Consider the following 109,812-nt stretch of genomic DNA (forward strand, 5'->3'; position numbering starts at 1 on the left):
GGCCATGCGCCTCGGCCAGGGCCTGGACCTGCGGGCGGGCCTCGAGGTCGAGGACGCGGCCTGGCGCTCGGTGGCCTTCTCGGGCGACCGGGCGGAGGGCGTGGCGGCGTTCAACGAGAAGCGGAAGCCGAACTGGCCGGGGGAGTAGCGGGCGGGGCCGCGCACGGCGGCCGGTGAGCGCGGCGGCGGGACGGCCGCCGCGCCGAGGCCGGCGCGCGCTTCGCCCGCGCACGCTTCGACTTCGTATCCATCTCGTCCCGAAATCGTCCTAATTTTCACCATATGTAACTTTCCGTGACGTCTCGGAGGGGAAAACAGATCATTCCTCCCTAAGCTGGAGGAATGGGTGAGGACGTGCGGTTGCGGGCCGTGGTGGCGCTGGCTCAGGCGATGGCGGCGGCGCACACCCCGCGCGAGTTCTGGCGGGCCGCGGCGCTGGGCGCCGGTGAGGCGCTCGGCGGCAGCTTCGCCGCGCTCTCGGTCTGGGAGCGGGACCACGGGCGGCTGAAGGTCCTGGTGAATGCCGGGGAGCGGGCCGTGGGCGAGGAGGAGTTCCCGGACTCGGAGACGTATCCCGTGCACGAGTTCCCGGAGATCACGGAGTTCCTGCACGAGCAGTGGGCGGGCGGCGGGGAGCCCGACGCCTGGGTGGAGACCGCCGACGACCGGGTGCCCACCGGCCGGGTCGCCGGGCTGCGGCGGCGCGGGCGCGGCTGCTGCGTCGTCGCGCCGATCGTGCTGCACGGGCGGGCCTGGGGCGAGCTGTACGTGGCGCGCCGGGCCGGGGAGGTGCGCTTCGACCGGGACGACGCGGACTTCGCCACGGTGCTGGCCGCGGTGGTCGCGGCGGGGATCGCGCAGGCGGAGCGGCTGGAGGAGGTCCGGAAGCTGGCCTTCACGGACCCGCTGACGGGGCTCGCCAACCGGCGGGCGGTGGACACCCGCCTCGACGAGGCGATCGAGCGCTATCGGACCGACGGCTCGGTGGTGAGCCTCGTGGTCTGCGACCTCAATGGTCTGAAACGAGTCAACGACACGCACGGCCACGCGGTCGGCGACCGCCTGCTGGAACGATTCGGCTCCGTACTGTCACGGTGCGGGGCGCGGCTGTCGGGGGCGCTCGCCGCGCGTCTGGGCGGCGACGAGTTCTGTCTGGTCTCGGTCGGGCCCACCGCCGACGAGGTCGTGGGCGTCGCCGAGGAGCTGTGCGTGCGCGCCGCCGAGCTGGAGCTGGGCGAGGGCGTCGCCTGCGGGGTCGCGTCGACCGGCGACCCGATCGGCCCGCTGAAGTCGGCCCGCCGGCTCTTCCGCCTCGCCGACGCGGCGCAGTACCAGGCGAAGGCCGCCCGCTCGGTGAAGCCCGTGGTGGCGGGCCGGGACGGCACCGTCATCCGCCTCGCGGACGCGCCTCCCGGGGCGCGCGACCGCCGCCGCTTCAGGGACGCGCCGCCGGTGTAGGCGCGGCCGCTCGCGGCGGGCGGCGGGGCGGGTCACGGTCAGGCCGCCGGGTGGGTCGGGGCGGCGGCGATGTCGCGGACCGCGGCGGCGACGGCGCGGAAGTCCTTGCGCAGGATCTTCGAGTGGTTGCTGGGCACCTTGGCGCTGACCCGGATGTTCGGCTTCCGTGCGACGACGGGGTCGAGGTTGGCGCGGATCTGCTCCATGAGCTTCGCCTCGCCGCCGAGGTTGCCGCCGGTGGCGAGCACGTACCGGACGGGCACGGTCAGCGCGTCGAAGACCGGGTCGAGGCGGGCGGGTGCGCAGAGTTCGTTGGCCTCGATGTTGATCTCGGCGTGCTGGGCGGCGCTCATGCGGGCGGCCATGCCCAGGCGGCGGGCGACGGGGAAGAGCGGGCCGAGGCGGCGGAAGAGGGTGCGGATCTGCTCGCGGTGGGCGTCGTTCAGCCACTCGTGCGGCAGGGCGCCGTCGACGGCCACGGCCGCGTGGACGCGGTCGGGGTTCCTGGCGGCCCAGTTGAGGGCGATGAGGGAGCCGTACGACCAGCCGACGAGGATCGGGCGCTCGACGCCCCGGGCGGTGAGGACGGCGTCGAGGTCGCGGAGGGTGGCCTCGAAGGAGTAGTCGCCGGCCTGCCCGGACCTGCCGCGGGCCCGCTCGTCGAAGGTGATGTGCCGGTAGCCGTCGCCGAGTTCGGCGATGACGCGGCGCCAGTGCTTCTGGTCGGCGTAGCAGCCGTTGAGGTAGACGACGGGGCGGCCGGCGCCGCCGGTGTCGGTGACGGCGAGGGTGGTGTCCTCGATCGGTACGAGACCGGTCCAGGGAGAGGCGGTGGTGGTGGCGGTGGTGGTGCTGGTCATGGTGGGTGTTCCTTCGGGGTGTTCGGCTGAGTGTCGGGTGCGGGGCTGGAGGGGGCCGGTCAGATGCTGCGGGCGGTGATGTCGCCGTAGGCGGTGGTCGCCTGGACGTTCAGCTGGGCGGCGGAACCCGTGGCGTTCCGCAGGGAGTTGTGGACCCGGCCGTAGCGGGTCCCGGCGTCCAGGGAGGCGGAGACGCCGTGGGCGGCGCCGATCGCGATCTCCCCGGCCTCGGTGCGCAGTTCGACGGTGCCGCGCACGGCCTCGGCGACGGTGATGTCGCCCTTCTGGGTGGTGATCTCGGCGGAGCCGTCCAGGCGGCCGACGAAGACGTCGCCGGCCTGCAGGGCGAGGCGGGCGCCCGCGGTCCCGTCCAGGGTGACCTTGCCCTCCGCGGCCTCGAAGGAGACGTCGCCCAGTCGCCCGACGCCCCGGAGTTCGGCGCTCGCCGCCGTCGCCCGGAGGCGGGAGCCGGCCGGCAGCTGGACGGTCACCTCGACGGCACCGGAGCTGCCGAGGACCCGGTGCGGCGCGGGCGCGGCCTCGATCCGGAGGACCCCGTCGCCGTACGCGACCGTGATCCGCTCGGCCGCCTTCACGTCCCGGCCGTTGGAGGCCTGGGCGGGCAGGACCTCGACGGTGGTGTCGGTCCGGTCGGCGGCGATGACGCGGACGCGGCCGGCGGGGATGTCGAGGACGGCGGTGATGGGGGAGGTGGTGGCGAACTTCTGCATCGTGGGCTCCTGCGTTCGTTTCGTTCGTCTGTGTTTCTGACGATGGAAAAGCTACGTTGCGTTCTCGGATCTGGCAACGCATTCGTTGCGCGGAATCTGTATTTACGCAGCTCAGAGCCAAAGAATCGTTGCAACGGGAATGGCTTCAATGCAACGCCATCCAGGCAAGCGTTGCAATGAATGAGTCGTGAAGGCTACGCGGCGGCGCCGTCTCGCCGATAAACCTCTGCGTGACGCAGGTGATGGGGTTAGTGTCTGTGCATCGCAAAGATTGCGTCACGCAGTGAATGGAGAAACCGATGCACCCCGCCACCCCCCTGACCGTCGCCGTCACCGGTGCCACCGGCGCCCAGGGCGGCGCCACCGCCCGCGCCCTGCTCGCCGCCGGCCACCACGTCCGCGCCCTCACCCGTGACCCCGCCTCGCCCGCCGCCGGGGCCCTGCGCGCCCTGGGCGCCGAGCTCCGCCGTGCCGACTTCGACGCCCGCGACTCGCTCGACGCCGCGCTCGCCGGGGCGGACGCGCTCTTCGCCGTCACCACCCCGTTCGGCACCGACACCGCGACCGAGATGCGCCAGGGCGAGGCGCTCGTCGACGCCGCCGCGAGCGCCGGGGTCGGCCACCTGGTCCTGACCTCCGCCGCCCACGCCGACCGCGGCACCGGCGTCCCGCACTACGACAGCAAGCACGTGATCGAGCGGTATGTGCAGGCCTCCGGCGTCCCCTGGACGGTGATCGCACCGGCCGCCTTCATGGACAACTACACGGGCGGCTGGACCCTGGAGGGCCTGCGCGACGACACCTTCGGCTGGCCCATGCCGTCCGGGCTGCCGCTCACCCTCATCCCCGCCGCCGACATCGGGGCCTTCGCCGCGCTGGTCATCCAGCGCCGCGAGGAGTTCCTCGGCCGCCGCGTGGACATCGCCTCCGACGTGCTCACCCCCGCCGAGATCGCCCGCGCCCTCGCTGCCGCCACCGGCCGTCCGATCACCCACCACGAGGTGCCGCTCGACGTGGTGCGCGGCCACTCCACCGACCTGGCCGCGATGTTCGCGTACTTCACCGCCCACGGCCTCGCCGTCGACGTCGCCGCCCTGCGCCGCACCTACCCGGAGGTCGGCTGGCACACGTTCGCGGACTGGGCCGCCGCCCAGGACTGGACCGCCCTGCTGGCCGAAGGGGTCCGCGCGTGAAGCCGACGACCTCCGTGAAGCCCATCGGCTCCTGGCTGAACCGCACGGACCGCGCCCTCACCCGTGCCATGGACGAGCTGCTCGCCGCGTCCGGGCTCACCCGCCTCGCCTGGCAGGTCCTCAACGTCGTCAGGGACGCGCCCGGTGCCGACGGTGCCACGGACGCCGACGTCCTGACCCTCCTCGCCGCCAACGCCGACGCCCCCACGCTGACCGCCGCCGTCGAGACCGTCGTCGCCGACGGCTGGGCGGCCCGCCCGGCCCCCGCCCGGCTCGCCCTCACGGCCGACGGACGGTTCCGCCTCGACGCGGCGGCGGAACGCGTCGCCGCCTTCCGGACCCGCGCGGCGAGCGGCATCTCCCCGGAGGAGTACCGCACCGCCGTCGGCGTCCTGGAGCGCATGACCCGCAACCTGGAGGGCGCGCCCGCCGCCGGCCGGGGCCGGGGGTGACGCCCCGCCCCCTACGCGGACGAACGGGCGCCGTCCGCCCGGCAGCTCCAGCACAAGGTCTCGTCCCCGACGGGCCGGAAGAGCGTCGCCTGCACGTGGTCGCCCTCGCACTCCCGCGTCCCGGCCAGCCGGGACGGCACCGGCGCCCTGGCCTCCGGTACGGGCGGTACGTCGCGCAGCAGGTAGCGGACGAGGCCGCCGGGCCGCTGCACCGGGGTTCCGGCGGCGGGCAGGCCGCGCAGGATGTGCTCGTGGACGGTGGCGGACGTGTGCCCCGCGGCCAGCCAGGCCGCGGCGAGCCGGGCCAACTCCTCCCGCATGCCGGGCGGGACGTGCCGCAGGGCGGGGGAGAGCAGCGGCAGGACGCCGACGAGGGCGCGGGCCTCCTCCGGTACGTCCGGGCCAGGAGCCCCCGGCGCGGGAGTGAGGGCGGGAGCGGGAGCGGGCGTGGGCCTCGGCGGAAGGTCGGAGGTGTTCTCCCCGTGGTCTTTTCCTGGATGACCGTCGGCGGGCCGGGTGGTCGGAGCACCGACCGCCGGAATCCGGGGACTCGGCGCGACCTGCGCGGAAGCCGGTGATCTCCCCAGCAGCTTGGCGGCCTGGGCCTCGCTCAACGGCACGTTGGAGACGAGCTGTTGCGTCAGCCACCGCCCGCCGGGCCCCTGCACCCGCCGCTCGTGGATGAACCCCTCCGCCTTCAGCTGCCGCTTCGCCCGGGTGAACGCGCATGCCCCGATCCGGGCGCGCTCGGCGCTCCGCGACAACGACTCACGCGCACCCTCGGGGAGCGAGAGCTGCCAGGTCAGGAGCCGTACGGCGTCGGAACTGAGCCGCGGATGGCGGATGAGCTCGTGCGAGAACTGGGTGAAGCCGCGAGAGGGCGCGATAAAGTTTCGGTACATCACGGTGGAGGCCAATCCACTAGTGGTGAGGCCCTCGCAGATGGTTGGCGCCATCGCGAGGGCCGATTTGCGTGAACCGTACCGCACGGAGAGTGGCGGTACGGACGCATCGAGTGAATATGCCACTTGCGGGTGAAGGTGACGTGCAGGCATCAACTACCTGCCGTGTCCGCCCCGTTGACCCGCCTCACGTCAGGGGTTCGGTTGCCCGGTCCAGCCAGGCGACCCGCGAGGTCGGCCGCACGGTCAGGCCGAACCGCTCGAATCCGGGCCGCCCTTGTCCCACCCACCAGTCGTACGCGGCCTCCGTCTCGTCCCACAGTCGACGGGGCCCGGACTGCACCACCTCGAACTCCGTGGCACCCGGCTCGTGGTCGGTCGATGCCCACGAGGTGCCGTCGGTGCCGTACGTCCACAGCGTGTACGCGCCGTCGTCGTACCGCTCGACGGTCCAGAACGCCCCCGGCACGCGCAGCCCGATCACGAACTGTTCCAGCCACCCGCCGACCTCGGCGGGCGAGAGCGCCGTCACGCTCCTGACGCCGCCCGCCGGCCACTCCTCGCCCTTGAGGTACGTGTCGTGGTCGGGGAGGTCCGGGCGTTGCTGACGGAGCCGCATGAAGGCGCTGGAGCGGGTGAAGTGTCCATGGGCGGCGCCGTCTTCGCCGACGGTGAGCCGCGCGATGGCCTCGCCGCCGTACTCCGTTCCCCAGGGGGCGACGATCAGTCCGCCGGGAGCCGTCTGTTCGATCCACGCGGGCGGGATCTCCCCGACGGAGCAGGTGGCGATGACCCGGTCGTAGGGCGCCCGGACCCCGTACCCCTGTCGTCCGTCCCCGACGATCACGGTGGGCGAGAGCCCGGCCGTTCTCAGGCGCTGGGCCGCCCCTTCGGACACCTCCGGATCGAACTCGACCGAGACCACGGCGTCCGACCCGAGCCGGTGGGAGAGCAGCCCCGCGTTCCAGCCCGTACCGGTGCCGATCTCCAGGACCTGGTGCCCGTCCTCGACGCCGAGGTCGTCGAGCATCGCGAACACCATGCTCGGCTGCGAGCTGGAACTCGACGGGCGGGTGCCGACGGCGTCCCCGGCGTGCCGGCCGTCGTCCCACTGGGTGGTGAGGGGGATGTCGGAGTACACCGCCGCGAGCCAGCCGTGCGGATCGACGGCCCGGTCCACGAGCGGGTTCTGCCGGGTGCCGTCCGCGATGCCCGGCCAGATGCGGTCGGGTACGAACAGGTCCCGGGGGACCGCCCTGAACGCGGGCAGCCAGTCGGGTCGCAACGCGCCCGAGGCGAGGAGTACGGAGGCGAGCCCCGAGGGGCCCGCCTCCTCCGTGCGCGCGCTCACTTCTTCGCGGGGCCGGAGCCGTCGGACGAGTTGCCGCCACTCGTCTCGGAGCCCCCGCCCCCGTGACCGCGTCCGCCGCTGCTGTCGTCCTGCTGGCTGCCGCCCTGACCGCTGCCGGTGCCGCCGTCGTGCTTACCCATGTCACTCCTTGAGTTGGTCGGTGTCGCTATGCCGTTCGGAGCCAGAGCGCCGCGCAGAGCGCGCCCACGGCCACCGCGGTCAGGAAGAGGGCGGCGCGGGCGATGTGCTGATGACCCGTACGGCTCCGCGCGGGATCAGGCTCTGGCGTTCCTCGGGGCTGGCCGTCCAGCACTGGTCCATCGCCACCTCCCACAGGTATCCGCTGGGCCGTACCAGGGTCAGCAGGTTGCCGTGCACGTCCCGCACCTGGCCGGTGAGGGCCCGCTGCGCGTCGGTCACGACGTCGCCGACGCGGTACCTCATGGGGGCGGGGGGTGCGTTGGTGTTCGTACGCATGGAGGGCTCACTTTCTGATGGATCTCCTCCGGGACGCCTCCACGATGGCGCGGACGCTCCTACGCTCACCAGTGGTTGAGTTCCCGAAGCGCAGGTGAGGAACGAGGCATATGCCAGGAGCGAAGGATCTGGATCCCGGGGACAGCATCGAGCAGTACCTCGGAAACCTGGTCCGCGAGGCGCGCTTAGCACTCGGGCGGGAGTGGACGCAGGCGTACGTGGCGACCAAGGCGTTCAGCAGTGGGACCAGGATTTCCGAGATCGAGCGCGGTGAGGATCCGCCGGACCGTGACCTGGCGAGGAAGCTGGAGATCGTCCTGCGTCTTCCGCCCGGTTCCCTCGTGAACCTCGTGAAGATCCTCACCGAGCAGAACGTGCGCGACTACGCGAAGACGTACATGCGACGGCAGCTCGAAGCCACCGCCATTCATGAATTCTCGATCGTGGTGCCGGGCCTGTTGCAGACGGCCGGATATGCGCGCGCGGCGATGGAGGCGGGTCTCGCGGGCGATTCGGCCCAGATCGGCGACTATGTGCGAAGGCGATTGGAGCGTCAGACGGTACTCGAACGACCCGAAGCGCCCTGGATGATGATCGTGCTCGACGAAGCCTGTCTGCGCCGTGACATGGGCGGCGCGCAGGTGATGAAGGAGCAGATCGAGCACCTGATCACGATGTCCGAACGCCCCCATGTGAACATCCAGGTGCTTCCCATTTCGGGAACACCTGTTGCTGGTTCCGTTGCGCTCCTTACGCTTCCCAAGGGTGAGCGAGGGGCGTACACAGAGGGATTCAGTACGGGTAACTACTCCGAGGATCCAGTCGAGGTGATGAGGTTTCAGCGTGTCTATGATCTGTTGCAACAGGGTGCGTTGGGCGTCCGGGCGTCCCTGGAACTGATGCGTGCTATCGCGAAGGAACACGATGACTGAGGCCTCCCCGAACTGGCACAAGAGCACCTACAGCGGCAACGACAACGACGCCTGCGTCGAGGTCGCCGACAACGCTCCCCGCGTCGTCCGCGTCCGGGACACCAAGGACCTCGCCACCGGCGAGCTCACGGCCGCGCCGGCCGCCTGGGCCGCGTTCGTCGCGTACGCGCGGACGCGCGCGGTCTGACCCTCCCCGCACGGCTTACGCAACGAATGGTTGCGCGACAGTGGTGTGCCGCATAAGCTGATGTGCAACCGATGGTTGCACTGAGGTCAGGGGTACCCCATGGAATACGGAAGCATCGAGCGCGAGCTCCGCATCGACGCCGCCCCCGAGGTGGTCTACGAGGTGATCAGCACCCCGGAGCACCTGCGTGAGTGGTGGCCCGACGAGGCCGAGCTGGAGCCGGTCGTCGGTGGTACCGGCACGATCACCTTCGGCGGGCACGGGACCGTGCCGCTCACCGTCCTGGAGGCCGATCCGCCGCGCCGGTTCGTGTTCCGGTGGGCGTACGAGGGGGAGGCGGCCACCGAGACGAACTCGTTCCTGGTGACCTTCGACCTCGTTCCGGCCGGGGACGGCACGCTGCTGCGCTTCAAGGAGACCGGGTTCCGCGAGCGCGGCTGGGAGGCCGCCGTACTGGAGGAGGCGTACACCGACCACGTCCGCGGCTGGGACCACTTCCTCCCGCGCCTCGTCTCGTACGCGGCCAAGGCGGTCGTACGGCCATGAGCACCGTCATCGACGACGACCTCTGGTCAGCGATCGGCGATCCGACCCGGCGGCGGATAGTCGACCTGCTCCTCGACGAAGGGGGCGGCACGTCGACCACGCTCAGCGAGCGGCTGCCCGTCACCCGGCAGGCCGTCGCCAAGCACCTCGGCGTGCTGGACCGCGTCGGCCTGGTGCACGGCACGCCGTCGGGGCGTGAGCGCCGCTACGAGGTGGACGAGGCCCAGCTCGCCCGCGCGGTCGCCCAGTTGTCGGCGGTCGGCGAGACCTGGGACGCCCGCCTGCGGCGGATCAAGCGGATCGCCGAGCGGATCCAGGAGCAACGAAGGGATGAGCAGCCATGACGACATCGACATCGACATCGACATCGACACCGGCATCGGCATCGGCTTCGGCGTCGGGCGGCGGCGCGCCCACCGCGCGCGGGTACTCGACGGCGTACACCGTCCCGCAGTCGCCCGAAGAGGTCTTCGCCGCCGTCACGGACGTCCGTACCTGGTGGACGGGCGTGATCGAGGGGCGCGCCGACGGGCCGGGCGCCGAGTTCACCTACCGGCACCCGCCCGAGCACTACAGCGTCCAGCGGGTCGTCGCGTACGAGCCGGGGCGCCGGGTGGTCTGGCGGGTCACCGACAGTGAGCTGTCCTTCGTCTCGGAGCCGGGCGAGTGGACCGGCAGCGAGATCGTCTTCGACATCACGCCCGTGGCCGACGGCACCGAGCTGCGGTTCACCCATGTCGGACTGGTGCCGGACGTCGAGTGCTTCGGTGCCTGCTCCACGGCCTGGACGCACTTCGTCGACGGCAGCCTGCGCAGCCTGATCACCACGGGGAAGGCCCTGCCCGAACCGTGGTGACCGGCGCTCGCGGCCGGGCGGCGCCACCGCCCGGCCGCGGGCCTCGCACCGCGCCCCCGGGCGGCCGGGGGTCTCGGGCGGCAGACTGGAGAGGCCCGGCCGGCCGGCGGCGGTGATCGCCGGAACGGTAAGGGTCCGTCCCGGACCGGGACGGTGACGGATTCCCCTAGTGACAGGTCGCTCTTCAATCCGTAGGGTGCTGAATATGGATATGCAGACTGTCGTCCTTGGGACGTCCGGCACCACCCCGCAGGACGTCATCGACGTCGCCCGCCACGGCGCGCGCGTCGAGCTGTCATCCGAGGCCGTCCAGGCGCTCGCCGCCGCGCGGGCCACCGTGGACGCGCTCGCCGCGAAGCCGGAGCCGGTCTACGGCGTCTCCACCGGGTTCGGCGCCCTCGCCACCCGGCACATCGGGCACGAGCTGCGGGCCCAGCTGCAGCGCAACATCGTGCGCTCGCACGCCGCCGGCATGGGGCCGCGGGTCGAGCGCGAGGTCGTGCGCGCGCTGATGTTCCTGCGGCTCAAGACCGTCGCCTCCGGCCACACCGGCGTCCGTCCCGAGGTCGCGCAGACCATGGCCGACGTGCTCAACGCGGGGATCACCCCCGTCGTGCACGAGTACGGCTCCCTCGGCTGTTCCGGCGACCTCGCGCCGCTCTCGCACTGCGCCCTGGCCCTCATGGGCGAGGGTGACGCCGAGGGCCCCGACGGCGTGGTCAAGCCCGCGGGCGAGCTGCTCGCCGCCGCCGGCATCGCGCCCGTCGAGCTCAAGGAGAAGGAGGGCCTCGCCCTCCTCAACGGCACCGACGGCATGCTCGGCATGCTGATCATGGCCCTCGCCGACCTCGACACCCTCTACAAGTCGGCCGACATCACCGCCGCCCTCTCCCTGGAGGCCCTCCTCGGCACCGAGAAGGTGCTGGAGCCCGAGCTGCACGCCATCCGCCCGCACCCGGGCCAGGCCGCCTCCGCCGCCAACATGCTCGCCGTGCTCAAGGGCTCCGAGCTCACCGGCCACTTCCAGAGCGGCGAGGCCCCCCGGGTCCAGGACGCCTACTCGGTGCGCTGCGCCCCGCAGGTCGCCGGCGCCGGCCGCGACACCATGGCGCACGCCCGCCTCGTCGCCGAGCGCGAGCTGGCCGCCGCCGTCGACAACCCGGTGGTCCTGGGCAACGGCGAGGTCCGCTCCAACGGCAACTTCCACGGCGCCCCCGTCGCGTACGTCCTCGACTTCCTCGCGATCGCCGCCGCGGACCTCGGATCCATCGCCGAGCGCCGCACCGACCGGCTCCTCGACAAGAACCGCTCGCACGGCCTGCCGGCCTTCCTCGCCGACGACGCCGGCGTCGACTCCGGCCTGATGATCGCCCAGTACACGCAGGCCGCCCTGGTCAGCGAGATGAAGCGGCTCGCCGTCCCGGCCTCCGCCGACTCCATCCCCTCCTCGGCGATGCAGGAGGACCACGTCTCCATGGGCTGGTCCGCGGCCCGCAAGCTGCGCACCGCGATCGGCAACCTCAACCGGATCATCGCCGTCGAGATGTACGCCGCCACCCGCGGCATCGAGCTCCGCCACGGCCTGACCCCGGCCCCCGCCTCCGTCGCCGCCATCGAGGCGCTGCGCGCCGCCGGTGTCGCCGGTCCCGGCCCGGACCGCTTCCTCGCGCCCGACCTGGCCGCCGCCGACGCCTTCGTGCGGGACGGCGCCCTCGTCGCCGCCGTCGAGCCCGTCACCGGCCCGCTCCAGTAGGCAGTAGGCAGCAGGCAGTAAGCGGAAGGGCCGCCCCGGTTTCCCGGGGGCGGCCCTTCCGTGCGTACGAGCGCCGTCAGGAGGCCCGGCCGCCCCGGCGCATCGCCAAGGTCACGAAGCCCGCCCCGACGCCCAGGAAGGCCGTCCCACCCAGGAGGTACGGCGTGGTGTCGAAGCTGCCGGTCTCCGCGAGTCTCGGGTCCTCGTCCCCGTCGGAGCCGCCTGAGATGTCGGAGACGGAGGAGCGCGCGAGGCTCCCCGGAAGCTGCTCGTCCGTGGCGTTCGCCGACGGGACGAACCACAGGGCGCAGAGGAGTGTCCCCGCGGCGGTGGCGGTGAGCAGCGGGCGTCGGGCGACGGACACGGTGTGGTGATCCCCCTTGCGGAAACCGCGAATTGGCAGGTGAGGAGATGCTAATGAACACACCGGGTCGCGCGAAAGCCGAGGCCTCCCGGCGCTCTACGCTCCGGCCATGAGCACTTCCGAGACATCACGCTATGTACGGCTTCGGGTCGACCTGGTCCTGGAGATCGACGCACCCGACGCGCTCGCCGAGGCCGCCGTCGGCCGGATCGACGGCGACGAGTTCATGCCGGAGGAGGAGCGGGCGCACGCCCGGGCCGCCGTCGCGGACGACAGCGCCGAGGCCCTCGCCTACCTCGTCGAGCCCTTCGACCTGGTCGGCACCGTCCCCGGTGTCGAGATGGTGCAGGCCTCCTGGAGCAGCGAGGAGATCGCATACGACCCCGATGCCATGGAGTGGGACCTCGACGACGAAGATGGGGGGCCGGAGGACGCCGAAGGCGCCGACGAGCACGCCGACGCGGACGACCGCGGCTGACCCCGCGCACCCCTGCTCCACAGGGCCTCGGGGCGGCAGCGTCCCGGGGCCCTGTGCCGTGAGCGGCACGGGCACGGGAACCGGACGCTCCGCCGGCGCGTGTCGAACAGAGGCGGGCAGTGGCGTTCCCCACAAATCCCCCGGTTGTGGAACCGGAGGAGCCCGCAGGGGTGTTTCAGTAGGAAGTCAGGGTAATCGGCGACGATGGAGAAGCGTGTGATGACGGACGGCAAGCGTCGTAAGAGCCTGGCGGCCGCGGCCGCGGTGCTCGGCGGCGTGCTGGTGCTCACGGCGTGCAACGACGGTGACAAGGGCGGCAGCGCCGCCGACGCCTCACAGAACGCGCAGGCCCAGGTCGACGAGGCAGCCGCGCAGAAGACCTCCAAGGCGCAGATCACCATCTCGCCGAAGAACGGTGCCCAGAACGCGTCGATCAACAACGACGCCAAGGTCACCGTCGCCGAGGGCAAGCTGACCGACGTCACCATGACGTCCGCCGAGGGTGCCAAGGTCGACGGCCAGATATCCGCCGACGGCCTCAGCTGGAAGCCGACCGGGCCGCTCAAGCGCGCCACCGTCTACAAGATCGCGGCGACCGCCCAGGACACCGCGGGTCTCGAGGCGCACGAGAACTCCTCGTTCACCACGGTCTCGCAGGCCAACAGCTTCATAGGCAACTTCACGCCGGAGGACGGCTCCGTCGTCGGCGTCGGCATGCCGGTCTCGATCAACTTCAACAAGGCGATCACCGACAAGAAGGCCGTCCAGGGCGGCATCAGCGTCTCCTCCAGCACCGGCCAGGAGGTCGTCGGCCACTGGTTCAACTCGCAGCGGCTCGACTTCCGCCCCGAGAAGTACTGGACCGAGAACTCCACCGTCACGCTGAAGCTGAACCTCGACGGCGTCGAGGGCGCGAACGGCGTCTTCGGCGTCCAGCAGAAGACGGTCACGTTCAAGATCGGGCGCAACCAGGTCTCCACGGTCGACGTGGCCGCCAAGACGATGACCGTCAAGCAGGACGGCCAGACGATCAAGACGATCCCGATCTCCGCCGGCTCCCCGGAGAACACCACCTACAACGGTGAGATGGTGATCTCCGAGAAGTTCAAGGAGACCCGGATGAACGGCGCCACCGTCGGCTTCACCGACTCCGACGGCAAGGGCGAGTACGACATCAAGGACGTGCCGCACGCCATGCGCCTGTCCACGTCGGGCACCTTCATCCACGGCAACTACTGGGGCTCCCGCTCCATCTTCGGCTCCGTGAACACCAGCCACGGCTGCGTGGGCCTCGCCGACGTCAAGGGCGCCGGCGACCCCAACCAGCAGGCCGCCTGGTTCTACGACAAGTCGATCGTCGGCGACGTCGTCATCGTCAAGAACTCCAGGGACAAGACGATCGCTCCCGACAACGGCCTCAACGGCTGGAACATGAGCTGGTCGGCGTGGAAGGCCGGCTCCGCCGTCTGACCCGCACGCGTACCAAGCGAGCGACGCGGCCCCCTCGAATCCGAGGGGGCCGCGTCGTCATGCGGGGCCGCGCGTCACGCGGGCCGCGCCGTTCACTTCCGTGCGTCGGCCCGCTCGTCCACGCCCCACTGCGCCAGCAGCCGCAGCGCGTCCGCCGACGGCGTCCCCGGCTCCGCGTGGTACGTCACGAGCATCAGGTCCGGGTCGTCGCCCGAGACCTTCAACGACTCGTACGACAGGGTCATCTCGCCCACCAGCGGATGCCGCACCCGCTTCGTCCCGTGCCCCTTGTCGGTCACCGTGTGCGCCGCCCACAGCGACCGGAACTCCTCGCTCCTGACCGACAGTTCGCCGACCAGCGCCAGCAGCTCCTGGTCGTCCGGGTGCAGCCCCGCGTACAGCCGGAGCACGCTCACCACCTCGACGGCCTTGCACTCCCAGTCGACGTACAGATCGCGCGCGTTCGGGTCGAGGAAGACCAGCCGGGCCATGTTCCGCTCGCGCGGCTCCCAGGCGGCGAAGTCGCCCATCAGGGCCCGCGCCATCCGGTTCCAGGCCAGGATGTCGCCCCGCCGCCCCAGCACGAAGGCCGGGACGCCGTCCATCGAGTCGAGCAGCTGCGTGAGGCCCGGACGCACCTTCTGCGGGCGTGCGGCGGCCGCCTTCTGCCGCTTCTTCACCGTCGGCTTCGCCAGATGCGTCAGATGGGCCCGCTCGGTGTCGCTGAGCCGCAGGGCCCGCGCGATCGAGTCGAGCACCTCCATCGACACGTTGCGGCCGTTGCCCTGCTCAAGACGGGTGTAGTACGCCACCGACACCCCGGCCAGCTGCGCCAGCTCCTCGCGCCGCAGCCCCGGCACCCGCCGGTGCCGCCCGAACTCGGGCAGTCCCACGTCCTGCGGCTTCAGCCGGGCCCGGCGGGAGCGGAGGAATTCGCTGAGTTCGGAACTGAGGTCCATACGTCCCCAGTATTCCCGCTCGGGCCCGCGGAAGCGCCGGTGTGCCTGACCCTGCCAGTGGTAGGCACGCGGGACGTAGGCAGAACAGTGGTCTGGGTGCCCTCGCCGGACTCCGGCAGGCTTGCCGCATGACCACGAACGTTTCCGCTTACGCAGCGCCCGCCGCCCACGCCCCGCTGGAGCGCACCACCGTGCCGCGCCGGGCCGTCGGCGAGCACGACGTCCTCATCGAGATCAAGTACGCCGGCATCTGCCACTCCGACATCCACCAGGCCCGCAACGGCTGGGGCGAGGGCATCTTCCCCATGGTGCCGGGCCACGAGATCGCCGGAATCGTCACCGAGGTCGGCCCCGGCGTCACCCGGCACCGGGTCGGCGACCGCGTCGGCGTGGGCTGCTTCGTCGACTCCTGCCGCACCTGCGAGTACTGCGAGCGCGGCCTGGAGCAGTACTGCGTGACCGGCGGCACCGGGACGTACAACGCCCTCGACAAGGATGGTGAGCCCACCTACGGCGGCTACTCCAGCCACATCGTCGTCGACGAGAACTACACCCTGCGCATCCCCGAGGGCATCGCCCTCGACGTCGCCGCCCCGCTGCTGTGCGCCGGCATCACCCTCTACTCGCCGCTCGCCCACTGGCAGGCCGGCCCCGGCAAGAAGGTCGCCATCGTCGGCCTCGGCGGCCTCGGCCACATGGGCGTCAAGATCGCCCACGCGCTCGGCGCCGAGGTGACGGTGCTCAGCCAGTCCCTGAAGAAGCAGGAGGACGGGCGGAAGCTGGGCGCCGACCACTTCTACGCCACCAGCGACCCGGAGACCTTCACGAAGCTGGCCGGCACCTTCGACCTGGTGATCTCCACGGTCTCCGCGCCGCTGGACTTCGACGCCTACCTGCGCCTGGTCAAGACCGACGGCGCGCTGGTCAACGTCGGCGCCCCCGAGGAGCCGGTCAAGGTCGGCCTGTTCTCCCTCATCGGCGGCCGCAAGACGCTCGCCGGCTCGATGATCGGCGGCATCGCCGAGACCCAGGAGATGCTCGACTTCTGCGCCGCGCACGGCCTGGGCTCGGAGATCGAGGTGATAGCCGCCGAGCAGATCAACGAGGCGTACGAGCGGGTCATCGCCTCCGACGTGCGCTACCGCTTCGTGATCGACGCGTCGACGATCTGACCTCCGCCCCACCGGGCCGCCGGGGCATGACGTCCGGGGTAATCGACCCCGGACGGCCTGCCCCGGCACGCTGTCCCCATGACCGCATACGCCATCGGAAACCTGCACCCGAAGCCCCTCCTCGACGAGGAGGTCCTCGCCTACATGGAGCGCATCCAGGGCACCCTGGACCCCTTCGGCGGGCGCTTCCTCGTCCACGGCCGCCCCGAGCGCGAGGTCCGCGAGGGCACGTGGCCCGGCGCCCTCGTGATCATCGGCTTCCCGACGTACGAGGACGCCCGCGGCTGGTACGACTCCGCGGCCTACCAGGCCCTGATCCCGCTGCGCGCCCGGCACATGGACGGGGACGTGCTGCTGGTCGACGGCGTGCCCGAGGGGTACGCGGCGGCCGGCACGGCGGCGCTGCTGCGGGCGTCCGCCGACCGGCCCTGAGCCGGTCAGCCCCTGGCGCCCCGCCGGACGCGCTTCGCGCGCTCGCTGAGCGCCCAGGCGTCCGCGACCGGCCCCAGGTGCCCCAGCTTGTCGGGGTTGCTCACCGAGTTGATCGACTGGATCCGTCCGTCGAGCACGTCGAGCGTCCAGGTGTTGAGGACCCTGCCCTCCCCGTCCCGGAAGACGGCGCCCGGCAGACCGTTCACCTCGTGCGGCTCCAGCGTCACGCCGACCCCCGTCAGCATCGGGAGGTACGCGCCGAGCAGGCGGGACACGTGGTCCGCCCCGACGACGGTCCTGGCCAGCTGCGGGGTCTTGCCGCCGCCGTCGCCGACCAGCTGCACGTCGGCGGAGAGCAGCTCCCGCAGCCCGTCGACCTCGCCCTCGCGGACCGCCTCGATGAACCGCGCGGCCAGCTCCTCCCGTTCCCGCCGGTCCGCCTCGAACCGGGGCCGCCCGGCGTCCATGTGGCGTCGGGCCCGCACCGCGAGCTGGCGGCACGCCGCCTCCGAACGCCCCACCGCCGAGGCGACGTCGGGGAAGCCGAACGCGAACACCTCGCGCAGCACGAACACGGCCCGCTCCAGCGGGCTGAGCCGCTCCAGGAGCAGCAGCGCCGCCATCGACACCGAGTCGGCCAGCTCGGCCGAGCGCTCGGGGTCCTCGTACGGATCGGAGAGCAGCGGCTCGGGCAGCCACGCCCCGACGTACTCCTCCCGCCGCACCCGCGCCGAGCGCAGCACGTCGATGGAGATCCGGGTGACGGTGGCCGACAGAAAGGCCTTGGTGGAGACGGGCACGGTCGACGAGCCCTCGAAGCGCAGCCAGCTGTCCTGCACCGCGTCCTCGGCCTCCCCGACACTGCCGAGGATCCGGTACGCGATGGAGAACAGCAGCGGCCGCAGCTCCTCGAACTCCTCGATCCGGCTCATGCGCGTCTCCTTCTCGTCTCCCGGGGCGTCCGCCCCACCCTCTGGGACGAGACGGCCGGCCGGAGTGTGACACGGCGGCAACCGGCGGGGCCGAAGACTGCCTGCCTCCGGCATGGAAGCGATCCGTGCCCGGGCCTACGGTCGGCGCCGACGAGGGGGAGGTGCCGCGATGACGGGGACCGGCGGGGGCGGCGGGTTGTACGCGCTGATGACAGGGGTCTGGATGACGGCCTACGGCGTGGTGGTCGCCACGGACTTCCGGGGCGCGGCACAGCGCATGGACGAGATGTCGGCGCGATCGGGGGGCGTGCGCTTCACCCGGCTCCTGGCAGGGGTGTTCGCGCTGGTGGGCCCGGTGGTCCTGACCCTGGGGGTGTCCCGGACGGTGCGGGGGGACGCGCTCACCGGTTCACCTCGGCTGCCCCTGCCGTTCCTGGCGGTCCTGCTCGCCGTCGGGGCCCTGATCACGTGGACCCATTGGCGGCCGGGCGGCCTGCTGCGTCGTGAGTGGTCCGCCGGCGGCCGGGGCCGGCGGGTCGCCGCCGTGGTGTCGACGTGCGGTGTCCTCGGCTTCGTCGCCGGTCTCGGCCTCGGGCTCCAGCTCCTCTGGGTGGCGAGCTGGTCGATCGCCGCCGGCGCGGGCCTGCTCCTGCTGGTCGCAGGCCGCGCCGGACAGCGGAGCGCCTAGGGCGTGTCCGCCCTGGGGCGGGGCCTACTCCGCGGCCGCCACCCCGATCGGGCAGGAGACGCCCGTGCCGCCGATCCCGCAGTAGCCGGCCGGGTTCTTGTCCAGGTACTGCTGGTGGTAGCCCTCGGCCGGGTAGAACGGGCGGCCCTCGGCCGGGAGGAGCTCCGTGGTGATCGTGTCGTAGCCGGAGCCGGTCAGGACCTTCTGGTAGGCCTGGCGCGAGGCCTCGGCCGTCGCGGCCTGCTCGGCGGAGTGGGTGTAGACGGCCGAGCGGTACTGGGTGCCGACGTCGTTGCCCTGGCGGAAGCCCTGGGTCGGGTTGTGCGACTCCCAGAACAGCTTCAGCAGCTGCTCGTACGTGACCTTCGCCGGGTCGAAGACCACCCGGACGACCTCGGTGTGGCCGGTGAGGCCCGAGCAGACCTCCTCGTACACCGGGTTCGGCGTCGGACCGCCCTGGTAGCCGACGAGGGTCGTGTACACGCCCTCGGTCTGCCAGAACTTGCGCTCGGCTCCCCAGAAGCAGCCCAGGCCGAAGTCCGCGACCTCCAGGCCCTCCGGGTAGGGGCCGAGGAGCGGGGTGCCGAGGACGGTGTGGCGCTCCGGGACCGCGAACTCGGGCTCCGGGCGGCCGCGCAGGGCCTGGTCGGCGGTGGGGAGGACGGGGGTGCGGGACAGGAACATGCGGCATCTCTCCTCGACGGGGGCTCTGGACACAACGCCGGGGGCCTCCGGCGGATTCCCGCCGGAGGCCCCGGAAGCGTGTGGTGCGGTGTCCTGCCCCTAGTGCGCCAGCGTCGCCGGGCTGCCGCCGTTCGACTCGTAGCCGGCCACCGCCAGGTTCCGGTACACCGTGTACTCCAGCGCCGGGTCCGTGCTCAGCGTCCACGGCAGCGCGCCCACGTAGCCGTCCACGCGCACCAGCAGGCGCATCGCCTCCTCCCAGCGCTCCGCGCGGACCAGGAAGTGCACGAGCAGATGGCGTACGTGCGCCAGCATCGGGTCGTCGGCGCGGGCCGAGTGCACCGCGTACAGGGCGCCCTCCATCGCCTTCGACACCACCGCCGTGCGGTAGTAGTCCTGCACGATCACGAGGTCCGGCTGGTGCTCGAAGACGGCGAACAGCGGCAGCGCGGCCAGCAGTGAGCCGTGCGGGGCGCGGGCCGCGGCCGTGGTCGCGAAGTGGTCCGCCTCCTGGCGCGAGCCGTGCCACTTCTCGCACCAGTAGTGCAGCGCCGCCAGATGCGCCCCCATGTGCTGCGGCGCCCGGTCGATGACCTTCGCCCACACCTGGTCGAACTGCTCGTGGGTGTCGCCGAGACCCCGCGCGACGGCCAGCTCCGAGATGTACGGCACGGGGTCGCCCGGCGCCAGCAGCGCCGCCTGGCCGCACGCGGCGCGCGCCTCCTCCAGGATGATCCGGAAGTCGTCGGTGCCGGCCGCCGAGGAGCGCCACGCCTGCTGCACCAGGAACTCCGCGTACACCTGCGCGCAGCCGGGGTCCTTGGGCGACTCGGCCCGCCAGGACCGCAGCCACGCCCCGCCGACGCCGGGCCGCTCGGCCAGTTCCAGGGAGGCGGCGCCCGCGAAGGCCTGGACCCGCTGCCAGCGCGTCTCGCCCTCCTTCGCCGTGCCCTTCAGGAGCTGCGAGGCGGCCCGCCAGTCCTGCGTCGCCTGCACGACGTCGAGCACGTCGAGGAGGTCGCGGTCGGCCCCGGGCAGCCGTACGTCCTGCTGTTCCTGCCGGAGGAAGCCGTACGCCTCCGGGTCCGCCGCGTCGGGGGCGCCGGGCGCCACCTGCCGGATGCCGCCGCCGCGCCGGCGCAGCACGTAGGGGCCCAGGACTCCGAAGAGCAGCCCGAGCGCGATCAGGAACCACAGAATCTCCATGTGTCCATTGTCCAGGACACCCGGTGAGACATACGGCGGCGGCGGGAGCTCCTCGGCACTACGCTCCTGACCATGAGCGACCAGCACTCCCACCAGAGCTTCGAGACCCGCGCCATCCACGCGGGCAACACCGCCGACCCGCTGACCGGCGCGGTCGTCCCGCCCATCTACCAGGTGTCCACCTACAAGCAGGACGGTGTGGGCGGGCTTCGCGGCGGCTACGAGTACAGCCGCAGCGCCAACCCGACCCGTACCGCCCTGGAGGAGAACCTGGCGGCGCTGGAGGGCGGCCGACGCGGCCTCGCCTTCGCCTCCGGGCTCGCCGCCGAGGACTGCCTGCTGCGCACCCTCCTCGTCCCGGGCGACCACGTGGTCATCCCCAACGACGCGTACGGCGGCACCTTCCGCCTCTTCGCGAAGGTCGTCCAGCGCTGGGGCGTGGACTTCTCCGTCGCGAACACGTCCGACGTCGAGTCGGTGCGCGCCGCGATCAACGAGCGTACGAAGCTGATCTGGGTCGAGACCCCCTCGAACCCGCTGCTCGGCATCACCGACATCGAGGCCGTCGCGGGCGTCGCCCGCCAGGCCGGCGTGAAGCTGGTCGTCGACAACACCTTCGCCTCGCCCTACCTCCAGCAGCCGCTGGCGCTCGGCGCGGACGTCGTCGTGCACTCCCTCACCAAGTACATGGGCGGCCACTCCGACGTCGTCGGCGGCGCCCTGGTGACGGCCGACGCCGAGCTCGGCGAGGAACTGGCCTACCACCAGAACGCGATGGGCGCGGTGGCCGGCCCGTTCGACTCGTGGATCGTGCTGCGCGGCATCAAGACGCTCGCCGTCCGGATGGACCGGCACAGCGAGAACGCCGCCAAGGTCGTCGAGATGCTGACCCAGCACCCGAAGGTCACCCAGGTCCTCTACCCGGGTCTGCCGGAGCACCCGGGCCACGAGATCGCGGCGAAGCAGATGCGTTCCTTCGGCGGCATGATCTCGTTCCGCGTCGAGGGCGGCGAGGAGGCGGCGGTCGAGGTCTGCAACCGCGCCAAGCTGTTCACCCTGGGCGAGTCCCTCGGCGGCGTCGAGTCGCTGATCGAGCACCCGGGCCGGATGACCCACGCCAGCGTCGCGGGCTCGGCCCTGGAGGTCCCGGCGGACCTGATCCGCCTGTCCGTCGGCATCGAGAACGTCGACGACCTGCTGGCCGACCTGCGCGAGGCGCTGGGCTAGTCGCGGACGTCACGGACGTCACGGACATCGCGTACGTCGGTACGTCGGTGCGCCGGTACGTCGCTTCCGTGGGTACGGGAGCGGGGCCGGGTTCCCTCACGGGGCCCGGCCCTTCCGCGTCCGGGCCCGCCCGCCGTCACCAGCCTTCGAGCGGTGGGGTCGTCCCGGCCGGCGGGACCTCCCAGGGGCGGACCATCGAGGCCCAGACGACGAAGGCGCAGACGGCCAGGCCGAGCAGCGTCCACCAGAGCCGCCGCATCGCCCGGGCCCGGTGCAGCAGCCGCACGCCGCGGGCCGTGGCCCGGGCGGCGAGGTCGCCCGGCACGTGCGGGCGCGTGGTCTCCAGCAGCCGGCGGACCTCGTCCTCCTTGTGCTCGTGCCGGCTCACGAGGCGGCCCGCAGCGCCGACACGGAGCGGGCGCAGACGGCCCGCACCCGCTCCTCGGGCAGGCCGAGCAGGGCCGCGGTCTGCTCCTCGGCCACTCCCTCGTACAGCCTGAGCACGACGATCAGGCGTTCCTGCGGGGTGAGCGCGGAGAGGACCCCGCCCAGGCCGCGGTGGTGCCGCCAGGCGGTGCGGGCGAAGCGGGTGGCGAGATCGGCGCGGGTGACGTCGTACGGGTCCTCGCCGCGCAGCCGGTCCCACTGGGCGTAGGTGTGGGCGAGGGCGGCCGTCAGCAGGGCCTGGGCGCGCGGGTTGCGGTGCGCGGGTTCGGTGGTGAGCAGGGTCGCGGTGTGCAGCAGCCGGCCCGCCGCCCCGGCGACGAACGCGTGGAACTCCCGGGTGCGGTAGGCGTTTTCGCCGCTGTGGCCGTTCTGGCCGGTTCTCCGCTCACGCACCTCCTCATATGAGTGCAGTGCGCGCCCGGGGTCAAGACTCCGGCGCGGACTCCGCCGGGCCGGCGGCCTCCTGGACGACCGGCAGGCCCGACTGGCGTGCCGAGAGAGCCGAGTTGAAGCGGGTCAGCAGGGTGCAGAAGGAATCCCGCTCGTCGGGCGTCCAGCCGTCGGTGACCTCGGCCATCAGCTGTCGGCGGGAGAGCCGGACCTCCTCCAGGCGGGCCTGCCCGCGCGGGGAGAGCTGGAGCACGACGGCGCGCCCGTCCTCGGGGTGGGAGGTGCGCTTGACCAGGCCGGTGTCGACGAGCGGGGCGACCTGGCGGGTGACCGTGGAGGAGTCGATGCCCATGCCGGCGGCGAGCGCCTTGACGCCCATGGGTCCCTCCTGGTCGAGCCGGTTGAGCAGCAGGTACGCGGCGCGGTCCATGGAGTTGCGGAGCTGCCCGGTACCGCCGAGCCGGGTCTGTTCGGCCCGCCGCGCGAAGACGGCCACCTGGTGCTGGAGGGCGTCGAGGAGACCGGGGTCAAGCTCAGTCGTCATGTCCTGAGATGTGGGCATGGCTGTGGGGGCTCTCTCGTGCGGTGGTCGGTTGGTGGGGGACAGAGTACGCGGACCTGCCGGGGTCCGTACCGGCGCTGCGCGATCCGGATGCGAACGGGCTCCCGGCCGGGCGGGACACGGGTTCTCCGGGCGGCCACGGACCGGCTGAACTGCGAGACTTGGTGTCATGACCTTCCGTACGCCAGACCCCTTTCAACGGCTGATCCTCGACGACGTGCGCGGCGCGCAGAAGATGCTCGCCGGGGTGGCCCGGATGACCGCTCTGGAGGGCAGCCGGCACCTGTCCGCGCTGGTCGGGGCGCCGGTGCACCTGAAGTGCGAGAACCTCCAGCGGACCGGCTCGTTCAAGCTGCGCGGCGCGTACGTGCGGATCGCGGGACTGCGGCCGGAGCAGCGGGCGGCGGGGGTGGTGGCCGCCTCGGCGGGCAACCACGCGCAGGGCGTGGCGCTGGCCTCCTCGCTGCTCGGGGTGCACGCCACGGTCTTCATGCCGGTCGGTGCCCCGCTGCCGAAGGTGGCGGCGACCCGCGAGTACGGGGCGGACGTGCGGCTGCACGGGCACCTCGTGGACGAGACGCTGGCGGCGGCCGAGGAGTACGCGCGGGAGACCGGCGCGGTCTTCATCCACCCCTTCGACCACGTCGACGTCATCGCCGGTCAGGGCACGGTCGGCCTGGAGATCCTGGAGCAGTGCCCCGAGGTCCGGACGATCCTGGTGGGCGTCGGGGGTGGCGGCCTGGTGGCCGGGATCGCCCTCGCGGTGAAGTCGCTGCGGCCCGACGTGCGGGTGATCGGCGTGCAGGCGGAGGGGGCGGCGGCCTATCCGCCCTCGCTGGCCGCGGGGCATCCGGTGGCGGTCGAGTCGCCGGTGACGATAGCGGACGGGATCCGGGTGGGGCGCCCCGGCGACGTGCCGTTCGAGATCGTCAAGGAGTACGTGGACGAGGTCCGCACCGTCTCGGAGGACGAGCTCGCCTCGGCGCTGCTGCTCTGCCTGGAGCGGGCGAAGCTGGTGGTGGAGCCGGCCGGCGCGAGCCCGGTGGCGGCGCTGCTGTCCGATCCGCGCGCGTTCGGGCGGGGGCCGGTGGTGGCGGTGCTGTCCGGCGGGAACGTGGACCCGCTCCTGATGCAGCGGGTGCTGCGGCACGGCATGGTCGCCGGCGGGCGCTATCTGAGCCTGCGGGTGAGGGTGACCGACCGGCCGGGCGCGCTCGCGACGCTGCTCGCGGTGCTGACGGTGGTGGACGCCAACGTGCTGGACGTGGGCCATGTGCGGACCGACCCGCGGCTGGGGCTCACGGAGGTCGAGGTCGAGTTGCACCTGGAGACGAAGGGCCCGGAGCACTGCGTGGAGGTGGAGGCGGCGCTGCGGGAGGCGGGGTACACGGTGCTGGCGTAGGTGCGGCGGGCAGGGGCGGGGCGGGGCTCTCGCGCGAACGGTTGTGTATCGCGATGTATCGCGTTAGCGTGTGGCCCGGGTCACATATTCGCTGGGCGCTGCCCGCCCCGCGTCTCTAGACTTGGACGGAAACGCTCGAATCCCGCCAAAACTCGCTGGGAGAACCCACATGCCAGGCGCGATCCACGCCGAGGGTCTGGTGAAGACCTTCGGCGACGTACGAGCTCTCGACGGAGTGGACCTCGACGTCCCCGAAGGCACCGTCCTCGGCCTCCTCGGGCCGAACGGCGCGGGGAAGACCACCGCCGTGCGCGTGCTCACCACGCTCCTCCAGCCCGACAGCGGCACCGCCTCCGTCGCCGGGGTCGACGTGCTCAAGCACCCCAACGAGGTCCGCCGTTCCATCGGCCTCTCCGGCCAGTTCGCCGCGGTCGACGAGTACCTGACGGGCCGTGAGAACCTCCAGATGGTCGGTCAGCTCTACCAGATGACCTCCAAGGCCGCGAAGGTCCGGGCCGGCGAGCTCCTGGAGCGCTTCAACCTCGCCGACGCCGCCGACCGCACCGCCAAGACGTACTCCGGCGGCATGCGCAGGCGCCTGGACCTGGCCGCCGCCCTGGTCGTCTCCCCGCCCGTCATGTTCATGGACGAGCCGACCACCGGCCTCGACCCCCGTAACCGGCAGGCCCTGTGGGAGGTCATCCAGGAACTCGTCGCCGGCGGCACGACCCTCCTGCTCACCACGCAGTACCTGGAGGAGGCCGACCACCTCGCGGACGACATCTGCGTCATCGACCACGGCAAGGTCATCGCCCGCGGCACCTCCGACCAGCTCAAGGCCCAGACCGGCGGCGAGCGCGTCGAAGTCGTCGTCCACGCGCGCGAGATGATCCCGCGGGCCCGCGAGGTCCTCGCACGCTACGGCCTGGCGGGCGTCGGCCACGGCGAGATCTCCGTGCAGGAGCACACCCGCAAGCTGACCGTCCCGGTCGCCGGCGGAGCCAAGCTGCTCGCCGAGGTCATCCGCGACCTGGACGCCGTCGGCGTCGAGATCGACGACATCGGCCTGCGCCGCCCCACCCTCGACGACGTCTTCCTCTCCCTCACCGGCCACACGGCCGAGCGGGCCGAGGGCGAGAACGGCGAGAACGGCGAGAACGGCGAGGCCGGCGGCCCCGGAGGCCAGGGCAAGGGTCAGCGGGGCGCGGGCGACCGCGACGAGCGCGCCAAGGTGACGGAGGCGGCCAAGTGACCACGCTGACCGACGCCGCCCCCACCCCCACCCCCGCCCCCAGACCGCGCGGGGGAGTGGCCCAGTCGTTCCACGACTCGCTGGTCGTCACCAAGCGCAATCTGATCCGGATGATGCGCATCCCCGAGATGATCATCTTCGGTCTGATCCAGCCGGTGATGTTCGTGATCCTCTTCACGTACGTCTTCGGCGGCTCCATGCAGATCGGCGACACCACCGACCCGGACGTCTACAAGAACTTCCTGATGGCGGGCATCTTCGCCCAGACGGTCACCTTCGCCACGGCCGGCGCGGGCGCGGGCATCGCCGACGACATGCACAAGGGCCTCATCGACCGCTTCCGCTCCCTTCCCATGGCCCGGGGCGCGGTGCTCACCGGCCGCACCCTCGCCGACCTGGTGCAGACGGCGCTGACCCTGCTCGTCCTCGCGATCGTCGCCCTGATCATCGGCTGGCGCCCGGGGTACGCGGCACCGACCAACTTCCTGAAGGTCATGGCCGGTTTCGGCCTGCTGCTCCTCCTCGGCTACGCCTTCACCTGGATCGGGGCCCTGATCGGCCTGTCCGTGCGCACCCCGGAGGCGGCGACCTCCGGCGGACTGATCTGGCTCTTCCCGGTGACCTTCATCTCCAACGCCTTCGTGGACTCCAGCAAGCTGCCCGGCTGGCTCCAGCCCATCGCGGAGTGGAACCCGTTCAGCGCCACCGTGCAGGCCTGCCGCAAGCTGTTCGGCGATCCGGGCCTCTCCCCGTCCGACGCCTGGCCCATGCAGTACCCGGTGTGGGCGTCGCTGATCTACTCGATCCTCATCGTCGTCATCTTCCGGACGCTGTCCGTGCGGAAGTACCGGTCGGCGGCGGTGTGAGCACGGGCGGGCCGGATCAGGGGGCGTAGCCGGAGATGACCAGGCCGTCGGCGAGCGTGATGAAGAGCGCTCCGCCGGCGGCCAGGACGCTCTCGGAGCCGTCGCTGCGCGGGGACACCTCCTGCGGATCGGTGAAGGAGGCGCTCCTGCCGCCGGACTGCGTGGACGACTCCTCCACGGGCACCGAGGAGACCTTGCTGCCCTGGACGGTGAGGAACCGGTCGCCGGCGAAGGCGGCCCGCTCGCCCTGTTGGGGCTCCCGTGCACGGGCGGCGCCCGTCCTCAGGTCGTACTCGTAGAGGTGCGTGCCGTCGCCCAGCACCACGACCCCCTTCGCGCTCACCACCGGCGCCCCCGCCGTCCGCACCCCCTCGCCCAGGGTCCGCACCCGCTCCAGCGTCCGCGCGTCGAGCACGGTCACCCCGTCGCCCGAGCCCACGCACAGCACGCTGTCCCGGTGCACGGTGACGGCGTAGCAGCCGTACGCGTCCGAGCCGCGCGCCGTCACCGTGCCGCCGCGGGCGTCCAGGGCAAGCACCCGCCCGTTGCCGGGTACGAAGACCGCGCCACCCGACACGACGGGCTGCTCCGGCAGGACGTCGAGCCGCCGCCGCCACAGCTCCTTGCCGCCGTCACCCGGCCGCACGGCGGTCACGAGGCCCGAGCTCTCGTCGGCCGTGCCGACGTACGAGGTGTAGAGCACCCCGTCGTGCAGGTCGGTGCCCTTCACCGCCCAGCCGCCCTTCGGCAGCCCCCGCTTCCATCGCTCCGCCCCGTCCTTCAGGCCGTACGCCGTGACCCCGTCGCCACCGGTGACGGCCACCAGGTCGCCTACGACCGCCGGGTACTGCGGGGCCGTCCGCGGCGCGGCGCCGCGGCCCGGCTTCGACCACAGCACCGTGCCGTCGGCCGCGGAGAGCGCCGACACCGCGCCGCCGGCGCCCGTGCAGAGCAGGACCTCCGGCGCGAGCGCGCAGGCCCCCACCCCCGCATCGAGCCGCCGTGTCCACGGGGACCAGCCCGCAGGACGCGAGGAGCGCTGGGAGCCGACCGTCCCGTAGTCGCCGCCGTGCCCCTCGCCGCCGTACGGCAGGACCACCTGGCTCAGCGTGCGCGGGGCGGCGGGACCGGACGTCCCCGCCGACGGCGAGGTGGTCGCGGACGGTCCCCGGCCGTCCGAGCCGGCAGAACCACCGTGCTCGCCGCCCCTGTTGAGGAACACGACCCCCGCCACGCCCACGGCGGCCACCGCCACCAGGGCCGCCGCGATCCGCCCCCGGGGCCGCCGCCGCGGTGCCGCCACGACGGGCTCCACGGGCCGGTACCCCACCGCCGTCGGGGAGTACGGCACCACCGGCCCGAGCGTCGGCAGATCCGCCACGCCCGCACCCGACGCGGCCTCCTCCCCGACCCGCCGCGCGGCCTCCCCGTACTCGGCGAGCAGCGACAGCACCCCGCCCGGCCACGGGAACGCCTCCGGCACCTCCATGCCGCCCAGCAGTCCCACCAGCTCCGCCGCCGACGGCCGCTCCGCCGGATCGAGCCGCAGGCACCGCTCCACGATGGGCCGCAACTCGGGCGACACACCGTCCAGTTCGGCCTCGGCCCGGCTGATGCGGTAGATCACCGCCGCCATCTCGTCGTCGTGGAAGGGCCCCCGCCCGCTCGCCGCGAACGCGAGCACCGCACCCAGGCAGAACACGTCCGACGCGGGCACCACCGCCCGGCTGCCGATCAGGTGCTCCGGCGACATGAACCCGGGCGAGCCGACCACCAGACCCGTCGAGGTCAGCGCCGTCGCCTCGAAGGCCTGCGCGATGCCGAAGTCGATCAGCTTCGGCCCGCCCGCGCCCAGCAGCACGTTCGCCGGCTTCAGGTCCCGGTGCAGCACCTTCACGCCGTGCACCGCGTCCAACGCCCGCGCCAGCGCGGCCCCGAGCGCCCGCACCGCCGCCACCGGCAGCGCTCCGGACCGTACGACCGCCTCCGCGAGCGAGGGGCCCGGCACGTACTCGGTCGCCAGCCACGGGGCGGGCGCGTCGGCGTCCGCGTCCACGAGCCGCGCCGCGTACGGGCTGTCGACCGCCCGCGCCGCCGTGATCTCGCGCCGGAACCGGGTCCGGAAGTCCCCGTCGACCTCCAGGTCCTCCCGTACGGTCTTCACGGCGACCATCCGGTACGGGTCGGCCGTCGGCTCGTCCGCCCGGCAGGCCAGATGGACCTCGCCCATGCCGCCCGCGCCGAGCCGGGCGAGCAGGCGGTAGGGGCCGACGAGCCGCGGGGGGCCGGCGGGGAGTGCTTCCAGCACGGGAACGCGCCTTTCCGGGGGTCTCAGCGGGGGAGTGCGACGGAGGCGACGTCACCCTTGTCGTACACGAGGTAGGCGATGCCGCCGACGGGGAGGGCCTGGGGGGCGCGCAGCATCTTGTCGAAGGTGTTGCCCCAGTTCGGGTCGTACCCGTCCTCCTCGACGCGCGGACCGGGCGCCCCCGGCACCGGCGTGACCTTCAGCCCGGCGGGCTTCCCGTCCTTGCCGAGCCGCACGGTGTACAGCGAGGCGTAGTCCGCGTACACGACCTGGTCGCCCGCGAGCAGCGGCGCCGACCAGGCCTGGGAGAGCCCGGCGGGCGCGGGCTTCGCCGGGTAGGCGCCCAGCTCCTTGCCGTCGCGCGGGTCGAAGATGCGCAACCCGCCCTTCTCGCCGTCGAGTCCGACCGCCGTCCGCTCGGTCACGACCGCGGGCTTCTGGTCCGTGAACGACGCGGGCAGCGTCTTCACCGAGGCGAGCGTGGCGGAGTCGAGCAGGTGGGCGTGGGTCGAGGTGCCGTCGCTGTGGGAGACGTCGACGCAGTACGCGTACGCCCCGAACACCTTGATCTCCTCGCAGGTGCGCGCGTCGTCGTCGACCTGCCCGCGCACGGCACCGGTCTTCGCCTCGTAGGCGATGATCCCGCCGTCGCTGAGCGCGTACAGAAGGCCCTGGGCGTAGGCGACGGGCTCGAAGTCCCGGAAGTCGGAGCGGGCGAGGCCGCTGTTGGTGAGCGTCTTGGTCCACAGCCTGCGCCCGTCGGCCAGGGAGTACGCGTACAGGCTGACGTGGTCGGTGTAGTTCTCCTGGCCCTTCTCCGTCGGCGCCGCGACGAAGAGCATGCCGTCGGCGACGACCGGGCGGCTGCCCTCGCCCTGCTGCGCCCAGGCGTCCTTCTCCCACCTCACCGCGCCCGTGCGCGCGTCCCGGACCTGGACCCGCTCGCCGTACGCGAGCACGACGAGGCCGTCGTGGACGAGGGGCCGGGCCGCCTCCTGGGCGATGAAGACGCCGCCGGTGGGGCCCACGTAGCTCATCTGCGGGGCGTCCTTGACGTTCGGCCTGGCCTCCCACAGCCGCTTCCCGTCCGCCGGGTCCAGCGCCTCGAAGGTGCCGTTCGTCGTCCGGCACACCAGCACCCGCTCGTTCCCCGAGCAGCCGAAGGCGGGCGCCTTCAGCTTCGCCCGCCACGGCTTCCAGCCGGCCGGGCGCTGGGCGGCGTTCTGCGGGACCACTCCGGAGGCGTCCACGAGACCCTGGTCGTCGACGCCGGGGACGCGGGGCCCGGCGGCGGGCGCCTTCGGCCCGGCCGCGACCGGCTTCCGCGGCCCCTTCGGCTCCGGCCACAGGACGTACGCGCCGAGGCCGCCGCCCAGGACGGCGAGGGCCACCGCGGCCGCGAGCAGCGCCCGGCGGCGCCGCTTCGGGGGCGCCGGGGCGACGGTCGGGCCGGTGGGCGCGACGGTGGGGGCGAAGTGCAGTCCCGGCGGCCCCGAGGTGACGACGGGAGCCGTCGCAGGGAGCTCCAGGAGGGGGCCGCCCGCGGCGACGAGCTGGGCGAGCTCCGTGCCGTACTCGCCGATGTGCTCGCGGACCGGCACCGGCCACGGCGGCGCCTGCCGCTCGCCGCCGAGGAGCTCGACGAGGGCCTCCGGCGTGGGCCGGGCCGCGGGGTCCGCCGACAGGCAGGCGGCGACGACCTCCCGCAGCTCCTCGGGCAGCCGCTCCAGATCGGCCTCGGCCTGCGAGACGCGGTAGAGGACGGCCGCGACGGGACCGTCGCCGAAGGGGTCCTCGCCGGTCGCCGCGTAGCAGAGCAGCGAGCCGAGGCAGAAGACGTCCGAGGCCGCGGTCACCTTGCGGGCGCCGGCGACGTGCTCGGGCGACATGAAGGCGGGAGTGCCGACCATGAGGCCGGTCGCGGTCATGGTGGTGGCGCCGTGCGCGCGGGCGATGCCGAAGTCGATCAGGCGCGGGCCGTCGACGGCGAGCATGACGTTGCCCGGCTTGAGGTCGCGGTGGAGCACCCCGGCCGCGTGCAGGTCGGCGAGGGCCCGGGCGAGGCGCGCACCGAGCGCCCGGACGGCCGGGACGGGCAGCGGGCCGGAGCGGCGCACGGCCTGGGAGAGGCTGGGGCCCGCGACGTACGCGGTGGCCAGCCACGGCACCTCGGCGTCGGCGTCCCCACCGACGGGCGCGGCGGCGTGCGCGCTCCGGACGAGGCCGGCGACCCGGATCTCGCGGCGGAAGCGGTCACGGAAGGCGGGGTCGCCCGCGAAGTCGCGCCGTACGGTCTTGACGGCGAAGAACTCTCCGGAGGCGTCGAGCCGCGCGAGGAAGACCTCGCCCATGCCGCCGGCGCCGAGCCGGGCCAGCACCTCGTACGGTCCGATCCGCCGTGGCGCGCCCTCGCGCAATGCTCCCAGCACCTGCCCCATCCCCCTTGAGTGGCCCGATGCCGCCGATCATTGCATGGGCATGCCGAAGGGCCGGTCCCTTCCGGGGGACCGGCCCTTCGGCTCGCTCAGGGGGTGGCTCAGCCGCTGTACGGCTTGGCGCTGAGGATCTTCACCATGGCCATCTTGCCGTTCGGCAGCTCGTACTCGGCGTCGTCGCCGGCCTTCTTGCCGTTGACGCCGATGCCCAGCGGGGACTGCGGCGAGTACGTCTCGATGTCGTCGCTCGCGTACTCGCGCGAGGCGAGCAGGAAGGTCATCGTGTCGTCCTCGTCGCCGTCGAAGGCGATCGTCACGACCATGCCCGGCTCGACGATGCCGTCGTCCGCGGGGGCCTCGCCGACCTTGGCGTTCTGCAGGAGCTGCGTGAGCTGGCGGACCCGGAGCTCCTGCTTGCCCTGCTCCTCCTTGGCCGCGTGGTACCCGCCGTTCTCGCGCAGGTCGCCCTCCTCGCGCGCCGCGGCGATCTTGGCGGCGATCTCGGTACGCGCGGGACCAGACAGGTACTCAAGCTCGTCCTTGAGCTTGTTGTACGCCTCCTGGGTGAGCCAGGTGACGTTCTCGCTGGTCTGGGTCACAGGTGCTCCTCGTAGGTACTGGGAATACAAAGCATCGCCCTACACGGAAAGGATGCGCCTTCCCGGGTGGGCGAAACCACGAGCCTAACAATGAGTGGCGAAAAGCGGGAGGACATAAACCATCAAGATGGCGTCATCCCAGGTCACCGTGGTGACCCGCCCGAGCTCGTCCCGGGCTCCCTACCCACCGCTACCGCGCCGTACACCCCAGCAGCTCGGCGTTGGTCGCCTTCGCGGTCGTACGGATCGAGTAGACCTTGTCGAGGCGGGTGCCGGTCTCCTCGACGGGCACGTCCTTGCGGCCGACCTCGGTGCCGTCCTCGGAGCGGGAGCGCAGCGTGCAGACGCCCGTGGCGTCGGCGTCCTTGCGGATCTCCAGGTGGACCTGGACCTCGGTGTCGCTCACCACGTCGAACTTGATCATCTCGGCGCTGATCTTCGTGCCGCCGACGTAGTGCCAGCCGAACCAGCCGATCATGGCCAGGAACAGGGTGCCGAGCACGGCTCCGACGATCTTGAGCTTCCGGTCGGCGCGCTCGTCCGCGGAGCGGCCGTAGCGCCCCTCGGGCAGCTGCTCTCGCACCGCGCTCATGATCGTTCCCTTCGCCGTGTGAACCCCCGGCCGGGGGCCCGGAATTTTCCCTCCCCCGATTCCGTCACTATAGAGACCTCCCTAGGCGACGAATCACTGAGGATCGAGTCTTGACTGAGCAGCTGCGACTGATGGCCGTTCACGCCCACCCCGACGACGAGTCGAGCAAGGGCGCGGCGACGATGGCCAAGTATGTGTCCGAGGGGGTGGAGGTCCTCGTGGTGACCTGCACGGGCGGCGAGCGTGGCTCGATCCTGAACCCGAAGCTCCAGGGCGACCCCTATATCGAGGCCAACATCGACGAGGTCCGCCGTAAGGAGATGGACGAGGCCCGCGAGATCCTCGGCGTCGGCCAGGACTGGCTGGGCTTCGTCGACTCGGGCCTGCCCGAGGGCGACCCGCTGCCGCCGCTGCCGGAGGGCTGCTTCGCCCTCGCGGACGTGGACGAGGCCGCCGGTGAGCTGGTCCGCCGGATCCGCGACTTCCGTCCCCAGGTCATCACGACCTACGACGAGAACGGCGGCTACCCGCACCCCGACCACATCATGACCCACAAGATCACGATGGTGGCCTTCGACGGCGCGACCGACACCGAGAAGTACCCCGAGGCGGAGTTCGGCCCGGCCTTCCAGCCGCAGAAGCTCTACTACAACCAGGGCTTCAACCGGCCGCGCACCGAGGCCCTGCACAACGCCCTCCTGGCCCGCGGCCTGGAGTCGCCGTACGGGGACTGGCTCAAGCGCTGGGACGAGTTCGGCGGCAAGCCGCGCAACCTCACCACCCACGTCCCCTGCGCGGACTTCTTCGAGACCCGCGACAAGGCGCTCATCGCCCACCGCACCCAGATCGACCCCGACGGCGGCTGGTTCCGGGTCCCGATGGACATCCAGAAGGAGGTCTGGCCGACCGAGGAGTACGAGCTCAGCAAGTCCCTCGTCGCCACTTCCATCCCCGAGCAAGATCTCTTCGCGGGCATCCGCGAGAATGCCTGACATGAGCGCACACCTGGCAATGACCCAGCTCGTCCCCTTCGCCGCCGAAGAGCTGGACAAGAACAAGGTGACCCCCGGCGTCCTCGGGTTCGTCGTCTTCGCCGTGCTCGCGCTGGCCGTCTGGGGCCTGATGAAGTCGATGAACCGCCACATGCACAAGATCGACTTCACCGAGGCTCCCGACCCGGCCACCGCGGGCCCCGCCACCCCCTCCACGGGCCCGGCGGACAAGTAACCGCACACCCCCGTACGGGCCCCGGCACCGCCGGGGCCCGTACGGGCGCTGCCCGGCCAGGGCCGGCGCGGCCGGACCGCGGCTAGCCCGCCTCCACCGACACCCCCATCACCTCCCGCGCGTGCCGCCCCGGCACCATGCCCAGGTCCCAGGCCTGCCAGCCCGTCTCGCGCGGGGTGCCGCGCTTCAGGACCAGGGCGTACGCCTCGGCGCAGTCGTCCAGACGGGGGTCGCGGGCCGGGTGCCGGGTGGCGGTGAGGGCGGCGAGCTCCTCGCGGGCCCGGTCGGGGTCGGGGAGCAGGGTGCAGCGCAGGAAGCGGGCCCAGCCGGTGCCGCGGTGGTCGCCGTACGTGGCGAAGAGGCGGGCGGCCTCCTCGCACAGCTCCAGGGCCTGGGCCGTGCGGTTGTTGCCGGCGTCCACGATCGCCAGCTCCAGGCAGGTCCAGGCCTCGCCGTGGGCCACGCCGATGCGGTGGAAGTCCGCGCGGGCGTCCATCAGGAGCTGGCGGGCGAAGCCGGAGTTGCGGAGGTTGCCGGTCTGGGCGGCCCGCTGGTCGCGGGTGACCCGGCCCGAGTGGTGGCGGGCGCACGCCAGGCCGTAGACGTCCCGCATCCGAGAGAACATCGTCCGCGCCCGCTCCAGCTCCCGCACCGCCTGGTCCCGGTCGCCCCGCTCCTCCAGGGCGTGCCCCAGGTAGTAGAGGGTCCACGCCTCGCCGCGGGCGTCCTCCTGCTCCCGGTGCCGGGACAGCGCCTGCCGCAGCCCCTCGACCGCGGGCGCCACGTCCCCGTCGACCAGCCGGGCCCGGGCCAGCTGGGTCAGCGCCCAGGCCTGGCCGCGCCCGTCATGGGTGCGCCCGTACCGGTCGAGCGCCAGCCGCAGCTCGTCCTCGGCCCGCGCCACCTCGCCCGTCCGCAGGAACACCTGGCCCCGCTGGAAGTGGGCCCAGGCCTCGCCGTGCAGCGACTCGTTCTCGCGGTGCAGGGCCAGCGCCCGGTCGAGGAGCGTCAGGGCCTCCGCCAGGTTGGCGCGGTCCCGCTCCACCGCCGCCAGGGCGTGCAGGGTCCAGCCCCGGTCCGCGGCCAGCGACTCCGGTTCCTGGAGGGCCAGCGCCTCACGCAGCCGCGCCGACGCCTCCGACAGGTTGCCCTGGTGGTGGAGGGTGATGCCGAGCGAGCACAGGGCGAGCGCCGCCCCGGCGTCCTGGTGGGCCTCCTGATAGAGGGAGACGACCGAGGTGAGCGTCGTGCGGGCCTTGTCCAGCTCGCCCAGCTGGCGGGCCGCGATGCCGGTCCGCCACTGCACGGAGCGGGACAGCAGGCCCTGGCCCACCGCGTCCGTCAGCTCGTTGATCTCGCCCAGCCGGTACAGGTCGCCGCGCAGCAGGCAGTAGTCGCACAGCGCGCCGAGCAGGTCGAGCACCGTCTGCTGGTCCACGCCCTCCGCGTGCCGCAGCGTCGCCGTGATGAAGCTGGACTCCTCGTCGAGCCAGCGCAGCGCCGCGTCCAGCGAACCGAAGCCGTGCCCGCCGAAGCGGTCGGCGCGGGTCGACATCTTCCCGTCGACCATGCGGATCACCGCGTCCGCCAGCTCCGCGTAGTTGCGGATCAGGCGTTCCTGCGCGGCCGCGATCTCCGCCTGGTCCTCCTCCTCGACCAGCCGCGCCGCCGCGAACCCGCGCACCGCGTCGTGCAGCCGGTACCGCTCCCCGCGCACGTGGTCGAGCAGCCCGGCCGCGGCGAGCTCCCGCAGCAGCCGCGCCCCTTCCGCGCCCGGGGCGCCCAACAGCGCCCCCGCGGCGGCCGCCCCCAGCGAGGCCCGCCCCGCCAGCGGCAGCCGGCGCAGCAGCCGTCGCCCGTCCTCGTCGAGGCCCGCCGCGTACCCGGCGGCCAGCGCCCGCTCCACCGGACCGGCGTCCGCGCCGGCCGCGCCGAGCAGCTCGACGACCGTGTGCGGGGCCCGCCCGTCGAGCAGCGCCCCCGCCGCCCGCAGCGCCAGCGGCAGACCGCCGCACAGCTCCCGCGCCCGCGCGAGGCCCTCCGCGTCGTACGGCTCCCCGGCGCCCTCCGCCGCGCCCAGGAGCTCCTCCGCGCCCGCCTCGTCCAGCGCCGTCACCGGCAGCGCGTGTACCGTGGCCGGCACGTCGTCGCCGAGGTCCAGCGGGGTGCGGCAGGTGACCAGGACCAGGCTGTCCGAGCGCTCCGGCAGCAGCGTCCGCACCTGCGCCGCGTCGACCGCGTCGTCCAGGACCACCGTCACCGGAAGCCCCGTCAGATGCTGGTGGTACAGCTCCGCGAGCCGCCGCACCTGCTGCTCCGCCGACGCGCGCTCCCGGAACAGCAGCTGCTCGCGCGGCGCGCCCAGCCGGTTCAGCAGGTGCAGCAGCGCCTCCCGGGTGGCGAGCGGCTTCTCGCCGCGCGTCGCGCCGCCCCGCAGGTCCACCACACAGGCCCCGCGGAACTGGTCCCGCAGCGCGTGCGCCGCCCGCACCGCCAGCGTCGTACGGCCCGAGCCGGGCGTCCCGTACAGCATCACCACCGTCGGCCGGGTCGTCGTCGACGCCCGTCCCGCCTGCACCCACCGGGTGATCTCCGCCAGCTCGGCCCGCCGCCCCGCGAACGGCCCGGCCGGCTCCGGCAGATGCCCGAAGGACTGCTCCAGGACCGTACGCCGCCGGGCCGCCGCGCTGCGGTCCGCGCCCCGCAGCCGCTCGACGACCTTCTGCGGGGGCTGCCCCGCGGTGCCGAGGAGCACCCGCTGCTGCTCCAGGAAGGGCCGTACGCCCCGCGTCTCCAAGGCGGTCAGCCACCGCAGCCGCAGCTGCTCCACCCCGCCCGGCCGGCCGAGCTCCCCGGCCCTGCGGTGCGCCGCAGCCCGGCGTCCGGCGCCCGCCTTCAGGGCGGTCGCCGTCGCTCCCGCCACCGCCACCACGGCGCCCGCGCCGAACGCGGTGCCGGCGGCGGTGCCCAGCGCCAGGTCGCCGCCGACCGCGGCGACCGCGGCGACGGCCGTCACCAGCGCGGGCGTTCCGAGCCCGGCGGGGGAGGCGGGGGCCGCCCGTCGGCTCTCCCCTTCCTCCCCTTCCTCGTGCTCAAGGGCCCGCAGGTAGTCCGCGTACTCCTCCGCCGCCGACGCCGTCAGCGTGTCCAGGGCGGCCCGGCCGCGGGCGAGCAGCGCGTCCTGGTCGACACGGCCCGCGGAGCGCCGCACCTCCTCCGCCACGGCCCGTTCCCACAGGCGCTCGGCCTCGCTCCGATGGCTGTCCCGCATGCGCGTCCCCCTTCGCCAGCCGGAGGCATCCGGCCCGAACAGTCCGAGGACAAGTGTCCTGCGGGACGCCCGCCGACGCGAGGGAGCGGTGCGAAACCCCCGTGATTGCAAGGGAGTCGGGGCCGGACCCGGATCATCCGAACGGCTGCCCGTCGACCTCGCGTCCGATGGCGTTCATGTGCTGAATACCGCGTCCGGGTGACGCCCCGGAACCAATCCCTCCCGAGGCAGTTGATCAGGTCGCTTCGGTCAACGGAGCAGTTCCGGGCCATCGAGCTCAAGAAGGAAGATCTCGTGATCAAGAAGGTTCTTGCCACCGCTGCGGTTGCCGCCTCCGTCGTGGGCATGGGTGCGTCGACGGCCATGGCTGCCGGCAACGACGGCGGCAGCGCCAACATCATCGGCAACCAGTCGAAGCAGTCCATCGGCAGCAACTCCACCGGTGGCTACATGAGCCCGAACTTCGGCCTCATCAACGGCGGCGTCCTGCACTGCTTCGACGTGCAGAAGGTCGAGGCGCAGGTCCCGATCGGCGCCCTCATCGGTGTTCCGATCGCGGTCCAGGACGTCCTGGGCAACCCGATCTCGAACCAGACCTGCACCCAGAACTCCGTGCAGCAGAAGGGCGACGACGCTCTGTCGCACATCCTGGGCGAGGTCCTCTCCCAGAACGGGAACGTCGGCGGCTGACGCCTGCCTCTCGTGTGAAGCGGCCCCGTTCCTCGCATTCGACCTGCGAGGAACGGGGCTCGCTTTGCAGTATCGGTGCCCCGTTCGCGTTCCGCCCACTCGTGGCGCGCGGGCGGGCTCCTTCGTATGGGCCTCCGATGCGCAAGGATGGGGACATGCCGAACAGACTGGCCCATGAGACCTCCCCGTACCTCCTCCAGCACGCCGACAACCCGGTCGACTGGTGGCCCTGGTCGGCGGAGGCCTTCGAGGAGGCCCGGCGCCGCGACGTGCCGGTGCTCCTCAGCGTCGGCTACAGCTCCTGCCACTGGTGCCACGTGATGGCCCACGAGTCCTTCGAGGACGCGGAGACGGCCGCGCTGGTCAACGAGCGCTTCGTCGCCGTGAAGGTGGACCGCGAGGAGCGCCCCGACGTCGACGCCGTCTACATGGAAGCGGTCCAGGCGGCCACCGGCCAGGGCGGCTGGCCGATGACCGTGTTCCTCACCCCGGACGCCGAGCCCTTCTACTTCGGCACCTACTTCCCGCCCGAGCCCCGACACGGCATGCCGTCCTTCCCCGAGGTCCTCGACGGTGTCGCGCAGGCCTGGACCGACCGCCGCGGCGAGGTCGCCGAGGTCGCCGCCCGGATCGTGAAGGACCTCGCGGGCCGCTCCCTCGCCCACGGCGGCGACGGCGTCCCCGGCGAGCCCGAACTCGCCCAGGCGCTGCTCGGCCTCACCCGCGACTACGACGCGAAGTCCGGCGGCTTCGGCGGCGCGCCCAAGTTCCCGCCGTCGATGGTGCTGGAGTTCCTGCTGCGCCACCACGCCCGTACCGGGGCCGAGGGCGCCCTCCAGATGGCCGTCGACACCTGCGAGGCGATGGCCCGCGGCGGCATCTACGACCAGCTCGGCGGCGGCTTCGCCCGCTACGCCGTCGACCGGGACTGGGTGGTGCCGCACTTCGAGAAGATGCTGTACGACAACGCCCTGCTCTGCCGGGTCTACACCCACCTGTGGAGGGCCACCGGCAGCGAGCTCGCCCGCCGGGTCGCCCTGGAGACCGCCGACTTCATCGTCCGCGAACTGCGCACCCCCGAGGGCGGCTTCGCCTCCGCGCTCGACGCCGATTCGGACGACGGTACGGGCCGGCACGTCGAAGGCGCCTTCTACGCGTGGACCCCGGCGCAGCTCGCCGCCGCCCTCGGCGAGGACGACGCCGCGTACGCCGCCCGGTACTACGGCGTCACCGAGGAGGGCACCTTCGAGCACGGCTCCTCCGTCCTCCAGCTCCCGCAGGACGCCGGGGTCGCCGACGGCGAGAGGGTCGCCTCGATCCGGGAGCGGCTGCTCGCCGCCCGTGAGGAGCGGGCCCGCCCCGGTCGCGACGACAAGATCGTCGCCGCCTGGAACGGCCTCGCCATCGCCGCCCTCGCCGAGACCGGCGCCCTGCTCGACCGCCCCGACCTGGTCGAGCGCGCCACCGAGGCCGCCGACCTGCTGGTCCGCCTCCACCTCGACGACGCCGCCCGCCTGACCCGTACCTCCAAGGACGGGCACGCCGGGGCCAACGCCGGGGTCCTGGAGGACTACGCCGACGTCGCCGAGGGCTTCCTCGCGCTCGCCTCCGTCACCGGCGAGGGCGTCTGGCTGGAGTTCGCCGGCTTCCTGCTCGACATCGTCCTGGACCAGTTCACCGCCGAGGGCGGCGCGCTGTACGACACGGCGCACGACGCCGAGCCGCTGATCCGGCGTCCGCAGGACCCCACCGACAGCGCGACCCCGTCCGGCTGGACCGCCGCCGCCGGAGCGCTGCTCTCCTACGCGGCGCACACCGGCTCCGAGCCCCACCGGGCCGCCGCCGAGGCGGCCCTCGGCGTGGTCAAGGCGCTCGGACCGCGCGCGCCCCGCTTCATCGGCTGGGGTCTGGCGGTCGCCGAGGCCCTGCGCGACGGGCCGCGGGAGATCGCCGTGGTCGGCGCCCGTGACGACGACGCCTTCCGCGCCCTGTGCCGGACCGCCCTCGACGCCACCACTCCCGGCGCGGTCCTCGCCTTCGGCCCGCCCGACAGCACGGAGTTCCCGCTGCTGAAGGACCGTCCGCTGGTGGCCGGGGGCGCCGCCGCGTACGTCTGCCGGCACTTCGCCTGCGAGGCGCCGACGACGGACCCGGCCGAGCTGGCCCGCGCGCTGACCCGCTGAGCGTCGCCGCCCAGCGGGTCGGACGGGGTCAGTCGCAGAGCAGGGACTTGCCTCCCGCGGGCTTGTACTCGCCCAGCGGGGTCTGGCTCTGCGGGGTGGGCCGCGGCTTCGGCAGCGGCTTGTCGGCGCGCATCTTCGCGAAGACGTCGTCGGCGTACGGCACGTCCCACGAGATCGTCGCGCCGACACCCGGGATGAGCGGATTGATCTTCTCGATGGGCACGGTGGCGAACTCCGTCCGCTCCGGCGTGAGCTTCCGCAGCCGGCCCGCCAGCGCCAGCAGCTCCGGCGCGCTGATCGCCCGCTCCGCCTTCGCCCTGCCGCGCAGGGTCTCGGCGAACCAGCGCATCCAGTCCTGGTCCCGGTACAGATGGGCGCGGACCTCCCGGAGCGTGTTGACCACGAACCGGTGCTGCTTCTTGATCCGTCCGAAGTCCGCCTGGCCGTCGGCCTTCCGCGAGCGGACGTACTGGAGCGCCTCACCGCCGTGGACCTTGCGGGTGCCCGGCCTGAGGTCGATCCCGGTGGACGGGTCCTTGAGTCGCTTCTTGGTGCAGATCGGCACGCCCTCGATGACGTTCACCGAGTCCATGAACCGCCGGAAGTCGACCTCCAGATAGCGGTGGACCGGGGTCTTGGTCATCGCCTCGACCATCTCGATGGCGAAGGACGCCCCGCCCTCCTTCCAGGCGCTGTTGAGCTTCGCCGGGTGCGGGGGGTGCATCTCGCCGGTCTCCCGGTCGCGGTGCTCGGGGAACTCGGTGAGCGAGTCGCGCGGCAGGCTCACCACGCTGACCCGATCGTTCTTGGCGGAGACGTGGACGAGCATCATCACGTCGCTGCACCGGCAGTCGTGGTTGCCGATGTGGTACTTGATCCGCTCCTCGGGAGTGACGCGCTCACGCGAGTCGATCCCGACGACGAGGATGTTGAGGCCTCCCTTCGGCGACGGCAGGTCGGACGGGGCCAGCGCGAGTGAGCCGGAACCGAGCGCGACCAGGGCCGTGGACAGGAACAGCAGGCGTCCTGGGCGGGGGAATTTCATGGAGAAACGTTAAATCGGACGCATTCGCACACAGGTACGCGACGCGGCGTGGACCGGTCGAATCACTCTCCTGCGGAGGCTGTGTCATGATGCCGGGACCACACCGGAAGGAGCGAATATGACGCCCGAACCCGGAAAATGGGAGCGGATGGCCTTCATTCCGAAGAGCCGATATGTGGCCGACCCCCCGCCGGTCGACCGGGAACCCTTCCCGCTCTACTCTTCGCTGGCCAGGCAGTGGATGCAGGCCGGGCGGGCCGTGCCGGGAGTCCCGGACCGCGAATGGGAACGGCTCGTCCGTACGCCGATCTGGCCGCGTTGAGCGGCGATTCGGCGCATTCGGGGTAAGCGAATGAGTGAATTAGGGAAGTCCGACGATAAGCCGGTTTCCTTTCCGGGGCAGGTTCGTTGGGGAGTGTGCAGCGGAGAACGGTCTTCGCCGTAGGAAAGGATCCAGACGAAATGAAGTGTAAGAAGGCTGCCGCCGTCGTCGCCGGTCTGATCATGGCCCTGGGTGCCGCCACCCCCGCGATGGCCGACGCCGAGGCCGAGGGCATCGCCGTCGGTTCGCCGGGCGTCCTCTCGGGCAACGTGGTCCAGGCTCCGATCCACATCCCGATCAACGTCTGCGGCAACAGCGTGAACATCATCGGCTTCCTGAACCCGACCGCGTTCAACACCTGCATCAACGCCTGACGTCCGCGTCACGGCCACGGGCCGGCCCCGGGGAGCGTCCACCACGCTCCCCGGGGCCGGCCTCCGTCGTGTCAGCGGGCGGCGGCCACCGGCTCCGCGCCCGAACGCGGCCGCCCCACCCGGCCCCCGCCGGCCCGCAGCCGCTGCCGCACGCCCCTCACGAGCCGGCCGGCCGTGTAGCCCGCGCCGAACACGAAGCGCATCGACGGTCCGTACGAGGGCGCCGTGAGCAGTCCGGCGAGGAAGAGGCCCGGTCGGGACGACTCGAACAGCGCCCCCACCTCGGGCGCCCCGCCGGGCCCGACCCGGCGCAGCCCGGCCCGCAGCTCGGGAGCGAGCACGTCCGCCCGGTCCAGGCTGGGCACGAAGCCGGTCGCCGCGACGACGTGGTCCGTCTCCACCACGGAGGTCCCGTCCCGCCCCTCCACGTCGAGCCGCAGCCGCTCGTCACCGGTCACCGTCGCCGCCGTGACCCGCCGGCCCAGCCGTACGTCCCCGACCGCGCCGAACCGCTCGCGCAGCCACCAGGCACCGGCCGGGCCGAGCGCCGAGTCGAAGATCCGCTCACGGGTGGCGGCGGGCAGCCGCCGGAAGATCCCCGGGGTGTCCGCGTACAGCCGGTTCTGCCAGCCACAGCCGAGCCCCGTGTGCGGTGCGCGCAGCGACTGCCAGGTGCCCCGGTCGAGCGCCGGCGGCAGCGTGTTCCAGTTCAGCCGGTCCGAACGGGCCAGGATGCGCACGGCGGCGCCCTGTTCGGTGAGGATCGCGGCGGTCTCCAGGGCGGCCTGCCCGGCGCCGATCACCGTGACGTCCCGGCCCGCGAAACCGTCCAGCTCGCCGTGGTGGCTGGAGTGGGTGACGTACCGGCGGGGCAGTCCGCGCAGCGGCCCCGGCACCTCCATGAAGGGGAGCACGCCGACGGCGAGCGCCACCGTGCGGGTGCGGAAGGCCTCGCCGTCCTCCGCCGTCACCTCGAAGCCCTCGCCGCCGGGGCCGGGCGCGACGCGGGAGATCAGGCGCTCGTCCAGCGCGGGCACCGCCTGGCGGGCGAACCAGTCGCCGTACGCGGCGAAGAACCCGACCGGCAGCGGCACCCCGTGCTCGGCGCGGATGCCCTGGGTGGCCGCGTAGGCGTCGAGCCCGTACGAGCCCCGCGGGTCGGAGAGATGGGAGGCCCACGGCTCGGACTTGAGGAACATCGCGGAGGGCATGGCGTGCCAGGACTCCATGGGGCGGCCGAAGACGCGCAGCTTCAGCCCGTGCGCCGCCGCGTGGGCGGCCACGGAGAGACCGTAGGGTCCCGCGCCCACAATCACCAGGTCGTACATCGTGTGTTCCGCCTTCGTCGTTCCGGGCGTGAGGACGCCGGGGGTGTGTCGGGGGTGTGTCGGGGGGTGCCGGGGATGTGCCGGGTGTGTCTCGTGGGTCAGGTGTGTGTCGGGTGGTCGGGGGCGGTCGGTGCAGTGCGGTGCAGTCCGGTGGAGTGCGGTGGAGTGCGGTGGAGGCCGGTGCAGTGCGGTGGGGGCCGGTCCGGCCTCCACCCGTCAGTGCTTGGTCATCTGGCCGGGGCGGCTGCGGGCCGACGGCGGCGAGGCCACGCCGGCCGGCCGCCGGGGGCGCCCGCTCCGCAGCGCCCGACGGAGCCTCAGCAGGCCCTTGCGGAGGACGTGGGAGCACCAGGCGCGCAGCATCGCGAAGGCCGGGGCGAGGTCGTCGACGGCGAACCAGGCCGTCTCGAACCGCTCCCCGAGCGGCCGCGAGGCGCCGGGCTCGGCCGCGTACCGGGGGCGCGGCGAGGCCAGGCAGGACAGGGCCGCGTAGTTCTCCACGACGAAACGGCGCCCGTACGCGGGGGCGTGCGCCGGGACCGTGCGGCCGGTGAGGTCGAGGTGCATCGCGCGGATCACGTCGAGCCCGTCCCGGTCGGCGAAGAGCCGGAACTGGGCGCCGGGCCGCGGGTTGAAGTCCAGCAGGTGGTAGGCGCCGGTCGCCCGGTCGAGCCGGAAGTCCAGGTCGCACACGCCCCGGTAGCCGAGCGCGGCGAGCAGTTCGCGCGCCATCGTGTCGACGGCCGGGTTCACGCTCCAGCGGCCGACCGCGGTGAGCCCGGCGCCGTCCGGCCAGGAGCGCTCCTTGCGGCCGGTGGACCCGGTCGCGCAGCCGCCGCGGGAGTCCACGTACCCGTGGAAGAACCAGTCGAGGTCCCGGCCGGGCGGCAGCAGCTCCTGGAGCAGCAGCCTGCTGCCGGCCTGCGGGGTGCGCGCGTACAGCTCACGGACCTCGGCCAGTGAGCTCACGATCGACGTGCTGCGCAGCCCGCCGCCGGGCGGCAGCAGCCAGGGGCGGCTCCATTTGGCGATCACCGGGAGTCCCAGCGACCAGGCCATGGCGGCGGCCTCGTCGGTGCTGGTGGGGAGTTCGGTACGGGGGTGGGGGAGCGACAGGGCCCGGCAGGTCTCGGCGAGCTGGGCCTTGTCGGCGACCCTGGTGAGCTGCTCCGGCGACTGGTCGGGCAGCAGATAGCGCTCGGCGAGCTCGGGGCGGCACTCGGCGAGGGACAGGGCCGTGATGTCGTCGAGGGGCACCAGGACCGCGGGGTGCGCCGGGGAGCCGGGCAGCCGGTCCGCGATGCGCAGCAGCAGTCGGGTGAGTTCGGCCGGGGACGGCTCGGCGGGGCGGAGGTGGGCGCCGTGGAGGTAGCGGGAGCGGACGACCGGACTGGACAGCGACTCGACCACCGCGTGGACCGGGACGCCCGCCCGTCCGAGGGACCGCGCGGCGCCGAGCGTGCCGTGGTGGAAGGGGTTCGGGTCGAGCCGCACAAGGACCGCGGGGACGCGGCTGTCAAAACTCGGCACGGCATGTCCTTAGTCTCGAATGCCCCAACTGGGGGATGAAGAATCCTCTAATGGACTATTGATCAGATCCAAGCCGAGTTCTCGGTCGGCTCATTAGGAATACTTTCGGAGTATCAGATTGACGGACCGTCAAGTGGCGCGAGCGATGAAGAGGGAGCTGCCATGGCAGACCGAAAGAGACGGACTTCGAGAACATGGCTGGGGGTGTTCACCGCCGGCCTCCTCGCATCAGGTTCTGTCGTGCTGTCGTCTCCCGCTCGCGCCGCCGAATCCGTAACGACCCGGGACCCCCAACCGACTCTGTCCGGGGCGATGGGGGCCTTCCTGGAATCCGGCCCGCTCGGGGTGGCCCGGATCGCCCAGCTGGAGCGGTGGCTCGGCGGCCACGAGCTCCGGGTCGGCCACACCTACCTGCCCGGCGACGTCTGGTCGAACATCGAGGGCCCGCCCGGCTTCCTCGACGCCTGGGCGGACTGGCGCAACCAGCGCACCGACCGCCTGTTCGTCCTGAACGTGCCGATGCTGGAGCGCAACGAGGCCGGCGTCTCCGACTACGAGGTCCGCCGTCAGCTGCAGTTGGGCGCCGCGGGCTACTACGACCACCACTTCCGCAAGCTCGCCGAACGGCTGGTCGACCTGGGGGTACCGGACACGGTCGTCGTCCTCGGCTGGGAGATGAACGGCACGACGTACACCAGCCGGTGCGGGCCGGACCCGACCTCCTGGAAGAAGTACTGGAACCGCATCGTCACCGCGATGCGCTCCGTACCCGGACAGACCTTCCGCTTCGACTTCAACCCGAGCCGGGGCAAGGACGCGGTTCCGTGGACGGAGTGCTACCCGGGTGACGACACGGTCGACGTCATCGGCATGGACTCGTACGACCAGCCGGCCGGTTCGAGTTTCGACCAGCACGTGAGCGAGCCCTACGGGCTTCAGGCGCAGGTCGATTTCGCGGCCGAGCACGGAAAGCGGATCTCCTATCCGGAATGGGGCCTGTTCCGGAACGGAGACAACCCCGAGTACATGCGGCGCATGCTCGAATGGATGAAGCAGCACAAGCCGCTGTATCACACGATCACCGATTACTGCCCGCACGGTGTCTGGCAGTGCGACGACAATCCGAAGTCGTCGCTGGTGTTCCGTCAGATGCTCTACGGGGTCGACCCGACGCAGCCCACGGACCCGACGGACCCGACGGACCCGACGGACCCGACCGAGCCGACGGAGCCGACGGATCCGGTCGACCCGACGGAACCCACGGATCCGACGCATCCCACGGATCCGACGGACCCGGTGGACCCGACGCATCCCACGGATCCGACGCATCCCACGGATCCCACGGACCCGACGGACCCGACGGACCCGGTGGAGCCCACGGACCCGACGATCCCGGTGCCCAAGCCGGACCCGAAGCCGGACCCGAAGCCGGACCCGAAGCCGGACCCGAAGCCGGACCCGAAGCCGGACCCGAAGCCGGACCCGAAGCCGGACCCGAAGCCCGAGCCGAAGCCGGACCCGAAGCCCGAGCCGAAGCCTGACCCCAAGCCGGACCCCAAGCCCGATCCGAAGCCGGATCCCAAGCCGGATCCCAAGCCGGATCCCAAGCCGGATCCCAAGCCGGACCCGAAGCCCGAGCCGAAGCCCGACCCCAAGCCCGAGCCGAAGCCTGACCCCAAGCCCGACTGCTGGACCGTGAACCTCGGTTCATGGGTCGAGAGTTGGATCGGCGGGCCGGTCTGTGTTCCCAAGGACTCCTGGAAGGACACGGTGAAGGACTCCGTGAAGGACTCGACCAGCTGGACGAACGGCCTCGGTGTCGACTGGAAGGGCGCCCTGAAGGGGGTCTGGCCCTTCTGACCGGCCGGTGAGGGGGCCGCGCGGCGGCGGAGGAGCTCATCCTCCGCCGCCGTTCGGCGTCCGGCCGGGCAGCCGGCCCAGCGCGCGCCCCAGCCACTCCCGCTCCCGGGCCTGCCGGGCCGCCCAGCGCCGCCCCGCCGCCGCGCCCGCGCGCAGCCACAGCAGCGGCGCCGAGCTCCGGACGCCCAGCAGGAGGCGCTGGTTGGGGACCGTCTCGGGGCGCCAGTGGTGCTTGTACGGTTCGGTGCCGCGCAGCATGCTCAGCGTCGCCCGCCCGCTCGCGCTGGTCTCGCGGGCCCCGTGCCGCAGCAGCATCGTCGCCACGTCGACCTTGCGGGCGCGCAGTGCGGGGTCGGCGCCGTACAGGTAGCCGCCCGCGAGCCGCCGCGACATGAGGGTGAGGTCGGCCGCCACCACGTCCCCGGCGAGCCGGAACTCGGTGACCATCGCGTCGCCGCACTCGACCATCGGCCGCACCGCCCGCGTCAGGTGCTGGGCGAACCGCTCGCTCGTGTGCTCGGCGGTCACCCCACGCCCCTGCCACTGGAGTTGGTGCAGCGACAGCAGGCGCTCCAGGGCGGCCGGGACCTCGGGCGCGGGCACGATGTGCTCGTCGATGCCGAGCGCGTCCAGCTTGCGCAGCTTCGCCCGCACCCGCTGGGCCTTGCCCGACGGGATGCGTTCGAGCAGGGCCTCCATCGGTACGGCCGGCAGCTCCAGGCAGAGGGAGTCCGCGAGCCGTCGCCGGGGGCCGCGCCACGCCTCGAAGACCCGCTCGGCGGCCGCCCCCGGCCGTACCTCGCGCAGGTCGATCAGCGTGCCGCGCGCCGCGCCGGCCAGGGCCTCGGCGAGCGCGGGCACCGCGTCCGGGCAGCCGTCGTCGAGGAGCACGTCGGTGAAGTCGGTGATCGTGCCGCCGAGCTGGGTGAGGACCGGCAGCGGTCCCGGGGCCCGCATCAGCGGAGCCGCCGCGACCAGGGTGCCGTCCGCCCGCCGGACCAGGACCACCCGCAGCGCGCCCGGCCGGCCGTACGACAGCCACCAGGAGTGCAGCCACGCGTGCGACTGGAACGGCGTCGCCGTCGCGCACCGGGCGTACAACGCCGCCCACTCCGGGCCGAGCCGGCCGAACTGCGCGCCGTCCCGGCAGGTCTCCGCGTGCAGGGATCTGCCGCTCACACCGCCTCCGGCTGCGCCGCCACGGCCGGCCCCGGCACGGAGGCGCCCTGCCGGGAGTGGCGGGCCTCGGCCCGCGCGGCCCGCTTGGGCCGGACCAGCAGGACCAGGCCGCCGAGCAGCCCGCCCGCACAGGCGCCGACCAGCGCCGACAGCGGCGCCGACGGGGACACCGGCGTGACCGGCTTCGTCGCCCGGGAGAACTGGACGACCTTCACGCCCGTGTTCGAGGCGACGTGCGAGCTGTCGAGGACCAGCGCGCGGGCCACCCCGTCGGCCATCGACACGGCCTGCGCGGGCTTCGCCGAGCGGGCCGTGATCGAGATCATCGGCGCGTCCGGCGAGGTCGCGGCCTGTACGCCGGAACGCAGCGTCTCCGCGGAGACGCCCGCCCACACCTGGGCGTCGCCGGTCACCGCGATGTCGGTGGCGACCCGCCCGTACGCCTGGGCGAAGCCGAGCGCCGAGGCCGGGTCGGACTTCTCCGACGGGACGACGATGACGTAGCTGGTCGCCGCGTACTGCGGTGCCTTCAGGGCGCCGTAGCCGCCGCCGAGGACCGCGCCGGCGAGCGCGGCGGCCGGCAGCACCATCCAGCGGGCGGGGGTGAGGAGGGAGGAACGTGGCGGGGTCGTGGTCATGGTGCTCAGCTCTCACTTCACGGGAAGAGGGGTGCCGTGGACGGCCTGGTCGTAGAGGGACAGCAACTGCCGGGCGCTGTGCGCGATGTCGTAGTGGCGGGCGGCCTCCGGCTGCGGCAGCCGTCCGGCCGGGGCGTCCCGCAGCTCGCGCAGGGCGCCGATCAGCTCGGGCACGGACTCGCCGATCCGGCGGGCGCCGGGCGCGGCGCCCGCCGGCAGGTCGTCGATCGCGGGACAGGCCACGTACAGCACCGGCAGCCCCGCCGCCAGCGCCTCGACGACCGCGAGCCCGAAGGTCTCGTCGGGGGAGGTGGACACGAAGACGTCCATCGCGGCGAGCAGCGACGGCAGATCGGGCCGCCCGCCCGCCGGACCGGTCGGCGGGTCCGCGAACGCCCCCGCCAGCAGCACCCGGTCGGCGGCCCCGCACTCCCCGGCCACCCGCAGCAGCTCCGCCCGGCGCTCGCCCTCGCCGACGAGCAGCAGCCTCGCCCGCGGCACCGAGGCCACCGCCCGCACCAGCCGGTCGAACCGCTTCCCGGGCGCCAGCCGCCCCACCCCGCCGACCACGAACGCGTCGGCGGGCAGGCCGAGCGCCGCCCTGGTCATGGCCCGCGCCCGCGGGTCGTGGGCGAAGCGGCCGGTCTCGATGCCGTTCGGCACCACCCGGATCCGGGACGGGGCCACGCCCCACCGGGCCAGGCGGCGGGCGACGCTCGGCGAGACGGCGACCGTGGAGGTGCCGAGCCGCTCGGACGCCAGGTACAGCGCCCGTGTCCCGGCCGACAGCGGGCGGCCCTCGATCTGGGCCTCGCCCAGGGAGTGCTCGGTCGCGATGACGGAGCGGACCCCGGCGAGCCGCGCGGCCGCCCGGCCGTACACGCAGGCGCGGTACAGATGGGTGTGGACGAGGTCGTAGCCGCCCTGCCGGATCAGCCGGGTCAGCCGGGGCAGCGCGCCCAGGTCCCGGTTGCCGGTCATGCCGAGGTGGGTGACCGGGGTGCCGTCCGCCTCGATGCCCTCGGCGACCGCCCCCGGGTTGGTCAGCGTCACCACCCGCCCCCGCACCGGCAGATGGCGCAGCAGCAGCCGCAGCTGCTGCTCGGCACCGCCGATGCCGAGCCCGGTGATCACATGCAGCACCTTCAGCTCCGCGCTCATGACAGGACGGCCCTGGCCGGACCGCCGTGCGCGGGGAGCACGTCGGCGGGCCGCGTGCGGCGCAGCGGGTGCAGGACCCGCTTGGCGGTCAGCCGCCAGGAGGTGTCGGCCTCGCCGACGTGCACCCGCGGCAGGGCGAACGTGCTGCTCAGCGGGCCGGGGTCGATCGCGCAGGCGTGGCTGTAGCCGGCCTTGCGGACGGCGCGCACGACCCGGGCGTCGACCCTCCCGTACGGGTAGCAGAAGCCGCCCACCGGTTCGCCGGTGATGTCCTCGATGAGCTCGCGGCTGTGCCGGGTCTCGGCGACCAGGCCCGCGTCGTCGCCGTCCGCCAGTGCCACCAGGTCGACGTGGCGCAGACCGTGCGAGCCGATCTCCATGCCGGCGGCGGCCGCCCGCCGGATGCCGTCCTCGTCGAGCAGCGCCTTGCGCGGGCCCACCGCGTCCCAGGAGTTGTCGCCGCCGAGGCGGCCGGGCAGCACGTACACGGTCGCGGTGAAGCCGTGCCGGCGCAGCAGCGGCACGGCCGATTCGAGGAAGTCGGCGTAGCCGTCGTCGAAGGTCAGCCCGACGAGCCCGCGGGCCCGGCCCTCGGCCGCCGCCGCGAGCAGCTCCCGCACGGACACCCCGCGCAGCCCCCGGTCGCCCAGCCAGTGCAGCTGCCGGGCGAAGCGCACGGGCGAGACGGTCACCCGGTACGGATCATCGGGGCTGTCCGCGATCGAGTGGTACATCGCCACCCACAGGGGTGGCTCCGGCAGCAGTCGACGCAGCACGTCGGCGGGCATGGGGGGTCCTTCGGCAGGCGGATCGGGGGAGGGGCGGAATCTCGGGCGCCTTGGCGGCGCACGCGATGAACAGCACGAACACGCCGACGACCACGAGCGCGGCGACGGTGACGGCGACCGCCGGCGGGCCGATCGCGACGGAGCACAGCCAGCCGGCACCGGTGGCCCAGGCGCCCGCGGTGGTGAGCCGCAGCAGGCCCTCGCCGAGGCGGCGCACGTCGATCGGCACGGACTGGCGGTGCGCGCCGAGCAGCAGCATCACGGCGGTCACGGTGATGCCGAGCGCGTTGGCGCCGGCGATGCCGGCGGCGCCCCACAGATGGGCGCCGACCGTTCCGGCGAGCCCGGTCGCCGCGAGCCCGGTGGCCATGGCGGCCGCCGGGTACCAGAGCGGGCGGACGGCGGAGAAGTAGCAGCGGACCAGGGCGCCGACCATGGTCTGGCCGAGCAGGCCGAGCGAGTACACCCGCATGACGGTGGCGGTCGCGGCCGTGTCGGAGGCGTCGAACGCGCCGCGCTGGAACAGCAGCTGGACGATCTGCGGCGCGGCGGCGACGACCGTCGACGCGCCGATCAGGACGACGACCGCGGCGAGCAGCAGGTCCCGCTCGACCCGGCGGCGGGCCGCCTCCGCGTCACCGGCCGCGAGGGCGCGGGCGATGACGGGGAAGCTGACCGTGCACAGCATCAGGGAGAGGATCATCGGCATCTGCGCGACCTTCTGCGCGTAGTTCAGATGCGAGATGGCCCCGGCCGGGAGCGGCGAGGCGAGGAAGCGCTCGATGAGGATCTGCGACTGGCGGGTGAGCGCGAAGACGATGACCGGCGCGATCATCCCGAGCACGAGCAGCCGCCCGTCGCCGGCCGGCACCGGCACCGGCTCCTCCTTCGGCACCGGCCGGGTGCGCAGCTCCCGCACCAGCGAGGGCGCCTGCACCAGCACCATCAGGGCGCCGCCGACGGCGACCCCCGCGGCGGCGGCCCGGACACCGAACGGCTCGCGCAGGACCAGGATCGTGCCGATGATGCCGACGTTGTACGCCACGTAGATCGCGGCCGGCGGCAGGAAGGAGCCGTGCGCGCGCAGGGCGGCCGAGCAGTACCCGGCGAGCGCGAACGACAGCACGCAGGTCGCCGTCAGACGGGTGCAGTCGACGGCGAGCCGCGGGTCCGGGAGCCCCGGCGCCAGCGCGGACACCAGCAGCGGGGCGGTCGCGACGAGCAGCGCGGAGACCGCGGCGACGGCCAGCACGAGCCGGGGCAGCGTGGCCCGTACGAGGGCCCGGACCGGGTCCCCGAACAGGCTGCCCGAGCGGCGGGCCAGGGCGCGCGAGAAGGCGGGCACCAGGATCAGCGCCATCGCGTCCTCGATGAGCAGCGTCGACGCGAACTCCGGCACCGTCCACGCCACGAGGAACGCGTCGGTCTCGGCGCCCGCTCCGAAGTACCGCGCCAGGATCTGGTCCCGTACGAGTCCGAGCACCGCCCCGACGGCCGTGAGCGCCGCCGTCACGAAGGCCGCCCGGAGCAGGAAGCGGCCGGAGGGCGTCGAGGGGGTCGAGGTCCTGCGGCGGGCGTGGCGGGCGGTGCCCGTCTCCGGGCGGGCGGCGGGTGCCGCCCGGGGCGTCCAGCCCTGCGGGCCGCCCGCGGGAGGGACCGGGCGGGCGGCGGGTTCGAGGGGGCGGGCGCCGCCGGCCAGCGGGCGGCCGCCCAGGAGCGCGGTCCGCCCGTCGTGCTCCGGGACCGGAGCCGTCTCGCGCCCGGCTCGGCGCACGCCCCGGGCACCGGACGGAGCCCGGTGCCCGGGGCCGCCCGCCCGGCCCGCCCGCCCGGCCACCGTGGCGGCCCGCGCCGCCGGCGTCCCGGCCAGGGCCCGCGCTCCGTGGGCGCGTGCCCCGGTCGCGTGCCGCCGCGCCTCGGCCCCGGCGGGGCCGTCCTGCGGAAGTCCGCAGAGCAGGTCCAGGGTGTCGTCGACCGAAGCACCGGCCGCCCAGGGATCCGAGAGCCCGCCGCCGCTGCCGCCGTGCGCGGTCGGAGCTCCGGGGAGGGCGCCGCCGAAGCCGCCGGGCGTCGCGGACGGGCCGGCCGTGAGGCCGCGACCGAGGACTCCGAGCGCGAGGGTCGGACTGTCCGTGAACCCGGCGCCGAGGCCGCCGGGCGCCGCCGTCGGACCGTCCGTGTACCGGGCACGGGAGCCACCGGGTGCCGGGGGAGCGGCCGTGAGGCGGCCGCCGAAGCCGCCGGGCGTCGCAGCCGGACCGGCCGTGAGGTCGCCGCCGAGCGCACCGGGCGCAGCGAGCGCACCGGGCCCGCCCCGCCCCGCCGGCGGGCCGCCCGCGAATCCGGCCGTCCCCCCGGGCGGTGTGACCGGACCCCCCGCGGGTCCGGTCACACCGCCCGGGGGCAGCCCGCACAGCGGGTCGCCCGCCGGGCCGTCCGTCCAGGGGTCCGCGGGGCCGGCCGTCGGGCCGGGCGCGGCCCGACCTCCGGTGGGGCCGGCCGGGACCGTGCCGCCGCGGGGCGCGAGCCCGGTCGACGGGTCGCCGCCCGCGGGCGCGCCGGGGTCCCGCGCGCCCGTGAAGGGGGCGGGCGGGACCGGGGCGGTGTCCGTCGGGTCCGGGGGATCGGACCACGGGTCACGCACGGCGCACCTCCGCCAGCGACCACCACGCGGCCAGGCCGAGGACGACCGACATCAGGACCGTGGAGGGGCCGCCGATGTCCGCGTAGAAGAAGTCGATGAGCTGCCAGGTCAGCACGCCGACCGCGACCAGCGCGCAGTCCGCGCCCCGCCGGCGCCGCCGCAGGGCCGCGACCAGGAGCGCCGCCCAGCTGCCCGCGAGGGCGAGCAGACCGATCAGGCCCTGCTCGCTCAGGACCAGCAGGTACATGTTGTGCGGGGACAGCAGCGGCTGCCGCTGGAAGACGGCGCCCGCGCCGGCCGTGTCGCTGCCGGAGGACAGCGCGAGCGAGGCGTTCGAGTCGCGGTAGGCGGGGAAGCCCTTCAGACCCACCCCCGTCAGCGGCTCGCTGCGCCACATCCGGCCCGCCGCCGCCCACATCGTGTACCGGTCGGTCACCGACTGGTCGGGCGCCGCGGCGACCTGGGTGATGCTGGTGACCCGCTCCTTCACCATCTCCGAGCCGATGCCGAGCCCGCCCACCAGGACCACGCCCAGCGCACCCGCCGCGAGCGCGACCCGTCCGGCCCGCCGCAGGCCGGACAGGACCAGCTGCAGCGCGCAGGTCAGCACGGTCGCGATCCACGCGCCCCGGCTGAAGGAGAGGACGAGGGGCAGGAAGAGCAGTCCGGCGCAGACCAGCGCCGCGGTGCGGGCCCGGCCGGCCGGGCCGCCCAGCGCGAGGCCGGTCGCGATGACGAGGGCGTACGCGACGACCGTCGCCATGCCCATCACGTCGGTCGCCCCGAAGGTGCCGACCGCGCGGATGTCCTCGCCCTGGTACGAGGCGCCGGTGCCGGTCAGGAACTGCACGACGCCCACCGCGCCCTGCAACAGGCCCAGACCGACCAGCGCCCACGCCACCACGGCGAAGTCCCGCCGGTCGCGGATCATGAGGAGCACGGCCGCCGGGACGAGCACGAAGATCTGCACGTAGCGGGCGACGCCCGGCAGGCTGGCGCCCGGGTCGTTGGAGGTGATCGCGGCCAGGCAGATGCCGAGCACGGGCAGCCCGAGGACGACGGCCGCCGCCCGGCTCAGCGGCCGGGCCCCGGAACGCACCACCCGGACCAGGCAGATGAGGACGAGCAGTCCCGAGGCCGCGTCGGCGACCGTGCCCGTACCGCCCGTTCCGCCCTGCGCGCCGCCCCCGCCGCCCGGCACCAGCAGCAGGGCGATCACGGCGAGCACCGGGGACAGCGTCCCGGCCCTGCGCACCCAGTCCCGTGCCCCGGAGCCGGCCGGGGAGGTCCGCCCGGTCTCCGGCAGCGAAACGGCCGTCGCCATGGTCAGCTCCCCGTCGGTCGCACGAGTCCGGCCGCCGTGCGCAGCAGGATGCACACGTCCTGCCAGAGCGACCAGTGGTCGATGTAGTGGTTGTCGAAGCGGCAGCGGTCCTCGATCGAGGTGTCGCCGCGCAGGCCGTGCACCTGGGCGAGGCCGGTGAGCCCCACCGGCATCCGGTGCCGGGCCGCGTAGCCCGCGTGGACCCGGCTGAACTGGGCCACGAAGTAAGGCCGTTCGGGCCGCGGCCCGACCAGGCTCATGTCGCCGCGCAGCACGTTCCACAGCTGCGGCAGCTCGTCCAGCGAGGTCTTGCGCAGGAAGTGCCCGGCGGCGCTCATCCGGTGGTCGTCGGCGACGCTCCACCGGGTCGCCGACTCCGTCTCGTCGGACGGGCGCAGCGTACGGAACTTGAGCAGCGTGAACAGGCGCCCGTTCTGGCCCACCCGCTCCTGCCGGAACAGCACCCCGGGCCCGTCCGCGAGCCGCACCGCGAGCGCGCACACCAGCAGCACCGGCAGCGCGACGGCGAGGGCCGGGGCGGCGAGCGCCACGTCCAGGGCCCGCTTCCCGGTCAGGCCGCGGCGCTCGGAGACCGGCACCAGACGGTGGCTGCCGTACCCCCACAGGTGGTCGCCCATCGCCCCCGGCCGCGGCTCGCCGCCGACCCGCCAGGTGGTGCAGCCGTAGTGCTGGAAGAGCGTCACGAGCCCGTGGTCCTCGGTGAGGAAGACGGCGTCGCGGACGGTGTTCTGGATGACCGCCCGGTGGATCTCCTCGGTCGTGGTGAGCACCGGGAGGCCCCGCTCGCCGTCCGCCCGCCCGGCGACCAGGCCCACCGGCCGGATGCCGTACTCCGGGTGCTGCCCGAGCGCCGCGGCGAACCGGCGCGCCGCGCCCGGCGCCCCGACGACGAGCGCCGACCGCGGATGCGCCCGGGCCGTCCGCCGCCGCCGCGCGTGCACGAGACCGCGCACCGTGACCACGGCCGCGACGTGCGTCCCGTACGCGCCGCAGAGCCGCAGCGGGCCGATCGCGAGCCCGGGGGCGTACGCGGCGACCGCGGCGGCCGTCACGCACCAGGCGACACCGGCGCGGGAGGCCAGCGCGGGCAGGTCGTCCAGGGCCCCGGCGAGCACGGCACCCGGCCGGTACAGGCCGGCCCGGCCGTCGAGGAGCACGACGAGGCCGCCGACCAGCAGCGAGACCTCCCAGCGCCGGTGCGCCGCGGAGAGCACGCAGACCGCGAGCAGGACGGCGACGGCGTCGGCCGCCAGCAGCGGCGCGGTGGTGGGCCGCGCCCGGACCGGGCGCCGCGGCGCGAGCGCGAGCCGGTCGGAGGCGCCGCGCGGCGACGCCAGGGAGGCGAGGCCCGCGAAGGGAGCCGCCGTGGGCCACGGGCCCGGCGAAGGAGGGACGCTGGTGCTTTCGGTAGTCACTGCGCAATCGGCTCTCTGTGCTCCGTGCACCGCACTCCGGCCAGTTCGCGGTAGAGCTCCGCGACGGCCGCGCCGGTGCGCCGCACATCGAATCTGCTGAGTACGTGCTCGCGGGCCTCCCGGCCCAGCGAGCGCCGCAGCCCGGGCTCGCCCAGCAGGCGGCCGAGCGCGGCGGCGAGGGCGGCCGGGTCCCCGGGCGGGACCAGGCACAGCTCCTCATGTCCGGGCGGCAGGCTCTCGCGCGCGCCGTCCACGTCGCCGACCACCACGGGCCGTCCGCTCGCCATCGCCTCCAGGGGAGCGAGCGCCATGCCCTCCCAGCGGGAGGGCAGCACGACGAGGTCGGCGGCCCGGTACCAGGGCGCGGTGTCGGTCACCGCGCCGGTGAAGCGCACCGAGGGCCCGGCGGCGGCCCGCAGCCGTTCCCCGTCGGGTCCTTCGCCGACCAGGACGAGCCGGGCGTCCGGCACGGCGGCGAGCACCTCGGGCCAGGCGGCGAGCAGCACGTCCTGGCCCTTCTGCCGGCAGAGCCGGCCCACGCACACGACGAGCGGCCCGGCAGCGTCGCCGCCGGGCTCCTCGTCGGCGGGCGCGAAGCGCCCCGCGTCCACCCCGTTGTGGATCACCGACCAGGGCGCCCGCACCCCGGCCGCCTCGCCGGTGCGGCGCTCGGCCTCGCTGACGCAGACGATCCGGGCCGTCCAGCGGGCGGCCCAGCGCTCCCAGCGCCGGGCGAGCGTCGCGGTCGTCCCCTCGACCGCCTCGAAGGACCAGGCGTGCGGCTGGTACACCGTCGGAACCCGTCCGCGCACCGCGAGCCGGGCGCACAGGCCGGCCTTGGCGCTGTGCGCGTGGACGAGCGCGGGGCGCACGGTGCGGACGAGCCGGCCGAGCTCCCGGGTCTCCCGGACGATCCCGGGGCCGGGGTCCCGGCCCGCCCGCCACGCGTACGTGTCGGCGCCCTCGGCCCGTACGGCCGCGGCGAGTCCGGTGTCGGGCGGACAGGCCACGGCGACCCGCAGCCCGTCCGCCAGCTGCGCGCGGACCAGGTCGGTGACGACCCGGGCGACCCCGCCGTCACCCGGCTGGACCGCGTGCAGCACGTCAGCCCCGGGCGCCCGCCCGCCGGACGTCCGCCTGGAGGAAGAGCGCGCCGAGCCAGACGGTGTCCGTCCGGCTGCCGACGCGGATGTGGAAACGATCGGCCCCATGGCGCAGCGCCCCCCGCAGATCGAAGACGTCGGAGTCGTACCCCAGGGTGTTCTGATGAGCGGGCAGTCGTCCCATCCGACTTTTTCCCGATTCCGTGATGCTGGAGTTCATCACGTCGTCCGCGGAATTCGCGGAATCGGAGAGCACGCTCCGCTTGACGGTCTTAGCCCGTTCGGATTCCACCGCGAGGTAATCCCCGGAAGTCCCGCGGTCACCGTCATAGGCGACCAGTCCGAGCAGGCCGCCCGCCCCCTGGGGAATGCGGTCCTTGCCGAGCGGGAGCGGGATTCCCAGCTCGGGGTTCTTCGGGCCGACCGTTTCGAAGCCGTCCCAGACGGCCAGACGGCGCAGTGGCTCGGCCGCCTTCTCGTAGGCGGCGACCAGGGTCCAGCCACCCCATCCGCCGACGGCCGAACGGCCCATCGCCACGTTGACCTGGGCGACGGTCCACATTCCCGAGTGGGCCGACCGGACGAGCTTGGTGACGTCGGCGGAGGCCTGGAAGGCGTCGGCGCCGTCGGCGGTGCGGTGACCGATGGTGGTGTCGGCGAGCAGTGCCTTGTACCGGCCGCCGGGCTCGGCGATCAGCACCCGCCCGTTGTCCTTGGGCGGCTTCTGCTCGCCGACGCGCAGGTTGCCGCCCCAGTACAGGCGGGCCCAGCTGACCCGGGCCCCGGCGGGGATCCGCAGCTCGGCCCTGCTGGAGTTGTAGGTGTTGGCGTCGTCGTCGACGTCCACGTACCCCATCGTGGCGCCGTCGTTGGCCGACTCGGTGCCCCGCTTGCCCTTGGCCGAGGCGTTGGCGGCCCGGACGATGCCGCCGTGCTGGACGGCCTGGTACCGCGGGGCGAAGGCGAGTCGGGTGGCTTCCGTCGGCTTGGGCGCGACGGCGGATGCGGCCGGGAGCGCGGCGGAGAGGGCCGCGCACGACACGGCGCAGAGCGCGCCCCGGCGTACGGCATGAACCGCTGAATTCCGCATACAGGTTCTCCGCTTTGATGAGAGAAGGAAGGGAAGACCCGTGTAGACCGGGAGAGAGGAAGGTGTCGTCCGCGCAAAATCCAAGAACGCGTGACGGGACCGGAAGCAACGTTCGGGAACGTTATAACCCCCACGGCGGGCGATAGTAAGCATTAGATGCTCGCAAACGCTAACTTCCGTACCCTCGGGGCCGGTTCCTCGTTGAGCGTGTTGCCCCTTTCCAGGTTCGGTCACTCGAATGACCCTCCTATGGCCCAAAGATCGGTTGAACGTCACCCGTTCGGGAGAGCAACCGATGAATGGCCGGGCCGTTGTTGAAGGAGCCGGGCTGAACCGTCCGCGCCGACCTCGCAGTCGCAGCAGATTCCGTCGCTCCCCATCGATCGAGGAGATCCTCTTCATGTCCCGTATCGCGAAGGCCGTCGTCCTGTCCCTCGGTGCCGCCGCCGCCGTCGCCGGCACCGCCGGTGTCGCCGCCGCCGACGCCGGTGCCGAGGCCGCGGCCGTGGGCTCCCCGGGCGTGCTGTCCGGCAACGTCGTCCAGGTCCCGGTCCACGTCCCGGTCAACGTCTGCGGGAACACCGTCAACGTGATCGGCGCGCTGAACCCGACCTTCGGCAACACCTGCATCAACGCCTGATCTCGCACGCCGGATCGTGGTCCTTCCGAGGCCGGCGCGCCGTCCCCGCCAGGGGTGGCGCGCCGGCCTTTCGCCGTCTGCTCACTGGGTGGTGACTCGTTTGGGCGCACGCCTGTGCGCCGTCCGGTGCAACGGCGTACGCCCCTGAGAGGGGCAGGTCGGGAACGGGATTCACTCGAACGGAGACGTGGCGCTCAGTAGTTCTCCGGTTGCGTACGGCTATACCCGCAGGCACGGTGGCGGGGAAGTTGTCCGACGCATAAGGAAAAGGAACACGTATGCGTCTCCTGGCATCACGCCGTCTCACCGCCCTGGCGATATCCGCCGCGATCACCCTCGGTACGGCGGGACCCGCCTGCGCCGACGAAGTCCGTCCCGCCCGCCCGGCCGCCCCCGCCTCCCTCCCCGCCGATCCCGTCTCCGGCGCGCTCGCGAACGTGCGGAAGGCGGTCGCGGGCCTGCTCGCGGCGGTCGCCTCGGGTGGCGCCGTCGGCGCCGTCCCGCAGGTCACCTCGACGCTGGGCTCCCTGGTCGACCTCGCCGTGGCCACCGTCCTCGGCAGCGGCCCGCCCGCCACGGCCCCGGCCGGACTGCCCGCCCTGCCGGGCCTCGCACCGCCGGACCTGCCCGTCGACGCGCCGGAGGACCCGCCGGCCGACGCCGACTCGCTCCCGGTCCCGCCGCCGGCCGACGCCGACTCGCTCCCGGTCGGCACCGGGTCGCTCCCCGTCGTGCCGCCCGCCGGCATCGGCGCCCTGCCGGTGAAGCCGCCGCTGCCGGTCCGCTGACCGCTCGCGCCACGCGCCGTGCCCGTCCGGTACTCCCGGGCGGGCACGGCCGCTCGTACGTCATGCGATCGGTCAATAGCACCGGCCCGCATCATTCGGGTGCAGTGTCGAGAAATCCCTCCGCCCGGAGTTTCCGGGAAGCGCACGTCTCGTTACAGAAGGCAGAACGACGTACGGGAATCGCTCAAGAAGCCTGTGCGGCAAGTGAGTTGCTTGCGCCGACACGTGTACGCCAGAAGGAAGGATCCTCATTCATGAAGCCCACCAAGGTTGCCGCGGTCATCGCCGGTTCTGTGATGGCCCTGGGTGTCGCCGCGCCCGCGATGGCCGCGGAGTCGATGGTGCCCTCCAGCCTGGACGGTGGCCTCGGATCGCTGACCAGCTCCGGCCTGAAGTCGGACGCGCTCAGCAGCACCACGGACGGCTCGCCCGTCCAGAAGGTGACCGAGACCGCGGGTCAGCTGAACCAGGCGGGCAAGGGTGCGACCGGCCTGCTCGGCGGCCTTCCGCTCGGCGGCTGACCGACTGACTGGCAGTCAGACCACCATGTGGTGACGGGCCCTGGCGGACCTTCCCCGCCGGGGCTTTCGTCTGCCCCGTTCATGGGTCCGATTGAATGATTTTCGGATCATGTGTCGCGTGGGATCGGTCATGCACGGCCCCCGCTCCATACGCTCTCGCCATCCCCACGCAGACGGACGGTGGGGAACGCGGGCCGGTCGGAGCGAGGGGGGATCCTCGCCGGTCTCTCCCTTTCCCAGAGGAAGAGCGGTATGCGACCCATCAACACCAGGAAAATGCTCACCATGGCTGCGGCCACCGGCATTCTCTCGCTCACCGGCGGCTTCGCCCTCGCCGCGGGGGACGCGCCCGGCCCCGGCGCGGGGAGCCAGGTCCGCGGGCCCGCCGCGGCGGACGTCTGCGGCGACCACGCGCACCTCGGGGCCATGGGGGCCGCCGTCAGTGAGCTGTGCGCCAAGGCGGTCCACTCCGCCGCCGACGATCCCGGGGGTTACGGGGACGACGAGCCGGGCGGCCACGGGGAGGAGGGGCACCCGCCCGGTCACCACCCCGCCCCGCCGGGCGGCCACACGACCCCGCCCGGCGGCGAGCACACGACGCATCCGCCGACCACGCAGCCGCCCACCCACCCGGGCGAACCCGGCTGCGAGTACGGCGAGGAGGGCCCGGACTGCGGCCCCACGACGCACCCCCCGACCACGCAGCCGCCGACGACGCAGCCGCCGACGACGCAGCCGCCGACGACCCAGCCGCCGACGACGCACCCGCCGACGACGCACCCGCCCACCACGCACCCGCCGACGACGCACCCGCCCACCACGCAGCCGCCCACCACGCAGCCGCCGACGACCCACCCGCCGACGACGCACCCGCCCACCACGCAGCCGCCGACGACCCACCCGCCGACGACGCACCCGCCCACCACGCAGCCGCCGACGACGCACCCGCCGACGACCCACCCGCCCACCACGCAGCCGCCCACGACCCACCCGCCCACCACCCAGCCGCCCACCCACCCCGGCGGGCCCGGTTGTGAGTACGGCGAGGAGGGGCCGGACTGCGGTCCCGGCACGCAGCCGCCCACCCACCCGGGAGGGCCCGGTTGTGAGTACGGCGAGGAGGAGTCGGACTGTGGCGGCACCACGCCGCCCGGTCACCCCAGCGAGCACCCCCACCTCCCCGACACCGGCAGCGACTCCGCCGCCCTCATGGGGGCCGCCGCGATCAGTGCCGCCCTCCTCGTCGGCGGCGGCGTGATGTACCTGCGCGGCGGTCGGCTGGTCCGCGGCCGCCACTGAACCGGCCGCACGGCAAGCCGTACTGACGCCACGTCAACCCGGGTCCTCACCACTCACCGGTGAGGACCCCCGGCGTTGCTGCACTCAGGGGAATTGCGTCACGTTCCCCGCCCGGAACTCGTTTGCAGGACATGAATCTGCGATCTCACGTCGGCCTGGGTCTCCTGGCCACCGCCCTCGCGTCCGCGGCCCTGGCGACCCCCGCCGTCGCCGACGCCCCCGTGGTGGTCCCGCTCCAGGGCCTCGAGCCGGTGATCCCGATGGACGCCCCCACCCTCGCCACCGGCGTCCCCACGCCGGTGCCGGGTGCGCCCACCGGCTTCCACGAGGGCGCCGGCAGCCTGCCGGACCTCACCCTGCCCCGCATTCCGCTCGACAGCACCCTGTCGAGGACCGACATCGCCGCGCCACTGCCCGAGCTCCTCAGGGACAGCGAGCCGGGCACGGCCGAGCTCACCAGCCCCCGCGCGGAGATGAAGGCCGTCACCCCCGGTGCCACCGTGGGCAACGCGGTCCGCACCCCGCAGGCCGGCGGGCTGCTCCCGGGACTCACGGCGCCCGAGGTGGGCGTCCTCACCCCCGCGCTGAACGGCGCGCTGGACCCGCAGCTGGGCCTGGCGCCGTAGCCGGCCGGGCGGCGTTCGTTTGTACGACCTTTGATCCGGCGGGTGAAGACACGATTCTTCCCGCCACCCGAGGGATCTCTGCTCGTTGCAGATGAAGGCTTGTCGCATGGCCGCGGCCCGCAGGTCCCGGTCCGCCCCGTCGTATCCGACGGCGGGCGGACGGGCGATCTGCGGGCCATCTCCTCCCCTGCGGCTTCCATTCGGCCCAATGGCCGTGACCCGCCCGCCCTTTCGGCGTTGAAGAAACGCGTGGCCGTGATTCTCGCGGTCGCATTCCACGTTCAAGGAGTTCTTGATGTCTCGCATCGCGAAGGCTGCCGCTGTCCTCGCCGGCACGGGTGCCGTTGCCCTCAGCGGAGCCGGCATGGCCGTCGCCGACTCCGGCGCCGAGGCCGTCGCCGCTCACTCCCCCGGCGTCGCCTCCGGCAACGTCGTGCAGGTTCCGGTCCACGTGCCGATCAACCTCTGCGGCAACAGCGTCAGCGTCATCGGCCTGCTGAACCCGACCTTCGGCAACCAGTGCGCGAACGTCGACGGTCACCACGGTGACGGCGGCTACGGCGGCTGAACCCCGGCCCCGACAGCGTCCCCCCGGCCCGACGGGCCGGGGGGACGCTGTCATGCGTAGCGGTAGACGCCGCTGTGGTCGAGCAGCTCCGCCGGGGTCACGTTCCACGGGCCGAGCCGCTCGTTCAGCGACGCGACCCGCCGGTACTGCGGATCGCCCAGCGGCGGCGGGTCCTTCGGCAGGTAGCCCGCCCCCGGATTGCGCTGCTGCCAGCGTGACCAGAGCAGGTCGACGAAGGCGTGGTGCAGCCAGAACACCGGGTCGTTGACCGAGGCGCCGCCCAGCATCATCCCGCCCACCCAGCGGTGCACCCGGTTGTGCACCCGGAAGCGGTCGTTGCCCTGGCCGCCGGCCCAGCCCTCCATCCGGTTGCGGAATCCGGACGCGCTGGTCGAGTTCCACGGCGCCACGTCGTACGCCCGCTCGCCCATGAGCTCCTCGACCTGAGCGGCCGTCGGCAGCGTGATGGGGTCGCGCGGGCGCCCGAAGTCACGGGTGAGGAAGTTGCCCTCGGTCATGTTCTGCTTGACCGTCCAGCGGCCGCCCGCGTACGCGAAGGGCCCGGTCATCACCTGGAAGTCGCCCCGGCGCCCGTTGCCGCCCATGAAGTCGTCGCTCCACAGGGAGGCGGCCGGGGTGTCGTCGCGGGTCCAGTCCCAGTAGGGCACGGTCACCGCCGGGTCGATCCGGCGTAGCGCCCGCTCGAACTCCAGCAGGAACTTGCGGTGCCAGGGCAGGAAACTGGGGCACATGTGCGCCTCGCGCCGCTTGCCCTCGCCGTCGGCGACGTAATAGTCGATGTGGGTGCGGACGAAGTCGTCGTACGTCCCGGTGCGCTTGAGTTCGAGGACGGCGGAGACGAACCGCTTCCGCTCGGCGCTCGTCAGATCGCGCTGGTTCTTACGCGTATACGCCACGCGGGCTCCCTCCAGGATGGGTGCCGTGGGCGGCGGCGAGGCGGGAGAGCGGGGCGGTGCCCAGCTCGTCCACGGCCGCGCGGACGGCCGCCAGCGGCGTCGGACAGGACTCGTAGTGGTCGATCGGGGTGACGTAGCCGCCGTCGGCGCACCGCATCAGATGGAGCGGCCGGCCGTCGACGAGGGCCAGCGGTTCGCCGTCCGGTCCCGGACGGCCCTGGATGCGCCGTCCGGCGTACATCTCGTCGAAGGCGACGCCGATGCCGGCGGCCGGGCCGGGGCCGGGGCCGGCGGCGAGCGGACCGGGGCCGGTGGGCCGGTCCTGACCGGTCGTGCCGATCCGGGCCAGCGCGCCGCCCGTGAAAGCGGTGACGGCCAGCGCGAAGAGGGACCGCAACGCGGTGCGGCGCGGGACGATCATGAGCGATCTCCTGAGGTCGGCTGATGCCCTCTGGGCACAACGATGTAAACCGCGCTTCGTTGCGCCGGAAATGCCGACGGAGGGAATGTCGGCCGAATGAGTGAATTCGGCGGAGGGGGGCGGGTGTTCGTCCCCTAGCATCCCGATCCATGACCACTTCCAACGTCCTGCCGACGGAACACAGCGCCCATACGATGGGCACGCTCACCGTCATCTCCTGGACCCTCGGGCCCACCGACGACATGCCCGCCACCCCTTTCCTGATGGTCTATTCGCTCGGTGACGGCCTGCACGGCGCGGAGGCCGGCGAGGCGGAGCTGCGCGGGACCCTGGAGGGCATGGGCGTGCCGATCGGCGGCATCGTCGTCGACGCGGGCCAGGAGCGGGGGATCGGCGCGCACCTGCTCGTCGAGGCGGAGCGGGCCGTGCTCACCCTGCCGTTCATGAACGCGCAGTGCCCGGTGTCGGCGGACTGGCAGGCCGCGGCGTACGAGACCGGTCACGTCATCGTGAAGGTGCCGGTCGTGCCGTGGGCGGACGCGGAGCCGGGCGCCCCGGTGGACGAGGAGCGTCTCAAGGCGTTCATCTCCGCCGACGAGGTCGTGCGGAACTCGGGCCACATCGCGGTGCCGGTGAGCCGGATCAAGGGCTGAGCGGGGAGGGGGCGGCGTCATGGCGACGGTGAACGTACGGGGCGCGGTACCGGGGCAGCGGCAGCAGGAGGACGAGCGGACCGGCGGAGCGGGGTACGGCGCGAGCCGGGCCTTCGCCTGGATGCTCATGGTGACGGGAGCGGCGGGCGTGCTGGCCGGCTGGGTCATCACGATCGACAAGTTCAAGCTCCTGGAGGACCCGGGCTTCCAGCCGGGGTGCAGCCTCAACCCGGTCGTCTCGTGCGGCAACATCATGAAGAGCGAGCAGGCCGCGGTGTTCGGGTTCCCGAACCCGATGCTGGGGCTCGCCACCTACGCCGTGGTCGCCGCCGTGGGCGCCGGCATCCTGGCCGGCGCCCGCTACCGGGGCTGGTTCTGGCTCGCGCTCAACGCGGGGATGCTGTTCGGGGTCGGCTTCTGCACCTGGCTGATGTACCAGTCGCTGTACGAGATCAACTCGCTGTGCCTGTGGTGCTGCCTGGCCTGGTGCGCCACGATCACCATGTTCTGGTACGTCACCGCGCTCAACGTGAGGCAGGGGACGCTGCCGGCGCCGGCCGCAGTGAAGGGCTTCTTCGGGGAGTTCGCCTTCGCGCCGCCGGTGCTGCACATCGGGATCATCGGGATGCTGATCCTGACCCGCTGGTGGCAGTTCTGGACCAGCTGACGTGCATCCTTCCTCCTCCTGGCCGCGAGTGGCGCTGATGCTGCTGCTCGCGGCCGCGTTCGTGTTCGTCCCGCCGTACGAGCGGTTCGCCCCGGGCGGGCGGCCGGCCGGGGAGCGGGCGGCGCCGCCCGAGCCGCCGCGACCGCTGCCCGGGGTCCCGTCCGGGTTCTTCACCGGCTCCGACGAGGCCGGGGTGCGGCGGATCGCCGGGGTCGAGCGGTGGCTCGGCGGGGAGCCGCTGGGCGTCGGGCACACCTATCTGCCGGGCGACCGCTGGTCCAACATCGAGGGCCACCCGGCGCTGTTCGAGCCGTGGGCGCACTGGAAGGAGGAGCGGCCGGGGCGCCTGTTCGTGCTGAACGTGCCGCTCCTGGACCGCAGCGAGGCGGGCCTGGACGACGGGCAGGTGCGGGACGGGCTGCGGCGCGGTGCGGCCGGGGAGTTCGACGGGCACTTCAGGACGCTGGGGGAGCGGCTGGTGCGGTACCGGCTCGGGGACGCGGTGCTGGTGCTGGGCTGGGAGATGAACGGGACCACGTACAGCCATCGCTGCGGGCCCGACCCGGAGGCCTGGAAGGCGTACTGGCGGCGGGTGGTGGGGGTGCTGCGCGCGGTGCCGGGGCAGCGTTTCCGCTTCGACTTCACGCCGAGCCGGGGCCTCGACGCCATCGCCTGGCCGCGCTGCTACCCGGGCGACGCCCACGTCGACATCCTCGGCATGGACGCGTACGACCAGCCGGCGGGGCTCTCCTTCGAGGAGCAGGTCACCGAGGAGTACGGGCTGGCGCACCACGCGCGGTTCGCGGCGGCGCACGGCAAGCCGGTCTCGTTCCCGGAGTGGGGTCTGTTCCGCAACGGGGACAACCCGGCGTACGTGCGGGGGATGCTCGACTGGTTCGCGCGGCAGCGGCCGGTGTACCAGACCTTCACCGACTACTGCCCGCACGGGGTGTGGGGCTGTGCGGAGAACCCGGCGTCGGGCGAGGTGCTCAGGGGCGCGCTGGCCCGGCCGGCCGGAGGGTCAGCCCGGCCTTGAGGGTGTCGACGGTCCGGTCGAGGAGCGCGAGCAGGTCGTCGCCCTGGCCGTGTTCGGCCCAGTGCAGGGTGGCTTCGCGCAGGGCGCCGAGGACGGCCGCGGTGAAGACCCGTACCTCCAGGTCGTCGGGGGCGCGCCCGGTGCGCTCGGCGACGGCCCGGGAGAGCCGGCGGGCGCTCTCGGCGGTGGTCTCGGTGAGCCGGGCGCGGACCGCGGGGACCTCCGCCATGAGGCGGGCGCGCAGCCGTGTCTCGGCCGGTTCGTGGGTGAGGGCGGCCGTGACGGCGTCGACGACGACGGCCCGCAGCGACTCCAGCGGCTCCTCGCCGGGCGGGCGGGCGAGGAGTCGGGCTTCGAGGAGCGTGTCCTGGGCCTCGGTGAGGAGGATGTCCTCCTTCACCGGGAAGTAGCGCACGACGGTGGAGGGGGAGACCTCGGCCGCCGCCGCGATCTGCTCGATGGTGACGGCCTCGTACCCCTGCTCGGTGACGAGCCGGAAGGTGGCGCGGCGGATCGCGGCGCGGGTCCTGAGCTTCTTGCGCTCGCGCAGGCCTGGGCGCTCGGGGGTGACGGGCATGGCCGTCATTGTGCCTGGTCAGGCGGTTCAGGCGTGTTGGTACGCGACCAGCGAGATGCCCACGTAGTGGACGATGAACGCGGCGAGGGTGAAGGAGTGGAAGACCTCGTGGAAGCCGAACCAGCGGGGCGAGGGGTTGGGGCGCTTGATGCCGTAGATGACTCCGCCCGCGCTGTAGAGCAGACCGCCGACGATCACCAGGACGAGGACGGCGATGCCGCCGGTGCGCATGAAGTCGGGCAGGAAGAAGACGGCGGCCCAGCCCATCGCGATGTAGCAGGGCGTGTACAGCCAGCGAGGGGCGCCGACCCAGAAGACCCGGAAGGCGATGCCGGCGGCGGCCGCCGCCCAGACCGCCCACATGAGCGGGCGGCCGGTGGAGTCCGGCAGGAGCAGCAGGGTCAGCGGGGTGTAGGTGCCCGCGATGATGAGGAAGATGTTGGCGTGGTCGAGGCGCCGCAGCACCGCCTCGCCGCGCGGGCCCCAGTTGCCGCGGTGGTACAGGGCGCTGATGCCGAAGAGCAGGCAGGCGGTGAGGGCGTAGATCCCGCAGGCGACCCGGGCCCTCGGTGAGTCCGAGAGGGCGACCAGGACGAGGCCCGCGACGATCACCGCGGGGAACATCCCGGCGTGCAGCCAGCCCCTGAGTCTCGGCTTGAGCGGGAGCGGCAGCGGCGGGCGCTGCTCCGTCGACGTGAGGTCCGGCGTGGCTGCAGTCATGGCACCGAATGCTACCTACGCCCCCGTAGGTACCGGATACGTGTACGGGTGTGCCGGATATGAGTGGCGACGAACGAGTGGCGATGCTCACGTGTGAGGCCCTCTGGACATATGGGCGGTAGCATCGGATGATCAAATGAGTGCGGTCGGCACCGGATGAGCGCCTACGACGCATCCGGGTCGCAGCCCCCAAGGGGCATACATCTTAAAAACCCCTCAACAAGGAGCAATCGTGGCGCGCGACAACGCGGCTCCCTCCACCGTCCCCACCCAGCACAAGGAACTGATCTCGTGGGTCAACGAGATCGCTGAGATCACTCAGCCCGATCGCGTCGTCTGGTGCGACGGGTCCGAGGCCGAGTACGAGCGCCTGTGCGAGGAGCTCGTCGCCAAGGGGACCTTCAAGAAGCTGGACCCGGTCAAGCGCCCGAACTCGTACTACGCGGCCTCGGACCCGACCGACGTCGCGCGCGTCGAGGACCGGACCTTCATCTGCTCCGAGAAGGAGGAGGACGCGGGCCCGACCAACCACTGGAAGGCCCCCGCGGAGATGAAGGACGTCTTCGCCGGTGAGAAGGGCATCTTCCGCGGCTCGATGAAGGGCCGGACGATGTACGTCGTCCCGTTCTGCATGGGCCCCGTCGGCTCCCCGCTCTCCGCCATCGGCGTCGAGATCACCGACTCCGCGTACGTCGCGGTCTCCATGCGCACGATGACCCGCATGGGACAGGCCGTCCTCGACGAGCTCGGCACCGACGGCTTCTTCGTGAAGGCCGTCCACACCCTCGGCGCTCCGCTCGCCGAGGGCGAGGCCGACGTTCCGTGGCCGTGCAACTCCACCAAGTACATCTCGCACTTCCCCGAGACCCGCGAGATCTGGTCCTTCGGCTCGGGCTACGGCGGCAACGCGCTGCTCGGCAAGAAGTGCTACGCGCTCCGCATCGCCTCCGTCATGGCGCGTGACGAGGGCTGGCTCGCCGAGCACATGCTCATCCTCAAGCTCACGCCGCCGCAGGGCGAGGCGAAGTACGTGGCCGCCGCCTTCCCGTCGGCCTGCGGCAAGACCAACCTCGCCATGCTGGAGCCCACGATCCCCGGCTGGACGGTCGAGACCATCGGCGACGACATCGCCTGGATGCGCTTCGGCGAGGACGGCCGCCTCTACGCGATCAACCCCGAGGCCGGCTTCTTCGGCGTCGCGCCCGGCACCGGCGAGCACACCAACGCCAACGCCATGAAGACCCTCTGGGGCAACTCGGTCTTCACCAACGTCGCGCTCACCGACGACGGCGACGTGTGGTGGGAGGGCATGACCGAGGAGGCGCCCGCGCACCTGACCGACTGGAAGGGCAACGACTGGACGCCGGAGTCCGAGACCCCGGCCGCCCACCCGAACGCCCGCTTCACCGTCCCGGCCGGCCAGTGCCCGACGATCGCCCCCGAGTGGGAGGACGTCAAGGGCGTCCCGATCTCCGCGATCCTCTTCGGCGGCCGCCGCGCCTCCGCGGTGCCGCTGGTGACCGAGTCCTTCGACTGGAACCACGGCGTCTTCCTCGGCGCCAACGTCGCCTCCGAGAAGACCGCCGCCGCCGAGGGCAAGGTCGGCGAGCTGCGCCGCGACCCGTTCGCCATGCTGCCGTTCTGCGGCTACAACATGGGCGACTACATGGCGCACTGGGTCAAGGTCGGCAGCGACGCCGCGCGGGAAGGGCACCAGGCGAAGCTGCCGAAGATCTACTACGTGAACTGGTTCCGCAAGAACGACGCGGGCCAGTTCGTGTGGCCCGGCTTCGGCGAGAACAGCCGCGTCCTGAAGTGGATCGTCGAGCGCCTGGAGGGCAAGGCCGAGGGCGTCGAGACCCCGATCGGCGTCCTGCCGACCCGGGAGTCCCTGGACACCGCCGGTCTGGAACTGCCCGAGGCCGACCTGGACTTCCTGCTCACCGTCGACAAGGACGTCTGGCGCGAGGAGGCCGCCCTGGTCCCCGCGCACCTGGAGACCTTCGGGGAGCACACCCCCAAGGAGCTGTGGGACGAGTACCGCGCGCTCGTCGAGCGCCTGGGCTGATCCCCTGGCGGTACACCTGAGACTCGTGGTGGGTTGCCCCGACATTCCGCCCTGACCAGTGGGGTCACGACGGCCCACCACGACGCAACCGGCCCCCGGAGCCCCCTCACGGCTGCGGGGGCCGGCGCACGTCCGCGACCGGGCGGCGGCTACCGGCCCCGGTCCTCCAGATAGCGCGTGTGGATCTCCTGGCGCCGGGCCTCCGCCTCGTGCAGGGCCCCGGCGACCGCCTCCGCCTCGGCGTGCAGCGCCGCCAGCTGACGCTCCAGGTGCCGCTCCGGCGGCTCCTTGCCCGGCACCGCCCGGGTCCACCACCGGCTCCGTACGAACGCGTCGACGGCCTCCGGCACGTCCTGGCGCACCGCCCGGCCCAGCACCCGCAGATGCCCGGGGTCGCTGACCCAGCCCGGTTCGAGCAGGGCGCCGAGCAGGGTGTCCAGCTCCGTCAGACGCCCGTGCGCGGCCGGTGGGAGCTCCACCTCGGCGAGGTACTCCCGCAGCCTCGCCAGGTCCGCCCGCAGCGCGTCCAGCTGCTCGGCCGGGTCCGGGAAGGCGGGGGCCGCCGGGCGTTCCGGCGGGGCGATCAGCGCGCCCGCCCCGTACAGTCCCGCGACGACCAGCGGCCACAGCGAGCCGGCCGCGCCGGTCAGGGTGACGCCCACCCCGGCCAGGCCGCACACACAGCCGGTGAGGTTCTTGCGGGACTCGGCGTACCGCAGCAGCGCGTCACTGATAGCCACGGATCTCCTCGAAGGCTCCGTCGAGCGAGCCGTGGGTCGCGTCGAAGAGGCGGCCGCCGGTGAGCCCGGCGATGTGGTCGAGCGCGGACCGGTCGGAGTCGCCGAAGAGGATCGGAAAGACCGGGGTGCGCTTCTGGGCGGGGGTGAGTGTGTCCGCGTAGAAGCTGTCGAAGGCCGAGGCCGGGTCGCCGTCGGTGTTCTCGCCGTCCGTCATCAGCACGATCGAGGTGAACGCGCCGTCCGAGGCGTCGGCGCCGAGCTGCCCGTACGCCTCCTTCAGGCTGGAGTAGATCGCCGTGCCGCCGGAGGCCGACAGGCGGCCCGCGTCGGCGCGGATCGCGTCGAGCGCGCCCTTCGGGGCGGCCGGGTCGACCGTGCGGGTGGTGACCTCGGAGCGCTTCACCGACGAGCCGAACGGCATCAGCGTGACCTCCTCGCGGTCCCGGAAGTCGCCGGTCAGCTCCGCGAGCGCCGACTTCAGCCGGTCGAGCCGCTCACCCTCCATCGAGCCGGAGGTGTCCAGGACGTAGACCGTGCGGGAGGGGCGGCGCAGCGTGTTGTCGTACGCGTCGAGCAGCCCGTCGGCGACGGATCGGCTGCCGGGGAAGGGCAGTTCGCGGCGCGGGTCGGCCGCGAGCCGGGGCGCCGGCGCCACCCCGGGGACGACCGGGCGGCGCAGGGTGCGCTCGGTGATCATGCGCTGGACGGCCGGGGTGCGCAGCTCCGCGGCGAGCCGGCGGGCCGCGTCCTTCGCCTCCGGGCGGGCGGCGGTCAGCGAGGTCAGCGGGTAGTCCGCGGTGACCACCCCGTCGGCGGGGCGGATCACGGTGAGGTCGCCGGGCATCGAGAGCAGCACCGACTCGTAGTTGACCAGCGCGTCGACGTCGCCGCGCCGGGCGTAGGCGGTGGCGAGCCAGCCGGAGGACCCGGAGGTCAGCTTCTGCCCGGCGAAGAACTCCTTCAGCTTCGGCGTGGCGGCCTTCACGTCCCGGTCGGTGAGCGCGGACTGCGCGCCGGACAGGCCGGAGGCCACCGAGACCAGCGCGGAGAAGCCGGAGTTGGAACGCAGCGGGTCCGTCATGCCGTAGCTGAGCTTCCGGTCGGCGACCGCCCGGTGGATCTGCGCCCAGGTGACCTTCTTCGGGTCCCAGCCGAGCCGGGCGACGACGCCGGGCCGCACGCCGAGCGCGACCGGGGAGGTCATGACCGGGGTCTCGCCGGTGATCCGCCGGGCGGTGTCGGGGCGCAGCCGCAGGTAGTCGTTGGAGGACAGCCAGACCGCGTCGAACCCCTGGTCGGCCTCGCCGGACGCGATCCGCTCGACGGCGTCGAGGGTCCCGGCGTAGGTCGGCCGCACGGTGACGCCGGTCGCCTTGCGGACCTCCTCCCACACCGGTGCCATGTCGGCGAGTTCGGAGGAGGCGAGGACCCGCAGGGTGCCGGGCCGGTACGCCTGCTTGTCCCCGTCGGGGCCGTCGGGGGTGCCGGAGCCGCCGCAGCCGGTGGCGACCAGGGCGAGGGAGAGCGCGGCGACCGCCGCGCGCAGGGCCGTGCGGGCGGTTCTCATCCGCGGCCCCCTTCGAGGATCCCGGTGCCGCCGTCCGCCGTGCGCGTGCGCTCCAAGTGCGCGCTCGCCGTGCGCAGTTCCGCGGTCAGCGCGTCGACGGTCTGCGCCATCGACTCGGTCGCGCGGACCTTGTACGTGTCGATCGCGTCGAGCGTCGAGTAGATCTGCTGGAAGGCGGTGCGCACGGTGTCCAGACCGACCGCGGGCTCCGCGGCCAGCCGCTGGATGTCCCCGGACTGGCCGGCGAGGGCGATCGCGTTGCGCTGGATGATGCTCTCGGTCGTGCCGCGCAGCGCGGTCACCTGCTCGGTGACCTTCTTCTGGTGCTCCAGCGCGGAGGCCAGCATCACCGCGATCCGCAGCGCCGTGACGGTCGTCGTCGACGCCCGCTCCACGCCCTTGATCAGCTCGTCGTTGTTGCGGCGCACCATGTCCATCGCGAGGTAGCCCTGGGCGCAGACGGCGAGCTGGGTCAGCAGGTCCTGGTGCTTCTGCCGGACCGGGAAGAGCACGTCGGCGCGGAGCGCGTCGGCCTGCGCCGGGTCGGCGGTCAGCGCGACCCGCTCCTCGACGGCCGCGTCCAGGGCCTCGGTGAGCACCGCGTACTCCTGGAGGCGGCCCATGGTCTCCCACAGCCGGGCCCGCTCGGTCTGCAGGGCCGCGTTGTCGCGGCGCAGCTCGTCCTGGCCGCCGTCCAGGGCGGCCAGGATCCGGTCGAGGGTGGTCTTCGAGGAGGCGTACTTCGCGATGTGGTCGCGCACCCGGTTGCCGCCGGGCAGCTTGGACAGCAGGCCCCGGACGCCCTTGGCGGGGGTGTCGCGCGGGTCCAGGTCCTCGACCGTGCGCCGCAGCGCGACGAGCGAGTCGCCGACCCGGGCCTGGGGGTCGCCGCCGGCGGTGCCGAGCGAGCGGACCGTGCGGTCCAGCATCCGGTTGGACTGCTGGGCGGCGGTGCGCAGCTCGCCGCCGCCGAGCGCCGTGATCTCCCCGATCCGGCCGGTGAACTCCGGGGAGCGGGCGTCGAGTCCGGCGAGCGCGCCGACGTACTCGTCGGCGCGCCGGGCCATCTCGGTGCGGACCGCGTCGTCGACCGGGACGAGCGTCTTCGCCTGCTCGGCGCGGACCGGCGGCACCGGCTCGGGCGGGGTGAGGACGAGCGGGCTGTCCGGGCTCGTGGGTGTGGTCATGCGGGGTCCCCCTGGTCGCGGGCCCGCAGCGCCATCCGGTGCAGCACCTCGGAGGTGGGCACGGGCGCCTGGCGGACCCCGGTGAGCTTCTGGTCGAGGTAGCCGGTGAGGCCGGCGGTGGCGGCGGTGAACTCGGCCGGGGCGCCCTGCGGGCGGAAGCCGTGGCGGACCGCCAGCCTGCGCAGCTCCGGGTCGGTGGAGAGGAGTTCGCCGAGGGTCCGGCCGGCCTCGGTGAGCGGGACGAGCGTGTGGTCGCTGCTGACGGTGGTGTCCGGGTACAGGACGACGAGGTCGGAGGCCCAGTCGCCGGGCGGCCGGGCGATCAGCTGGGCGGCGACCTGGGACTCGTAGACGAGGACCAGCGGGTTGCCGACGCCGCTGACGAAGTCCCGGAAGGGCGCGTCGGAGCTCGACTGCTGGGCGCCCTGCACCTGGATCAGCTTGCGCAGCAGCGGGGCCGTGCGGTCCACGGCGGCCTTGTCCCCGGCGACCCGGCCGCCGTCGGCGACGTAGCTCGCGGCGGCCAGGTAGAGCGCGCCGGAGTTGGAGGCCAGCGGGTCGGTGGAGGTGACGAACAGGGTGCCGCTCAGTTCGGCGTGCCCCGCGGAGCCCCTGAGCTGCTGCCAGGTCCGGTCGGCGCGGGCGGCGGCGAGGTAGGGCTCCATGCGCAGGGTGCCGGTGTGGCCGCCGGGCGCGAGCGTGGCGAGCCCGTTGCCGGCGAGCACCTTGGCGGCGGCGCCGTGCGCGACGACGACCAGCGGCGAGTAGAAGGGGCGCAGCGGGGTGCCGGTCGCCTTCGTCCTGGCCTTGATCTCGTCGGCGGGCGCCTTGGCGGACGGGAACGCGAAGTCGTGGCCCGTGAGGGGCAGTCGCTCCATGTCCCAGGACCCGGAGGTCTCCGTCCGTACGGTGAGGCCCTTGGCGGCAAGGGCCTTCACGACCTCGGGATCGGCGAAGAACTCCGCCTTCTCCGACCCGATCACTCCTCGCACGGTCTTCGTTGCCGTGCCCTTGTCGTCCTGGTCGCCGTCGGTCACGAGGACCACGGCCACGCCGCCCAGGAGCAGGACGGCGAGGACGATTCCCAGAATGCGTCTCACGCGGGCAGCGTGCTCGCGGAAACCCACATTCCAGGGGGAGTCGGGTGTACGGCGGGTGAAGCGGTGATCCCGGTACCGAACCGGAGCGGAGTGTCCGGATTTCGCGCCGGAATCGGCGTGTACGGTGTGCGGACTTCACTGGGGGGTGACGCCATGCCGCGCTGGGCGGTGGTGATGCTGGTGACCGTGGGGGCGTTGGTGGTGCTCGCGCCGGTCGCCGTGTTCGTCGGATACGTCTACGTGTACGGGGCGAACCACGAGGACATGCGCTTTCCCGAGGACGACGTGAGCCTGGCGAAGTGCGGCCTGGATCCGGCGTCGGGACGGCCGGTGGTCGAGGTGGCGCTGGTCGGCGGGGTGCGCGAGGGGTCGTACACCGTCGGTGTCGACTTCCTCGACACGAGCCGGGCGGGGAACGGGGAGCCGGTCGACGGCGCTGCCGTCGTCCTCTCCGCGGAGCCCGGGGGCTCCCGGCGGGCGACGCTCGTCGGCGCGAAGCGCTTCGACGGGGGCGAACTCGGCTGCGGTGTGCGCGACCTGGTGCCGCTGGCGCCCGGGGCCGGCGGGGCTGCCGGGTCGTGAGGCGGGCGGTGGGTGGCGCCCGGTCCGCGCGGTGTCGTGGCCGCGCGGACCGGGGCCGTCAAGGGGCGCCGACCAGGGATTCCCCGGCGAGCGCCGCGGTGTGCGCGTCCATCCGCTCGGCGGCGAGGATCGCGGCGGCCGTGTCGGCCCGGGAGGCGGCGACGACCAGGGCGCGGCCCGCGAGGGCGTGCGCCCTGCGGTGCAGCGCCTCGGCGGGGGAGCCGCTGAGGCCCGCGTGCCGCGCCGGGGGCGCGCCGCGGAGCCGGGCGACCTGCCGGGCGATCAGCTCGCCGGCCTCGCCGTCGCCGAGCTCGTCGGTGACGGCGAGCAGGGCGGCGAGGTGCCCGGCGAGCTGGATGTCCAGCTCCTCCTCGCGGGAGCGGTGCGGGTACGCGTGGTGGTCGTCGTCGGCCATCCGGTGGACCGACTTGGTGCGGATCGGTTCGTACATGGGACGGCCTCCTGGTTGCTCTGGAGGCATCCTAGCTTAGATTCAATCTAAAGTTGAGTGCTGTCCGGATCGGGGCGTCGTGGCGCCCGCCGGGGTGGCGGCGCTAGTGCTGGCTGTAGCCGTCCAGGAAGGAGCCGATCCGGGTCACCGCGTCCGCCAGGTCCGCGGCGGTGGGCAGGGTGACGATCCGGAAGTGGTCCGGCTCGTGCCAGTTGAAGCCGGTCCCGTGCACGACCATGATCTTCTCGGCCCGCAGCAGGTCGAGGACCATCTGCCGGTCGTCCTTGATCTTGTAGACGTTGGGGTCGAGCCGCGGGAACAGGTACAGCGCGCCCTTCGGCTTCACGCACGTCACGCCCGGGATCTGCGTCAGCAGCTCGTACGCCGTGTCCCGCTGTTCGAGCAGCCGCCCGCCCGGCAGCACCAGGTCCTCGATCGACTGGCGGCCCTGGAGCGCGGCGGCCACCGCGTGCTGGGCCGGCATGTTGGCGCACAGGCGCATGTTGGCGAGGATCGTCAGGCCCTCGATGTACGAGGTGGCGTGCGCCTTCGGTCCGCAGACCGCCAGCCAGCCGGAGCGGAAGCCGGCGACCCGGTAGTTCTTGCTCATCCCGTTGAAGGTGAGGACGAGCAGGTCGGGGGCGATCGCGGCGGTCGGCGTGTGCGTGGCGCCGTCGTAGAGGATCTTGTCGTAGATCTCGTCGGAGCAGACCACCAGCTTGTGGCGGCGGGCGATCTCCGTCAGCGAGCGGAGCATCTCGTCGTCGTAGACGGCGCCCGTCGGGTTGTTCGGGTTGATGATCACGATCGCCTTGGTGCGGTCGGTGATCTTGCGCTCGATGTCGGCCAGGTCCGGCATCCAGTCCGCCTGCTCGTCGCAGCGGTAGTGCACGGCCGTACCGCCCGCGAGGGAGACCGAGGCCGTCCACAGCGGGTAGTCCGGCGCCGGCACGAGGACCTCGTCGCCGTCGTCGAGCAGCGCCTGCATCGACATCTGGATCAGCTCGGAGACGCCGTTGCCGAGGTAGATGTCCTCGACGGAGAGCGGGATGCCCTTGGTCTCGTAGTGGCTCATCACCGCGCGGCGGGCGGACAGCAGGCCCTTCGCGTCGCCGTAGCCGTGGGCGTCGGCGAGGTTGCGCAGCACGTCCTCGAGGATGGCCGGCGGGCACTCGAAGCCGAAGGCGGCCGGATTGCCGGTGTTGAGCTTGAGGATGCGGTGACCCGCAGCCTCGAGCCGCATCGCCTCTTCGAGCACCGGGCCCCGGATCTCGTAACAGACGTTGGACAGCTTCGTGGACTGGATCACCTGCATGACGAGAGCTTACGGCGGGGCCGGTCGGCGCGCTCCGTGTTCTGTGCCACGTCGGGCGTTCGGGCGACGGGGCGGGCGCCCGTTCGGGCGGGACCCGGGCCCGGCCCCGTTGTGACCCACGTCGCTTCCGCGGTGACGTGCTCCCTACAATCCCGGTTCGTGAGCCAGTACGACACGGGGGCCGACGACGGCCCGAGACGCCGCCGCAGGCACGCCTCCGGGCGCCGCGGGCCCGGCCCGCTCCTGATGGCCGGGGGCGGCGCCGTCGTCGCCCTCGGCGCGCTCGCGGCCGTCCTGGCCGCCGCCTCCGGGCCGGGGCCCGAGCCGGGCTCTCCGGCGGGGGGCGGAGGACGGGCGGGCATGCCGGCGCTGATCCAGCCTGATCCGGGGACGGCGGACCAAGGGGGCCAGGGCGAGGGCGAGGGCGGAGCGACGCCCTCCCGTACGGGTGCGGGATCCGGGTCCGGCTCCGCGTCCGCGTCGGCGTCCGTGAGCGCGAGCCCGCGCCCCGCCGCCCCGTCCGCCGGCGGCCTGCCCGCGCCCGTGACGACCACCACTCCCGCCGGGGACGGGCCCGGAAAGTCGGGCTCCGCGCCCGGGATCAAGAAGAAGCAGCGGTAGGAGGGGCGGGCCCGCAGGATAGGTTGGTCCGTCATGTGGGTTCTCAGCACCGCCGGATGCCGGTGGCTCGGCGCGGCCGGATCGCTCGCCGTCACCGTCGGCGGATGGGCGGCCGGCACCCTGCCGGTACGCGGCGGCTGGGGCCTGTGGGAGCCGCGCGGCTCCGCGCTCACCGTGGCCGGCGCGGTCCTCGCGTACCTCGGACTGACCCTGCTCATCGCGGCCTGGTGGCAGTACGGGCGGCTGCTGCGGGCCGGCGCCCCCGAGCGCGTCGGAGCCACCCTCTGCTGGTGGGCGGCGCCACTGCTGCTCGCGCCGCCGCTCTACAGCGCCGACGTGTACAGCTACATCGCCCAGGGCGCGATGGTCCTCGAAGGGCACGACGTGTACGGGGCCGGGCCCTCCGTCCTCGCCCCCGGCGAGCTCGGCTGGGACGCCGCCGCCAGCGTCGGCGGGCACTGGACCGACACCCCCGCGCCCTACGGGCCCGTCTTCCTCGTCCTCGCCCAGGCGGTCGTGAAACTCACCGGCGGGGCGGTCGTGCCCGCCGTCCTCGGCATGCGGCTCGTCGCCGTCGGCGCACTCGCCCTGATCGTCTGGGCCGTCCGGGGCCTCTCCGACGGGCGCCCCGGAGCGCTCTGGCTCGCCGCGCTCAACCCGCTGCTCCTCATCCACGTCGTCGCCGGCATGCACAACGACGGGCTCATGATCGGCCTCATGCTCGGCGGCGTGCTGCTCGCCGTGCGCGGGCGGTGGGTGGCCGGCAGCGTGCTCGTCGGCCTCGCGGTCATGGTCAAGTCGCCGGCGGCGGTGGCGCTGCTGTTCGTGGGGATCATCGTCGCGCGGCAGTGCGGTGGCGGGGTGCGGGGGGTCCTGAAGGGGCTGCTGCCCGGGGTGGTCGCCGCGGGGGTCGCGGCGCTCGCGACCGTGGCGGCCGGGACGGGCTTCGGCTGGCTCCGCACCCAGAGCGTGGCCGGCACCATCCACACGGCGCTCTCCGTCACGAGCGACCTCGGCCTCGGCCTCGGCATGCTCGTCGCGGACGACCCGGAGCCGGTGAAGGCGGTCGTCCAGCAGCTCGGGCTGGTCGTGGCCGCGGGGGCCATCGGAGTGCTGGGATGGCGCGCGTGGAAGGGGCACACCGATCCCGTGCTGGGACTGGGGCTGTCCCTGGTGGCGCTGGTCGTCCTGTCACCGATGGTGCAGCCGTGGTACCTGCTGTGGGGGGTGTGCGGGGTCGCCGCGGGGGCGTGGGACGGGGCGCTCGGTCGGTGGCTCGCGGTGGCGTCCGCGGCCTTGGCCTATGAGACGGCGCCGTCCGGGCATACCCCGGCGTACGGCTTCGCGCTGATGGGCGTGGCGGTGGCGGTGGCCGCCGTCGCCCTCCGCGCAGGGCGTTGGGGATCCACCCGGACGGCACCCCCGCACGCGCCTGCGCCCCCCGTGCCCGCACCGCGACGCGGCCGCAGCCGCGCGGAACGTACGGGCACCGGAGCCTAGGGCCTGCGAGGGGCGCCCTCCGTGGTGCCCACCCTTCGCACGGAGCGGCCCGCCAGGACGTCCGTGCGCTTGCCGTCCTCGATGACGAACCGGCCGTCGATCAGGACGTGGGGGATCCCCGTCGGGAGGGTCCGGGGGTGGGCGTAGGTGGCGCCCGCGGCGACCGTGGTCGGGTCGAAGAGGGTGAGGTCCGCTCGGTGGCCCTCGCGGACCAGGCCGCGGTCCGGGAGGCGGAGGCGGGCGGCGGGGCGGGAGGTGAGGTGGGCGACGCACTCCTCCAGGGTGAGCACCGACTCCTCGCGGACGTAGCGCCCCAGGTACTCCGGGAAGGTGCCGTACGCGCGCGGGTGGGGCTTGGAGCCCTGGAGGATGCCGTCGGAGCCGCCCGTGTGGACGCGGTGGCGCATGATCGCGCGGACGTTCTCCTCGTGCCCCACGTGCTGGAGGATCGTCGTGCCCAGCCGGTCGTCGACGAGGAGCCGGCGCGCGGTGGGCCAGTCGGTCAGGTGGCGGCCGACGTACGGGGACAGGGACGGGTCGGTCACCCCGGAGATCTCGATCGTGGGCCAGTCCACCGGCACCCCGTGGCAGCCGTCCGAGCCCGTCTCCTCCAGGTGGTGCCGGATGCGCTCGGCGGTCGCGTCGTCGCGCAGCCGGGCGAGGAGGGCCTCGGGGCCGCCCTCGTGGGCCCAGCTGGGGAGCACGGCGGCGAGGGTCGTGCAGCCGGGCGTGTACGGGTAGGTGTCGAGGGAGATGTCCGAGCCGGCGGCCAGCGCCTCGTCGAGCAGGGTGAGGAGCTCCGGGGCCCGCCCCTCGTTGACGCCGAAGTTCATCGTGGCGTGGGCCAGGTGGAGGGCGCAGCCCGCGTCCCGCGTGAGCCGCACCATCTCCTCGTACGCCTCCAGCGCGCCCGCCCCGTAGGAGCGGTGGTGGGGGCAGTAGTAGCCGTCGTACCCGGCGACGACCCGGCACAGTTCGGTGAGCTCGGCGTCGGGCGCGTACATCCCCGGTGTGTAGGTGAGGCCCGAGGACATGCCGACCGCGCCCTGCTCCATGCCCTCGGCGACGAGCTGCCGCATGCGGTCCAGCTCGGCCTCCGTGGCGGGGCGGTCGTCCCAGCCGACGGCGTACATCCGGACGGTGCCCTGCGGGATCAGGTAGGCCGCGTTGACGGCGATGCCGCGGTCGAGGCGGTCCAGGTACTCGCCCACCGTGCGCCAGTCGAAGTCGATGTCCGAGCCGTCGCCGTTCCAGCCGGCGATGGTCCGGCGCACCTCGGCGAGGGTGCGGTCGTCGACCGGGGCGTACGACAGGCCGTCCTGGCCCAGGACCTCGAGGGTCACGCCCTGCGCGGCCTTCGCGCTGTGGTCCGGGTCCCGCAGCAGGGCCAGGTCGCTGTGGGCGTGCATGTCGATGAAGCCGGGCGACAGGACGAGGCCCTCGGCGTCCATGACGCGCCGGGCGGTGGGGCGCTGGCAGCCGGCCGCCGCGCCCTCCTTGACGATCGCGGCGATCCGCCCGTCGGCGAGGGCGACGTCGGCACGGTAGGAGGGCGCGCCGCTGCCGTCGACGACCTCGGCGTCACGGAAGACGAGATCCATGTCGGGCTCCCTGGGGCTAGAAGAAGGTGCGGATGTAGTCGACGACCGTGCCGTCCGCCTCCACGAGCGGGATCAGCTGCCACTTGTCGAAGACGGTGCACGGGTGGGACAGGCCCATCCCGACCCAGTCGCCGACCTCCACGTCCGCCCCCGGCCCGGTGTCCAGCCAGGCGTGCTGGTCGGACAGGGCGGTGACGGTGATCCCGTCCGCCGGGCGGATCTCGCCGGTGCGCCCGTCGCGCAGGGCCTGCGCCTCGGGCAGGTGCAGGTCGTACGCGGCGTCGCGCTTGCCCGCGTTGGTGAAGGCCTGCGTGGGGGTGGGGCGGGAGACGACCTGGGACCAGAGCCGGAACGCGGGCTGCAGCGCGCCCTCCTCGGGGACCCGGTTGAAGGGGGTCCGCTCGCGGTACTGCCCGTCGTCGTGGGAGACGTACGCGCCGGAGCGCAGCAGCTTCAGGACGGGGCGGGAGAGGTCCGGGATCTCCGCGAAGACGTCGGCGACGGTGTCGAACCACTCGCTGCCGCCCGCGCTGACGACGATCTCCGGCAGGTCCGGCGCGAACCTGCCCGCCTTGTCGAAGGCGGCCGCGATGCCCACGAGCCGGTTCAGCCAGGCGCGGACCAGCTCGGCGTCGGCCTGCGGCATCGTGGCCTCGTACCCCGCCACGCCCACCAGGCGCAGCCGGTCCGTGGCGGCGACCGCGTCGGCGACGGCCTCGCACTCGGCCTCGGTCCGCACGCCCGTGCGCCCCGCCTCGGCCGCGCCCAGCTCGACCACGACGTCCACGGCACGCCGGGCGCCCGCCGCGCGCAGGGCCTCGTCCATCAGCTCGACGCCGCGGACGGAGTCGACGTAGCAGACGAAGCGGAAGTCCGGGTCGGCGTCGAGCTCGGCGGCCAGCCACCGCAGGGCGACGGCGTCGACGAGCTCGTTGGCGAGGAAGATCGCGGAGACGCCGTGGGCGCGGTAGACGCGGGCCTGGTGGGGGACGGCGGCGGTGATGCCCCAGGCGCCGTGCGCCAGCTGGCGGTCGAAGAGCTGCGGGGACATGGACGTCTTGCCGTGCGGCGCGAAGGCGAGGCCGTGGCGCTCCGCGTACTCCTCCAGGAGGCGCAGGTTGTGCTCGACGGACTCGGCGGAGAGGGCGAGGACGGGGGTGGTGAAGCCGCCGGTGAAGAGGTTGCGGCGCTCGGCGGCCAGCTCCCGGACGGTCAGCCCCTCGGCGTCCGGCGGCAGGGCCTTGAAGCGGTGGTCGACGACCTCGTTCGCCAGGTCCGGCATGGGTCCTCCTCCTTGAGGGTTCCTGCGCGGGATACGGGTGTTGCAGCATGTGCAACACCCGTTGCGCGTATCGCTTATGGCTGTCTAACATCCGGGCCAACGCCGGGTCAATGGACCCGTTCGCCGACCCGCCCCCGTCGCACCAGCCTGAAGGAGCCCGAAGGTGACCGGAACCCCGCCCCCCGTGGACGATGCGCCGGACGTCGTCTGCCTCGGCGAGTCCATGGTCACCTTCCTGCCCGACCGGGCCGGGCGCCTCGCCGACGTCCCCTCCTTCACCCGCGCCATCGGCGGCGCCGAATCCAACGTCGCCTGCGCCCTCGCCGCCGCCGGACACCGCGCGAAGTGGGTCGGGCGGGTCGGACGGGACGGCTTCGGCGACCACCTCGTCGAGGCGATCGGTGCCTACGGGGTCGACGTCTCCGCCGTGCGCCGCGACCCGCACCGCCCGACCGGCGTCTACTTCCGCACCGCCACCGACCGGGCGAGCGACGCGCACGAGGTCGTCTACTATCGGGCCGGGTCCGCCGCCTCCGCGATGTCGCCGCAGACCGTCCCGTACGCCGGGGTCGCGGACGGCCGGATCCTCCACCTCTCCGGCATCACCGCCGCGCTGTCCGCGCCGTGCCTGGCACTCGTGCGCGCGCTGACCGCGCCGCGCGCCGGGCGCCCGCTCGTCTCCTTCGACGTCAACTTCCGGCCGGGGCTGTGGGGCGACGAGGCGGGCGAGGGCGGGCGGGTGCTGCTGGAGCTGGCGCGCGGGGCGGATCTCGTGTTCGTCGGGGCCGACGAGGCGGAGGCGGCGTGGGGGGTGGGCGAGCCCGAGGGGATCCGGGCCCTGCTCCCCGAGCCGGCGGTGCTCGTGGTGAAGCGGGGCGGGGAGGGCGCGGTGCTGTTCGAGCGCCGCGCGGACGCCGGCCCCGCCGGCCCCGCCGACTCCGCCGGCCCCGCCGACTCCGCCGACTCCGCCGACTCCGCCGGCCCCGCCGACTCCGCCGGCCCCGCAGCCCTCGTCGACCTCGTCGCCCACGTCCCCGCCCCCCGCGTCGACGTCGTCGCGCCCGTCGGCGCCGGGGACGCCTTCGCCGCCGGGTTCCTCTCCGGGACCCTGCGCGGGCTCGGAGCGGTCGCGCGGCTGCGCCACGGGCACCTGGCGGCCGCCGCCGCGCTGACCGTGCCCGGCGATCTCGCCGCACCGCCCCGGCGCGCCCGTGCCGACCGGCTCGCCGGACTCGACGACGCGGCCTGGGGGAGACTGCACCTCGGCCCCGGGTGGACGGGGGACGACCAGGAGGTACGTACGCCATGAGCCAGACCGTCGACCGCGCGCTCAGCATCCTGCCGTTGCTCGCGCAGGGTCCCGCCGACCTCGGCCAGGTCGCCGACCGGCTCGGCGTGCACAAGTCCACCGCGCTGCGCCTGCTGCGCACCCTCCACGAACACGGCCTCGTCCACCGGCAGCAGGACCAGCGCTACCGGCTCGGCGCCCGGCTCTTCGCCCTCGCGCAGGAGGCCGTCGAGAACCTCGACATCCGCGAGATCGCCCACCCCCACCTCGCCGCCCTCAACGAGCAGATCGGGCACACCGTCCACCTCGCCGTCCACGAGGAGGGCGAGGTGCTCTACATCGACAAGGTCGAGAGCCGCTACCCGGTGCGCATGTACTCGCGCATCGGCAAGCCGGTCGCCATCACCGTCGCCGCCGTCGCCAAGCTGCTCCTCGCCGACCTGCCCGAGCCCGAGCGGCGCGCCCTCGCCGCCAAGCTGGACTACCCCCTGTACACGCCCCGTTCGACGCCCAACGCCGCCGCCTTCCTCAAGGAGCTGGCGACCGTGCGCGAACAGGGCTGGGCCACCGACCTCGGCGGCCACGAGGAGTCGATCAACTGCGTCGGCGCGCCCATCCGCGGCGCCGACGGACGGGTCGTCGCCGCCATGTCGGTCTCCGCGCCGAACGTGGTGGTCACCGCGGAGGAACTCCTCACCCTCCTCCCGCTGGTGCGCCGCACCGCCGAGGACATCAGCCGCGACTACTCCGGAACCGCCCCCAGGAAAGACAGTTAGGAAACAGGAACCGCATGACCGAGAAGATCGCCCTCGTCCCCGCCACCCACACCACCCCGCCCGCCAAGTTCTCCCACGGAGTGAAGAAGGGCAACATCCTCCAGGTCGCCGGCCAGGTCGGCTTCCTGCCCGCCGTCGAGGGGCAGCCCCCGACGCCGGCCGGCCCGACCCTGCGCGAGCAGACCCTCCAGACCTTCGCCAACGTCAAGGCGATCCTGGAGGAGGGCGGCGCCACCTGGGACGACGTGATGATGATGCGCGTCTACCTCACGGACGTCGACCACTTCGCCGAGATGAACGAGATCTACAACGCGTACTTCGAGGAGCAGGGCCTCAAGGCCCCCGCCTCGGCCCGCACCACGGTCTACGTCGGCCTGCCCAAGGGCCTGCTCATCGAGATCGACGCCCTGGCGGTCCTCAGCTGATCCCGCCGCACCACCGGCCGCTCCACGGCACGGCGTTCACCGACGGAACGCCGTGCCGCGCTCCACCCTGCCCAGAATCGAGACACGGAACCGAGATCCGAGGTCCCCCGCCATGCGCCTCCCCCTCCTCGCCGCCGAAGCGCCGCCCGCCCCTCCCCACACCGGCGGCCTGCTGCTCCTGATACCCGGCACCGCGGGACTGCTCACCGTCGCCGCGCTCGGCATCGCCCTGCTGCTCGTCCTCATCATCAAGGTGCGGCTCCAGCCCTTCGTCGCGCTGCTCGCCGTCTCCCTCGCCGTCGGCCTCGCGGCCGGCCTGTCGGTCACCGAACTCTTCGGCACCGTCCAGAAGTCCGCCGCCACCTCCGTCATCGAGAACGGCATGGGCGGCATCCTCGGCCACGTCGCCATCATCATCGGCCTCGGCACCATGCTCGGCGCGATCCTCGAGGTCTCCGGCGGGGCCGAGGTGCTGAGCGGGCGTCTGCTCAGGCTCTTCGGCGAGAAGCGCGCCCCGCTCGCGATGGGCCTCACCGGCCTCATCTTCGGCATCCCCGTCTTCTTCGACGTCGGCATCTTCGTCCTCGCGCCGATCGTCTACGCCGCCGCCAAGCGGTCCGGAAAATCGATCCTGCTGTACTGCATGCCGCTGCTGGCCGGCCTGTCGATGACCCACGCCTTCCTGCCGCCGCACCCCGGCCCGGTCGCCGCCGCGGGCCTGCTGCACGTCTCGCTCGGCTGGGTCATCCTCATGGGCGTCGTCGTCGGCGTCCCCGCCGTCCTCGCCGCCTGGGCGTACGCCGCCTGGATCGGGCGGCGGATCTTCGTCGAGGTCCCGCAGGACATGGTCGACGCCGCCGAGGAGGCCAGGCGACAGGTGACCGCCGGACGCGCGGACGGCTCCGAGGCACCCGTACCGCTGGGCACCGTCCTGTTCATCATCGGCACGCCGCTGGTGCTCATCCTCGCCGCGACCTTCTCCTCCATCGCGCTCGACCCCTCCACGCCCCGGTCGGTGATCGAGTTCTTCGGCAACCCGTTCGTCGCCCTGACGATCGCGCTGCTCCTCGCGTACTACCTGCTCGGCATCCGGCGCGGCTGGAGCCGTAGGTCCCTGGAGCAGGTGTCCACGTCCTCCCTCAAGCCGGTCGGCAACATCCTGCTCGTGGTCGGTGCGGGCGGCGTCTTCGGTGCGGTCCTCAAGGCCAGCGGGGTCGCGCAGGCCCTCTCCGACACCTTCAACGACGTCGGCCTGCCCGTGATCGTCCTGGCCTACCTGATCTCCCTGGTCCTGCGCGTCGCCCAGGGCTCGGCCACCGTCGCCATCGTCACCACGGCCGGCATCGTGCTCCCGCTGGTCGAGGGCGGCGGGCACTCCCAGGCCTTCCTCGCCCTGGTCATCATGGCGATCTCGGCCGGCTCGATCTTCGCCTCGCACGTCAACGACGGGGGCTTCTGGATCGTCTCCACGTACTTCGGCATCTCGGAACGGGACACCCTGAAGTCCTGGACGGTGCTGGAATCGGTGCTGTCCCTGGCCGGTTTCGCGGTGGCCGCGGCGCTGAGTCTCGCCGTCTAGCCGGGCACCCGCGGGAGGGCTTGGCGAGGGGCGCCTGACGTTCTCACAGCATCGTCGTCCATACTTCCCGCGTGGAGCAGAGCACAGGACCCAGCAGCATTCCGCCCCTCCAAGGCGCCGCGGCCGATCCGGCGTTCGTCCCCGGCATCACGGGGCCACGCCCTGACGCGGCGGCGGTGACGGCGGTGAGTGACGAGGCCGACGCGGCGATCGAGCCCGACGAGGCCGACGCGCCCGACGCGGCCGGCGGAACCGACGAGGCCGATGCCGTCGTCGAGGACGCCGTGCCGGAGGAGGGCGGTGCCGACGCCGACGCGGCCCCGGAGGGGCCCGTCTTCGAGGCCGCCGACCGGCGGGCCCGGATCGTCGCCGACGGCGCGGGCGTACGGCTGAGCCTCGACGAGGAGAGCTGCGACTTCCGCTGGGACGAGATCGGCGCGGTCGAGACCGCGTCGGGGCGCTTCGGCAAGCGGTTCACCGTCACCGTGCACACCCCTGACCGGCGCTGGTACCCGATCGAGATCGACGCACCGGCCAGGGGGCACATCACGGAGTGGGAGTCACAGCTCGACGCCGTGCTGGACGCCTACTTCGACGAGAACGCCTAGCGAGAACGCCGAGCGAGAACGCCGAGCGAGAAGCCCGGCGAGGACACCTGGCGAGGACACCCGGCGAGGACACCTGGCGGGAACGCCCGGCGCGTGCGCCGGGCGTGCGCGCCTAGCAGTACTGCGCCGCCTTGCCGATCGAGCGGTACATGCAGTCGCTGTTCTCCAGGAGTTGCAGCACGGCGTCCCGGTTGCGGCTGGTCTCCCGCTCGATCACCTCGTCGGGCGGGTAGAAGCCGCCGCTCCAGGAGTCGGTCGGGTACATCTCGAAGGTGTAGCTGAAGATCTTGTGCGCGCCCCACAGGTAGTCGTCGATCGACCCGTCCGTGATGTAGAGGTCGCTGGACTGCTCGGGGGTGTAGCGGTTGCTCGTCGCCATCTTCTTGCCGACCGTGGCGAAGGCGTCGCGGTCGTCCTGGGTCATGCCCGTGGCGGTGTCCGCGTTGGTCCAGCCGAAGGGCCACAGGACCAGTTCGCTGTAGGTGTGGAAGTCGATGCCGGTCTTGATCTGCTGCTTGCCGCCGACGATCCGGGAGCGGACGAAGTCGGCGACGACCTTCACCTCGGGCGCGGACTCGGGCGCCGTGCCGCGGTAGGTCTCGGAGCTCTTGGAGCCGGAGGAGCCGCCGCAGCAGCCCCACTTGTAGTCCCAGTTGCGGTTGAGGTCCGTACCGACGTACGAGGAGCCGGAGTTGGGCTGGCGGTTCTTGCGCCAGCTGCGGTAGGAGCCGCTGGCGATGTCGTACTCGCCGCCGTCCGGGTTGAGGTCGGGGACGATCCAGATCTCGCGGTTGTTCACCATGTCGGTGATCCGGGAGTCGGTGCCGTAGCCGGCGCCCAGCTCGCGCAGGAGGTAGAGCGCCATCTCGACGGTGAGGTGCTCGCGGGCGTGCTGGTGGTGCGTGAAGAGGACCTCGGGCTCGCTCTCGTCGGTGGCGACGTTGTCGCTCACCTTGATGGCGATGATGTCGCGGCCCTGGTACGTCTTGCCGATCACCCGCTTGTTCATGATGTTCGGGTAGGCGGCGAGGCGCTGGTCGATCTCGGCGTTCATCTCCGCGTAGTTGTGGTACTTCGCGTCGGCGGAGGGGAAGTCGAGCGGACCGACGCCCTGGACCGGGCTCGTGCCCCCGCTCCGGTCGGGCGGGGCGGGCAGGGCGACGGCGCGGTAGCCGAGGCTCTTGAGGTGGGCCACCTGCCGGGCGTTGGCGCTGACGACGACCGAGCGGGCGTCGACCTCGTCGATGGAGACGCCGGTGGCGGCGAGGGCGGTGCGTTCGGCGGCGGTGGCGGGTCCGGCGATCTCGTACTGCCGGATCACCTCGTCCCCGTCGCGGGTGGCGGCGGCCGGTGCCGGGTCGGCCCCGGCGGGTGTCGCGAGTGCGGAGATCGGCGCCGCGAGGGCGAGCGCCAGGAGGCCGGCCAGTGCGGCGGACCTTCTTCCGCGGATACGAAGTCGCATGCTGTCTCCTGGGTGGGGAGTGTGGGGGAGTGCGACAGACGGACGTGCGGTGCTGACATCGTGCGGCTGTGACATGGACCGGTCAAGCAGTGAGGTTCGGCCACATTCTTCCGGCCCCGGACCCGGGAAACGGCGCAGCGCCGCCGGGGGAGCGGCGGCGCTGCGGTGGATTCCCCCGAAGGGGGGAGGGCGGACGGGGGTGCGGGGCGAGCCGCGGGGGCGGTTACGGGAGGCCGTGGACGTGCGGGCCGACCGCGTTCGACCAGGCGTTGCCCGCCGTGGCGTCCCAGTTGGTGGACCAGGTCATCGCGCCGCGGATGTTCGGGTAGGTCTGCGACGGCTTGAAGCTGCCGCAGCCGGTGCCCTTGGCGAGGCAGTCCAGCGCGTTCTTCACGATCTGCGGGTCGACGTAGCCGCTGCCGGCGCCCCGGGTCGACGCGGGGACGCCGAAGCCGATCTGGGAGGCGTCGAGGCCGCCCTGGAGCTGGATGCAGGCGAGCGCGGTGAGGAAGTCCACCGAGCCCTGGCTGTAGACCTTTCCGTCACAGCCGAGCATCGAACCGCTGTTGTAGTACTGCATGTTGACCACCGTCAGGATGTCCTTCACGGCGAGCGCGGTCTTGAAGTACTCGGTCCCGGTCGACTGCATGTCGATGGTCTGCGGGGCCATCGTGAGCACGAGCGACGAACCGGCCTTGGCGGAGAGCTGGCGCAGCGCCTTGGTCAGGTACGTGGCGTTGATGCCGTGCTCCAGGTCGATGTCGACGCCGTTGAAGCCGTACTCCTGCATCAGGGCGTACGCGCTGTCGGCGAAGGCGGTCGCGGAGGCGTCACTGTTGATGGTGACGTTCCCCTTCTCGCCGCCGACCGAGAGGATGACGGACTTGCCGGCCGTCTTCTTCGCGGCGATGTCGGCCTTGAAGTCGGCGGTGGAGGCGTAGCCGACCGCCGGGTCGAGGTTGAAGGTGAGCTGGCCGGCGGTGGTGGTCGCGTCGGCGAAGGAGACCGCGATGATGTCGTACTGCGACTGGACGTCCCGCAGCTTCTGCTTGGCGGCGCCGTTGTCGAAGTTCTGCCAGTAGCCGGTCAGCGCGTGCTTGGGCACGGCCGGGCCGGGGCCCGGGTCGGTGACCTGGGCGGTCTTCGCGGAGACGGCGGCCGACTTGGCGGACTCGCCGGCGGCGTTGGTCGCGGAGACCTGGAACTGGTACGTCGTGTTGGCGGTCAGGCCGGTGACGGTGGCCGAGGCGCTGTTGACCGTGGTCGCGAGGGCGCCGTCCTTGTAGACCTTGTAGCCGGTCGCGTTGGAGACCGCGCCCCAGCTGAGCGGGACGGACGAGGAGGTGGGCGTGCCCGCGGCGAGGCCGGCCGGGGCGGCCGGGACCGTCGGCGTCGGGTCGGTGCCGCCGCCCCCGTCGGGCCCGAAGACGCTCACGTCGTCGACGGAGTACGCGGCCGTGCCGTACCAGCCGTGCGTGTAGACCTGCACCGAGGTGGTGTTCGCCCCCGTGGTGAAGGTGGTCGTCAGCTGCTTCCAGCCGGCGCTGTCCGGCGTCCAGGTGGAGACGTCGGTGGTGCCGGTGCCGGCCGCGCCGAGATACGCGTAACCGCCCTGCACCCACGCGCTCAGGGTGTACGTGGAGCTGGGCTTGACCGTCACGGCCTGGGTGCACTTGGCGTTGTCGAGGCCGGCCGGGGTGGCCCGCAGGGCGCCGGCCCCGGTGCGGACCGGCGAGGAGACGACGGCGCCGCTGCCCGCGGAACAGGACCAGTTGGCGAGGCCGTTCTCGAATCCGGCGTTCTTGGCCACGTTGACGTCCGCGGCCTGCGCGACGCCGGTACCGCCGACGAACACGAGCCCGGCGCCGACGGCGAGCGCCAGTGCGGCTCTGGTGGTGCGGTCCACTTGCTGCCTCCGGGGGGGGGAGTGGGGGAGCGGGGGAGTGGGGATCGGGGGAGGGGTGGAGGCCGTACGTCTTCGTACGGAGGTGCGGAACGGTGGCCACCGTCGGGGGAACAAGCTGGTCCAGACCAATCGGCTTGTCAAGACCTCTGGCGGGAACCGCAGTTCAGGACCGCCGCCCGTGGGCGCGCGACGAGGGGCGCGGCGACGCGCCGGACGACGGGCGCGGCGACGCGCGGGGCGACGGGCGCGGCGACGCGCGGGGCGGGAGGAGAACGGCGCAGAAAGTGACGGAGCTTGAAGGATTGTCTGTTCACCACCCCGGGGGACGTGGATAAAGTGCAGAGGCGTGACGCTGCGAACGCAGCAAGTAGTGGTCAGTGAGGGATCGGGGGAGCCCGGCGTGCCGACAGCGATTGCGGTCACCAGCCCCGATCTGGTGTTGCCGCCCACCGATCCGCAGACACCCCCCGCCGCGGTCCTGCCCGGCCCCGGGACCCGCCCCCTCGACGCCGCCCTCGCCGACGTCCAGCTCCTGCTCGAACGCCACGGGCACGTGATCGTCGTCTGCCCCGCCTCGGCACCGGCCGCGACCGAACGGCGCCTGCACACCGTCCGCTCGCTGCTCGAATCCGACCGGATCGCCATCGTCAGGACCGCGCTGCCGCCGCTCGGCGCCGCCGTCCTCGTCCGCCAGCTGCGCCAGCTCTCCGGCTGCGACTTCAGCCCCGGCGTCCTCGCCTCCGCCGCCCGGCTGCTCACGCACTACGTGTACGCGGGCGCCGTCCTCGGCTCCGTCGCCAAGCTGGACCGCGTCCCCGTCGGGCTCACCTCGCACGTCAAGGGCTGGCTCCCCGGCGCCCAGTTCGGCGTCCTCGCCGGACCCGTCCCCGAACTCGTGCGGATCGGATCCGGCGGCGCCGCCGACACGCTCACCGGACCGGAGTTCACCACCGACCTCGTGCTCGCCCGAGGCCAGCTCCAGACCGACTGGCCCGCCACCGCCCTCGCCCCGCGCTGGCAGGTCCGCGCCGTCCAGGAGACCGCGCTGCCCGAGTCCTCGCCCCGCTGGTGGGGCACGCCCAAGCTGGTCGAGTTCGCCGCCCACCTCGCCGACCTGCCCGTCCTGCACCAACTGGTCTCCTCCGTACGGCGGGAGACCTGCCACTGGTGCCGGATGGAGCTCATCGGCGACCGCTGCGGCTTCTGCGCCGCCCCGCTGCCCACGGCCGAGCCGACCGCGGCGACCGCCCTGACCCGCTAGCCCCGTGAACCCGCCCGCCCCGCCCGCCCCCTCGGCCCCCGCCCCCGTCCCCCGTGCGGGCCGCCCGTCCCGCCGGGCCTACCTGCCCCGCCTGTCCCGCCCCTCCCGTCATCAGCGCCCCACGTCCACGATCGAGGTAGTACGGCCATGAACTCCCGCCAGCGCCGTGGTGTCATCCTGCTGCTGCTCTCCGTCCTGTGCGCCCTCGGTGCCTTCGCCGGGGTGCTCTCGGTGATCAGCGACGTGAACTCCAAGGTCGGACCCGAGGTCACCGCGTACCGCGTCAAGGACGACATCAAGCCGTACACCCCGCTCGGCCCGGGCCGGTTCGAGAAGATCACCATGCCCGAGCGCTGGCTGCCGGAGACCGCCGTCACCGACCTCGCGCAGACCGAGGGCAAGATCGCCGTCACCACCCTCAAGGCCGGCTCGCTCCTGCAGAGCGACATGATCGTCAAGCGTCCCGCGCTCGAACCGGGCCAGCAGGAGATCGCCATCATGATCGACGCCGCCACCGGAGTGGCCGGCAAGATCACCCCCGGCTCCACCGTCAACATCTACGCCACCTTCGCGGGCGAACGCGGCGGCCAGGCCGCCCAGTCCAAGATGATCGTCGCCGGCGCCCGGGTCATCGACGTCGGCGAACTCACCGCCCTCACCCCCGACCGCGAGGACCGCAACCGCGCCACCGAGGCCGTCCCGATCACCTTCGCGCTCTCCACCGTCGACACCCAGCGCGTCGCCTACGCCGAGTCCTTCGCCCAGCACGTCCGCCTCGCCCTCGTCGCGCCCGGCGGCAGCAACGCGCCCGACGCCCGCGACCGCACCTACACGCTCGACAAGGACAAGTGAGGCCCCGCATGACCACCAGGATCCTGCCGGCGGTCGGCGACCCGGACGCGGCCCGCGCGGTCACCACCCTCATCGGCCAGCTCCCCGACGCCGAACCCGCCGCCCCCGTCGGCGACTCCACCCAGCTCGTCGACACCCTGGGCCGCCTCGCCGCCGAGTCCCTCGACGAACTCCCCGAGGTCGTCCTCGTCCACGAGCGGATCGGGCCCGTACCGGCGCTGGAGCTGATCCGCGAGGTCGCCCTGCGCTTCCCCGCCGTCGGCGTCGTCCTCATCACCGCCGACGCCAGCCCCGTGCTCTTCTCGGCCGCCATGGACTCCGGCGCCCGCGGCCTCGTCACCCTCCCCCTCGGCTACGAGGAGCTGGCCAGCCGCGTCCAGGCCGCCGCCCAGTGGTCCACCGGCGTCCGCCGCCACCTCGGCGGCGGCACCGAGGCCCTCACCGGACCCGGCGGCCGGGTCGTCACCGTCAGCGGCGCCAAGGGCGGCGTCGGCACCACCGTCACCGCCGTCCACCTCGCCCTCGCCGCCCGCGCCTCCGGCCACACCGTCGCCCTCGTCGACATGGACCTCCAGGGCGGCGACATCGCCTCCTACCTCGACGTCCAGTTCCGCCGCTCGCTCGCCGACCTCGCCGCCGTCGACGACATCTCGCCCCGGGTCCTCCAGGACGCCGTCTTCGTCCACGAGACCGGCGTCAGCCTGCTCCTCGCGCCGGCCGAGGGCGAACGCGCGGAGGAGGTCACCGACCGCTCCGCCCGCCAGATCGTCAGCGCCCTGCGCAGCCGGTACGAGATCGTCGTCATCGACTGCGGCACCCACCTCGACGGGGCCGGCGCCGCCGCCGTCGAGATGGCCGACACCGCCCTCCTCGTCACCACCCCCGACGTCGTCGCCGTCCGGGCCGCCAAGCGGGCCGTACGGATGTGGGACCGGCTCCAGGTGCGCAAGCCGGAGGAGACGACCATGCTGGTCAACCGGCACCAGCGGGCCACCGAGATCCAGCCTCCCCTGGTCCAGAAGATCACCGGCACCCGCATCGCGGGCGTCACCGTCCCCGCCCACTTCAAGGAGCTCGCCGCCGTCGTCGACGCGGGCCGCCTGCACGACCTGGACGCCCGCTCCACCGTCAAGCAGGCGCTGTGGGCGCTCGCCGGCGAGCTGGGCCTCGTGAAGACCGGCGCGAGCTCCCACGGCAAGGAGCTCGTACGGGGCGGGGACCGCGGCGCCCTCGGGCTGCGGCGGCGCGGGGCGGGGCGCTGACATGAGACGCGCCGAGCGGGACGACAGGGGACAGGTGGCCGTCGAGTTCGTCGGCATGCTGCCCCTGATCCTGCTCACGCTCGTGCTGCTGTGGCAGTGCGTCCTGATCGGCTACACCTTCACCCTCGCCGGCAACGCGGCCGACGAGGCGGCACGGGCCGCGGCCGTCGGCGACGACTGCGGCGCGGCGGCCAGGCGACACCTGGACGGCGCCTGGGCCTCGGGCGCCTCGGCCGACTGCGGCCGGGACGGCGGGATGGTGCGGGCGACGGTGGGACTGCGGGTGCCCGTGCTCTTCCCGGGCGCGATCAGCTTCCCGTTCGACGTGACCGCCGAGGCCGGGGCCGTATGGGAGGGGGATCCGCGATGAGGCGATCCGGTCGATGGGGGACGGGGCGACTCGGGCGCTCCGCGATGAGGCGATCCGGGCGATCCGGGGCGGTGGGCCGACTCCGGCGAACCGGGCGATCCGGGCAGGTGGGCCGGCTCCGGCGCTCCGGGGCGGCGCGACTCGGGCGATCCTCGATGAGGCTACTCGGGCGCTCCCCGGCCGCACGGCTCCGGGGACGCGACCGGGGCCAGGTGGCCATCGAGTACCTGGGCTTCCTCCCGATCCTCCTGCTCGTCGGCCTCGTCGGCGTGCAGTTCGGCGTCGCCGCGTACGCCGCCCAGCAGGCGGGCACGGGCGCGCGGGCGGCGGCCCGGGCGGCCAGCGTCGACGACACCGACTCCGTACCGGATCCGGCGTCCGCCGGGAAGGCGGCGATGAGCGGCTGGATCGCGGGCCGCAGCGGCGTCGAGGTGTCCGGCGGGGCGTCCACCGTCTCCGTCACCGTCACCGTCAAGGTCCCCTCGCTCATCCCGTTCACGCACTTCGACGACGTGTCGAGGACCGCCGTCATGCCCCTGCCCGACGCCCCCCAGGAGGACCGGCCATGAGCCTGAGGTCCCGTATCGGCCACCCCGAGGAGACCGGCGCCGGCGGCGGCCGGGAGGACGGACACCTCGTCGCGTCCTTCCGGGCCAAACTCCTGGAGGAGATCGACCTCACCGAGATGTCCGCGCTCGCCGCCGCCGAGCGCCGGGCGCGCCTGGAACGGGTGCTCGGCCACATCATCAGCCGCGAGGGCCCCGTCCTGTCCACGGCCGAACGCTCCCAGCTCATCCGCCGGGTGGTCGACGAGGCCCTCGGACTCGGCGTGCTCGAACCACTCCTCGAAGACGCGTCCATCACCGAGATCATGGTCAACGGACCCGACCAGATCTACATCGAGCGGGCCGGCCGGGTGGAGCTGCTGCCGCTGCGCTTCGCCTCGCACGAGCAGCTGATGCAGACCATCGAGCGGATCGTGTCGACGGTCAACCGGCGGGTCGACGAGTCCAACCCGATGGTCGACGCCCGGCTCCCCTCCGGCGAGCGCGTCAACGTCATCATCCCGCCGCTCTCCCTCACCGGGGCCACGCTCACCATCCGCCGCTTCCCCCGGGCGTACACCCTGCACGAGATGGTCGGCCTCGGCTCGCTCGACGAGCAGATGCTGCTGCTGCTCTCCGGGCTGGTCCAGGCGAAGTTCAACATCATCGTCTCCGGAGCGACCGGCACCGGGAAGACCACGCTGCTCAACGCCCTGTCCGGGCTGATCCCCGACCGCGAGCGGGTCATCACCATCGAGGACTCGGCCGAACTCCAGCTCCAGCAGTCGCACGTCATCCGACTGGAGGCGCGCCCGCCCAACATCGAGGGCCGTGGCGCGGTCACCATCCGCGACCTGGTCCGCAACTCGCTGCGCATGCGTCCCGACCGGATCGTGGTCGGCGAGGTCCGCGGCGGCGAGACCCTCGACATGCTCCAGGCGATGTCCACCGGCCACGACGGGTCGCTCGCCACCGTCCACGCCAACTCGGCCGAGGACGCCCTCATGCGGCTCCAGACCCTCGCGTCGATGTCGGAGGTCAAGGTCCCCTTCGAGGCGCTGCGGGACCAGATCAACAGCGCCGTCGACGTCCTCGTCCAGCTCACCCGCCACCCCGACGGCACCCGCCGGATCACCGAGATCGCGATCCTCGCCTCCGACGGGCGCGAGCGCTACCTCCTCGCCACCGTCTGCGGCTTCCTGGCGCAGCCGCTCGCCGCCGACGGGCGGGTGTACGGGGAGTTCGCGTACCACCCGCTGCCGCGCCGGGTCGCCCAGCGGCTCTACATGGCCGGGCAGCCCATTCCGCAGGCCTTCGGGGTGGCCGTGCACGACACGCAACTGGCCGTGCGGGAAGCGAAGTAGGGAAGGAAGACCGACGTGAATCCGACTCTGCTGACCGCGGGCGTGGCGCTGATCTGCTGCGTCCTGGCCGTGCTCGGCGTCCACACGTACGCGAGCGGGGCCGCGCAGCGGGCCGCGCTGATCGCCCGCCTGTCCCAGTCCGGCGAGGGCGGCGAGGGCGGCACGGGAGGGCGGCGCCGCTTCTTCCGGGGCGTCGACCGCCGTGTCCGCCGCACGGCCTTCGGGCGCAGGCTGGAACTGCGGATCTCCGCCACGGGGCTCGACGTCACCCCGGGGGAGTTCGTGGTCGCCATGGCGGCGACCGTCGCCGTCCTCTGGATCGCCGGGCAGGCGCTGCTGTCGCCGTTCTTCGGGCCGATCTGCGGCTTCCTCGGCCTGTGGGTGGCGATGGGCTTCCTCAACTGGCAGCGCCAGAAGCGCATCGAGAAGTTCATCAACCAGCTCCCGGAGCTCTCCCGCATCCTCGCCAACGCCACCCAGGCGGGACTGGCGCTGCGGATGGCCCTCTCCCTCGCCGCCGACGAGCTGGAGGCCCCGGCCGGCGACGAGCTGGAGAAGGTCGCCCAGCAGCTCGCCGTGGGCACCTCGGTCGACGACGCGCTCGGCGAACTGGCCGAGCGCCTGCCCTCGCGTGAGCTCGTCGTCCTGGTGACGACACTGGTCCTGGCCAACCGGGCCGGTGGCACCGTCGTCTCCTCCCTGCGCAACCTCACGGAGACGCTGGAGGAGCGCAAGGAGACCCGCCGCGAGGTCCGCACCCAGCTGTCGCAGGTGAGCCTCACGGCGTACGCGGTGCCGGTCATCGGCGTCGGCTCGCTGCTGCTCATCGACAACATGCAGCCGGGCGCGCTGGACCGGATGACGGGCTCGGGCATGGGACAGCTCGCCGTGGTGATCGCCTTCGCGCTCTACGGGGTGGGCTTCGTCGCGATCCGCCGCTTCTCGAAGATCGACGTGTAGGGGCGTGTGACCGTGGACCTGCTGCTGGCCCTCCTCGCCGGGCTCTCCGTCGCCGGCGCCTGCTACGGCGTCCGCCTCTACCGCGCGGACGTCAAGCTGCCCTCCGACCTCCAGCTCGCCCTGGAGGTCGGCGCCACCCGCACCGGCGCCGTCGACTCGCTCGTCGACCGGCTCGGCATGCGCTGGTCGCCCGCCGTGCTGCGGCTCATGGGCCCCAAGCGGGTCGGCTCGGTACGCCGCCGGATCGACCTCGCGGGCAACCCCGGCGGCCTCACGATCGACCGGTACGGGGCCCGGCGCGCCGTCTACGGCTTCCTCGGCGTCCTCGGCGGGCTGCTCATGCTGGCGCGGGGCTCGTTCCTCGTCGCGGTGCTGCTCTTCGCCTTCGGCGCGTTCTGGACCGAGGTCGGCATCTGGTCCGCGGTCCGCATCCGCAAGGACCAGATCGAGCGCACCCTCCCCGACTTCCTCGACGTCCTCGCCGTCGTCGTCTCCGCCGGGCTCGGCTTCCGGCAGGCGCTCGAACGCGTCGCCGAGAAGTACGAGGGGCCGTGGGCCGACGAACTGCGCATCACCCTGCGCCAGATGGACATGGGCGTCAGCCGCCGCCAGGCCTTCGACGAGCTGCGGCGGCGCAACGACTCGGAGCAGGTCGCGCAGTTCGTCACCGCCCTCCAGCAGGGCGAGGAACTCGGCGCCCCGATCGTCGACACCCTCATCCAGATCGCCAACGACATGCGGCGCACCGACGCGCAGAACGCCCGGCGCAAGGCGGCGAAGGCGGTCCCCAAGGCCACGATGGTGATCACGACCCTGATGGTCCCGGCGACGATGATCCTGCTGGGGGCGGGCCTGTTCCTCGGCACGGGCACCGACTTCGGCTCGATCACGGGCGAATGAGGACCGCGATGAGAGTCCTGGTGGCGAGCGCGAACCCGGTGGTACGAGCCGGCCTCACGGCCCTCCTGGGCACCCGCGCCGACCTGCGGGTCGTGGCGGAGACACCCGACCCCCACGACACCCTCCCGACGGCCCGCCGCACCACCCCGGACCTGATCCTCCTGGACGCCCCCACCCCGCTCCCCGCCCTGCCGCCCCTGACCTCCGTCGCCCCGGTCCTCCTCCTGACCCACCCGGGCCAGGACGTCCCGCGGGGCGTGACCTCCCTGGTCCACGGCGCGTTCACCCTGGACGAGCTCTTACGGACCATGCGTGCGACTGCACACACTGGCGCGGGCTCAACTGTCTCGAATATATTGCGTTTCAGGAATCCAGCTTCGCAAGTGCAACCAGATGTGGGACGGTTCGGTCTGAGTGTGAGGGAGGCGGAGGTGATGGACCTGATCGCGTCGGGCATGACCAACCAGCAGATCGCCGCCACCTGCTTCATCACCGAGAAGACCGTCAAGAACCACATCAACCGCATCTTCGCCAAACTCGACAGCTCCACCCGCGGCGAAGCGATCGCCTCCTGGCTCGGCACGAGGACGGCGTCATGACTACCCACCGTGATTGGGCCTACGGACCCTGTGAACACCCCACCCTCCCGGCGTACCCTGCCCGCGTCGCCGGACACGGAGGGGAACACCATGAACGACGCACTGCTGAAGCTCCTGACCAAGGCCCGCGTACGGGCCGGAAGTTGGTCGAGGGGGCGGGGGGACCGGGGGCAGACGGCGGTGGAGTACCTGGGGATCATCGTGGTGGTGGTGGCGATCGTGGTCGCGATCACGGGCACGGACATCGGGTCCACGATCAAGTCGGCCATCACGAACAAGATCGCCGAACTGACCAAGTAACGCCGGCCGGCAGGGACCCGGAGGCGGGGCAGGCCTTCCCGGTGTACATCACCGTGGTGGCGGCGCTCCTCTTCCTCGCGTTCGTCTACTTTGCCGTGGGACAGGCGGCGGTCGTACGCAACAGCGGGCAGACCGCCGCGGACTCCGCAGCGCTCGCCGCGGCCCAGGACGCCAGGGAGCAGCTCAGGGACGGCTGGCTCGACGTGATCCTCGATCCGGCCGAGTGGGCCGTGTACCTGCAGGGCGAGGAGTACGACACGGTCTCCGCGTGCCGGTACGCCGCGGTGTTCGCGGAGAAGAACGACGCCGAGCTCTGGGGTGACCGGTGCGTCCGGCTGTCGGATGAGGAAGGGTTCCGCGTGACGATCCGCACCCTGGACACCGTGGGCGACTCGGTCGTCCCGGGAACGGCGGACCGGCACGCCTCGGCGACGGCGACCGCCGTGCTGGAACCCCGCTGCTTCTTCGACCCCCCTGCCCCGACGGTGCCTCCGCCCACGACCCCGCCCCCCACGACCCCGGCCCCGACGGGCACGGCCACACCCGAACCGACCCCCACTCCGAGCCCTGAACCCGAGCCGATCACCGGCCTGTTCTGCGACGGCGTCGAGTGGACGATCGACCCGGAGCACCCGAGGCTGCCCGACGCGGCCGACCTCTTTACCGTCCGACTGGCCGACTGACGAGCGAAGGACCTTGTTCTCATGAGAGTGCGGCACGCAACGAAGGCCGGCAGAGGAGTGGCCGCGGCGGCCATGGCGGCCGGACTGATCCTCGGCCTCGCGGGCTGCGGCGGCGAGGGGCAGCAGCCGCAGCAGGACAAGCCGAAGGGGACCACGGCGGCACCCCGGGACACGGCGAGCGGGAACGCGCAGCCGCAGTCCGAGGAGCCGGCCGAGCCGATCGCCGTCCTCAAGGGGCAGGATGGATTCGAGCTGGCGATCACCTCCGCCGAACGGGACGCGGGCGGATTCCTCACCGTCAAGGGCTCGTTGAAGAACACCTCGGAGAAGGGCCGCGCCGTTCCCGTGGGCACGCGCGGCAACGAGACGGAGGTGCTGAAGCACGGCAACTCCCTGGGCGGGGCCACGCTCGTGGACACGCAGGGGAAGAAGCGCTACTACGTGCTGCGCGACACGGACGGGCGGCCCCTGACCACCACCGGGCTGGACATCCTCGGCTCCGGGGAATCGGCCGCGGTCTTCATGCAGTTCCCCGCCCCGCCCGCCGGCACCACCGAGGTCTCCCTCCAGCTCCCCACCTTCGACCCCGCCACCATCAAGCTCTCCTGAGGGCGCAGCCATGACGACGACACCCCGCCGACTCGCCGCTCTCACCACCACCCTGGTCCTGCTGTCCGGCACCGCGGGTGCCGTCGGCACGGCGCGGGCCGACGACCCGCCCGGCTCGACCTCCAGCGCGTCCCCGCCGCCCGCGATCGACGCGAACTCGCCCGCGCTCATGCTTCCCGACGGTGCCACCCTCGCCCCCGCGAAGATCCTCGACATCAAGCAGATCGTCGAGGAGCAGGGCGGCGAGCAGCGCCGCGAGGACACCAACGTCGACGTGACGTTCGCGCTCCAGGCCGAGGTGCTGTTCGCGAAGGACAGCGCCAAACTGGGCCCCGCCGCCACCGCCCGCATCGCCGCCATCGCCGCGGAGATCAACAAGCAGGGCTCCGGCCGGGTCCGGGTCTTCGGGTTCACCGACAACCTCGGCTCGTACGAGCACGGCCTGAAGCTCTCCAAGGCCCGCGCCGACGCGGTGCAGCTGGAACTGGCGAAGAACCTCGACCCGGGGACGACCTTCGACATCCGCGGCTACAGCGAGGACTACCCGATCGCCGACAACGGCACCGAGGACGGCCGCAAGAAGAACCGCCGCGTCGAGGTGTCCTTCCCGCGCACCTCGGGCTCGGGAGGCGGGTAGTCACCGCCCGCCGAGCGCCGCGAGCGCCTCGTGGATCGTCGTCGTCATGCGGTCCGGGCGGGTGAAGACCTCGCGGGCCGTGAAGCGCAGGACGCGGCGGATGTCCGGGCAGGTCTGGAGGGCGTTGAAGCGGTGGACGTCGCGTTCGTGGGCCTGGCGGGTGCCGTGGAAGGCGAAGCCTTCGATCTCGACGGCCAGGCCCTCGGCGCGGAAGTAGAAGTCCGGGTGCAGGGCGCGGCCCGCGGGGGTGTGGAGGGTGGGCTGGATCTCGGGGTGGAGGCCCGCGTCGCGCATGCGGAGGCGGGCGACCGTCTCGGCGGGGGAGCCCGAACCGGCGTGGGCCAGCGGCAGTCGGCGGCGGGCCAGCGGAGCGCCCGGGCGGTGGGGCGCCGCGAGCTCCGCGGCCAGCTGCTCGCGGTCCACCACCGGGTCCCGGCGCAGGCCCGCGACGAAGCGGCGGGAGAGCGCCGAGTCCGCGACGACCACCGCCGCCTCGCGTGTGGCGGCGGTCCGTATCAGGTCGGCGACCGTCCGGGCGGGGCTCGTCACCCGCAGGCCTCGCCGGACGGTGCAGTCACGGTCCGTCAGGGCAAGCGTCCGGTGCACTCGGATCCAGCCAGGGGAGGATCCGCCTCCACGGGCGGTGAAGTCCAGGGGATCCGAGGCTTGCGGCGCGTCCGTGCCGTGCGCGAGCAGTTCGATGCGGTGCAGCGCCGCCGCCGTGCGGTGGCTGCACACCAGGCCGGGGCGGAGCAGCTGGACCGCGCCCGCCCGCACCCTCCAGTCCACCTCCTTCCCCGGGACCGCCCACGCGCCCCTGCAGATCCGCTGCCAGCCGTCCCCGAGCAGCCGTCCGTCCAGCCGGCCCCGCGGCCAGCCCGCCGCGAGCGCCCACGCCGTGAGGAGCACCCCGCCCCGGGCGAGTGCCACCAACTCGTACATAAGCGCAACGATCCACGAATGGGGGAGCTTTCGCACCCCCTGTGGAAAACCCGGCATAAGACGTCGTCAGGAAAGCGCAAAAGTGACGGGACGGTGCACTTCAGGAGGAGCATGCTGGTCGGAAGAGCAACAGCTACAGAGCGCTTTCGAAGTCCGAAATGGGCAGCCGATGACGACCACGACCCCGAGTGTCCAACTGGTCAGCGACCTCGTCGCCCGGATCCCCGAGTTCCGTGACGCGTACGAGTCGCACCTCTTCACCCAGGGCGGTGTCCTGCCGCACGTCTTCTTCTGGGACGTGGTCCAGGGCACGGTCAGCTCCTTCCTGGAGGACCAGGACCGCTGGCGGCGCACCCTGGACTTCCTGGAGGAGCAGTGCTGCCGGGGCGTCCTCGGCATCGACGAGGTGATCACCACCTCGTTCCTGGGCGACCTGCCCGCCCCGCCCGAGCCCGGCCACGAGATCGCGGGCCAGCTCGGTCCGGTCCTCTCGGCGCGGTTCCTGAGGATCCGGCCCCTCGGCTAGGCGCTGCCGGCGCCGGACATAATCGATCGCATGTCCCGCACCGCCCCCGCCCCGCCCTGGGCCGCCCTCGGCGGCTATGCCGCCACCCGTCTGCTCGGTCTCGCCGCGCTCGCCGTCGTCGCGGCGGCCACCGGCAAGGACGGGCTGCACCGGCTCATGGGGCGCTGGGACGCGGTCTGGTACACCCGGATCGCCGAGCACGGCTACGGCTACCAGGTCACCCTGCCCGACGGCAGCGTCCACGCCGACCTCGCCTTCTTCCCCCTCTTCCCCGCCCTGGAACGGGCCGTCGCCGCCGCCCTGCCCGTCGACGTGCCCACCGCGGGACTGCTCGTCTCCTGGGCCGCCTCGCTCGCCGCCGCCTGGGGCATCTACGAGGTCGGCGCGCACGTGGCCGGGAAGCGCGCCGGGATCGTGCTCGCCGTCCTGTGGGGCGTGTACCCGACGGCGTTCGTGCAGTCGATGGCGTACACGGAGACGCTCTTCACCGCGCTCGCCGCCTGGTCGGTCCTCGCCGTGCTGCGCGGGCGCTGGATCCTCGCGGGCGCGCTCTGCGTCCTCGCCGGGCTCACCCGGCCGACCGCCGCCGCGCTGATCGCCGCGATCGGGATCACCGCCCTGGTCACGGTCGTACGGGAGCGCCGGCTGAGGGCCCCCGTCGTCGTGGGCGCGCTGCTCGCGCCGCTCGGCTGGCTCGCGTACATCGTCTACGTCGGCGTCCGGCAGGGCGCCGCGACCGCCTACTTCGACGTCCAGGCCGCCTGGGGCAACTCCATCGACGGCGGCGTCGCCCTCGTCCGCTTCATCGCCGGGCTGCCCTGGCCCGCCGCCCTCGGCCTGTGCGCCGCGCTCGGCCTGCTCGCCTGGCTGGTCGCCCTGTGCGTGCGGCAGCGGCAGCCGCTCCCGCTGCTCGTCTACTCGGTCACCGTCGTCGTGATCTCCCTGGTCGGCGCCGCGTACTTCGGCTCCCGGCCGCGCCTGATGATGCCCGCGTTCGGTTTGCTCCTGCCGCCCGCCGCGGCCCTCGCCCGGCTCCGGCCCCGTACCGCCGTGCCGGTCCTCGCCGTGCTGGCGCTCGGCTCGGGCGTCTACGGGGCGTTCACGCTGCTGGGCTCCGGCCCGCCCTGACGGTCCACCGTGACCCGTACGCCCCGGCGCAGCCCCCAGTCGGCCATCGCGCCGCCCGCCGCCTCCAGGACGTGCCGGCCGCGCGGGCGGATCATGCCCAGCCGACCGGGGCGCATCGTCACCACGTCGAGGACGGTCAGCGAACGGTCGAGATAGGCGACGTCGATGGTGAAGCGCATGCCGAAGGTGTGCACGCTGTTGGTCGGCGTGATGAGCAGCGCGCCCGCGATCCCGTCCCGGCCGAGCAGCCCCCGGCGACGGGCCCGATAGGAAGCGGCGATCTCCAAGGGCACCGCCCCGCCGTCCGGCGTGACCAGTGACCCCGTGCCGTCCCGCCAGGCCCGCCCCGCACTTCCGCTCCACCCCATGGGGCAGACCCTAGGTGTATTGACCCGCAGGGTTGTTGACGCGGCTGATGGGCGGGTGTCCGTCGAGTGCGGTGTGGCAGCGGTGGTGGTTGTAGGTGCGGAGGAAGTCTGCCAGGGCCGCGGTCCGCTCGTCGTTTGAGGTGTAGGGCCGTAGGTAGGCCCATTCGTCGAGGAGGGTGCGGTTGAAGCGTTCGACTTTGCCGTTGGTCTGGGGCCGGTAGGGGCGGGTGAGTTTGCCGGTCGCGCCGAGGTCGGCCAGGACGTTCTTCCAGGCCAGGCCCTTGCGGTAGGCCCAGGCGTTGTCGGTCAGGACCCGCTCGATGCGGTCGATGCCCTGGGCCTGGAAGAACGCGGCCGCGCGGGTCAGGAACCCGGCGCAGGTCGCGACCTTCTCATCGCCGTGGATCTCGCTGTAGGCGAGGCGGGAGTGGTCGTCGACGGCGGAGTGGACGTAGTCGAAGCCCATGCCGCGGATCGGACGGCCGGCCTCGCGGCCGTTGGCCTTGTGGCCGCCGCCGTCGGGAATCCGGCCGAGCTTCTTCACGTCCACGTGGATCAGCTCGCCGGGTCGCTCACGCTCGTAGCGGCGGATGACGGTGCCGGTCGGGCGGTCGATCCATGCGAGCCGGTTGAGCCGGTGGCGGGTCAGGATCCGGTGCACGGTCGAGGTGGGCAGGCCCAGGATCGGGCCGATCCGGGCCGGGCCGAGTTTGCGGTTCCGTCGCAGGTCGCAGACCTGTTCTTCCACGGCGGCCGCGGTCCGGTGCGGGGTGGTGTGAGGCCGGCTCGGCCGGTCGTGCAGGCCTGCCTCGCCCTCGGTCCGCCACCGGCGGATCCATTTGTGGGCGGTGGCCCGGGAGATGCCCATCTCGGCAGCCACATGGGCGACCGGACGGCCTGAGCAGACACGTTCGACCAGCAGTCTCCTACCGAAGACGGTCAGCCGGGCATTACGGTGGGGCACGAAGACCTCCGTGCGGTGAGTTCCTAGACAGCTCCCACCACATCGGAGGTCTTCGCCATGTTCAAGACCGAACCGGTGTCAACAACGCTCGTGATCAATACACCTAGGGCCTGCGGCCCGTCCGCCCCAGGCCCTAGGGTCGCCCCGTGGACGCCGCCTGGATCACCCTCGTCTGTGCCGCCGCCCTGTGGGGCGCGGCCCTCGGCCGTCTCGTGCCCCGGGCCGCGTACCGGCTCTCCGTCGCCGCGGACGAGCCCTGGCGCGACCGCTGTCCCGCCGGGCACCCCTTCGCCGGTCCGGCGCGCGGCTGGCTGGGCGGCCCCGGGCGGGCCGGGTGCGCCACCACCCCCGCACCCCTGGCCGCGCCGCTGCTCACGGCGCTGGCCTGCGCGGCGCTCGCCGCCGCCGTCGGCGGGCCGCGGCCGGAGCTGCTGGTCTGGCTGCTGGTCGCGCCCTTCGGCACGCTGCTCGCCTGGGTGGACGTGCGCGTCCACCGGCTGCCCGACCGGCTGACCCTGCCGCTCGCCGGGGCGCTGCCGCTGCTGCTCGCGGTGGCCGCGGTCCTCCCGTACGCGGCGGGCTCCTGGGTCCACGCCCTGCTGGGCGCGCTCGCCCTCGGCGGCGGCTATCTGCTGCTCTTCCTGGTCCACCCGGACGGCATGGGCTTCGGCGACGTGAAGCTGGCCGTCCCGCTCGGTGCCGCCCTCGGCTGGTACGGCTGGGGCGTGCTGTTCGCGGGGGCGTTCGCGGGCTTCCTGCTCGGCTCGCTGTACGGCCTCGGGCTCGTCCTGGCCCGGCGGGCGGGCCGCGGGTCCGCGATCCCCTTCGGCCCCTTCATGCTCGGCGGCGCCCTCCTCGGCCTGCTCCTCGGCGCGTTCACCGCCACCCCCTGAGGGGACCGGCCCTAGCATCACCCCATATGCGGACAATCGTTGAGAAACCGGCATCGGGTGCGTACGGTCCGGAGCGTCCCGCCCCCACCCCCTGGTACCGGCGCCCCGCCGCCCTGCCCTGGGCCTGGGCCCTCGCCCTCTGCCTGCTCTACGCGACCGTCGCCGTACGCCGCCACCAGCTCATGCGCACCACCGGATACGACCTCGGCATCTTCGAGCAGGCCGTCCGCGGCTACGCCGAACTCCGCGCCCCCGTCGCCCCCTTGCGCGGTGCGGGCTTCAACCTCCTCGGCGACCACTTCCACCCCCTGCTCGCCGCCCTCGCCCCGCTCTACCGCCTCTGGCCCTCGCCGCTCACCCTGCTCGTCGCCCAGTCCGCGCTCCTCGCCCTCGCCGTCGTCCCGCTCGCCCGCTGGGCCGACCGCGCGCTCGGCCGCCGCGCCGCCCACGCCGTCGCCGCCGGGTACGGGCTGAGCTGGGGCGTCGCCTCCGCCGCCGCCTTCGACTTCCACGAGGTCGCCCTCGCGGTGCCCCTGCTCGCCTTCTCCCTGGAGGCGCTGGGCCGGCAGCGCTGGCGGACCGCCGTCGGCTGGGCCGCGCCGCTGCTCCTGGTCAAGGAGGACCTGGGCCTCACCCTCGCCGCCGTCGGCGGCTACGTCGCCGCCCGGGGCCGCGCCGACCGGGGCGCGCTCCGGCTCGGCCTCGCCACGGCCGCCGCGGGCCTGCTCGGTTCGCTCCTGGAGATCAAGGTCCTGCTGCCCGCCCTCGGTCCCACCGGCGGCTACGCCCACGGCGGCAACCTCGCGGCGGCCCACGGCTCGCTCCTCGGCGCCCTCGCCCACGCCCCGCTCGACCTGCTGCGCCCCGAGACGAAGGCGACCACCCTCGTGCTCGTCCTCGCCCCGTCCGCGCTGCTCGCCCTGCGCTCCCCGCTCACGCTGATCGCGCTGCCCACCCTGGCCTGGCGGATGGCCTCGGAGAACGGCTTCCACTGGGGGACCGCCTTCCACTACAGCGCGATCCTCATGCCCGTCGTCTTCGCCGGGCTCGTCGACGTCCTCGGCCGCGAGACCGACCCGCGCACGATCCGCGCCTCGCTGGCCACGGTGCTCGCCGTGACCGCCGTCCTGCTGCCCTCGTTCCCGCTGGCGCAGCTCGCCCAACGGGCCACCTGGCACACCACCGGGCACCTGCGGGCCGCCCGCGCGCTGCTCGACGAGATCCCCGACGGCGCCACCGTCGCCGCGTCCAACCGGCTCGCCCCGCAGCTCACCTCGCGCTGCGCCGTCGTCCTCTTCCCGACCTTCCCGGTCGGCGGACGGCTGTACGCGTACCCCCGCGAGGACCTGCCGCCGCCCACCGCCGAGTGGATCATCCACGACAGCCGGGCCCCGGAGGCCTGGCCGTACAAGCCGGGCCACTGGCCCTACCCGCTGCCCCAGCAGCTCGACGAGCTCCGGGCCGCGCAGCGCGAGCACGGTTACGAGCTGGTCGCCCGCCGTGACGGCATCACCCTGCTGCACCGCGTGCGGCCTCCGCGCACCCCGTCCTGACCTGCGCCGCCGCGTCAACCGGGCGACCCGGCGCGGGGGTCCCCCGTCGGAGGTACGGATTCCGCCGCCACGCCCGGGCGCAAACCCGCCACCGGGCCCTACAGCCCTTGTGCTGCTTGGCCTCCGGAGATTCCGCGACGCTCCGGTCTGCGCGGGTGGCGCGCAGGACGACTAATGAAGGGTTATGGTGGAAACCCCCCCTCGGGCCGGTCCGTATCCCCCCCCACGGACCGGCCCGTTTTTCTTTCCTCCGCCTCCGCCTCCGCCTCCGCCCAGGGGCGCGTCAGCCCCGGCCGGCCCAGATGTTGGTGCCCTCGGTGTCGACGGCGAAGGAGTCGATCTCCTTCAGCTCCTCCTCCGTCAGCGGCGCCCCGGCGAGAGCCGCGATGTTCTCCTCCAGCTGGGCCACGCTCGACGCGCCGATCAGCGCCGAGGTCATCCGCTCGTCCCGGAGCACCCACGCCAGCGCGAGCTGCGCCAGCGACTGGTCGCGCCGCTCGGCGATGTCCGCCAGGCCGCGCAGCCGGCGCAGCACCTCGCCGGAGAGCAGGTTCGGGTCGAGGGACTTGCCCTGGGTGGCCCGCGAGCCCTCCGGGATGCCCTTCAGGTACTTGTTGGTGAGCAGTCCCTGCGCCAGCGGCACGAAGGAGATGCAGCCCATGCCGGCCGCCTCCAGCGTGTCGAGGAGGCCGTCGTCCTCCGTCCAGCGGTTGATCATCGAGTACGAGGGCTGGTGGATCAGGGCGGGGACGCCCATCTCCTTGAGGATCCGCGCGGCCTCGGCGGTCTGCTCGCTGTTGTACGAGGAGACGCCCACGTACAGCGCCTTGCCCTGCTGGACGGCGGAGGCGAGCGCCCCCATCGTCTCCTCCAGCGGCGTGTGCGGGTCGAAGCGGTGCGAGTAGAAGATGTCGACGTAGTCGAGGCCCATCCGCTTCAGGGAGGCGTCGAGCGAGGACATCAGGTACTTGCGCGAGCCCCACTCGCCGTAGGGGCCGGGGTGCATCTCGTAGCCGGCCTTCGTCGAGACGATCAGCTCGTCCCGGTAGGGCGCGAAGTCCTGCGCGAAGATCTTGCCGAAGTTCAGCTCGGCGGAGCCGGGCGGCGGTCCGTAGTTGTTGGCCAGGTCGAAGTGGGTCACGCCCAGGTCGAAGGCCCGGCGCAGGATCGCCCGCTGGGAGTCGAGGGTGCGGTCGTCGCCGAAGTTGTGCCACAGGCCGAGGGAGACCGCGGGCAGCTTGAGCCCGCTGCGGCCGGTGCGGCGGTACTCCATGGAGTCGTAGCGGTTCGAGGCGGCGCGGTACAGGGGGGAATCAGTCACGTATCTCTCCTTATCACGGACTTGTGACAGTCCCGGGCTGGGAGCCCGTGACCCGTGCGCAGTAATGTGGCGGCTTCGGGGGGCCGACACTCATGGAGGGGTAAAGAACGGTGAACCTGCGTGACCTGGTGTACGGGCTGTACGCACGCCGGGTGGAAGGCCGACTCGACCACGCCCAGGTGCCCAAGCACATCGGTGTCATCCTCGACGGCAACCGCCGCTGGGCCAAGGCCGCCGGCGGCACCCCCGAGCAGGGTCACAAGGCCGGCGCGGACAAGATCCAGGAACTGCTCGGCTGGTGCTCCGAGACGGACGTCGAGGTCGTCACCCTGTGGATGCTCTCCACCGACAACCTGAGCCGCCCGGAGGAGCAGCTGGTCCCGCTGCTCGCGATCATCGAGGACGCGGTCCGCGCGCTCGCCGCCGACGGCCGCTGGCGGGTGCACCACGTGGGCACCATGGACCTCCTGCCGGCCCGCACCCAGTCCGTGCTGAAGGAGGCCGAGCAGGCCACCCACGACAACACGGGGATACTCGTGAACGTCGCGGTGGGCTACGGCGGTCGCCAGGAGATCGCGGACGCGGTCCGCTCCCTGCTCCTGGAGCACGCGGAGAAGGGCACCAGCTTCGAGGAGCTCGCCGAGATCGTCGACGTCGAGCACATCTCCGAGCACCTCTACACCCGAGGCCAGCCCGACCCGGACCTGGTGATCCGCACCAGCGGTGAGCAGCGCCTGTCCGGGTTCATGCTGTGGCAGAGCGCGCACTCCGAGTACTACTTCTGCGAGGTGCACTGGCCGGCCTTCCGCAAGGTCGACTTCCTGCGCGCGCTGCGCGACTACGCGGCCCGTCACCGCCGCTTCGGTTCCTGAGGCCCCCCGGCACCACCGCCACCCCGGCACCACCGCCACCCCGGCACCACCGCCACCCCGGCACCACCGCCACCCCGGCGTCACCGGCATCCCCGGCACCGCCGGTGCCTTCGGCACCCCTGGTCACCCCTTGTTCACGAACACGCCGTCATATGCCATGGCATGACGGCGTGTGTTCGAGGGCATATCCCTGGTGAAGTGAGCGGCACGGAGACCGCCACCCGGGAGGCCCTTTGCACCAGGACGACCGTGCAGGACATGTACGGACGACGCGGAGGGCCGGAGCTCGGCCCGCGCATCGCGGCCTGAGCCCGGTCCCATTCCGCAGCGACGGCGGCTCCACCGTGGGCGGAGCCGCCGCACCCCGACCTGACAGGGGTGCCCGAAGGGGGTCTGTCCTTCCGTGGTGACCAGCACTAAGCGCCGCTTGTCCGACAGGCGCACCTATGTTCTCGACACCAGCGTCCTGCTGGCCGACCCGAGCGCGATGTCCCGCTTCGACGAGCACGAGGTCGTGCTCCCGATCGTCGTGGTCACCGAGCTGGAGGCCAAGAGGCACCACCCCGAACTCGGCTACTTCGCGCGCCAGGCCCTGCGCCTCCTCGACGACTTCCGGGTCCGGTACGGACGCCTCGACTCCCCGCTTCCCATCGGGGACCTGGGCGGGACGCTCCGCGTCGAACTCAACCACTCGGACCCCGGCGTCCTCCCGGCGGGCTACCGGCTGGGGGACAACGACTCACGGATCCTCGCGGTCGCGCGCAACCTGCAGGCGGAGGGGTACGACGTCACGGTCGTCTCCAAGGACCTGCCGCTGCGCATCAAGGCGTCCTCGGTCGGTCTCCTCGCCGAGGAGTACCGGGCGGAACTCGCCATCACGGACTCCGGCTGGACCGGCATGTCCGAACTGGCCCTCTCCGCGGACCAGATCGACACCCTCTACGAGCAGGAGACGCTGCACGTGCCCGAGGCGGCCGAGCTGCCCGTGCACACCGGACTGGTCCTCCAGTCCGAGCGCGGCAAGGCGCTCGGCCGGGTCGCGGCCGACGGCGGCGTCCGGCTGGTGCGCGGCGACCGGGAGGTCTTCGGGATCCGCGGCCGCAGCGCCGAACAGCGGATCGCGCTGGACCTGCTGCTCGACCCGGACGTCGGCATCGTCTCGATGGGCGGCCGGGCCGGCACCGGCAAGTCGGCGCTCGCGCTCTGCGCGGGCCTGGAGGCGGTCCTGGAGCGCCGTCAGCACCAGAAGGTGATGGTCTTCCGTCCGCTGTACGCGGTCGGCGGCCAGGAGCTCGGCTATCTGCCGGGCACCGAGGCCGAGAAGATGAGCCCCTGGGCCCAGGCGGTCTTCGACACCCTCTCGTCCGTGGCGGGACGTGAGGTGATCGAGGAGGTGCTCGGCCGGGGCATGCTGGAGGTGCTCCCGCTCACCCACATCCGGGGCCGCTCGCTGCACGACGCGTTCGTCATCGTGGACGAGGCCCAGTCCCTGGAGCGGAACGTGCTGTTGACCGTTCTGTCCCGGATCGGGGCGAATTCCCGGGTCGTCCTCACCCATGACGTCGCCCAGCGCGACAACCTGCGGGTCGGGCGGTACGACGGAGTGGTCGCCGTGGTCGAGAAGTTGAAGGGGCATCCGCTCTTCGCGCACATCACGCTCACCCGCTCCGAGCGCTCGCAGATCGCCGCGCTCGTGACCGAAATGCTGGAGGACGGGCAGATCTGACCTGAATCGCACCGCAGTTGGCGCCGCCCGGCAAAGCGCAGGATCTTAGCCGGGCGGCGCCGCGTTGTCCGCCGTATCGCCCAAAACCCGTGCGTCTGTTCAGGTGTGAGCTTTCACACGCAGTGGGGAATTGCCTTGCGGTACAGGCGTCCGGCAGAGTCTTGCTTCCGTCAGGCCCCGCATACGGCACACGTGCACCCTCAGCGGTGTGGCACCACACAACTGAACAGCCGTCAGCCGTATGCCGCCCACAGCACCACGGGCCCGTGTCTTCTGTGACCCAGCAGTTCGGAGACCAGCGCCAGGGGCACGATTTCGCCCGCTTGGTCA

The 109,812-nt window shown here is 73.1% G+C and carries 110 protein-coding genes and 2 pseudogenes (1 of these 112 running past the window's edge); 63 read left to right on the forward strand and 49 right to left on the reverse strand.

Annotation, left to right across the window (positions count from 1 at the left end):
- A protein-coding gene (locus OG309_RS23405; RefSeq protein ID WP_329423395.1) for an enoyl-CoA hydratase/isomerase family protein crosses the window boundary here: on the forward strand, positions 1-148 show its end. 683 nt of this gene lie to the left of the window's left edge; the window shows 148 of its 831 coding nt (coding positions 684-831); the start codon falls outside the window, past its left edge; it ends in the stop codon at positions 146-148.
- 194 nt (positions 149-342) lie between these two features.
- Positions 343-1,458: a GGDEF domain-containing protein gene (locus tag OG309_RS23410; protein WP_329423396.1), complete on the forward strand. Its 1,116-nt coding sequence runs from the start codon at positions 343-345 to the stop codon at positions 1,456-1,458.
- 38 nt (positions 1,459-1,496) lie between these two features.
- On the opposite strand, the gene OG309_RS23415 is transcribed toward OG309_RS23410, so the two are convergent.
- Both OG309_RS23415 and OG309_RS23420 read right to left on the reverse strand, forming a co-directional pair.
- On the reverse strand, positions 1,497-2,318 hold the full coding sequence (locus OG309_RS23415; protein WP_329423397.1) for an alpha/beta hydrolase: 822 nt from the start codon (positions 2,316-2,318) through the stop codon (positions 1,497-1,499).
- 59 nt (positions 2,319-2,377) lie between these two features.
- Positions 2,378-3,049 carry a DUF4097 family beta strand repeat-containing protein gene (locus tag OG309_RS23420; protein ID WP_329423398.1) on the reverse strand — a complete coding sequence of 224 codons (672 nt, stop codon included), beginning with the start codon at positions 3,047-3,049 and terminating at the stop codon, positions 2,378-2,380.
- A 299-nt stretch (positions 3,050-3,348) separates the two neighbouring features.
- Between OG309_RS23420 and OG309_RS23425 the strand changes: the two genes are divergently transcribed.
- Together OG309_RS23425 and OG309_RS23430 are read left to right on the forward strand one after the other, a co-directional pair.
- On the forward strand, positions 3,349-4,242 hold the full coding sequence (locus OG309_RS23425; protein WP_329423399.1) for an NmrA family NAD(P)-binding protein: 894 nt from the start codon (positions 3,349-3,351) through the stop codon (positions 4,240-4,242).
- Complete coding sequence (locus tag OG309_RS23430) at positions 4,239-4,694, forward strand: MarR family transcriptional regulator (protein ID WP_329423400.1); 456 nt, start codon at positions 4,239-4,241, stop codon at positions 4,692-4,694. Before OG309_RS23425 ends, OG309_RS23430 begins: the two co-directional genes overlap by 4 nt.
- An 11-nt stretch (positions 4,695-4,705) precedes the next feature.
- Here the strand turns inward: OG309_RS23430 and OG309_RS23435 are convergent, their stop codons facing one another.
- The 4 genes from OG309_RS23435 to OG309_RS23450 all read right to left on the reverse strand — a co-directional run bounded on the left by OG309_RS23435 (position 4,706) and on the right by OG309_RS23450 (position 7,424).
- Positions 4,706-5,596, reverse strand: coding sequence for a hypothetical protein (locus OG309_RS23435; RefSeq protein ID WP_329423401.1), 891 nt, complete (start codon positions 5,594-5,596; stop codon positions 4,706-4,708).
- Between the two features lie 187 nt (positions 5,597-5,783).
- Positions 5,784-6,947 carry a methyltransferase domain-containing protein gene (locus tag OG309_RS23440; RefSeq protein WP_329423402.1) on the reverse strand — a complete coding sequence of 388 codons (1,164 nt, stop codon included), beginning with the start codon at positions 6,945-6,947 and terminating at the stop codon, positions 5,784-5,786.
- Positions 6,944-7,087 (reverse strand): hypothetical protein, encoded by a 144-nt coding sequence (locus OG309_RS23445; RefSeq protein ID WP_329423403.1) that lies wholly within the window; start codon positions 7,085-7,087, stop codon positions 6,944-6,946. The genes OG309_RS23440 and OG309_RS23445 overlap by 4 nt, the downstream gene beginning before the upstream one ends.
- A 79-nt stretch (positions 7,088-7,166) precedes the next feature.
- Positions 7,167-7,424 (reverse strand): hypothetical protein, encoded by a 258-nt coding sequence (locus OG309_RS23450; protein WP_329423404.1) that lies wholly within the window; start codon positions 7,422-7,424, stop codon positions 7,167-7,169.
- Positions 7,425-7,534: 110 nt separating this feature from the next.
- Here OG309_RS23450 and OG309_RS23455 point away from each other — a divergent pair, with 110 nt between their 5' ends.
- The 6 genes from OG309_RS23455 to hutH all read left to right on the forward strand — a co-directional run bounded on the left by OG309_RS23455 (position 7,535) and on the right by hutH (position 11,698).
- The gene (locus tag OG309_RS23455; RefSeq protein ID WP_329423405.1) at positions 7,535-8,356 is read left to right on the forward strand and encodes a helix-turn-helix domain-containing protein; all 822 of its coding nucleotides are present in this window, start codon (positions 7,535-7,537) and stop codon (positions 8,354-8,356) included.
- Entirely contained in the window at positions 8,349-8,543 is a 195-nt protein-coding gene (locus OG309_RS23460; protein ID WP_329423406.1) for a DUF397 domain-containing protein, read from the forward strand. The genes OG309_RS23455 and OG309_RS23460 overlap by 8 nt, the downstream gene beginning before the upstream one ends.
- Before the next feature lie 99 nt (positions 8,544-8,642).
- Positions 8,643-9,089 (forward strand): SRPBCC domain-containing protein, encoded by a 447-nt coding sequence (locus tag OG309_RS23465; protein ID WP_329423407.1) that lies wholly within the window; start codon positions 8,643-8,645, stop codon positions 9,087-9,089.
- On the forward strand, positions 9,086-9,433 hold the full coding sequence (locus tag OG309_RS23470) for an ArsR/SmtB family transcription factor (RefSeq protein ID WP_329423408.1): 348 nt from the start codon (positions 9,086-9,088) through the stop codon (positions 9,431-9,433). The genes OG309_RS23465 and OG309_RS23470 overlap by 4 nt, the downstream gene beginning before the upstream one ends.
- Positions 9,430-9,945: an SRPBCC family protein gene (locus OG309_RS23475; protein ID WP_329423409.1), complete on the forward strand. Its 516-nt coding sequence runs from the start codon at positions 9,430-9,432 to the stop codon at positions 9,943-9,945. Before OG309_RS23470 ends, OG309_RS23475 begins: the two co-directional genes overlap by 4 nt.
- A 211-nt stretch (positions 9,946-10,156) precedes the next feature.
- Complete coding sequence (hutH, locus tag OG309_RS23480) at positions 10,157-11,698, forward strand: histidine ammonia-lyase (RefSeq protein WP_329428510.1); 1,542 nt, start codon at positions 10,157-10,159, stop codon at positions 11,696-11,698.
- Positions 11,699-11,774: 76 nt separating this feature from the next.
- Here hutH and OG309_RS23485 read toward each other — a convergent pair whose 3' ends face one another.
- Positions 11,775-12,062: a hypothetical protein gene (locus OG309_RS23485; protein ID WP_329423410.1), complete on the reverse strand. Its 288-nt coding sequence runs from the start codon at positions 12,060-12,062 to the stop codon at positions 11,775-11,777.
- A gap of 109 nt (positions 12,063-12,171) precedes the next feature.
- On the opposite strand from OG309_RS23485, the gene OG309_RS23490 reads away from it, so the two are divergent.
- Together OG309_RS23490 and OG309_RS23495 are read left to right on the forward strand one after the other, a co-directional pair.
- Positions 12,172-12,540: a hypothetical protein gene (locus OG309_RS23490; RefSeq protein ID WP_329423411.1), complete on the forward strand. Its 369-nt coding sequence runs from the start codon at positions 12,172-12,174 to the stop codon at positions 12,538-12,540.
- A gap of 204 nt (positions 12,541-12,744) precedes the next feature.
- A complete protein-coding gene (locus OG309_RS23495; RefSeq protein WP_329423412.1) occupies positions 12,745-14,010 on the forward strand; it encodes a L,D-transpeptidase in 1,266 nt (421 codons plus the stop codon).
- A gap of 92 nt (positions 14,011-14,102) precedes the next feature.
- On the opposite strand, the gene OG309_RS23500 is transcribed toward OG309_RS23495, so the two are convergent.
- Positions 14,103-14,969 carry a helix-turn-helix domain-containing protein gene (locus OG309_RS23500; protein WP_329423413.1) on the reverse strand — a complete coding sequence of 289 codons (867 nt, stop codon included), beginning with the start codon at positions 14,967-14,969 and terminating at the stop codon, positions 14,103-14,105.
- A gap of 128 nt (positions 14,970-15,097) precedes the next feature.
- Between OG309_RS23500 and OG309_RS23505 the strand changes: the two genes are divergently transcribed.
- Positions 15,098-16,141: an NAD(P)-dependent alcohol dehydrogenase gene (locus tag OG309_RS23505; RefSeq protein ID WP_329423414.1), complete on the forward strand. Its 1,044-nt coding sequence runs from the start codon at positions 15,098-15,100 to the stop codon at positions 16,139-16,141.
- 78 nt (positions 16,142-16,219) lie between these two features.
- Positions 16,220-16,573 carry a DUF1330 domain-containing protein gene (locus OG309_RS23510; RefSeq protein WP_329423415.1) on the forward strand — a complete coding sequence of 118 codons (354 nt, stop codon included), beginning with the start codon at positions 16,220-16,222 and terminating at the stop codon, positions 16,571-16,573.
- A gap of 5 nt (positions 16,574-16,578) precedes the next feature.
- Here OG309_RS23510 and OG309_RS23515 read toward each other — a convergent pair whose 3' ends face one another.
- Complete coding sequence (locus OG309_RS23515; RefSeq protein ID WP_329423416.1) at positions 16,579-17,505, reverse strand: RNA polymerase sigma-70 factor; 927 nt, start codon at positions 17,503-17,505, stop codon at positions 16,579-16,581.
- A gap of 169 nt (positions 17,506-17,674) precedes the next feature.
- Between OG309_RS23515 and OG309_RS23520 the strand changes: the two genes are divergently transcribed.
- On the forward strand, positions 17,675-18,193 hold the full coding sequence (locus OG309_RS23520) for a hypothetical protein (RefSeq protein WP_329423417.1): 519 nt from the start codon (positions 17,675-17,677) through the stop codon (positions 18,191-18,193).
- Between the two features lie 24 nt (positions 18,194-18,217).
- Here OG309_RS23520 and msrA read toward each other — a convergent pair whose 3' ends face one another.
- Together msrA and OG309_RS23530 are read right to left on the reverse strand one after the other, a co-directional pair.
- Complete coding sequence (gene msrA, locus OG309_RS23525) at positions 18,218-18,877, reverse strand: peptide-methionine (S)-S-oxide reductase MsrA (protein WP_329423418.1); 660 nt, start codon at positions 18,875-18,877, stop codon at positions 18,218-18,220.
- Between the two features lie 99 nt (positions 18,878-18,976).
- Positions 18,977-20,083 carry a hypothetical protein gene (locus tag OG309_RS23530; RefSeq protein ID WP_329423419.1) on the reverse strand — a complete coding sequence of 369 codons (1,107 nt, stop codon included), beginning with the start codon at positions 20,081-20,083 and terminating at the stop codon, positions 18,977-18,979.
- A gap of 72 nt (positions 20,084-20,155) precedes the next feature.
- Between OG309_RS23530 and OG309_RS23535 the strand changes: the two genes are divergently transcribed.
- Positions 20,156-21,310 carry a cystathionine gamma-synthase gene (locus OG309_RS23535; RefSeq protein ID WP_329423420.1) on the forward strand — a complete coding sequence of 385 codons (1,155 nt, stop codon included), beginning with the start codon at positions 20,156-20,158 and terminating at the stop codon, positions 21,308-21,310.
- Positions 21,311-21,446: 136 nt separating this feature from the next.
- Here the strand turns inward: OG309_RS23535 and OG309_RS23540 are convergent, their stop codons facing one another.
- Genes OG309_RS23540 through OG309_RS23550 form a run of 3 tightly spaced genes read right to left on the reverse strand, consistent with a single transcriptional unit; the run spans position 21,447 to position 22,709 of the window.
- A complete protein-coding gene (locus tag OG309_RS23540; protein ID WP_329423422.1) occupies positions 21,447-21,698 on the reverse strand; it encodes a hypothetical protein in 252 nt (83 codons plus the stop codon).
- Entirely contained in the window at positions 21,695-22,150 is a 456-nt protein-coding gene (locus tag OG309_RS23545) for a sigma factor-like helix-turn-helix DNA-binding protein (protein WP_329423423.1), read from the reverse strand. Before OG309_RS23545 ends, OG309_RS23540 begins: the two co-directional genes overlap by 4 nt.
- A gap of 31 nt (positions 22,151-22,181) precedes the next feature.
- The gene (locus OG309_RS23550) at positions 22,182-22,709 is read right to left on the reverse strand and encodes a MarR family winged helix-turn-helix transcriptional regulator (RefSeq protein ID WP_329423426.1); all 528 of its coding nucleotides are present in this window, start codon (positions 22,707-22,709) and stop codon (positions 22,182-22,184) included.
- 169 nt (positions 22,710-22,878) lie between these two features.
- Here OG309_RS23550 and ilvA point away from each other — a divergent pair, with 169 nt between their 5' ends.
- The 3 genes from ilvA to OG309_RS23565 all read left to right on the forward strand — a co-directional run bounded on the left by ilvA (position 22,879) and on the right by OG309_RS23565 (position 26,229).
- Positions 22,879-24,111, forward strand: a complete 1,233-nt coding sequence (ilvA, locus tag OG309_RS23555) for a threonine ammonia-lyase (protein WP_329423428.1) — start codon at positions 22,879-22,881, stop codon at positions 24,109-24,111.
- A gap of 169 nt (positions 24,112-24,280) precedes the next feature.
- The gene (locus OG309_RS23560) at positions 24,281-25,363 is read left to right on the forward strand and encodes an ATP-binding cassette domain-containing protein (RefSeq protein ID WP_329423429.1); all 1,083 of its coding nucleotides are present in this window, start codon (positions 24,281-24,283) and stop codon (positions 25,361-25,363) included.
- Positions 25,360-26,229 (forward strand): ABC transporter permease, encoded by an 870-nt coding sequence (locus OG309_RS23565; protein WP_329423431.1) that lies wholly within the window; start codon positions 25,360-25,362, stop codon positions 26,227-26,229. Before OG309_RS23560 ends, OG309_RS23565 begins: the two co-directional genes overlap by 4 nt.
- 16 nt (positions 26,230-26,245) lie before the next feature.
- Here OG309_RS23565 and OG309_RS23570 read toward each other — a convergent pair whose 3' ends face one another.
- The 4 genes from OG309_RS23570 to OG309_RS23585 all read right to left on the reverse strand — a co-directional run bounded on the left by OG309_RS23570 (position 26,246) and on the right by OG309_RS23585 (position 32,163).
- Entirely contained in the window at positions 26,246-28,537 is a 2,292-nt protein-coding gene (locus tag OG309_RS23570; protein WP_329423433.1) for a protein kinase domain-containing protein, read from the reverse strand.
- Positions 28,538-28,560: 23 nt separating this feature from the next.
- Positions 28,561-30,975, reverse strand: coding sequence for a protein kinase domain-containing protein (locus tag OG309_RS23575; RefSeq protein ID WP_329423434.1), 2,415 nt, complete (start codon positions 30,973-30,975; stop codon positions 28,561-28,563).
- Between the two features lie 98 nt (positions 30,976-31,073).
- On the reverse strand, positions 31,074-31,571 hold the full coding sequence (gene greA, locus OG309_RS23580) for a transcription elongation factor GreA (protein WP_329423436.1): 498 nt from the start codon (positions 31,569-31,571) through the stop codon (positions 31,074-31,076).
- Positions 31,572-31,761: 190 nt separating this feature from the next.
- Positions 31,762-32,163 (reverse strand): DUF4307 domain-containing protein, encoded by a 402-nt coding sequence (locus tag OG309_RS23585; RefSeq protein ID WP_329423438.1) that lies wholly within the window; start codon positions 32,161-32,163, stop codon positions 31,762-31,764.
- A gap of 110 nt (positions 32,164-32,273) precedes the next feature.
- Here OG309_RS23585 and mca point away from each other — a divergent pair, with 110 nt between their 5' ends.
- Positions 32,274-33,155 (forward strand): mycothiol conjugate amidase Mca, encoded by an 882-nt coding sequence (gene mca / locus OG309_RS23590; RefSeq protein WP_329423440.1) that lies wholly within the window; start codon positions 32,274-32,276, stop codon positions 33,153-33,155.
- Positions 33,148-33,390 carry a hypothetical protein gene (locus tag OG309_RS23595; protein WP_329423442.1) on the forward strand — a complete coding sequence of 81 codons (243 nt, stop codon included), beginning with the start codon at positions 33,148-33,150 and terminating at the stop codon, positions 33,388-33,390. Before mca ends, OG309_RS23595 begins: the two co-directional genes overlap by 8 nt.
- An 82-nt stretch (positions 33,391-33,472) precedes the next feature.
- Here the strand turns inward: OG309_RS23595 and OG309_RS23600 are convergent, their stop codons facing one another.
- Complete coding sequence (locus tag OG309_RS23600; protein WP_329423443.1) at positions 33,473-36,661, reverse strand: tetratricopeptide repeat protein; 3,189 nt, start codon at positions 36,659-36,661, stop codon at positions 33,473-33,475.
- Positions 36,662-36,955: 294 nt separating this feature from the next.
- On the opposite strand from OG309_RS23600, the gene OG309_RS23605 reads away from it, so the two are divergent.
- Both OG309_RS23605 and OG309_RS23610 read left to right on the forward strand, forming a co-directional pair.
- A complete protein-coding gene (locus tag OG309_RS23605; RefSeq protein WP_329423445.1) occupies positions 36,956-37,351 on the forward strand; it encodes a rodlin in 396 nt (131 codons plus the stop codon).
- A 155-nt stretch (positions 37,352-37,506) separates the two neighbouring features.
- Positions 37,507-39,534, forward strand: coding sequence for a thioredoxin domain-containing protein (locus tag OG309_RS23610; protein WP_329423446.1), 2,028 nt, complete (start codon positions 37,507-37,509; stop codon positions 39,532-39,534).
- 28 nt (positions 39,535-39,562) lie between these two features.
- Here OG309_RS23610 and OG309_RS23615 read toward each other — a convergent pair whose 3' ends face one another.
- Positions 39,563-40,579: an LCP family protein gene (locus tag OG309_RS23615; protein ID WP_329423448.1), complete on the reverse strand. Its 1,017-nt coding sequence runs from the start codon at positions 40,577-40,579 to the stop codon at positions 39,563-39,565.
- A gap of 118 nt (positions 40,580-40,697) precedes the next feature.
- Here OG309_RS23615 and OG309_RS23620 point away from each other — a divergent pair, with 118 nt between their 5' ends.
- Together OG309_RS23620 and OG309_RS23625 are read left to right on the forward strand one after the other, a co-directional pair.
- Positions 40,698-40,901 carry a hypothetical protein gene (locus OG309_RS23620; protein WP_329423450.1) on the forward strand — a complete coding sequence of 68 codons (204 nt, stop codon included), beginning with the start codon at positions 40,698-40,700 and terminating at the stop codon, positions 40,899-40,901.
- A 140-nt stretch (positions 40,902-41,041) separates the two neighbouring features.
- Positions 41,042-41,275, forward strand: coding sequence for a chaplin (locus tag OG309_RS23625; protein WP_329423452.1), 234 nt, complete (start codon positions 41,042-41,044; stop codon positions 41,273-41,275).
- Positions 41,276-41,346: 71 nt separating this feature from the next.
- On the opposite strand, the gene OG309_RS23630 is transcribed toward OG309_RS23625, so the two are convergent.
- Positions 41,347-42,603 carry an FAD-dependent oxidoreductase gene (locus OG309_RS23630; protein ID WP_329423453.1) on the reverse strand — a complete coding sequence of 419 codons (1,257 nt, stop codon included), beginning with the start codon at positions 42,601-42,603 and terminating at the stop codon, positions 41,347-41,349.
- A gap of 216 nt (positions 42,604-42,819) precedes the next feature.
- The gene (locus OG309_RS23635; protein ID WP_329423455.1) at positions 42,820-44,133 is read right to left on the reverse strand and encodes a carboxylate--amine ligase; all 1,314 of its coding nucleotides are present in this window, start codon (positions 44,131-44,133) and stop codon (positions 42,820-42,822) included.
- A 162-nt stretch (positions 44,134-44,295) separates the two neighbouring features.
- Between OG309_RS23635 and OG309_RS23640 the strand changes: the two are divergent.
- Positions 44,296-45,417: pseudogene (locus OG309_RS23640) on the forward strand (glycoside hydrolase family 26 protein); the annotation flags it as partial.
- 612 nt (positions 45,418-46,029) lie between these two features.
- On the opposite strand, the gene OG309_RS23645 reads toward OG309_RS23640, so the two are convergent.
- The 9 genes from OG309_RS23645 to OG309_RS23685 all read right to left on the reverse strand — a co-directional run bounded on the left by OG309_RS23645 (position 46,030) and on the right by OG309_RS23685 (position 57,356).
- Positions 46,030-47,172, reverse strand: coding sequence for a GNAT family N-acetyltransferase (locus tag OG309_RS23645; RefSeq protein ID WP_329423459.1), 1,143 nt, complete (start codon positions 47,170-47,172; stop codon positions 46,030-46,032).
- Positions 47,169-47,810, reverse strand: coding sequence for a lipopolysaccharide biosynthesis protein (locus tag OG309_RS23650; protein ID WP_329423461.1), 642 nt, complete (start codon positions 47,808-47,810; stop codon positions 47,169-47,171). The genes OG309_RS23645 and OG309_RS23650 overlap by 4 nt, the downstream gene beginning before the upstream one ends.
- A gap of 12 nt (positions 47,811-47,822) precedes the next feature.
- The gene (locus tag OG309_RS23655) at positions 47,823-48,959 is read right to left on the reverse strand and encodes a glycosyltransferase (RefSeq protein ID WP_329428512.1); all 1,137 of its coding nucleotides are present in this window, start codon (positions 48,957-48,959) and stop codon (positions 47,823-47,825) included.
- Positions 48,960-48,967: 8 nt separating this feature from the next.
- A complete protein-coding gene (locus tag OG309_RS23660; protein WP_329423463.1) occupies positions 48,968-49,759 on the reverse strand; it encodes a polysaccharide deacetylase family protein in 792 nt (263 codons plus the stop codon).
- Positions 49,674-51,473, reverse strand: a complete 1,800-nt coding sequence (gene murJ, locus OG309_RS23665) for a murein biosynthesis integral membrane protein MurJ (protein WP_329428514.1) — start codon at positions 51,471-51,473, stop codon at positions 49,674-49,676. Before murJ ends, OG309_RS23660 begins: the two co-directional genes overlap by 86 nt.
- Before the next feature lie 922 nt (positions 51,474-52,395).
- Positions 52,396-53,727, reverse strand: coding sequence for an O-antigen ligase family protein (locus tag OG309_RS23670; protein ID WP_329423465.1), 1,332 nt, complete (start codon positions 53,725-53,727; stop codon positions 52,396-52,398).
- A 2-nt stretch (positions 53,728-53,729) separates the two neighbouring features.
- The gene (locus OG309_RS23675) at positions 53,730-55,163 is read right to left on the reverse strand and encodes a sugar transferase (RefSeq protein WP_329423467.1); all 1,434 of its coding nucleotides are present in this window, start codon (positions 55,161-55,163) and stop codon (positions 53,730-53,732) included.
- Entirely contained in the window at positions 55,160-56,266 is a 1,107-nt protein-coding gene (locus OG309_RS23680; RefSeq protein ID WP_329423469.1) for a glycosyltransferase, read from the reverse strand. Before OG309_RS23680 ends, OG309_RS23675 begins: the two co-directional genes overlap by 4 nt.
- Before the next feature lies 1 nt (position 56,267).
- Positions 56,268-57,356 (reverse strand): DUF3344 domain-containing protein, encoded by a 1,089-nt coding sequence (locus OG309_RS23685; RefSeq protein ID WP_329423470.1) that lies wholly within the window; start codon positions 57,354-57,356, stop codon positions 56,268-56,270.
- A 400-nt stretch (positions 57,357-57,756) separates the two neighbouring features.
- On the opposite strand from OG309_RS23685, the gene OG309_RS23690 reads away from it, so the two are divergent.
- From OG309_RS23690 to OG309_RS23715, 6 genes are all read left to right on the forward strand, one after another.
- On the forward strand, positions 57,757-57,996 hold the full coding sequence (locus tag OG309_RS23690; protein WP_329423472.1) for a chaplin: 240 nt from the start codon (positions 57,757-57,759) through the stop codon (positions 57,994-57,996).
- A 278-nt stretch (positions 57,997-58,274) separates the two neighbouring features.
- Positions 58,275-58,784: a hypothetical protein gene (locus OG309_RS23695; RefSeq protein ID WP_329423474.1), complete on the forward strand. Its 510-nt coding sequence runs from the start codon at positions 58,275-58,277 to the stop codon at positions 58,782-58,784.
- A 254-nt stretch (positions 58,785-59,038) separates the two neighbouring features.
- Positions 59,039-59,305, forward strand: coding sequence for a hypothetical protein (locus OG309_RS23700; RefSeq protein WP_329423476.1), 267 nt, complete (start codon positions 59,039-59,041; stop codon positions 59,303-59,305).
- Between the two features lie 285 nt (positions 59,306-59,590).
- Entirely contained in the window at positions 59,591-60,604 is a 1,014-nt protein-coding gene (locus OG309_RS23705) for an LPXTG cell wall anchor domain-containing protein (protein WP_329423478.1), read from the forward strand.
- A gap of 131 nt (positions 60,605-60,735) precedes the next feature.
- Positions 60,736-61,230, forward strand: a complete 495-nt coding sequence (locus tag OG309_RS23710) for a hypothetical protein (protein WP_329423480.1) — start codon at positions 60,736-60,738, stop codon at positions 61,228-61,230.
- Between the two features lie 295 nt (positions 61,231-61,525).
- Positions 61,526-61,798 carry a chaplin gene (locus tag OG309_RS23715; protein WP_046909852.1) on the forward strand — a complete coding sequence of 91 codons (273 nt, stop codon included), beginning with the start codon at positions 61,526-61,528 and terminating at the stop codon, positions 61,796-61,798.
- Between the two features lie 50 nt (positions 61,799-61,848).
- Here OG309_RS23715 and OG309_RS23720 read toward each other — a convergent pair whose 3' ends face one another.
- Complete coding sequence (locus tag OG309_RS23720; protein WP_329423483.1) at positions 61,849-62,715, reverse strand: tyrosinase family protein; 867 nt, start codon at positions 62,713-62,715, stop codon at positions 61,849-61,851.
- Positions 62,699-63,136: a tyrosinase family oxidase copper chaperone gene (locus OG309_RS23725; protein ID WP_329423485.1), complete on the reverse strand. Its 438-nt coding sequence runs from the start codon at positions 63,134-63,136 to the stop codon at positions 62,699-62,701. Before OG309_RS23725 ends, OG309_RS23720 begins: the two co-directional genes overlap by 17 nt.
- Positions 63,137-63,285: 149 nt before the next feature.
- Here OG309_RS23725 and OG309_RS23730 point away from each other — a divergent pair, with 149 nt between their 5' ends.
- From OG309_RS23730 to OG309_RS23740, 3 genes are read left to right on the forward strand one after another with little or no spacing between them, the layout of a single operon-like run.
- Positions 63,286-63,789 carry a DUF5949 family protein gene (locus OG309_RS23730; RefSeq protein WP_329423487.1) on the forward strand — a complete coding sequence of 168 codons (504 nt, stop codon included), beginning with the start codon at positions 63,286-63,288 and terminating at the stop codon, positions 63,787-63,789.
- A 19-nt stretch (positions 63,790-63,808) separates the two neighbouring features.
- Positions 63,809-64,456 (forward strand): vitamin K epoxide reductase family protein, encoded by a 648-nt coding sequence (locus tag OG309_RS23735; protein WP_329423489.1) that lies wholly within the window; start codon positions 63,809-63,811, stop codon positions 64,454-64,456.
- Positions 64,457-64,493: 37 nt separating this feature from the next.
- Positions 64,494-65,492 (forward strand): glycoside hydrolase family 26 protein, encoded by a 999-nt coding sequence (locus OG309_RS23740; RefSeq protein WP_443067641.1) that lies wholly within the window; start codon positions 64,494-64,496, stop codon positions 65,490-65,492.
- On the opposite strand, the gene OG309_RS23745 is transcribed toward OG309_RS23740, so the two are convergent.
- Together OG309_RS23745 and trhA are read right to left on the reverse strand one after the other, a co-directional pair.
- Positions 65,446-66,078 carry a TetR/AcrR family transcriptional regulator gene (locus tag OG309_RS23745; RefSeq protein ID WP_329423493.1) on the reverse strand — a complete coding sequence of 211 codons (633 nt, stop codon included), beginning with the start codon at positions 66,076-66,078 and terminating at the stop codon, positions 65,446-65,448. The genes OG309_RS23740 and OG309_RS23745 overlap by 47 nt on opposite strands.
- An 18-nt stretch (positions 66,079-66,096) precedes the next feature.
- Complete coding sequence (gene trhA / locus OG309_RS23750) at positions 66,097-66,789, reverse strand: PAQR family membrane homeostasis protein TrhA (RefSeq protein ID WP_329423494.1); 693 nt, start codon at positions 66,787-66,789, stop codon at positions 66,097-66,099.
- Between the two features lie 232 nt (positions 66,790-67,021).
- Between trhA and OG309_RS23755 the strand changes: the two genes are divergently transcribed.
- Positions 67,022-68,857, forward strand: coding sequence for a phosphoenolpyruvate carboxykinase (GTP) (locus tag OG309_RS23755; protein WP_329423496.1), 1,836 nt, complete (start codon positions 67,022-67,024; stop codon positions 68,855-68,857).
- A gap of 149 nt (positions 68,858-69,006) precedes the next feature.
- Here the strand turns inward: OG309_RS23755 and OG309_RS23760 are convergent, their stop codons facing one another.
- From OG309_RS23760 to OG309_RS23775, 4 genes are read right to left on the reverse strand one after another with little or no spacing between them, the layout of a single operon-like run.
- The gene (locus OG309_RS23760) at positions 69,007-69,597 is read right to left on the reverse strand and encodes a hypothetical protein (RefSeq protein ID WP_329423498.1); all 591 of its coding nucleotides are present in this window, start codon (positions 69,595-69,597) and stop codon (positions 69,007-69,009) included.
- Complete coding sequence (locus OG309_RS23765) at positions 69,584-71,164, reverse strand: substrate-binding and vWA domain-containing protein (protein WP_329423500.1); 1,581 nt, start codon at positions 71,162-71,164, stop codon at positions 69,584-69,586. Before OG309_RS23765 ends, OG309_RS23760 begins: the two co-directional genes overlap by 14 nt.
- Entirely contained in the window at positions 71,161-72,351 is a 1,191-nt protein-coding gene (locus tag OG309_RS23770) for a toxic anion resistance protein (protein ID WP_329423501.1), read from the reverse strand. The genes OG309_RS23765 and OG309_RS23770 overlap by 4 nt, the downstream gene beginning before the upstream one ends.
- Entirely contained in the window at positions 72,348-73,478 is a 1,131-nt protein-coding gene (locus OG309_RS23775) for a hypothetical protein (protein WP_329423503.1), read from the reverse strand. Before OG309_RS23775 ends, OG309_RS23770 begins: the two co-directional genes overlap by 4 nt.
- Before the next feature lie 126 nt (positions 73,479-73,604).
- On the opposite strand from OG309_RS23775, the gene OG309_RS23780 reads away from it, so the two are divergent.
- Entirely contained in the window at positions 73,605-74,033 is a 429-nt protein-coding gene (locus OG309_RS23780) for a hypothetical protein (RefSeq protein ID WP_329423505.1), read from the forward strand.
- A 58-nt stretch (positions 74,034-74,091) separates the two neighbouring features.
- On the opposite strand, the gene OG309_RS23785 is transcribed toward OG309_RS23780, so the two are convergent.
- On the reverse strand, positions 74,092-74,484 hold the full coding sequence (locus OG309_RS23785; RefSeq protein ID WP_329423507.1) for an SCO4983 family protein: 393 nt from the start codon (positions 74,482-74,484) through the stop codon (positions 74,092-74,094).
- Between the two features lie 103 nt (positions 74,485-74,587).
- Positions 74,588-75,799, reverse strand: coding sequence for a pyridoxal phosphate-dependent aminotransferase (locus tag OG309_RS23790; RefSeq protein ID WP_329423509.1), 1,212 nt, complete (start codon positions 75,797-75,799; stop codon positions 74,588-74,590).
- 159 nt (positions 75,800-75,958) lie between these two features.
- On the opposite strand from OG309_RS23790, the gene OG309_RS23795 reads away from it, so the two are divergent.
- Positions 75,959-76,420 carry a hypothetical protein gene (locus OG309_RS23795; RefSeq protein WP_329423511.1) on the forward strand — a complete coding sequence of 154 codons (462 nt, stop codon included), beginning with the start codon at positions 75,959-75,961 and terminating at the stop codon, positions 76,418-76,420.
- 33 nt (positions 76,421-76,453) lie between these two features.
- On the forward strand, positions 76,454-77,920 hold the full coding sequence (gene mptB, locus OG309_RS23800) for a polyprenol phosphomannose-dependent alpha 1,6 mannosyltransferase MptB (RefSeq protein ID WP_329423512.1): 1,467 nt from the start codon (positions 76,454-76,456) through the stop codon (positions 77,918-77,920).
- On the opposite strand, the gene OG309_RS23805 is transcribed toward mptB, so the two are convergent.
- On the reverse strand, positions 77,917-79,521 hold the full coding sequence (locus tag OG309_RS23805) for an N-acyl-D-amino-acid deacylase family protein (protein ID WP_329423514.1): 1,605 nt from the start codon (positions 79,519-79,521) through the stop codon (positions 77,917-77,919). The two genes, mptB and OG309_RS23805, sit on opposite strands and share 4 nt — an antisense overlap.
- Before the next feature lie 16 nt (positions 79,522-79,537).
- A complete protein-coding gene (locus OG309_RS23810) occupies positions 79,538-80,803 on the reverse strand; it encodes an alanine racemase (RefSeq protein WP_329423515.1) in 1,266 nt (421 codons plus the stop codon).
- A gap of 223 nt (positions 80,804-81,026) precedes the next feature.
- On the opposite strand from OG309_RS23810, the gene OG309_RS23815 reads away from it, so the two are divergent.
- The 5 genes from OG309_RS23815 to OG309_RS23835 all read left to right on the forward strand — a co-directional run bounded on the left by OG309_RS23815 (position 81,027) and on the right by OG309_RS23835 (position 85,479).
- On the forward strand, positions 81,027-82,112 hold the full coding sequence (locus tag OG309_RS23815; RefSeq protein WP_443067642.1) for a sugar kinase: 1,086 nt from the start codon (positions 81,027-81,029) through the stop codon (positions 82,110-82,112).
- A complete protein-coding gene (locus OG309_RS23820; protein ID WP_329423520.1) occupies positions 82,109-82,867 on the forward strand; it encodes an IclR family transcriptional regulator in 759 nt (252 codons plus the stop codon). Before OG309_RS23815 ends, OG309_RS23820 begins: the two co-directional genes overlap by 4 nt.
- A 14-nt stretch (positions 82,868-82,881) precedes the next feature.
- A complete protein-coding gene (locus OG309_RS23825; protein WP_132912865.1) occupies positions 82,882-83,292 on the forward strand; it encodes a RidA family protein in 411 nt (136 codons plus the stop codon).
- A 112-nt stretch (positions 83,293-83,404) separates the two neighbouring features.
- Positions 83,405-84,871, forward strand: coding sequence for a GntP family permease (locus OG309_RS23830; protein WP_329423522.1), 1,467 nt, complete (start codon positions 83,405-83,407; stop codon positions 84,869-84,871).
- Between the two features lie 71 nt (positions 84,872-84,942).
- Positions 84,943-85,479 (forward strand): hypothetical protein, encoded by a 537-nt coding sequence (locus tag OG309_RS23835; RefSeq protein WP_329423523.1) that lies wholly within the window; start codon positions 84,943-84,945, stop codon positions 85,477-85,479.
- Between the two features lie 112 nt (positions 85,480-85,591).
- Here OG309_RS23835 and OG309_RS23840 read toward each other — a convergent pair whose 3' ends face one another.
- Positions 85,592-86,941, reverse strand: a complete 1,350-nt coding sequence (locus OG309_RS23840; RefSeq protein ID WP_329423524.1) for a M14 family metallopeptidase — start codon at positions 86,939-86,941, stop codon at positions 85,592-85,594.
- Positions 86,942-87,164: 223 nt separating this feature from the next.
- Positions 87,165-88,847 carry a chitinase gene (locus OG309_RS23845; protein ID WP_443067587.1) on the reverse strand — a complete coding sequence of 561 codons (1,683 nt, stop codon included), beginning with the start codon at positions 88,845-88,847 and terminating at the stop codon, positions 87,165-87,167.
- A gap of 400 nt (positions 88,848-89,247) precedes the next feature.
- On the opposite strand from OG309_RS23845, the gene OG309_RS23850 reads away from it, so the two are divergent.
- The 13 genes and pseudogenes from OG309_RS23850 (at position 89,248) to OG309_RS23910 (ending at position 99,189) form a co-directional block, all read left to right on the forward strand.
- Positions 89,248-90,108 carry a hypothetical protein gene (locus OG309_RS23850; protein WP_329423525.1) on the forward strand — a complete coding sequence of 287 codons (861 nt, stop codon included), beginning with the start codon at positions 89,248-89,250 and terminating at the stop codon, positions 90,106-90,108.
- A gap of 147 nt (positions 90,109-90,255) precedes the next feature.
- Entirely contained in the window at positions 90,256-90,960 is a 705-nt protein-coding gene (cpaB, locus tag OG309_RS23855; protein ID WP_329423527.1) for a Flp pilus assembly protein CpaB, read from the forward strand.
- A gap of 8 nt (positions 90,961-90,968) precedes the next feature.
- A complete protein-coding gene (locus OG309_RS23860) occupies positions 90,969-92,222 on the forward strand; it encodes an AAA family ATPase (protein ID WP_329423529.1) in 1,254 nt (417 codons plus the stop codon).
- Position 92,223: 1 nt separating this feature from the next.
- Positions 92,224-92,592 carry a TadE/TadG family type IV pilus assembly protein gene (locus tag OG309_RS23865; protein ID WP_329423530.1) on the forward strand — a complete coding sequence of 123 codons (369 nt, stop codon included), beginning with the start codon at positions 92,224-92,226 and terminating at the stop codon, positions 92,590-92,592.
- Between the two features lie 212 nt (positions 92,593-92,804).
- A complete protein-coding gene (locus OG309_RS23870) occupies positions 92,805-93,161 on the forward strand; it encodes a TadE/TadG family type IV pilus assembly protein (protein WP_329423532.1) in 357 nt (118 codons plus the stop codon).
- On the forward strand, positions 93,158-94,501 hold the full coding sequence (locus OG309_RS23875; protein WP_329423533.1) for a CpaF family protein: 1,344 nt from the start codon (positions 93,158-93,160) through the stop codon (positions 94,499-94,501). The genes OG309_RS23870 and OG309_RS23875 overlap by 4 nt, the downstream gene beginning before the upstream one ends.
- Before the next feature lie 15 nt (positions 94,502-94,516).
- On the forward strand, positions 94,517-95,461 hold the full coding sequence (locus tag OG309_RS23880; RefSeq protein WP_329423534.1) for a type II secretion system F family protein: 945 nt from the start codon (positions 94,517-94,519) through the stop codon (positions 95,459-95,461).
- Positions 95,462-95,473: 12 nt separating this feature from the next.
- Entirely contained in the window at positions 95,474-96,361 is an 888-nt protein-coding gene (locus OG309_RS23885) for a DUF5936 domain-containing protein (protein ID WP_329423536.1), read from the forward strand.
- 8 nt (positions 96,362-96,369) lie between these two features.
- Entirely contained in the window at positions 96,370-96,960 is a 591-nt protein-coding gene (locus OG309_RS23890; RefSeq protein WP_329423538.1) for a response regulator transcription factor, read from the forward strand.
- Between the two features lie 90 nt (positions 96,961-97,050).
- Positions 97,051-97,260 (forward strand): Flp family type IVb pilin, encoded by a 210-nt coding sequence (locus OG309_RS23895; protein WP_329423540.1) that lies wholly within the window; start codon positions 97,051-97,053, stop codon positions 97,258-97,260.
- A gap of 38 nt (positions 97,261-97,298) precedes the next feature.
- Positions 97,299-97,943, forward strand: a pseudogene (locus OG309_RS23900) (pilus assembly protein TadG-related protein); the annotation flags it as partial.
- A 21-nt stretch (positions 97,944-97,964) separates the two neighbouring features.
- On the forward strand, positions 97,965-98,552 hold the full coding sequence (locus OG309_RS23905; RefSeq protein ID WP_329423542.1) for a hypothetical protein: 588 nt from the start codon (positions 97,965-97,967) through the stop codon (positions 98,550-98,552).
- Between the two features lie 10 nt (positions 98,553-98,562).
- The gene (locus OG309_RS23910; RefSeq protein WP_329423544.1) at positions 98,563-99,189 is read left to right on the forward strand and encodes an OmpA family protein; all 627 of its coding nucleotides are present in this window, start codon (positions 98,563-98,565) and stop codon (positions 99,187-99,189) included.
- Here the strand turns inward: OG309_RS23910 and OG309_RS23915 are convergent, their stop codons facing one another.
- A complete protein-coding gene (locus OG309_RS23915) occupies positions 99,190-100,131 on the reverse strand; it encodes a hypothetical protein (protein WP_329423546.1) in 942 nt (313 codons plus the stop codon). It lies immediately after the preceding gene.
- Between the two features lie 169 nt (positions 100,132-100,300).
- Between OG309_RS23915 and OG309_RS23920 the strand changes: the two genes are divergently transcribed.
- The gene (locus OG309_RS23920; protein ID WP_329423548.1) at positions 100,301-100,657 is read left to right on the forward strand and encodes a DUF7674 family protein; all 357 of its coding nucleotides are present in this window, start codon (positions 100,301-100,303) and stop codon (positions 100,655-100,657) included.
- 30 nt (positions 100,658-100,687) lie between these two features.
- Positions 100,688-101,785, forward strand: coding sequence for a glycosyltransferase family 39 protein (locus tag OG309_RS23925; RefSeq protein ID WP_329423549.1), 1,098 nt, complete (start codon positions 100,688-100,690; stop codon positions 101,783-101,785).
- On the opposite strand, the gene OG309_RS23930 is transcribed toward OG309_RS23925, so the two are convergent.
- Together OG309_RS23930 and OG309_RS23935 are read right to left on the reverse strand one after the other, a co-directional pair.
- The gene (locus OG309_RS23930) at positions 101,746-102,153 is read right to left on the reverse strand and encodes a DUF192 domain-containing protein (RefSeq protein ID WP_329423551.1); all 408 of its coding nucleotides are present in this window, start codon (positions 102,151-102,153) and stop codon (positions 101,746-101,748) included. The genes OG309_RS23925 and OG309_RS23930 overlap by 40 nt on opposite strands.
- 10 nt (positions 102,154-102,163) lie before the next feature.
- The gene (locus OG309_RS23935; protein ID WP_329423553.1) at positions 102,164-103,117 is read right to left on the reverse strand and encodes an IS481 family transposase; all 954 of its coding nucleotides are present in this window, start codon (positions 103,115-103,117) and stop codon (positions 102,164-102,166) included.
- A 146-nt stretch (positions 103,118-103,263) separates the two neighbouring features.
- Here OG309_RS23935 and OG309_RS23940 point away from each other — a divergent pair, with 146 nt between their 5' ends.
- Together OG309_RS23940 and OG309_RS23945 are read left to right on the forward strand one after the other, a co-directional pair.
- Positions 103,264-104,010 carry an A24 family peptidase gene (locus OG309_RS23940; protein ID WP_329423555.1) on the forward strand — a complete coding sequence of 249 codons (747 nt, stop codon included), beginning with the start codon at positions 103,264-103,266 and terminating at the stop codon, positions 104,008-104,010.
- Positions 104,011-104,036: 26 nt separating this feature from the next.
- Positions 104,037-105,563, forward strand: a complete 1,527-nt coding sequence (locus OG309_RS23945) for a DUF2079 domain-containing protein (RefSeq protein WP_329423556.1) — start codon at positions 104,037-104,039, stop codon at positions 105,561-105,563.
- A gap of 283 nt (positions 105,564-105,846) precedes the next feature.
- Here OG309_RS23945 and mgrA read toward each other — a convergent pair whose 3' ends face one another.
- Entirely contained in the window at positions 105,847-106,884 is a 1,038-nt protein-coding gene (mgrA, locus tag OG309_RS23950; protein ID WP_329423558.1) for an L-glyceraldehyde 3-phosphate reductase, read from the reverse strand.
- Positions 106,885-106,994: 110 nt separating this feature from the next.
- On the opposite strand from mgrA, the gene OG309_RS23955 reads away from it, so the two are divergent.
- Positions 106,995-107,756, forward strand: coding sequence for an isoprenyl transferase (locus OG309_RS23955; protein ID WP_329423559.1), 762 nt, complete (start codon positions 106,995-106,997; stop codon positions 107,754-107,756).
- Between the two features lie 403 nt (positions 107,757-108,159).
- Positions 108,160-109,482 (forward strand): PhoH family protein, encoded by a 1,323-nt coding sequence (locus tag OG309_RS23960; RefSeq protein ID WP_329423561.1) that lies wholly within the window; start codon positions 108,160-108,162, stop codon positions 109,480-109,482.
- Positions 109,483-109,812 lie beyond the last annotated feature (330 nt).

Source organism: Streptomyces sp. NBC_01268, assembly GCF_036240795.1.
Taxonomy (GTDB): Bacteria; Actinomycetota; Actinomycetes; order Streptomycetales; family Streptomycetaceae; genus Streptomyces.

What these genes read in the sequence shown, in the direction of transcription:
- OG309_RS23810 (WP_329423515.1), bottom strand. Translation starts at nt 80,803, where the DNA reads ATGCCGGACCTGGCGAACGAGGTCGTCGACCACCGCTTCAAGGCCCTG.
- OG309_RS23445 (WP_329423403.1), bottom strand. Translation starts at nt 7,087, where the DNA reads ATGGGTAAGCACGACGGCGGCACCGGCAGCGGTCAGGGCGGCAGCCAG.
- OG309_RS23435 (WP_329423401.1), bottom strand. Translation starts at nt 5,596, where the DNA reads ATGTACCGAAACTTTATCGCGCCCTCTCGCGGCTTCACCCAGTTCTCG.
- cpaB (WP_329423527.1), top strand. Translation starts at nt 90,256, where the DNA reads ATGAACTCCCGCCAGCGCCGTGGTGTCATCCTGCTGCTGCTCTCCGTC.
- OG309_RS23695 (WP_329423474.1), top strand. Translation starts at nt 58,275, where the DNA reads ATGCGTCTCCTGGCATCACGCCGTCTCACCGCCCTGGCGATATCCGCC.
- OG309_RS23500 (WP_329423413.1), bottom strand. Translation starts at nt 14,969, where the DNA reads ATGGACCTCAGTTCCGAACTCAGCGAATTCCTCCGCTCCCGCCGGGCC.
- hutH (WP_329428510.1), top strand. Translation starts at nt 10,157, where the DNA reads ATGCAGACTGTCGTCCTTGGGACGTCCGGCACCACCCCGCAGGACGTC.
- OG309_RS23560 (WP_329423429.1), top strand. Translation starts at nt 24,281, where the DNA reads ATGCCAGGCGCGATCCACGCCGAGGGTCTGGTGAAGACCTTCGGCGAC.
- OG309_RS23410 (WP_329423396.1), top strand. Translation starts at nt 343, where the DNA reads ATGGGTGAGGACGTGCGGTTGCGGGCCGTGGTGGCGCTGGCTCAGGCG.
- OG309_RS23535 (WP_329423420.1), top strand. Translation starts at nt 20,156, where the DNA reads ATGAGCGACCAGCACTCCCACCAGAGCTTCGAGACCCGCGCCATCCAC.
- OG309_RS23770 (WP_329423501.1), bottom strand. Translation starts at nt 72,351, where the DNA reads ATGACCACACCCACGAGCCCGGACAGCCCGCTCGTCCTCACCCCGCCC.
- OG309_RS23510 (WP_329423415.1), top strand. Translation starts at nt 16,220, where the DNA reads ATGACCGCATACGCCATCGGAAACCTGCACCCGAAGCCCCTCCTCGAC.
- mptB (WP_329423512.1), top strand. Translation starts at nt 76,454, where the DNA reads ATGTGGGTTCTCAGCACCGCCGGATGCCGGTGGCTCGGCGCGGCCGGA.
- OG309_RS23460 (WP_329423406.1), top strand. Translation starts at nt 8,349, where the DNA reads ATGACTGAGGCCTCCCCGAACTGGCACAAGAGCACCTACAGCGGCAAC.
- OG309_RS23705 (WP_329423478.1), top strand. Translation starts at nt 59,591, where the DNA reads ATGGCTGCGGCCACCGGCATTCTCTCGCTCACCGGCGGCTTCGCCCTC.
- OG309_RS23505 (WP_329423414.1), top strand. Translation starts at nt 15,098, where the DNA reads ATGACCACGAACGTTTCCGCTTACGCAGCGCCCGCCGCCCACGCCCCG.
- OG309_RS23530 (WP_329423419.1), bottom strand. Translation starts at nt 20,083, where the DNA reads ATGGAGATTCTGTGGTTCCTGATCGCGCTCGGGCTGCTCTTCGGAGTC.
- OG309_RS23515 (WP_329423416.1), bottom strand. Translation starts at nt 17,505, where the DNA reads ATGAGCCGGATCGAGGAGTTCGAGGAGCTGCGGCCGCTGCTGTTCTCC.
- OG309_RS23745 (WP_329423493.1), bottom strand. Translation starts at nt 66,078, where the DNA reads ATGACGGCCATGCCCGTCACCCCCGAGCGCCCAGGCCTGCGCGAGCGC.
- OG309_RS23930 (WP_329423551.1), bottom strand. Translation starts at nt 102,153, where the DNA reads ATGGGGTGGAGCGGAAGTGCGGGGCGGGCCTGGCGGGACGGCACGGGG.
- OG309_RS23625 (WP_329423452.1), top strand. Translation starts at nt 41,042, where the DNA reads ATGAAGTGTAAGAAGGCTGCCGCCGTCGTCGCCGGTCTGATCATGGCC.
- trhA (WP_329423494.1), bottom strand. Translation starts at nt 66,789, where the DNA reads ATGACTGCAGCCACGCCGGACCTCACGTCGACGGAGCAGCGCCCGCCG.
- OG309_RS23865 (WP_329423530.1), top strand. Translation starts at nt 92,224, where the DNA reads ATGAGACGCGCCGAGCGGGACGACAGGGGACAGGTGGCCGTCGAGTTC.
- OG309_RS23700 (WP_329423476.1), top strand. Translation starts at nt 59,039, where the DNA reads ATGAAGCCCACCAAGGTTGCCGCGGTCATCGCCGGTTCTGTGATGGCC.
- OG309_RS23725 (WP_329423485.1), bottom strand. Translation starts at nt 63,136, where the DNA reads ATGATCGTCCCGCGCCGCACCGCGTTGCGGTCCCTCTTCGCGCTGGCC.
- OG309_RS23415 (WP_329423397.1), bottom strand. Translation starts at nt 2,318, where the DNA reads ATGACCAGCACCACCACCGCCACCACCACCGCCTCTCCCTGGACCGGT.
- OG309_RS23630 (WP_329423453.1), bottom strand. Translation starts at nt 42,603, where the DNA reads ATGTACGACCTGGTGATTGTGGGCGCGGGACCCTACGGTCTCTCCGTG.
- OG309_RS23840 (WP_329423524.1), bottom strand. Translation starts at nt 86,941, where the DNA reads ATGCGACTTCGTATCCGCGGAAGAAGGTCCGCCGCACTGGCCGGCCTC.
- OG309_RS23575 (WP_329423434.1), bottom strand. Translation starts at nt 30,975, where the DNA reads ATGGGGCAGGTGCTGGGAGCATTGCGCGAGGGCGCGCCACGGCGGATC.
- OG309_RS23815 (WP_443067642.1), top strand. Translation starts at nt 81,027, where the DNA reads ATGGTCACCTTCCTGCCCGACCGGGCCGGGCGCCTCGCCGACGTCCCC.
- OG309_RS23890 (WP_329423538.1), top strand. Translation starts at nt 96,370, where the DNA reads ATGAGAGTCCTGGTGGCGAGCGCGAACCCGGTGGTACGAGCCGGCCTC.
- OG309_RS23825 (WP_132912865.1), top strand. Translation starts at nt 82,882, where the DNA reads ATGACCGAGAAGATCGCCCTCGTCCCCGCCACCCACACCACCCCGCCC.
- OG309_RS23660 (WP_329423463.1), bottom strand. Translation starts at nt 49,759, where the DNA reads ATGCCCGCCGACGTGCTGCGTCGACTGCTGCCGGAGCCACCCCTGTGG.
- OG309_RS23465 (WP_329423407.1), top strand. Translation starts at nt 8,643, where the DNA reads ATGGAATACGGAAGCATCGAGCGCGAGCTCCGCATCGACGCCGCCCCC.
- OG309_RS23785 (WP_329423507.1), bottom strand. Translation starts at nt 74,484, where the DNA reads ATGTACGAACCGATCCGCACCAAGTCGGTCCACCGGATGGCCGACGAC.
- OG309_RS23520 (WP_329423417.1), top strand. Translation starts at nt 17,675, where the DNA reads ATGACGGGGACCGGCGGGGGCGGCGGGTTGTACGCGCTGATGACAGGG.
- OG309_RS23495 (WP_329423412.1), top strand. Translation starts at nt 12,745, where the DNA reads ATGGAGAAGCGTGTGATGACGGACGGCAAGCGTCGTAAGAGCCTGGCG.
- OG309_RS23610 (WP_329423446.1), top strand. Translation starts at nt 37,507, where the DNA reads ATGCCGAACAGACTGGCCCATGAGACCTCCCCGTACCTCCTCCAGCAC.
- OG309_RS23820 (WP_329423520.1), top strand. Translation starts at nt 82,109, where the DNA reads ATGAGCCAGACCGTCGACCGCGCGCTCAGCATCCTGCCGTTGCTCGCG.
- OG309_RS23490 (WP_329423411.1), top strand. Translation starts at nt 12,172, where the DNA reads ATGAGCACTTCCGAGACATCACGCTATGTACGGCTTCGGGTCGACCTG.
- OG309_RS23710 (WP_329423480.1), top strand. Translation starts at nt 60,736, where the DNA reads ATGAATCTGCGATCTCACGTCGGCCTGGGTCTCCTGGCCACCGCCCTC.
- OG309_RS23805 (WP_329423514.1), bottom strand. Translation starts at nt 79,521, where the DNA reads ATGGATCTCGTCTTCCGTGACGCCGAGGTCGTCGACGGCAGCGGCGCG.
- OG309_RS23475 (WP_329423409.1), top strand. Translation starts at nt 9,430, where the DNA reads ATGACGACATCGACATCGACATCGACATCGACACCGGCATCGGCATCG.
- OG309_RS23455 (WP_329423405.1), top strand. Translation starts at nt 7,535, where the DNA reads ATGCCAGGAGCGAAGGATCTGGATCCCGGGGACAGCATCGAGCAGTAC.
- OG309_RS23730 (WP_329423487.1), top strand. Translation starts at nt 63,286, where the DNA reads ATGACCACTTCCAACGTCCTGCCGACGGAACACAGCGCCCATACGATG.
- OG309_RS23765 (WP_329423500.1), bottom strand. Translation starts at nt 71,164, where the DNA reads ATGAGAACCGCCCGCACGGCCCTGCGCGCGGCGGTCGCCGCGCTCTCC.
- OG309_RS23420 (WP_329423398.1), bottom strand. Translation starts at nt 3,049, where the DNA reads ATGCAGAAGTTCGCCACCACCTCCCCCATCACCGCCGTCCTCGACATC.
- OG309_RS23920 (WP_329423548.1), top strand. Translation starts at nt 100,301, where the DNA reads ATGACGACCACGACCCCGAGTGTCCAACTGGTCAGCGACCTCGTCGCC.
- OG309_RS23895 (WP_329423540.1), top strand. Translation starts at nt 97,051, where the DNA reads ATGAACGACGCACTGCTGAAGCTCCTGACCAAGGCCCGCGTACGGGCC.
- OG309_RS23600 (WP_329423443.1), bottom strand. Translation starts at nt 36,661, where the DNA reads ATGCGGGACAGCCATCGGAGCGAGGCCGAGCGCCTGTGGGAACGGGCC.
- OG309_RS23860 (WP_329423529.1), top strand. Translation starts at nt 90,969, where the DNA reads ATGACCACCAGGATCCTGCCGGCGGTCGGCGACCCGGACGCGGCCCGC.
- OG309_RS23585 (WP_329423438.1), bottom strand. Translation starts at nt 32,163, where the DNA reads ATGAGCGCGGTGCGAGAGCAGCTGCCCGAGGGGCGCTACGGCCGCTCC.
- OG309_RS23715 (WP_046909852.1), top strand. Translation starts at nt 61,526, where the DNA reads ATGTCTCGCATCGCGAAGGCTGCCGCTGTCCTCGCCGGCACGGGTGCC.
- OG309_RS23620 (WP_329423450.1), top strand. Translation starts at nt 40,698, where the DNA reads ATGACGCCCGAACCCGGAAAATGGGAGCGGATGGCCTTCATTCCGAAG.
- OG309_RS23925 (WP_329423549.1), top strand. Translation starts at nt 100,688, where the DNA reads ATGTCCCGCACCGCCCCCGCCCCGCCCTGGGCCGCCCTCGGCGGCTAT.
- OG309_RS23915 (WP_329423546.1), bottom strand. Translation starts at nt 100,131, where the DNA reads ATGTACGAGTTGGTGGCACTCGCCCGGGGCGGGGTGCTCCTCACGGCG.
- OG309_RS23450 (WP_329423404.1), bottom strand. Translation starts at nt 7,424, where the DNA reads ATGCGTACGAACACCAACGCACCCCCCGCCCCCATGAGGTACCGCGTC.
- OG309_RS23910 (WP_329423544.1), top strand. Translation starts at nt 98,563, where the DNA reads ATGACGACGACACCCCGCCGACTCGCCGCTCTCACCACCACCCTGGTC.
- OG309_RS23780 (WP_329423505.1), top strand. Translation starts at nt 73,605, where the DNA reads ATGCCGCGCTGGGCGGTGGTGATGCTGGTGACCGTGGGGGCGTTGGTG.
- OG309_RS23945 (WP_329423556.1), top strand. Translation starts at nt 104,037, where the DNA reads ATGCGGACAATCGTTGAGAAACCGGCATCGGGTGCGTACGGTCCGGAG.
- msrA (WP_329423418.1), bottom strand. Translation starts at nt 18,877, where the DNA reads ATGTTCCTGTCCCGCACCCCCGTCCTCCCCACCGCCGACCAGGCCCTG.
- OG309_RS23685 (WP_329423470.1), bottom strand. Translation starts at nt 57,356, where the DNA reads ATGCGGAATTCAGCGGTTCATGCCGTACGCCGGGGCGCGCTCTGCGCC.
- OG309_RS23690 (WP_329423472.1), top strand. Translation starts at nt 57,757, where the DNA reads ATGTCCCGTATCGCGAAGGCCGTCGTCCTGTCCCTCGGTGCCGCCGCC.
- OG309_RS23670 (WP_329423465.1), bottom strand. Translation starts at nt 53,727, where the DNA reads ATGGCGACGGCCGTTTCGCTGCCGGAGACCGGGCGGACCTCCCCGGCC.
- OG309_RS23830 (WP_329423522.1), top strand. Translation starts at nt 83,405, where the DNA reads ATGCGCCTCCCCCTCCTCGCCGCCGAAGCGCCGCCCGCCCCTCCCCAC.
- OG309_RS23905 (WP_329423542.1), top strand. Translation starts at nt 97,965, where the DNA reads ATGAGAGTGCGGCACGCAACGAAGGCCGGCAGAGGAGTGGCCGCGGCG.
- OG309_RS23650 (WP_329423461.1), bottom strand. Translation starts at nt 47,810, where the DNA reads ATGACCACGACCCCGCCACGTTCCTCCCTCCTCACCCCCGCCCGCTGG.
- OG309_RS23790 (WP_329423509.1), bottom strand. Translation starts at nt 75,799, where the DNA reads ATGCAGGTGATCCAGTCCACGAAGCTGTCCAACGTCTGTTACGAGATC.
- OG309_RS23425 (WP_329423399.1), top strand. Translation starts at nt 3,349, where the DNA reads ATGCACCCCGCCACCCCCCTGACCGTCGCCGTCACCGGTGCCACCGGC.
- OG309_RS23615 (WP_329423448.1), bottom strand. Translation starts at nt 40,579, where the DNA reads ATGAAATTCCCCCGCCCAGGACGCCTGCTGTTCCTGTCCACGGCCCTG.
- OG309_RS23740 (WP_443067641.1), top strand. Translation starts at nt 64,494, where the DNA reads ATGCTGCTGCTCGCGGCCGCGTTCGTGTTCGTCCCGCCGTACGAGCGG.
- OG309_RS23595 (WP_329423442.1), top strand. Translation starts at nt 33,148, where the DNA reads ATGCCTGACATGAGCGCACACCTGGCAATGACCCAGCTCGTCCCCTTC.
- OG309_RS23550 (WP_329423426.1), bottom strand. Translation starts at nt 22,709, where the DNA reads ATGCCCACATCTCAGGACATGACGACTGAGCTTGACCCCGGTCTCCTC.
- OG309_RS23735 (WP_329423489.1), top strand. Translation starts at nt 63,809, where the DNA reads ATGGCGACGGTGAACGTACGGGGCGCGGTACCGGGGCAGCGGCAGCAG.
- OG309_RS23875 (WP_329423533.1), top strand. Translation starts at nt 93,158, where the DNA reads ATGAGCCTGAGGTCCCGTATCGGCCACCCCGAGGAGACCGGCGCCGGC.
- ilvA (WP_329423428.1), top strand. Translation starts at nt 22,879, where the DNA reads ATGACCTTCCGTACGCCAGACCCCTTTCAACGGCTGATCCTCGACGAC.
- OG309_RS23470 (WP_329423408.1), top strand. Translation starts at nt 9,086, where the DNA reads ATGAGCACCGTCATCGACGACGACCTCTGGTCAGCGATCGGCGATCCG.